Origin of the sequence: Microterricola gilva (assembly GCF_004217495.1) — a bacterium.
In the GTDB taxonomy this organism is placed as follows: Bacteria; Actinomycetota; Actinomycetes; order Actinomycetales; family Microbacteriaceae; genus Microterricola; species Microterricola gilva.
This window is the reverse complement of record NZ_SHLC01000001.1, coordinates 456,611-568,190: the sequence shown is the minus strand read 5'-3', so window position 1 is coordinate 568,190 and position 111,580 is coordinate 456,611. Positions and strand designations below refer to the sequence as shown.

Annotated in this window: 120 protein-coding genes (2 of these 120 cut by a window edge); 21 read left to right on the top strand and 99 right to left on the bottom strand. The window is 67.4% G+C overall.

The annotated features are described in order from the left end of the window. Window positions 1-859, bottom strand: partial view of a glycerophosphodiester phosphodiesterase family protein gene (locus EV379_RS02550; RefSeq protein WP_130504761.1) — the 5' portion only. The gene continues 158 nt to the left of window position 1, outside the view; 859 of the gene's 1,017 nt are visible here — the first part of the coding sequence; the start codon lies at window positions 857-859; its stop codon lies beyond the left edge, outside the window. A 49-nt stretch (window positions 860-908) separates the two neighbouring features. Between EV379_RS02550 and EV379_RS02545 the strand changes: the two genes are divergently transcribed. Further along, window positions 909-1,469 carry a hypothetical protein gene (locus EV379_RS02545; RefSeq protein ID WP_242616199.1) on the top strand — a complete coding sequence of 187 codons (561 nt, stop codon included), beginning with the start codon at window positions 909-911 and terminating at the stop codon, window positions 1,467-1,469. A gap of 56 nt (window positions 1,470-1,525) precedes the next feature. Then, window positions 1,526-2,335, top strand: a complete 810-nt coding sequence (locus tag EV379_RS02540; protein WP_130504760.1) for a Bax inhibitor-1/YccA family protein — start codon at window positions 1,526-1,528, stop codon at window positions 2,333-2,335. Here EV379_RS02540 and EV379_RS02535 read toward each other — a convergent pair. From EV379_RS02535 to EV379_RS02490, 9 genes are all read right to left on the bottom strand, one after another. Then, complete coding sequence (locus tag EV379_RS02535) at window positions 2,332-3,174, bottom strand: hypothetical protein (RefSeq protein WP_130504759.1); 843 nt, start codon at window positions 3,172-3,174, stop codon at window positions 2,332-2,334. The genes EV379_RS02540 and EV379_RS02535 overlap by 4 nt on opposite strands. 294 nt (window positions 3,175-3,468) lie before the next feature. Continuing rightward, window positions 3,469-5,064, bottom strand: a complete 1,596-nt coding sequence (gene guaA / locus EV379_RS02530; protein ID WP_130504758.1) for a glutamine-hydrolyzing GMP synthase — start codon at window positions 5,062-5,064, stop codon at window positions 3,469-3,471. Beyond that, window positions 5,061-5,525, bottom strand: a complete 465-nt coding sequence (locus tag EV379_RS02525; protein WP_130504757.1) for a DUF3817 domain-containing protein — start codon at window positions 5,523-5,525, stop codon at window positions 5,061-5,063. Before EV379_RS02525 ends, guaA begins: the two co-directional genes overlap by 4 nt. 9 nt (window positions 5,526-5,534) lie before the next feature. Next, the gene (locus EV379_RS02520) at window positions 5,535-6,344 is read right to left on the bottom strand and encodes an SURF1 family protein (protein WP_130504756.1); all 810 of its coding nucleotides are present in this window, start codon (window positions 6,342-6,344) and stop codon (window positions 5,535-5,537) included. Window positions 6,345-6,582: 238 nt separating this feature from the next. Beyond that, complete coding sequence (locus tag EV379_RS02515) at window positions 6,583-9,744, bottom strand: beta strand repeat-containing protein (RefSeq protein ID WP_165397268.1); 3,162 nt, start codon at window positions 9,742-9,744, stop codon at window positions 6,583-6,585. A gap of 349 nt (window positions 9,745-10,093) precedes the next feature. Then, window positions 10,094-12,904, bottom strand: coding sequence for a helix-turn-helix transcriptional regulator (locus EV379_RS02505; protein WP_130504754.1), 2,811 nt, complete (start codon window positions 12,902-12,904; stop codon window positions 10,094-10,096). A 107-nt stretch (window positions 12,905-13,011) separates the two neighbouring features. Then, window positions 13,012-13,764, bottom strand: a complete 753-nt coding sequence (locus EV379_RS02500; RefSeq protein ID WP_130504753.1) for a hypothetical protein — start codon at window positions 13,762-13,764, stop codon at window positions 13,012-13,014. 53 nt (window positions 13,765-13,817) lie between these two features. After that, window positions 13,818-15,554, bottom strand: coding sequence for a glycerol-3-phosphate dehydrogenase/oxidase (locus EV379_RS02495; RefSeq protein ID WP_242616198.1), 1,737 nt, complete (start codon window positions 15,552-15,554; stop codon window positions 13,818-13,820). Between the two features lie 99 nt (window positions 15,555-15,653). Continuing rightward, on the bottom strand, window positions 15,654-16,772 hold the full coding sequence (locus EV379_RS02490) for a GuaB3 family IMP dehydrogenase-related protein (protein WP_130504752.1): 1,119 nt from the start codon (window positions 16,770-16,772) through the stop codon (window positions 15,654-15,656). Between EV379_RS02490 and EV379_RS17110 the strand changes: the two genes are divergently transcribed. Continuing rightward, window positions 16,771-16,947, top strand: a complete 177-nt coding sequence (locus EV379_RS17110) for a hypothetical protein (RefSeq protein WP_165397267.1) — start codon at window positions 16,771-16,773, stop codon at window positions 16,945-16,947. The genes EV379_RS02490 and EV379_RS17110 overlap by 2 nt on opposite strands. A gap of 125 nt (window positions 16,948-17,072) precedes the next feature. On the opposite strand, the gene EV379_RS02485 is transcribed toward EV379_RS17110, so the two are convergent. After that, window positions 17,073-18,815, bottom strand: coding sequence for an ABC-F family ATP-binding cassette domain-containing protein (locus EV379_RS02485; RefSeq protein WP_130504751.1), 1,743 nt, complete (start codon window positions 18,813-18,815; stop codon window positions 17,073-17,075). Between the two features lie 117 nt (window positions 18,816-18,932). On the opposite strand from EV379_RS02485, the gene EV379_RS02480 reads away from it, so the two are divergent. Next, a complete protein-coding gene (locus tag EV379_RS02480; protein ID WP_130504750.1) occupies window positions 18,933-20,084 on the top strand; it encodes a MalY/PatB family protein in 1,152 nt (383 codons plus the stop codon). 1 nt (window position 20,085) lies between these two features. Here EV379_RS02480 and EV379_RS02475 read toward each other — a convergent pair whose 3' ends face one another. Then, window positions 20,086-20,832, bottom strand: coding sequence for an SDR family NAD(P)-dependent oxidoreductase (locus tag EV379_RS02475; protein ID WP_130504749.1), 747 nt, complete (start codon window positions 20,830-20,832; stop codon window positions 20,086-20,088). A 188-nt stretch (window positions 20,833-21,020) separates the two neighbouring features. Continuing rightward, complete coding sequence (guaB, locus tag EV379_RS02470; RefSeq protein WP_130504748.1) at window positions 21,021-22,523, bottom strand: IMP dehydrogenase; 1,503 nt, start codon at window positions 22,521-22,523, stop codon at window positions 21,021-21,023. A 259-nt stretch (window positions 22,524-22,782) separates the two neighbouring features. On the opposite strand from guaB, the gene EV379_RS02465 reads away from it, so the two are divergent. From EV379_RS02465 to EV379_RS02450, 4 genes are read left to right on the top strand one after another with little or no spacing between them, the layout of a single operon-like run. After that, a complete protein-coding gene (locus tag EV379_RS02465; RefSeq protein ID WP_423203231.1) occupies window positions 22,783-24,090 on the top strand; it encodes a branched-chain amino acid ABC transporter permease in 1,308 nt (435 codons plus the stop codon). Window positions 24,091-24,105: 15 nt separating this feature from the next. Continuing rightward, window positions 24,106-25,086, top strand: coding sequence for a branched-chain amino acid ABC transporter permease (locus EV379_RS02460; protein ID WP_130507245.1), 981 nt, complete (start codon window positions 24,106-24,108; stop codon window positions 25,084-25,086). Next, window positions 25,076-25,990 carry an ABC transporter ATP-binding protein gene (locus tag EV379_RS02455; protein ID WP_130504747.1) on the top strand — a complete coding sequence of 305 codons (915 nt, stop codon included), beginning with the start codon at window positions 25,076-25,078 and terminating at the stop codon, window positions 25,988-25,990. The genes EV379_RS02460 and EV379_RS02455 overlap by 11 nt, the downstream gene beginning before the upstream one ends. Then, complete coding sequence (locus tag EV379_RS02450) at window positions 25,977-26,756, top strand: ABC transporter ATP-binding protein (RefSeq protein WP_130504746.1); 780 nt, start codon at window positions 25,977-25,979, stop codon at window positions 26,754-26,756. The genes EV379_RS02455 and EV379_RS02450 overlap by 14 nt, the downstream gene beginning before the upstream one ends. 82 nt (window positions 26,757-26,838) lie before the next feature. Here the strand turns inward: EV379_RS02450 and EV379_RS02445 are convergent, their stop codons facing one another. From EV379_RS02445 to groES, 4 genes are all read right to left on the bottom strand, one after another. After that, window positions 26,839-27,687, bottom strand: a complete 849-nt coding sequence (locus EV379_RS02445) for a MerR family transcriptional regulator (protein ID WP_130504745.1) — start codon at window positions 27,685-27,687, stop codon at window positions 26,839-26,841. A gap of 113 nt (window positions 27,688-27,800) precedes the next feature. Then, a complete protein-coding gene (locus EV379_RS02440) occupies window positions 27,801-29,111 on the bottom strand; it encodes an ABC transporter substrate-binding protein (RefSeq protein ID WP_130504744.1) in 1,311 nt (436 codons plus the stop codon). A 226-nt stretch (window positions 29,112-29,337) separates the two neighbouring features. After that, window positions 29,338-30,312: an EamA family transporter RarD gene (gene rarD / locus EV379_RS02435; protein ID WP_423203230.1), complete on the bottom strand. Its 975-nt coding sequence runs from the start codon at window positions 30,310-30,312 to the stop codon at window positions 29,338-29,340. Between the two features lie 110 nt (window positions 30,313-30,422). Continuing rightward, a complete protein-coding gene (gene groES, locus EV379_RS02430) occupies window positions 30,423-30,719 on the bottom strand; it encodes a co-chaperone GroES (RefSeq protein WP_047405484.1) in 297 nt (98 codons plus the stop codon). Window positions 30,720-30,928: 209 nt separating this feature from the next. Here groES and EV379_RS02425 point away from each other — a divergent pair, with 209 nt between their 5' ends. Beyond that, a complete protein-coding gene (locus tag EV379_RS02425; RefSeq protein ID WP_130504743.1) occupies window positions 30,929-32,131 on the top strand; it encodes a THUMP-like domain-containing protein in 1,203 nt (400 codons plus the stop codon). Window positions 32,132-32,207: 76 nt separating this feature from the next. Here the strand turns inward: EV379_RS02425 and EV379_RS02420 are convergent, their stop codons facing one another. The 8 genes from EV379_RS02420 to glmS form a co-directional block, all read right to left on the bottom strand. Then, window positions 32,208-32,759, bottom strand: coding sequence for a DUF4190 domain-containing protein (locus tag EV379_RS02420; protein ID WP_130504742.1), 552 nt, complete (start codon window positions 32,757-32,759; stop codon window positions 32,208-32,210). A 182-nt stretch (window positions 32,760-32,941) separates the two neighbouring features. Next, window positions 32,942-34,012, bottom strand: coding sequence for a tRNA (adenosine(37)-N6)-threonylcarbamoyltransferase complex transferase subunit TsaD (gene tsaD / locus EV379_RS02415; protein ID WP_130507242.1), 1,071 nt, complete (start codon window positions 34,010-34,012; stop codon window positions 32,942-32,944). Between the two features lie 8 nt (window positions 34,013-34,020). Next, entirely contained in the window at window positions 34,021-34,545 is a 525-nt protein-coding gene (rimI, locus tag EV379_RS02410; protein WP_242616197.1) for a ribosomal protein S18-alanine N-acetyltransferase, read from the bottom strand. Beyond that, window positions 34,542-35,207: a tRNA (adenosine(37)-N6)-threonylcarbamoyltransferase complex dimerization subunit type 1 TsaB gene (gene tsaB, locus EV379_RS02405; RefSeq protein ID WP_130504741.1), complete on the bottom strand. Its 666-nt coding sequence runs from the start codon at window positions 35,205-35,207 to the stop codon at window positions 34,542-34,544. Before tsaB ends, rimI begins: the two co-directional genes overlap by 4 nt. Before the next feature lie 87 nt (window positions 35,208-35,294). Further along, entirely contained in the window at window positions 35,295-35,753 is a 459-nt protein-coding gene (tsaE, locus tag EV379_RS02400; RefSeq protein ID WP_130507241.1) for a tRNA (adenosine(37)-N6)-threonylcarbamoyltransferase complex ATPase subunit type 1 TsaE, read from the bottom strand. Window positions 35,754-35,782: 29 nt separating this feature from the next. Then, a complete protein-coding gene (alr, locus tag EV379_RS02395) occupies window positions 35,783-36,922 on the bottom strand; it encodes an alanine racemase (protein WP_130504740.1) in 1,140 nt (379 codons plus the stop codon). Continuing rightward, window positions 36,919-37,314, bottom strand: coding sequence for a holo-ACP synthase (locus tag EV379_RS02390; protein ID WP_130504739.1), 396 nt, complete (start codon window positions 37,312-37,314; stop codon window positions 36,919-36,921). The genes alr and EV379_RS02390 overlap by 4 nt, the downstream gene beginning before the upstream one ends. Window positions 37,315-37,362: 48 nt before the next feature. Beyond that, the gene (gene glmS, locus EV379_RS02385; protein WP_130504738.1) at window positions 37,363-39,213 is read right to left on the bottom strand and encodes a glutamine--fructose-6-phosphate transaminase (isomerizing); all 1,851 of its coding nucleotides are present in this window, start codon (window positions 39,211-39,213) and stop codon (window positions 37,363-37,365) included. 83 nt (window positions 39,214-39,296) lie between these two features. Between glmS and coaA the strand changes: the two genes are divergently transcribed. Beyond that, a complete protein-coding gene (coaA, locus tag EV379_RS02380) occupies window positions 39,297-40,250 on the top strand; it encodes a type I pantothenate kinase (RefSeq protein ID WP_130504737.1) in 954 nt (317 codons plus the stop codon). An 85-nt stretch (window positions 40,251-40,335) separates the two neighbouring features. Here the strand turns inward: coaA and glmM are convergent, their stop codons facing one another. The 34 genes from glmM to rpsJ all read right to left on the bottom strand — a co-directional run bounded on the left by glmM (window position 40,336) and on the right by rpsJ (window position 61,514). Next, on the bottom strand, window positions 40,336-41,697 hold the full coding sequence (glmM, locus tag EV379_RS02375; protein WP_130504736.1) for a phosphoglucosamine mutase: 1,362 nt from the start codon (window positions 41,695-41,697) through the stop codon (window positions 40,336-40,338). 27 nt (window positions 41,698-41,724) lie between these two features. After that, the gene (gene rpsI, locus EV379_RS02370; RefSeq protein WP_130504735.1) at window positions 41,725-42,207 is read right to left on the bottom strand and encodes a 30S ribosomal protein S9; all 483 of its coding nucleotides are present in this window, start codon (window positions 42,205-42,207) and stop codon (window positions 41,725-41,727) included. A 52-nt stretch (window positions 42,208-42,259) separates the two neighbouring features. Beyond that, complete coding sequence (gene rplM / locus EV379_RS02365; RefSeq protein WP_130504734.1) at window positions 42,260-42,706, bottom strand: 50S ribosomal protein L13; 447 nt, start codon at window positions 42,704-42,706, stop codon at window positions 42,260-42,262. A gap of 194 nt (window positions 42,707-42,900) precedes the next feature. Further along, window positions 42,901-43,803 (bottom strand): tRNA pseudouridine(38-40) synthase TruA, encoded by a 903-nt coding sequence (gene truA / locus EV379_RS02360; protein WP_423203254.1) that lies wholly within the window; start codon window positions 43,801-43,803, stop codon window positions 42,901-42,903. 161 nt (window positions 43,804-43,964) lie between these two features. Beyond that, complete coding sequence (gene rplQ, locus EV379_RS02355; RefSeq protein WP_130504733.1) at window positions 43,965-44,483, bottom strand: 50S ribosomal protein L17; 519 nt, start codon at window positions 44,481-44,483, stop codon at window positions 43,965-43,967. Window positions 44,484-44,549: 66 nt separating this feature from the next. Next, window positions 44,550-45,539 (bottom strand): DNA-directed RNA polymerase subunit alpha, encoded by a 990-nt coding sequence (locus EV379_RS02350; protein WP_055834620.1) that lies wholly within the window; start codon window positions 45,537-45,539, stop codon window positions 44,550-44,552. 160 nt (window positions 45,540-45,699) lie between these two features. Then, window positions 45,700-46,098 carry a 30S ribosomal protein S11 gene (gene rpsK / locus EV379_RS02345; protein WP_047405459.1) on the bottom strand — a complete coding sequence of 133 codons (399 nt, stop codon included), beginning with the start codon at window positions 46,096-46,098 and terminating at the stop codon, window positions 45,700-45,702. 42 nt (window positions 46,099-46,140) lie between these two features. Continuing rightward, on the bottom strand, window positions 46,141-46,515 hold the full coding sequence (rpsM, locus tag EV379_RS02340) for a 30S ribosomal protein S13 (RefSeq protein WP_047405457.1): 375 nt from the start codon (window positions 46,513-46,515) through the stop codon (window positions 46,141-46,143). Window positions 46,516-46,665: 150 nt separating this feature from the next. After that, window positions 46,666-46,782: a 50S ribosomal protein L36 gene (gene rpmJ, locus EV379_RS02335; protein ID WP_047405455.1), complete on the bottom strand. Its 117-nt coding sequence runs from the start codon at window positions 46,780-46,782 to the stop codon at window positions 46,666-46,668. A 69-nt stretch (window positions 46,783-46,851) separates the two neighbouring features. Then, on the bottom strand, window positions 46,852-47,073 hold the full coding sequence (infA, locus tag EV379_RS02330; protein ID WP_021759551.1) for a translation initiation factor IF-1: 222 nt from the start codon (window positions 47,071-47,073) through the stop codon (window positions 46,852-46,854). 156 nt (window positions 47,074-47,229) lie between these two features. Further along, window positions 47,230-48,912, bottom strand: coding sequence for a phosphoenolpyruvate--protein phosphotransferase (ptsP, locus tag EV379_RS02325; RefSeq protein ID WP_130504732.1), 1,683 nt, complete (start codon window positions 48,910-48,912; stop codon window positions 47,230-47,232). Window positions 48,913-49,006: 94 nt separating this feature from the next. Beyond that, complete coding sequence (gene map / locus EV379_RS02320) at window positions 49,007-49,858, bottom strand: type I methionyl aminopeptidase (RefSeq protein ID WP_130504731.1); 852 nt, start codon at window positions 49,856-49,858, stop codon at window positions 49,007-49,009. 8 nt (window positions 49,859-49,866) lie between these two features. Then, on the bottom strand, window positions 49,867-50,511 hold the full coding sequence (locus EV379_RS02315) for an adenylate kinase (RefSeq protein ID WP_130504730.1): 645 nt from the start codon (window positions 50,509-50,511) through the stop codon (window positions 49,867-49,869). Continuing rightward, complete coding sequence (gene secY, locus EV379_RS02310; protein ID WP_130504729.1) at window positions 50,508-51,830, bottom strand: preprotein translocase subunit SecY; 1,323 nt, start codon at window positions 51,828-51,830, stop codon at window positions 50,508-50,510. Before secY ends, EV379_RS02315 begins: the two co-directional genes overlap by 4 nt. 124 nt (window positions 51,831-51,954) lie before the next feature. Continuing rightward, the gene (gene rplO / locus EV379_RS02305) at window positions 51,955-52,551 is read right to left on the bottom strand and encodes a 50S ribosomal protein L15 (protein ID WP_130504728.1); all 597 of its coding nucleotides are present in this window, start codon (window positions 52,549-52,551) and stop codon (window positions 51,955-51,957) included. Continuing rightward, complete coding sequence (gene rpmD, locus EV379_RS02300; protein ID WP_047405444.1) at window positions 52,551-52,736, bottom strand: 50S ribosomal protein L30; 186 nt, start codon at window positions 52,734-52,736, stop codon at window positions 52,551-52,553. Before rpmD ends, rplO begins: the two co-directional genes overlap by 1 nt. Beyond that, window positions 52,736-53,404: a 30S ribosomal protein S5 gene (gene rpsE / locus EV379_RS02295; RefSeq protein ID WP_130504727.1), complete on the bottom strand. Its 669-nt coding sequence runs from the start codon at window positions 53,402-53,404 to the stop codon at window positions 52,736-52,738. The genes rpmD and rpsE overlap by 1 nt, the downstream gene beginning before the upstream one ends. A gap of 23 nt (window positions 53,405-53,427) precedes the next feature. Next, window positions 53,428-53,799 (bottom strand): 50S ribosomal protein L18, encoded by a 372-nt coding sequence (gene rplR / locus EV379_RS02290; protein ID WP_130504726.1) that lies wholly within the window; start codon window positions 53,797-53,799, stop codon window positions 53,428-53,430. A gap of 2 nt (window positions 53,800-53,801) precedes the next feature. Beyond that, window positions 53,802-54,338 (bottom strand): 50S ribosomal protein L6, encoded by a 537-nt coding sequence (gene rplF / locus EV379_RS02285; protein WP_130504725.1) that lies wholly within the window; start codon window positions 54,336-54,338, stop codon window positions 53,802-53,804. A gap of 6 nt (window positions 54,339-54,344) precedes the next feature. Beyond that, a complete protein-coding gene (gene rpsH / locus EV379_RS02280; protein ID WP_130504724.1) occupies window positions 54,345-54,743 on the bottom strand; it encodes a 30S ribosomal protein S8 in 399 nt (132 codons plus the stop codon). 139 nt (window positions 54,744-54,882) lie between these two features. After that, window positions 54,883-55,461, bottom strand: coding sequence for a 50S ribosomal protein L5 (rplE, locus tag EV379_RS02275; protein WP_130504723.1), 579 nt, complete (start codon window positions 55,459-55,461; stop codon window positions 54,883-54,885). Then, window positions 55,461-55,820: a 50S ribosomal protein L24 gene (gene rplX / locus EV379_RS02270; RefSeq protein ID WP_130504722.1), complete on the bottom strand. Its 360-nt coding sequence runs from the start codon at window positions 55,818-55,820 to the stop codon at window positions 55,461-55,463. The genes rplE and rplX overlap by 1 nt, the downstream gene beginning before the upstream one ends. A 3-nt stretch (window positions 55,821-55,823) precedes the next feature. Next, window positions 55,824-56,192, bottom strand: a complete 369-nt coding sequence (gene rplN / locus EV379_RS02265; protein ID WP_047405432.1) for a 50S ribosomal protein L14 — start codon at window positions 56,190-56,192, stop codon at window positions 55,824-55,826. 33 nt (window positions 56,193-56,225) lie between these two features. Then, window positions 56,226-56,531: a 30S ribosomal protein S17 gene (gene rpsQ, locus EV379_RS02260; RefSeq protein ID WP_130504721.1), complete on the bottom strand. Its 306-nt coding sequence runs from the start codon at window positions 56,529-56,531 to the stop codon at window positions 56,226-56,228. 2 nt (window positions 56,532-56,533) lie between these two features. Continuing rightward, window positions 56,534-56,854 (bottom strand): 50S ribosomal protein L29, encoded by a 321-nt coding sequence (rpmC, locus tag EV379_RS17475; RefSeq protein ID WP_130504720.1) that lies wholly within the window; start codon window positions 56,852-56,854, stop codon window positions 56,534-56,536. Then, entirely contained in the window at window positions 56,854-57,273 is a 420-nt protein-coding gene (gene rplP, locus EV379_RS02250; protein WP_130504719.1) for a 50S ribosomal protein L16, read from the bottom strand. The genes rpmC and rplP overlap by 1 nt, the downstream gene beginning before the upstream one ends. Window positions 57,274-57,275: 2 nt before the next feature. Continuing rightward, window positions 57,276-58,031 (bottom strand): 30S ribosomal protein S3, encoded by a 756-nt coding sequence (gene rpsC, locus EV379_RS02245; RefSeq protein WP_130504718.1) that lies wholly within the window; start codon window positions 58,029-58,031, stop codon window positions 57,276-57,278. Continuing rightward, window positions 58,031-58,396: a 50S ribosomal protein L22 gene (gene rplV / locus EV379_RS02240; RefSeq protein WP_055834663.1), complete on the bottom strand. Its 366-nt coding sequence runs from the start codon at window positions 58,394-58,396 to the stop codon at window positions 58,031-58,033. Before rplV ends, rpsC begins: the two co-directional genes overlap by 1 nt. 26 nt (window positions 58,397-58,422) lie before the next feature. Next, window positions 58,423-58,704, bottom strand: coding sequence for a 30S ribosomal protein S19 (gene rpsS / locus EV379_RS02235; RefSeq protein ID WP_047405419.1), 282 nt, complete (start codon window positions 58,702-58,704; stop codon window positions 58,423-58,425). 12 nt (window positions 58,705-58,716) lie between these two features. Then, complete coding sequence (gene rplB, locus EV379_RS02230; protein WP_055834666.1) at window positions 58,717-59,556, bottom strand: 50S ribosomal protein L2; 840 nt, start codon at window positions 59,554-59,556, stop codon at window positions 58,717-58,719. Between the two features lie 16 nt (window positions 59,557-59,572). Next, window positions 59,573-59,875 (bottom strand): 50S ribosomal protein L23, encoded by a 303-nt coding sequence (gene rplW / locus EV379_RS02225; protein ID WP_047405407.1) that lies wholly within the window; start codon window positions 59,873-59,875, stop codon window positions 59,573-59,575. Beyond that, window positions 59,872-60,531, bottom strand: coding sequence for a 50S ribosomal protein L4 (gene rplD, locus EV379_RS02220; protein ID WP_130504717.1), 660 nt, complete (start codon window positions 60,529-60,531; stop codon window positions 59,872-59,874). Before rplD ends, rplW begins: the two co-directional genes overlap by 4 nt. Window positions 60,532-60,535: 4 nt before the next feature. After that, window positions 60,536-61,195 (bottom strand): 50S ribosomal protein L3, encoded by a 660-nt coding sequence (gene rplC, locus EV379_RS02215; RefSeq protein ID WP_130504716.1) that lies wholly within the window; start codon window positions 61,193-61,195, stop codon window positions 60,536-60,538. A gap of 10 nt (window positions 61,196-61,205) precedes the next feature. Further along, window positions 61,206-61,514, bottom strand: a complete 309-nt coding sequence (gene rpsJ / locus EV379_RS02210; RefSeq protein ID WP_005050520.1) for a 30S ribosomal protein S10 — start codon at window positions 61,512-61,514, stop codon at window positions 61,206-61,208. Window positions 61,515-62,162: 648 nt separating this feature from the next. On the opposite strand from rpsJ, the gene EV379_RS02205 reads away from it, so the two are divergent. Next, a complete protein-coding gene (locus tag EV379_RS02205; protein ID WP_130504715.1) occupies window positions 62,163-63,158 on the top strand; it encodes a hypothetical protein in 996 nt (331 codons plus the stop codon). An 81-nt stretch (window positions 63,159-63,239) separates the two neighbouring features. Here EV379_RS02205 and EV379_RS02200 read toward each other — a convergent pair whose 3' ends face one another. Together EV379_RS02200 and EV379_RS02195 are read right to left on the bottom strand one after the other, a co-directional pair. Further along, window positions 63,240-63,965 (bottom strand): YoaK family protein, encoded by a 726-nt coding sequence (locus tag EV379_RS02200; protein WP_130504714.1) that lies wholly within the window; start codon window positions 63,963-63,965, stop codon window positions 63,240-63,242. Between the two features lie 105 nt (window positions 63,966-64,070). Further along, entirely contained in the window at window positions 64,071-64,253 is a 183-nt protein-coding gene (locus EV379_RS02195; RefSeq protein WP_130504713.1) for an antitoxin, read from the bottom strand. A 175-nt stretch (window positions 64,254-64,428) separates the two neighbouring features. Here EV379_RS02195 and EV379_RS02190 point away from each other — a divergent pair, with 175 nt between their 5' ends. Further along, window positions 64,429-64,836, top strand: a complete 408-nt coding sequence (locus tag EV379_RS02190; protein WP_242616196.1) for an OsmC family protein — start codon at window positions 64,429-64,431, stop codon at window positions 64,834-64,836. A gap of 110 nt (window positions 64,837-64,946) precedes the next feature. Here EV379_RS02190 and tuf read toward each other — a convergent pair whose 3' ends face one another. From tuf to rpsL, 4 genes are all read right to left on the bottom strand, one after another. Beyond that, window positions 64,947-66,140, bottom strand: coding sequence for an elongation factor Tu (tuf, locus tag EV379_RS02185; protein ID WP_130504711.1), 1,194 nt, complete (start codon window positions 66,138-66,140; stop codon window positions 64,947-64,949). A gap of 112 nt (window positions 66,141-66,252) precedes the next feature. Then, a complete protein-coding gene (gene fusA / locus EV379_RS02180; protein ID WP_130504710.1) occupies window positions 66,253-68,367 on the bottom strand; it encodes an elongation factor G in 2,115 nt (704 codons plus the stop codon). A 90-nt stretch (window positions 68,368-68,457) separates the two neighbouring features. Next, the gene (gene rpsG, locus EV379_RS02175; protein ID WP_047405385.1) at window positions 68,458-68,928 is read right to left on the bottom strand and encodes a 30S ribosomal protein S7; all 471 of its coding nucleotides are present in this window, start codon (window positions 68,926-68,928) and stop codon (window positions 68,458-68,460) included. After that, window positions 68,928-69,302 carry a 30S ribosomal protein S12 gene (gene rpsL / locus EV379_RS02170; RefSeq protein WP_047405383.1) on the bottom strand — a complete coding sequence of 125 codons (375 nt, stop codon included), beginning with the start codon at window positions 69,300-69,302 and terminating at the stop codon, window positions 68,928-68,930. Before rpsL ends, rpsG begins: the two co-directional genes overlap by 1 nt. A gap of 351 nt (window positions 69,303-69,653) precedes the next feature. On the opposite strand from rpsL, the gene EV379_RS02165 reads away from it, so the two are divergent. Continuing rightward, window positions 69,654-70,280 (top strand): TNT domain-containing protein, encoded by a 627-nt coding sequence (locus EV379_RS02165; RefSeq protein WP_165397266.1) that lies wholly within the window; start codon window positions 69,654-69,656, stop codon window positions 70,278-70,280. Here the strand turns inward: EV379_RS02165 and EV379_RS02160 are convergent. The 14 genes from EV379_RS02160 to EV379_RS02095 all read right to left on the bottom strand — a co-directional run bounded on the left by EV379_RS02160 (window position 70,267) and on the right by EV379_RS02095 (window position 79,857). Continuing rightward, entirely contained in the window at window positions 70,267-70,665 is a 399-nt protein-coding gene (locus EV379_RS02160) for an SseB family protein (protein WP_165397265.1), read from the bottom strand. The two genes, EV379_RS02165 and EV379_RS02160, sit on opposite strands and share 14 nt — an antisense overlap. 77 nt (window positions 70,666-70,742) lie before the next feature. After that, window positions 70,743-71,264, bottom strand: a complete 522-nt coding sequence (locus EV379_RS02155) for an Imm61 family immunity protein (RefSeq protein ID WP_130504707.1) — start codon at window positions 71,262-71,264, stop codon at window positions 70,743-70,745. Next, a complete protein-coding gene (locus EV379_RS02150; protein WP_165397264.1) occupies window positions 71,261-71,725 on the bottom strand; it encodes a hypothetical protein in 465 nt (154 codons plus the stop codon). The genes EV379_RS02155 and EV379_RS02150 overlap by 4 nt, the downstream gene beginning before the upstream one ends. Continuing rightward, complete coding sequence (locus EV379_RS02145) at window positions 71,718-72,149, bottom strand: DNA/RNA non-specific endonuclease (protein WP_130504705.1); 432 nt, start codon at window positions 72,147-72,149, stop codon at window positions 71,718-71,720. The genes EV379_RS02150 and EV379_RS02145 overlap by 8 nt, the downstream gene beginning before the upstream one ends. A gap of 628 nt (window positions 72,150-72,777) precedes the next feature. Beyond that, the gene (locus EV379_RS02140; RefSeq protein ID WP_130504704.1) at window positions 72,778-73,290 is read right to left on the bottom strand and encodes a hypothetical protein; all 513 of its coding nucleotides are present in this window, start codon (window positions 73,288-73,290) and stop codon (window positions 72,778-72,780) included. After that, window positions 73,287-73,550 carry a hypothetical protein gene (locus EV379_RS02135; protein ID WP_130504703.1) on the bottom strand — a complete coding sequence of 88 codons (264 nt, stop codon included), beginning with the start codon at window positions 73,548-73,550 and terminating at the stop codon, window positions 73,287-73,289. The genes EV379_RS02140 and EV379_RS02135 overlap by 4 nt, the downstream gene beginning before the upstream one ends. After that, on the bottom strand, window positions 73,547-73,951 hold the full coding sequence (locus tag EV379_RS02130; protein WP_130504702.1) for a hypothetical protein: 405 nt from the start codon (window positions 73,949-73,951) through the stop codon (window positions 73,547-73,549). The genes EV379_RS02135 and EV379_RS02130 overlap by 4 nt, the downstream gene beginning before the upstream one ends. Beyond that, a complete protein-coding gene (locus tag EV379_RS02125; RefSeq protein WP_130504701.1) occupies window positions 73,948-74,427 on the bottom strand; it encodes a hypothetical protein in 480 nt (159 codons plus the stop codon). Before EV379_RS02125 ends, EV379_RS02130 begins: the two co-directional genes overlap by 4 nt. Window positions 74,428-74,512: 85 nt before the next feature. Next, entirely contained in the window at window positions 74,513-74,905 is a 393-nt protein-coding gene (locus tag EV379_RS02120; RefSeq protein ID WP_278044049.1) for an SseB family protein, read from the bottom strand. A 204-nt stretch (window positions 74,906-75,109) separates the two neighbouring features. Beyond that, the gene (locus EV379_RS02115) at window positions 75,110-78,178 is read right to left on the bottom strand and encodes a TNT domain-containing protein (RefSeq protein WP_130504699.1); all 3,069 of its coding nucleotides are present in this window, start codon (window positions 78,176-78,178) and stop codon (window positions 75,110-75,112) included. Between the two features lie 2 nt (window positions 78,179-78,180). Further along, the gene (locus tag EV379_RS02110) at window positions 78,181-78,537 is read right to left on the bottom strand and encodes a DUF6507 family protein (protein WP_130504698.1); all 357 of its coding nucleotides are present in this window, start codon (window positions 78,535-78,537) and stop codon (window positions 78,181-78,183) included. 47 nt (window positions 78,538-78,584) lie between these two features. Next, window positions 78,585-78,902, bottom strand: a complete 318-nt coding sequence (locus EV379_RS02105) for a pore-forming ESAT-6 family protein (protein WP_055834728.1) — start codon at window positions 78,900-78,902, stop codon at window positions 78,585-78,587. A 9-nt stretch (window positions 78,903-78,911) separates the two neighbouring features. Beyond that, a complete protein-coding gene (locus EV379_RS02100) occupies window positions 78,912-79,247 on the bottom strand; it encodes a hypothetical protein (protein ID WP_055834731.1) in 336 nt (111 codons plus the stop codon). A gap of 103 nt (window positions 79,248-79,350) precedes the next feature. Further along, complete coding sequence (locus EV379_RS02095; protein WP_130504697.1) at window positions 79,351-79,857, bottom strand: hypothetical protein; 507 nt, start codon at window positions 79,855-79,857, stop codon at window positions 79,351-79,353. A gap of 149 nt (window positions 79,858-80,006) precedes the next feature. On the opposite strand from EV379_RS02095, the gene EV379_RS02090 reads away from it, so the two are divergent. The 8 genes from EV379_RS02090 to EV379_RS02055 are packed head-to-tail and all read left to right on the top strand — an operon-like array spanning window position 80,007 to window position 89,567. Beyond that, window positions 80,007-80,954, top strand: coding sequence for an FHA domain-containing protein (locus EV379_RS02090; RefSeq protein WP_130504696.1), 948 nt, complete (start codon window positions 80,007-80,009; stop codon window positions 80,952-80,954). Beyond that, window positions 80,951-82,087, top strand: a complete 1,137-nt coding sequence (locus EV379_RS02085; RefSeq protein ID WP_130504695.1) for a DUF6177 family protein — start codon at window positions 80,951-80,953, stop codon at window positions 82,085-82,087. The genes EV379_RS02090 and EV379_RS02085 overlap by 4 nt, the downstream gene beginning before the upstream one ends. Beyond that, window positions 82,077-82,331: a hypothetical protein gene (locus EV379_RS02080; RefSeq protein WP_130504694.1), complete on the top strand. Its 255-nt coding sequence runs from the start codon at window positions 82,077-82,079 to the stop codon at window positions 82,329-82,331. The genes EV379_RS02085 and EV379_RS02080 overlap by 11 nt, the downstream gene beginning before the upstream one ends. Then, complete coding sequence (locus EV379_RS02075; RefSeq protein WP_130504693.1) at window positions 82,328-83,689, top strand: EsaB/YukD family protein; 1,362 nt, start codon at window positions 82,328-82,330, stop codon at window positions 83,687-83,689. The genes EV379_RS02080 and EV379_RS02075 overlap by 4 nt, the downstream gene beginning before the upstream one ends. Beyond that, window positions 83,689-84,570, top strand: a complete 882-nt coding sequence (locus tag EV379_RS02070; RefSeq protein ID WP_130504692.1) for a hypothetical protein — start codon at window positions 83,689-83,691, stop codon at window positions 84,568-84,570. Before EV379_RS02075 ends, EV379_RS02070 begins: the two co-directional genes overlap by 1 nt. Next, the gene (eccCa, locus tag EV379_RS02065; RefSeq protein WP_130504691.1) at window positions 84,567-88,586 is read left to right on the top strand and encodes a type VII secretion protein EccCa; all 4,020 of its coding nucleotides are present in this window, start codon (window positions 84,567-84,569) and stop codon (window positions 88,584-88,586) included. Before EV379_RS02070 ends, eccCa begins: the two co-directional genes overlap by 4 nt. Then, entirely contained in the window at window positions 88,576-88,926 is a 351-nt protein-coding gene (locus EV379_RS02060; RefSeq protein WP_130504690.1) for a hypothetical protein, read from the top strand. The genes eccCa and EV379_RS02060 overlap by 11 nt, the downstream gene beginning before the upstream one ends. After that, complete coding sequence (locus EV379_RS02055) at window positions 88,926-89,567, top strand: hypothetical protein (protein WP_130504689.1); 642 nt, start codon at window positions 88,926-88,928, stop codon at window positions 89,565-89,567. Before EV379_RS02060 ends, EV379_RS02055 begins: the two co-directional genes overlap by 1 nt. A gap of 122 nt (window positions 89,568-89,689) precedes the next feature. On the opposite strand, the gene EV379_RS02050 is transcribed toward EV379_RS02055, so the two are convergent. From EV379_RS02050 to EV379_RS01955, 20 genes are all read right to left on the bottom strand, one after another. Then, entirely contained in the window at window positions 89,690-90,379 is a 690-nt protein-coding gene (locus EV379_RS02050; protein WP_130504688.1) for a spermidine/putrescine ABC transporter substrate-binding protein, read from the bottom strand. A gap of 139 nt (window positions 90,380-90,518) precedes the next feature. Continuing rightward, the gene (locus EV379_RS02045) at window positions 90,519-91,070 is read right to left on the bottom strand and encodes a DUF6121 family protein (RefSeq protein ID WP_130504687.1); all 552 of its coding nucleotides are present in this window, start codon (window positions 91,068-91,070) and stop codon (window positions 90,519-90,521) included. A gap of 119 nt (window positions 91,071-91,189) precedes the next feature. Further along, window positions 91,190-92,308, bottom strand: a complete 1,119-nt coding sequence (locus tag EV379_RS02040; RefSeq protein WP_130504686.1) for a hypothetical protein — start codon at window positions 92,306-92,308, stop codon at window positions 91,190-91,192. 205 nt (window positions 92,309-92,513) lie between these two features. Next, window positions 92,514-93,233, bottom strand: coding sequence for a hypothetical protein (locus tag EV379_RS17105; protein ID WP_165397262.1), 720 nt, complete (start codon window positions 93,231-93,233; stop codon window positions 92,514-92,516). Between the two features lie 2 nt (window positions 93,234-93,235). Further along, complete coding sequence (locus tag EV379_RS02030) at window positions 93,236-93,973, bottom strand: hypothetical protein (protein ID WP_207226180.1); 738 nt, start codon at window positions 93,971-93,973, stop codon at window positions 93,236-93,238. Further along, window positions 93,970-95,019: a type IV pilus assembly protein PilM gene (pilM, locus tag EV379_RS02025; protein WP_130504684.1), complete on the bottom strand. Its 1,050-nt coding sequence runs from the start codon at window positions 95,017-95,019 to the stop codon at window positions 93,970-93,972. The genes EV379_RS02030 and pilM overlap by 4 nt, the downstream gene beginning before the upstream one ends. 82 nt (window positions 95,020-95,101) lie before the next feature. Beyond that, window positions 95,102-95,980 (bottom strand): prepilin peptidase, encoded by an 879-nt coding sequence (locus tag EV379_RS02020; protein ID WP_242616195.1) that lies wholly within the window; start codon window positions 95,978-95,980, stop codon window positions 95,102-95,104. A gap of 4 nt (window positions 95,981-95,984) precedes the next feature. Beyond that, entirely contained in the window at window positions 95,985-97,346 is a 1,362-nt protein-coding gene (locus EV379_RS02015; RefSeq protein WP_130504683.1) for a hypothetical protein, read from the bottom strand. 59 nt (window positions 97,347-97,405) lie between these two features. Next, window positions 97,406-97,969 carry a prepilin-type N-terminal cleavage/methylation domain-containing protein gene (locus tag EV379_RS02010; protein WP_130504682.1) on the bottom strand — a complete coding sequence of 188 codons (564 nt, stop codon included), beginning with the start codon at window positions 97,967-97,969 and terminating at the stop codon, window positions 97,406-97,408. Window position 97,970: 1 nt separating this feature from the next. Next, the gene (locus EV379_RS02005; RefSeq protein ID WP_130504681.1) at window positions 97,971-98,381 is read right to left on the bottom strand and encodes a hypothetical protein; all 411 of its coding nucleotides are present in this window, start codon (window positions 98,379-98,381) and stop codon (window positions 97,971-97,973) included. 114 nt (window positions 98,382-98,495) lie between these two features. Next, window positions 98,496-98,930 carry a type IV pilin protein gene (locus tag EV379_RS17575; protein ID WP_130504680.1) on the bottom strand — a complete coding sequence of 145 codons (435 nt, stop codon included), beginning with the start codon at window positions 98,928-98,930 and terminating at the stop codon, window positions 98,496-98,498. Window positions 98,931-99,119: 189 nt separating this feature from the next. Then, window positions 99,120-100,355, bottom strand: coding sequence for a type II secretion system F family protein (locus EV379_RS01995; RefSeq protein ID WP_165397260.1), 1,236 nt, complete (start codon window positions 100,353-100,355; stop codon window positions 99,120-99,122). Then, window positions 100,355-102,388, bottom strand: a complete 2,034-nt coding sequence (locus tag EV379_RS17470; RefSeq protein WP_207226179.1) for a type IV pilus twitching motility protein PilT — start codon at window positions 102,386-102,388, stop codon at window positions 100,355-100,357. Before EV379_RS17470 ends, EV379_RS01995 begins: the two co-directional genes overlap by 1 nt. A 27-nt stretch (window positions 102,389-102,415) precedes the next feature. Continuing rightward, the gene (locus EV379_RS01985) at window positions 102,416-104,086 is read right to left on the bottom strand and encodes a GspE/PulE family protein (protein ID WP_130504679.1); all 1,671 of its coding nucleotides are present in this window, start codon (window positions 104,084-104,086) and stop codon (window positions 102,416-102,418) included. A gap of 252 nt (window positions 104,087-104,338) precedes the next feature. Next, window positions 104,339-105,010: a hypothetical protein gene (locus EV379_RS01980; protein WP_130504678.1), complete on the bottom strand. Its 672-nt coding sequence runs from the start codon at window positions 105,008-105,010 to the stop codon at window positions 104,339-104,341. 165 nt (window positions 105,011-105,175) lie between these two features. Then, window positions 105,176-106,213: a hypothetical protein gene (locus tag EV379_RS01975; protein ID WP_130504677.1), complete on the bottom strand. Its 1,038-nt coding sequence runs from the start codon at window positions 106,211-106,213 to the stop codon at window positions 105,176-105,178. Beyond that, a complete protein-coding gene (locus tag EV379_RS01970) occupies window positions 106,203-107,078 on the bottom strand; it encodes a PP2C family protein-serine/threonine phosphatase (protein WP_242616193.1) in 876 nt (291 codons plus the stop codon). The genes EV379_RS01975 and EV379_RS01970 overlap by 11 nt, the downstream gene beginning before the upstream one ends. Window positions 107,079-107,081: 3 nt before the next feature. After that, complete coding sequence (locus EV379_RS01965; RefSeq protein WP_165397259.1) at window positions 107,082-108,269, bottom strand: DUF5684 domain-containing protein; 1,188 nt, start codon at window positions 108,267-108,269, stop codon at window positions 107,082-107,084. Further along, window positions 108,269-110,878, bottom strand: a complete 2,610-nt coding sequence (locus EV379_RS01960; RefSeq protein ID WP_130504675.1) for a transglutaminase-like domain-containing protein — start codon at window positions 110,876-110,878, stop codon at window positions 108,269-108,271. The genes EV379_RS01965 and EV379_RS01960 overlap by 1 nt, the downstream gene beginning before the upstream one ends. Further along, window positions 110,875-111,580 carry the 3' portion of a DUF58 domain-containing protein gene (locus tag EV379_RS01955; RefSeq protein WP_130504674.1) on the bottom strand. It continues 647 nt past the right edge of the window, so the window shows 706 of its 1,353 coding nt (coding positions 648-1,353); its start codon lies beyond the right edge, outside the window — the gene reads right to left on this strand; the stop codon is at window positions 110,875-110,877. Before EV379_RS01955 ends, EV379_RS01960 begins: the two co-directional genes overlap by 4 nt.

Sequence of the window (111,580 nt, the reverse complement as noted above, 5' to 3'; positions counted from 1 at the left end):
TCTCCGGACGTAGGGTCCAGGTGTAGACCTCGAGCCGAGCCGCGTGCGCCAGGTCGACGAGGTCGCTCGTCTGTGGCTGCCCCGCGGCATCCTGCTGCACGATCATCGAGCGGTCGACGCTGATGCCGTCCACGACGCCTCCGAGCGCGTAGAGCCCGGCCTCCGTGGCGTAGTCGGCGTAGCTCCGCGCGGCCGCACCGTGCGCGCGGCGCTGATCCTCCGGGGTGCCGGAGGATTCGAGCAGGAACACCCGCTTGCCGCCGGCGCCCAGCGCGGCGAGCTTCTCGAGCACGGTCAGCTCGAAGGCCTCCATCGTGAGCCGTCCGTCGCGCGAGCTCCAACCGGAGTCATCGAGTTCGGCCACGAAGAGCTCGTCGAGCGGCAGCCCGATCGACTCGAAATAGCTGGCGTGCTTGATCTCGGCGACCATTCCGATGCTGCGCCGCAGCGCCTCCGAGCTCTCGTCGATCAGCCGGAACAGATCGCGGAGCCGCATGATCGGGTACCGACCGTCGAATGCCGTGTTCGCGGCGCGCAGCTTGGGCAGGCGCTCGCGTGCGCGCAGCGTGCGGAGTTCACCCCAGGTGAAGTCCTCCGTGAACCAGCCCGTCAGCTCCTTGCCGTCGATCACCTTCGTGGTGCGCAAGCCTGCGAATTCCGGATGCCGCGCCACATCCGTCGTGCCCGAGATCTCGTTCTCGTGCCGGAGCACCAACACGCCGTCGCGCGTCGCGACGATGTCGGGCTCGACGGCGTCAGCGCCGAGGGCGAACGCCAGACGGTATGCCGCCTCAGTGTGCTCTGGGCGGTATCCGCTGGCGCCACGGTGACCGATGATGAGCGGGGACACGTGCGACATGGCACAAGGGTAATGGCCGCGGAGGCGCTGCGCTGCAACAATCGAGACGATGTCCACGCATTCCGGATCCCCCGTGCCCCTCGACTCGAGCGAGACTCAGCCATTCGCCGAACCCACACGGGCGTTGCCGCTGCGCTGGGGCGGTTACCGCTGGCGCCTGATTGTCGGCGGGTGCGCGATCGTGGTCGGCGTGGCATCCGTGCTCTTCACGAGCACGTACAGCCTGCCGTTCCTGGCCGTCGGCTCGCTGCTGCAGGCGGCGGGCTGGATCGTGCTCCCCGCCCGCGGCTGGCGCAGGCTGCTCGCGCTCGGCCCCTGCCTCTTCGTATCGTGGCTGATGCTCGCCGGAGCCGACTTCGCCGTGTTCTCGACGGTGTTCCTGGCCGGCTGGCTGCTTGTGCGCCAGCGACCGCCGCTTGCGTGGCTCACCCTCGCCCTTCCCATCGGCGTCGGGGCGGCGTGCAGCGTGGGGTTCGCCAGCTATGAACAAAATTGGGCGGTGTTCACAATCAGCGGTGCCGCGGTGCTGGCCGGTGCCTGGTTGGCACGCCTGCTCACCCGCGCGACGTCCCGCCAACGCACAGCAAGATCCGCTAGTTTAGAGGGATAGCACCCGCACGCGGCATGATCGTCTCGTGCGCTTCGCCCCGAGCCCCAGAGGATCCCATGGCACTCGAGAACCCCGCATTCCGCAGCCAAGCTTTCACCGGCAACACGTCCGTCGCCAACGCCGTGTCGGTCGAGGAGCTGCAGGACATCTACAACCGGCCGACGGCCGGCGCCGTCGAGACCGACCGGATGACGGTCGAAGACACCGTCGTCAAGACGGGCTTCGCCTTCGGTGTGCTCGTCCTGGGTGCCATGCTCGGTTGGGTCACCGCCCCGACCATGCCGGCCATCTGGATGATCGCCGGCATCATCGGCTTCGTGCTCGCGATGGTCAACATCTTCAAGAAGGAGCCGTCGCCGGCCCTCATCCTCGCCTACGCGGCGGCGCAGGGCGTCTTCGTCGGCGCGATCTCCTTCGTCTACGAGGTGCAGTTCGAGGGCATCGTGCTCCAGGCCGTTCTCGCCACCCTCGCTGTCGTCGGCGTGACGCTCGCCCTTTTCGCCAGCGGCAAGATCCGGGCGTCGAAAAAGGCCACCAAGATCTTCCTGATCGCGATGGTCGGCTACCTCGTCTACTCGGTGCTGAACGTCATCCTCAGCCTGACCGGCGTCGTGAGCAACCCGTTCGGTTTGAGCGGCATGGACATCCCCGGAACCAACATCCCGGTCGGTGTCGTGCTCGGCATTCTCGTCGTGATCATGGGTGCCTACTCGCTGGTGCTCGACTTCGACTTCATCCAGCAGGGCGTCAAGAACCGCGCACCGCGCAAGTACGCGTGGACCGGCGCATTCGGCATCATGGTCACCGTCATCTGGCTGTACATGGAGATCCTGCGCATGCTCGCAATCCTCCGCGGCAACGACTAGTCAGAGCGATTCACAACAGCGGGGCTGCCTTCGGGCGGCCCCGCTGTTTTTGTTCCGCGGGGCGTGCTCGCGCTGCGCGCTTCTTCGGTGAAAGTCTGCGCCGTGAACGTCTGTGCGCTCAGCGCGACGGCCGTTCCCCACGACACGCACCACGCCGCCCAGAGCACCGTCTCCGTCGCCGCTGGGGTCGTCGCATCACCGGCGGCGGAGACGCCGATCATCGCAGCGCAGAAGGCCACGGCGACAACCGCGAGACGGCGCAGCCGCGGGACGAGCGCGGCAGTGAGCGAAGCGAGCATCACCGCGACACCGGCCGCGGCCTGCACGGGCCAGTGGTCGATGCCCATCGTCACGTCGTCGACGAGCACGCCGAAGGACTGCGCGGCGTGGATCGTGTACGGCACCCAGAGCAACGGCCCGGCGAGGGCGAGCACCAGCAACAGCCAGTGCACACCGAACAACGGGGGCGCCGCGGGGATCCGTCCGCGACGCGTGCCGCCCACTCCGAGCAGCAGCACGGCGGCGACCGTCACGATGACGGCCGCGATCATCCAGAGCACCGGCGGGTAGGCCATGAGCGCGGCGCCGACGGCGAGGGCCACGATGGCGATCACGCCGAGGCCGGCCGCGCCCCAGAAGGCCGCGGGGCGCACGGCGGTCGTCGCCAGCGGGACCACCAGGAAGAAGGTGACGAAGGAGCCCCAGCTGACCTCGAGGGGCATCACGAGTGCGAAGACCGGGTTCGGGAAGAACAGCAGACTGAGGTCGATGACGCCGAACCCGAGCATCGCCCAGAAGGCAGCGAGCAGCAGCGCAACAACCCGGAGAGCGGCCACCATGCGCACACGTTAGCATCCCGCCCGACGCAGATGCACCCGTCGGGCCGGATCAGGGCTTCGGTCGCTGGCGCTCCCTCAGCCGACGGGAAAGGGAGCGCGTCCCTGCATCCCCCAAGCCTCCCCACTGCGGCCCGGCCGGGAGCGGATGGTTCGCGGGGTGTCGAGTTATGAACGACAGAGGCCGGGCCCCTCACTGTCAATCGCAAGCACTCTGCGATCCGGTGGGGCCCGGCCTCTGTCGTTCATTGTCTGAGCTGAGGAGCGAACCATCCGCTCCCGGCTATCGCTGCAGACCTACTCCCATTCGATGGTTCCCGGCGGCTTCGACGTGACGTCGAGCACGACGCGGTTGACGCCGTCGACCTCGTTCGTGATGCGGTTGGAGATCTTCGCCAGCACGTCGTACGGCAGGCGGGTCCAGTCCGCGGTCATGGCGTCTTCGGAGGAGACGGGGCGCAGCACGATCGGGTGACCGTAGGTGCGGCCATCGCCCTGGACTCCAACGGAGCGCACATCGGCAAGCAGCACGACCGGGCACTGCCAGATCTCGTTGTCGAGGCCGGCGGCGGTCAGCTCGGCGCGCGCGATGGCGTCGGCCTTGCGCAGCAGTTCGAGGCGATCGAAGGTGACCTCACCGACGATGCGGATGCCGAGGCCTGGGCCGGGGAACGGCTGGCGACCGACGATGACCTCAGGCAGGCCGAGTTCGCGGCCGATGGCGCGAACCTCGTCCTTGAAGAGGGTGCGGAGCGGCTCGACGAGCTCGAACTGCAGGTCCTCAGGCAGGCCGCCGACGTTGTGGTGGCTCTTGATGTTCGCGGTGCCGGAGCCGCCACCGGATTCGACGACATCCGGGTACAGGGTGCCCTGCACGAGGAAGCGGATCGGTTCGCCGTCGGCCGAGGCCTCTGCGACGAGCTCGCGCTCGGCCTGCTCGAAGCTGCGGATGAACTCGCGGCCGATGATCTTGCGCTTCGTTTCCGGGTCGCTCACGCCGGCGAGGGCGGTGAGGAACTGCTCACGGGCGTCGATGGTGACGAGGCGCACACCGGTGGAGGCGACGTAGTCCTCTTCGACCTGGCGACGCTCGTCCTGACGCAACAGGCCGTGGTCGACGAAGATGCAGACCAGCTGGTCGCCGACGGCCTTGTGCACGATGGCGGCGGCCACGGCGGAGTCGACTCCGCCGGAGAGGCCGCAGATGACGCGGCCGGTGCCGACCTGTGCCTGGATCTTGGCGACCTGCTCGGCGATGACGTTGCCGCTGTTCCAGTCGGCCGAGATGCCGGCAGCGCGGTGCAGGAAGCTCTCCAAGACGTGCTGGCCGTGCTCGGAGTGCTTGACCTCCGGGTGCCACTGCACGCCGTAGAGACGCTTCTCGTCGTTCGCGAAGGCGGCGACGGGGGTCGACGCCGTCGAGGCGAGGACGGTGAAGCCCTCCGGAGCCTTCGACACGGAGTCGCCGTGGCTCATCCACACGGTCTGCTCGCTCGGCTGGCCGGCGAGAAGCACGTTGCCGCTGGCATCCGTGACCGTCACCGGGGTCGCGCCGTACTCACGGTTGCCGGTCTGTGCGACCTCGCCGCCGAGGGCGGTCGCCATGACCTGGAAGCCGTAGCAGATGCCGAGCACGGGAACGCCGAGATCGAAGATGGCGGGGTCGAACTGCGGCGCGCCCTCTTCGTAGACCGACGACGGCCCACCGGAGAGCACGATGCCGATCGGGTTCTTCTCTGCGACCTCCGCCGCGGTGATCGCGTGCGAGACGATCTCCGAGTAGACGGATGCCTCGCGCACTCGTCGAGCGATCAGCTGCGCATACTGCGCGCCGAAGTCGACGACCAGTACGGGTCGCTGCGCCGTTGGCGCCTCAGCTTGGGGGTCGGTCACGCGTGTGCCTCCACGGGGTCGGTGGCCGCCGCTTCACGGGTGGCCAGATAGGTTTCGACCTCGCGTGCGACGCGCACCTCGAGGAAGAAGGAAAGCAGGGGGATCACGCCACCGAGGGCGAGCAGCAGGAACTTCGGGAAGAGCCAGCGCATCAGGCTCCACAGCTGGAAGCAGGCGAAGAGGTAGACGACGTAGAACCAGCCGTGCGCGATGAGGATGCCGGTCGAGAGGTTCGCACCGACGCCGGTGGACTCCCAGCCGGTGGCAGTTTCGACCATCGGGGCGAAGTACAGGAAGCCGGCGTCGCCGAATCCGTAGAGTTCGAAGTGGAAGGCGTACTTGACAATCATCTCGGCGCAGAGCAGCAACAGCATGACACCGGTGATCACCGAGGTGACCTTGTACAGCTTCACTGCCTTCCGAATGCGCGGGAATACGGCGGGTTTCGGCTCGAGGGGCATGACCCTAGTCTACGCGCGCTCGCTGAGCGATTCGTCCGCCGCCGGCGTCACCGCCGCATCCTGTGCCGCGGCCTCCTCGGCGGCTTCGCGTTCACGCTCCCAGGCGTCCCGCACGAGGCGGTACCAGAGGAAGACTGCGAAGCCGGCGAACACGGCCCACTCGACGGCGTAGAAGATGTTCAGCCAGTTGAGCTCGATCTCGGGGTTCGGCTCCGGCGAATCGATCTCGGCCAGACCGGCCGGGGCGTCAGCCCCGACGATGTAGGCCGTGTACACCGACTGATTGTCGAAGTCCGACCAGAGATTGATCAGCGCGGACACGGCGACGGTGCGCATCTCGTGCGGGTCGGTTCCGTCTGCGGGGACCTCTGGGCCCTCGGACGGCAGCAGGCGCCCGGTGATGCTGATGGTCTCGGCGGCGGAGTCGTGCTCGGCCAGCGTCGCGGCGACCTGCTCAGCGGTCTCTGCGTCGGCGGCCCAGCCGCGGGCGACGGGGATGCCGGGCGAATCCGGCAGCTCGACCGCGAAGTGGCTGACCACCCAGTAGCCGGCGACGCCACCGTTCAGTCGGCCGGCGATGATCTGCTCGTCACCGCCGATGAAGTGGCCGTCGACGCTCACCATCTGGCCGGTTGCGGTCTGCCGGATCGGGTCGGCCGGGTTGGCGACCTCAGTGAGTGGCTGCACGACCTCGGTCGTTCGCTCCTCGACCTCTCCGCTCTCCATGGCGCTCTTGAGCTGCCACTGGCCGAGCAGCGCGAAGACCGCGGCGACCGCGAGCGCTCCGAGGAGGGCGAGTATCCAGCGCGGACGCACCATGATCGAGAGCATTGTTGATTCGTGTCCTGCGGGGTGTCGGCGAACGGGATGTCGTGCTGACGAGCGCTCGCCAGTCGAGGAAAGTGGCGCTGTCGAGGCAATCGATACCTCCGAGGCTATCGCGCTTTGCTGGGCGGATGCCGCAGCGGCCGCCCAGACAAACAACGGGGCCCGTCCCCCCGGACGGGCCCCGCTGCCTCGTGTGCGCTCCGACTCAGTCAGCGCGCACCGTTCCGCGTCAGACTGTGCGCCGGCGACCGCGCGCTGCGCGGGCCGCGAACAGTCCGAAACCGCTGAGCATCAGGACGATGGCGGCCAGCGCCGCACCGGTTCCGTCGAAGCCCGTCGATGCCAGGGCCTTCGCGCTGTTCGAACCCGCGGTGCTCGGAAGCGGAGAATCGAGCGGGTCGATCGGGTCAACCGGGTTGATCGGTGCCTGCGGCTTGACCAGGTGGTCTGCTGCATTCCCCGCGACCGCCGCGAATCCGGCATCGCCGAGGTACTGCGCCGTGATCACGTGATCGCCGAGGCTCAGCGCGTCCGTCGTGATCGAGGCGCTCTGCTCGACCGGGGCTGCGGCCCGCGCGTTCCCCGCGTCGGCCAGCCGCACCGGGGCACCCAGCGGCGCACCGTCGACCGAGAACTGCACGAATCCGCCTGGCACGTGCGCCGTCTCGTCGACGGGAACCACGGTCGCCACGAACTCGGTGGAGTTGCCGAGCAGGCTGCTCGCGTCGACGTCCAGCGTGACGAGCACATCGGCCAACACGACCGTGTGCTGCAGCACCGCCGAGGTCGAACCCGCGAATGAGCCGTCGCCGCCGAAGACGGCGGTCAGCGATCGCGCTCCGACGGTCAGGGTGCCGTCGACGACGAGGGTGGCCGCGGTGCCGTCGGCGGTCAGCGTGGCGGAGCCGATCTGCACGGCATCCGCGTAGAAGGTCACCGTGCCCGTTGGAACACCGGCACCGGGGGCGACGACGGCGAGCGCCGCGGTCAGCGTGAGCTCTTGGCCGAAGGCGCTCTCCGCCGTGTCCGCCGCGAGCGCGAGGGTGGTCGACGCCTGCTGCACGGTCTGGGTGAGAGTGCCGGCACTCGCGCTGAACTCCGTGTCGCCGTTGTACTCGGCCGTGACCCCGTACTCGCCGACGGCACGATCCTCGAGCGCAACCGAGGCACTTCCACCGGACAGCGGCACGCTCGCCAGGAGATCACCGTCGACGAAGAAGTCGACCGCTCCGGTCGGCGTTCCCGCCCCAGGTGCGATCGCAGCGACCTGGGCCGTGATCGTGGCATCCTGTCCGAAGACGGCCGGGTTGACGTCGCTACTCAGGGCGATGCCGGTGGCCGCCTGCGTCACGGTGACGTTGAGGGCGGCGGATGACGCATCGAAACGCGTACCGTCGCTGAACGCCGCGGTCAGCGTGTGGGCACCGGTCAGTGACGGCGTCAGCGTGTACGACGCGGTACCATCCGTCGTCGGGACGACCGCGACGGCGACGCCGTCGAGGGTGAAGGTGATGAGGCCGCTCGGGATGCCTGCGCCTGGGGCGAGCGTCGCGACATCCGCAGTGAAGACCATGGCCTGCCCGGAGACAGGCGCCGCCACGTCAACGGACAGCTCCGTCTCGGTGGAGGCGAGGCCAACGGGGTGGGTCATCACCACGGTCGAGCCGCTGAACGTCGTGCTGCCGGCGAAGCTCGCCGTGATCACGCGGTTGCCGACCTCGAGGGTTGAGAGCGTCGTGCTCGCGCCGGCGGAGGTGTCACTCTCGCCGATCAACACCCCATCGGCGAAGAAGCTGACGGTGCCATCCGGCTGCGCAGCCGATGCGCCGGCAGCACTGACGGCTGCGGTGAAGGTCACAGATTGTCCGAAGACCGAGGAGGCAGGGGAAGCTGAGAGCGCGATCGCACTCGCCGCCTTCACGACGGAAAGGTCGGCACTGTCGGCTGACGTGATGAAGTTCGTGTTGCCGCTGAACGTGGCCACGAGCTCCAGGTCGCCTGGAGCCGCTGGCGTGAAGGTGATCGACGCCTGAGCGCTGCCGTCAGCCGCCTGCGCACCGAGGGCCGCAGAGCCGAGCGTCTGACCGCCCACCGTGGCGAGCGTGACGGCACCGTCCAGCAGGGCGACCGCCGGGGCAATGGGGGCCACCGTCACGGTTGCCGTGACCGGCTCGCCGAACTCCGCGGGCGCAGGGGTCGCGCTCAAACTCGTGCTGGTCGCGCCCTGCTCCACCGCGACGGTCGTCGACCCTGACGAGGCCAGGTGGTCAGCGGTGTCAGGGGTGAACGCCGCGGTGAGCGCGTGGGTGCCGAGCGGCAGCGTCAGGGCGGAGAAGGCGGCCTGGCCACCGACAAGAGTCTGAGTGCCGAGAACGTTGCTGTCCGCGTCGAGGAGGTTGACGGTGCCCGTCGGCGTTCCGCCGAGCGCATCTGCCGACGCGACCGTCACCGAGAACAGGACGCTCGTGCCGACGACGGTGGTGCTGACGTCCGCATCCAGAGTCGTCGTCGTGGCGTAGCTCGGCGAGTAGCTCAGCGTCACAGAGCCGTTGCCGCCTGCCTGCGCGAAGCCAGTGGTCGGTGAGGACGCGCCTCCGGTGTACGAGGAACCGCCACCGCCACCACCACCACCGGCTCCGCCAGTGCCACCAGCTGTGCCACCGGCGCCTCCGGTCGGGTAACCGCCACCACCCCCACCGGCACCGCCTGCCGCAGTCGCCGGCCTGCTGGAGCCACCGGCTGTGCCCGCCGCGGTGGTGCTGCCCGCCGCGGCGCCGCCGCTGCCCTTGCCTGCGCAATTCTCTCGCGCGTTTCCGCCCGCGTTTCCGGCCGCTCCACCGTGGCCACCCTTGCAGTTGGCGAAGCCGGCACCGCGACCGGCACCGCCGCCACCGCCAGCGGCGATGATCACCGCTGTGCCGTCGGCCCGGGTGATCGCACTGGCGCCACCGCCACCGCCACCGGCCTTGGCCAACCCCTTGCCTGTTCCACCGCTGCCGCCGGCGCTGTACCCAGCTCCGCCCGCGCCCTCGCTGCCCGCGTTGCCGACCTGTCCCCCTTGTGTCGAAGCCCAGATCGAGAGCTTTTCGCCCGGCGTCACAGCAATGGTGCCTGTGATCAGCGCGCCAGCTCCCCCGCCGCCGTCTCCCGTGAGTGACCAGTCAGTGCCCGGCCAGGTGACGTAGTTGTCGCCACCGCCGCCGGCCGCACCGATGACGGTGGCCGTGATGCTGGTCACACCGGCGGGAACCGTCCAGACGGTTTTCGTCGGCACCGCGAACGTGGCCGTGGTGGGTGCGGCGGTTGCCGGCTCGGCCGCGCCGAGGACTCCCACCGCGGTGACGCCTGTCGCCACGAGGCTCAGTGCCGCGGCGGCGGCGAATGCGCGCATCCGCCGCCGTCCGATTGCTAGGTGTCGGATCTGTGGGTGCGACGGCGTCTGCCGAGGCTCGAGCGCAGCTCGAATTGCCATGGAATTCGGTTCCCTCCGGGTGTGGGCACAATCAGCCGCTTCACCTCGGGGTAAGCAAGGACTCGCACGGTCTGGGTAAGAGACCGCACGTGGCCCGCCCACCCCCGGGTAAGGAGGGGTGGGTGGGCTCACGGCTGCACGCGTCGAATGCGGGTATGGCGGATCGACGCGCAGGGTCACCACGCTAGGGAGCGTGGGAGGCGACCGTTAGGCCGTCATCCGGAAACCGTCAGCTCTTGACGGGCGCTGCACTCAAGACGAGCGTTCCTCAGCGAGAGCGTGCGAGGCTGCGCAGTTGGCGCCGTGAGTCCAGCCCGAGCTTCGGCAACACATTGCGCATGTGGAAGTTGACGGTCGTCACCGAGAGGAAGAGCGATTCGGCGATCTCGCGATTGGTGTGGCCGTGCGATGCCTGATGCGCGATCTGCCGCTCCCTGGCTGTGAGGGGCGCGAATGGGTCTCCCGGCACTCCGGCACCATTCCCACCTGCGCGCTCAAGCAGGGCGAGGGTGCGCTCGAGATCCGGGGCGGCGCCGAGTCGCGCGAAGACCTCCGCCGCGCGCTCAAGCTGCTCTCTGGCGCCAGCTGGGTCACCGACGCGCAGCAGGAAACGACCGAAATCGGCGCGCGCCCGCGCGAGCGGGAACGGGAACAGGGCAGCCGACGGCTCTGCGATCGCTTGCCGGTAGAGCGCATTCGCCGTCTTCTGCCGGTCGGCGGCATCCTCAACGCGCGCCTCGAGCCAGAGCATCGAGCCATAGTATGGCTGCCACCGCACCGCGGATGCCTCCCGCACCTCGTCCAGCGCGGTGCGAGCCTCGGCCACGCGACCGAGCGCGGCAAGCGCCTCGACGCGGTAGCTCATCCAGCCGTGCGTCGTCGAGCTCAGAGTGCGCAACGCCGGATCGGAACACGCCCGCAGTTGCGCGCCCGGGTCACCCATCGCGCGCGCCAGCTCTGCGGAGACGACTGCCGCCATCGCTGACTCGTAGGTCTCGTGTTGGCTGATGCGTGAGCGTTCCCCCGCCTCGAGTAGGGCCGCCACCTCTGCCGCCTCCCCCCGCGAGGCCCGAACGAGCGCCGCCGCGAAATGCGTGACGGGGCGCACCGTGTACGCCGTCTCGTCCATCGCGAGACTCACCGCCGTGTCCGCGCCGGCCAGCGAACCCTCCCAGTCGCCGAGCAGGTAGTTCACGTGCGTCAGGATGACGCGCACATGGCCGGCCGTCCAGGCATGCGGAAACTGTTCAAGGACCGCGCGGGCGGTGAGCATGTCGGAGTGCACGGCCTCGACATCGCCCATCTGCATCAGTATCCCGGCACGCGTGACGAGCACATCGACGAGTTCCGGCGACGGCTGGGCCTCGGCGATGAGCTGACCAAGCTCGCCCAGGGCGGCCAGGAAGACCTCTCTCTGCCCTGACCGCGCAGCGGACGTCACGGTCCACCCCAGGAGGCGCATGTGCTGGCGATCGGCGCTGTACATCCAGCGCACGCGCTCCCTGGCCGCCTCCACATCCCCGGGGAGCACCTCGTCGACCCGTCGACGTGCAACGGCGACCTGCGCCGGAATCGACGCCATGTCATCCATCATGAGCAGGAACTGTGCGCTGACGGCGGCGATGTACGCGCGCAGGATCCGGTCCTCAGCGGTGTCGCACTGCGGATCCGGCGCGTGAACAGTGGCCGCGGCGGCCAGCGCCTCCGGCAGACGGCCGGCCACGGCGAACATCTCGACCGCGATCGCCGCGGCCATGGCGCTGGGCGGCAGCGCCTCGAACTCGGGCAGAAGATCAAGCACCAGCTGCTGCCGCCGGAATCGCATCGCCACCATCGCGAGCCCGATGAGCACGTCATCATGCTCCGGCCCGGCTTGGCTCAGCGCCAGGACCCTGCGCAGGTAGCCGATCGCCTCGTCGGCCTGCGCTGGCGTTGACACCCCGCGCACGATCGTCCGCACCCGGTCCTGCAGCGCGTCATCGACCCTGGACGCGGCGGCCAGGCTGTGCCGCAGACCGCGGCGCCCCTCCACGGCGTCGCCGGCCGCGCGGTGGATCGCGAGAACCAGATCAGCGCTCATGCTCTGTTGGACAGCGTGCGCCAGCAGATCGTGACTGGGCGCAACCCAGATCTCGCCCCGCCAACGGCGTTGGGCGATCAGCCCGGCCGCCGCCGCCTCATCCGCGTCGACGGCGAGCCCGAGCGAGGCGGCGATGTCTTCCATCACCCGCAGCTCGACCGGGTCGCGCAGCACCGAACAGATCTGCGCGACGTTGGTGCCGGCCTCCGGCGCGGCCGCGGTGAGGCGCGCGAAGGGGTTGCGTGCGGCGTCGATGAGCGGGATCGGCACCTCCCAGATGCCGGCATCCGCAGCGAAGGAGTCGATGTCCCCTGTCAGGGCCATCGCGGCGCTCAGGAGGGCGGGCGAACCACCGGTCGCCTCCCGCAGCTCGCGCGCACTGTGCTGCGAGATTCCGCGGTTCAACAGTCGCGCCGCGACGACTTGCACCTGCTCCGTCGTGAGCGGGTCGACGATGAGCTCAGCGTTCTGTTCTGAGCGCCCATCCAGTTCGTTCAGCAGTTCGAGCAGCGCGTTGGGCTCCGTCATCGGCCGGCTGGCGACCGCGGCGAAGAAGCGTCCGTCGATCAGCCTGTTGATCGCGAAGCGCAGCGCCATCGCCGACTGCGGGTCCAACCACTGCGCATCGTCGATCACCAAGAACACCGGATGCCGCTTGCGATCGAATTCCCCGAGCAGGAGTGCGGCGAACCGACGCGGATGAGCCGCGGCATCCGCAACGGGCTCGTGCTCCTGCGTCGTGCGCAGCTGGTGCAGCAAGCGTTCGATCGCCGCGAACGGCAGTTTGGCCTCGTAGGCGTCGGCCTTGAATCGCACGACCTTCCACGGTTTGCCGGCCGGGGTGATCGCGTGCAGCAGGCTCGTCTTGCCCATGCCGGAGAGCCCGCTGACCAGCAGCGTTCCGCTTGTGCCCGTGCTGAGGCTCGCCTCGACGATCTGTTGCGCCCGGCGCAGCTGCTCCGCACGCGCCGAAACGTCCCCGAACGTGTGTCGCTTCACACCGCCTCCAAGCGCCCCCGCGAACTCGATTCATCCAGCATGCCAAACTTCACGCGGAACCGTGGACGGGGTGCAGGAATCACCCCCGAAGGGGAGCAGGTTCTGGGTCAGGCGCAGCCGTCGGCGACCATTTCAGGGGCACCCACCCAGCGAACGGTGCCCTCGTCGGATTCGACCACGATGACCGTGGCTTGTGCCGGGGTGCCGTCCGGTGCGGTGATGTCCAGCACCTCGACCGGCGTACCGATGCAGGTGAACAACTCGCTGTCGAAGCCCGGCTGCTCCGAGGCAAACGCCCAGCTGTCCCCGGCCTGAATGCCCTGAACACTCGACAGCGGCATCTCGTTGCTTGCGGACGCGTCGAAGTACACCGCGAATCGCGGCCAGACGAGATAGTCGAGCTGCTTGTCGATGCGCATCTGCTCGTCGTAGAGGCGCTCGTCGAGCACGAAGTCTCCCCAGGAGTGGTAGATCCCCGGCGGATTGTGCATGTTGCCGCTGTACTCCTCCGAGGCCGGCTGGCTGCCGAGGACCGTGCTCAGCACGTCAATGGCTTCGGCCGGCGACGACATGTAGCCGAGCGTGGCGACGACGGCACCGTCTGAGTCGCGCAGTTCGAGCGCGTCGGGTCTGGCCACGAGGCCGGCCACCCGCTCAAGCTGCTGCTCGGCGGTGGGAATCGGGACAGGACTCGCTGCGATCGACGAGCTGGGGAGCGGTCTGCTCGATGGTGAGCTGTCGGCGCCGGCCGCCTCTGGTTGCGTCGGAGCGCTGCATCCGCTCAGCATGACGGCGAGCAGGAGCGAGAGCGCAACGGCGCCCCCCGGCGTGCGCCACGTGTGCGTCGTGCGATTCCCCATGTGCACATCCTCTCAGAGAATGCTCGCCCGCTCGGGAAGCGCGCGGCCGTGAGCTACTTGCCCTCGACCGCCATGATGTCCGGGGCCTCGAGTCGCACCCGGTCGGCCGACTCGTCGTCCGGCTGCTCCTGCGATGCGCGCTCCGCCGCGACCCGCTTGAGGTAGTTGGCGACCTCGAGCTCCTCGGTCTTCTCGTCCCAACCCAGAATGCCCGCCATGAGCTTGGCCGCGACGGGCGCCGCGGAGACGCCGCGGTCCCACGCCTCGATCGAGATGCGGGTGCGCCTGGCGAGCACGTCCTCGAGGTGCAGCGCGCCCTCGTGCGATGTGGCGTAGACGATCTCGGCTGCCAGATAGTCGTCGGCGCCGGGGAGCGGCTCGCCGAGTGTGGCATCCGCCTTGATCAGATCGAGCAGCTCATCGGTGAGCGTGCCGTAGCGGTTGAGAAGGTGTTCGATGCGCACCTTGTGCACCCCGAAGGCCTGGGCGATGCGGCCGCGCTTGTTCCACGCCGCCTGGTAGCCCTCAGCACCGAGCAGCGGGATGTCCTGCGTCGTCGATGGCGGGATGCGGCCGTCCAACGCGTCGACCGCGGCATCGATGGCGTCCTTGGCCATCACCCGGTAGGTCGTCCACTTGCCGCCGGCGATCACGACGAGACCGGGAACGGTGTGCGCGACGAGGTGCTCGCGGGAGAGCTTCGACGTCTGCTCGCTCTCGCCGGCCAGCAGCGGGCGGAGCCCGGCGTAGACACCCTCGACGTCCTCCCTGGTGAGGTCGATGGAGAGCACCTTGTTGACGTGTTCGAGCAGGTAGTCGATGTCGGATGCCGTGGCGGCCGGGTGCGCCTTGTCGAGGTTCCAGTCGGTGTCGGTCGTGCCGATCAGCCAGTGCCTGCCCCAGGGAATCACGAAGAGGACGCTCTTCTCCGTGCGAAGCAGCAGCCCCATCGCCGATTGGAACCGGTCACGCGGCACGACGAGGTGGATGCCCTTCGACGCGCGCACCTTGAAGGTGCCGCGCTCCCCCACCATGCGCTGGGTGTCGTCGGTCCACACCCCGGTCGCGTTGACGACCTGCTTGGCCCGCACCTCGAAGCGCTCACCGGTCTGCAGGTCGTGCGCCTGCACGCCGACGACCCGCTGCCCGACCTTGATGAAGCCCTCGACGCGCACCCGCGATGCGGCGTGTGCACCGTAGAAGGAGGCCGTGCGCACGAGCGACGACACGTACCGCGCGTCATCGACCTGGGCGTCGTAGTAGGTGATGCCACCGATCAGCGCGTCATTCGCCAGCGACGGGATCAGGTGCTGCACCTGGCGCTTGCTGAGGTGCCTGTGGTGCGGAACACCGGGCGGGCGCCCACCCGTGTAGCTGAAGATGTCGTAGAGCAGCATGCCGGCTCCGACGTAGGCGCGCTCGATGACCCGCTGCTTCAACGGGTAGAGGAAGCGCACCGGCTTCACGAGGTGCGGTGCGATGCGCTGCAGCAAGAGCCCGCGCTCGATCAGGGCTTCCCGCACGAGCCGGAAGTCCAACTGCTCCAGGTAGCGGATGCCGCCGTGCACCAGCTTCGACGAACGGCTCGACGTGCCGGAGGCCCAGTCGCGCTCCTCCAGGATGCCGACGCTCAGCCCTCGGGTGACCGCGTCCAGGGCCGAGCCGGCGCCGACGATGCCACCCCCGACCACCAGGATGTCCAGCTCTTTCTCCTTGAGCCGGGTGAGAGCCGCAGCCCTCTCCTCCGGTCCGAGCTTGTTCGAACGCGTCACGCTGTTGCGCTGGGCCATCATTGCCTCCCGAGGTACGTGGTACTGACGGACTGCTGTGCTGCTGAACTCCTGCTGCTGAACTACTTGATCCGGCTGGCGGCCGGCCTACTTTCGAGGCTAGTTGGCTTGGTACGGGGCCACAACAACTTCGACCCGCTGGAACTCCTTGAGGTCGGAGTAGCCGGTCGTGGCCATCGAGCGGCGCAGCGCGCCGACGAGGTTGGCCGTGCCCTCTGCAACGGGCGCCGGGCCGTAGAGGATCTCCTCGAGAGGGGCGACGGTGCCGACGTGAACGCGGTTGCCGCGGGGAAGCTTGGCGTGGTGCGCCTCCGCGCCCCAGTGGTAGCCGCCGCCGGGTGCGTCGGTGGCGCGGGCCAGCGCCGCACCGAGCATGACGGCATCCGCACCGCAGGCGATGGCCTTGACGATGTCGCCAGACGTGCCGAGGCCGCCGTCGGCGATCACGTGCACGTAGCGTCCGCCGGACTCGTCCATGTAGTCGCGGCGAGCGCCGGCGACGTCGGCGACGGCCGTGGCCATCGGAGCGTGGATGCCGAGCGATGCCCGCGTGGTCGATGCCGCGCCGCCGCCGAAGCCGACGAGCACGCCGGCCGCGCCGGTGCGCATGAGGTGCAGGGCGGCCGTGTAGGTGGCCGCGCCGCCGACGATGACGGGAACGTCGAGCTCGTAGATGAACTTCTTGAGGTTGAGCGGCTCCTGGTTCTTGGAGACGTGCTCGGCCGAGACGGTGGTGCCGCGGATGACGAAGAGGTCGACGCCTGCGGCGACGACGGTGCTGTAGAACTCCTGCGTGCGCTGCGGCGAGAGGGCCGCGGCCACGGTGACGCCGGCAGCACGCACCTCGGCGATGCGGGCGGTGATGAGCTCCGGCTTGATCGGCGCGGAGTAGATCTCCTGCATCCGCGCGGTCGCCTTGGCGTCGCTCAGGCCACGGATCTCGGCCAGCAGCGGCTCCGGGTTCTCGTAGCGGGTCCAGAGACCCTCGAGGTCGATCACACCGAGACCGCCGAGCTGGCCCATCATGATCGCCGTCTGCGGCGAGACGACGGAGTCCATCGGCGCAGCGAGGAACGGGATGTCGAACTGGTACGCGTCGATCGACCAGCTCACCGAGACATCTTCGGGGTCGCGGGTGCGCCGCGAGGGCACAATCGCGATGTCGTCGAATGCGTAGACACGACGTGCCCGCTTGGACCGGCCGATTTCAATCTCCATGCTCACCCGTCCAGCCTATCGAACCCGGCGGCTCGGCGTTCCGGATGCCGCCGCGCCCGCGGCATCCGGCGGCTCACCGTCCCGCTGGCCGAACCTCACCTGCCCGTTGCGTGAGCGCCCCCTCCCGCTGGTTGAGCTCCCCCTCCCGCTGGTTGAGCTTGTCGAAACCCTCTGAAGTGGTTTCGACAAGCTCAACCAGCGGGTTCACCCAACCGACGGGTTCGCCCAACCAACGGGTTCGCCCAACCAACGGGTTCACCCCAACCGACGGGTTCGCTCCACCAATGGAGCGCGGAGGGGTCACCGCTCGCGGAGGACGCGGGTCTCCGTCCACACCGGCTCCTCCGACTCGTACACCTCGCCGTCGGAGCCGAACACCAGGCAGCGGTCGAAGCCGCGCGCGAACCAGCGGTCGTGGGTGACCGCGAGCACGGTGCCGTCGAAGCGCGTGAGCGCGTCCTCCAGCGCCTCGGCCGACACGAGGTCGAGGTTGTCTGTCGGCTCGTCCAGCAGCAACAGCGTCGCCCCGGAGAGTTCGAGCAGCAGGATCTGCAGCCTGGCCTGTTGCCCGCCAGAGAGCGACTCGAAGGCCTGCTCGGCGGCGGCGACGAGTCCGTAGCGGTCCAGCGCCCCGCTGGCCGCCTCGCGCGGCATCCCGGAGCGGTGGCTGTCTCCCATGTGCAGGATGTCGAGGAGCGTGCGCCCGCGCAGCTCTGGATGCTCGTGCACCTGTGCGAACCAACCGGGGACGACCCGCGCTCCGAGCACCGCTCGCCCCGTGTGTTGAACGGGGGCGAGCATCTGGCCGATCGCCGTGACGTGCCCGAGCGTGCCGTCCGGCTCCGTTCCGCCGCGGGCCAGCAGGCGCAGGAAGTGAGACTTGCCCGAGCCGTTGGACCCGAGCACGGCGACCCGGTCGCCGTACCAGACCTCCAGATCGAATGGGCTCATCAGACCGCTCAGCTCGAGCCGCTCGCACACCACCGACCGCTTGCCGGTGCGCGCGCCACGCAGCCGCATCTTCACGGCCTGGGCCGGCGGGCGTTCCTCAGGCGGGCCGGCAGCCTCGAAGCGCCGCAGCCGGGTCTGCGCCGCCTGGTAGCGCGAAGCCATACCGTCGTTGTACGTCGCCTTGACCTTCATGGTCTGCACGAGCGTCTTCAGCGCCTGGTGCTGCTCGTCCCAGCGCCGCCGCAGCTCGTCGAGGCGTTCGAAGCGGGCGTCCCGCGCCTCGTGGTAGCCCTCGAAACTGCCGCCGTGCACCCACGCCGTGTTGCCGGCCGCGCCGAGCTCGATCGTCACGATCCGGTCGGCAGCACGCGCCAGGAGCTCGCGGTCGTGGGAGACCAGAAGCACCGTCTTCGGCGTCTGGCGCAGCTGTTCCTCGAGCCAGCGCTTGCCTGGAACGTCGAGGTAGTTGTCCGGCTCGTCGAGCAGCAGCACCTGCTCTGGTCCACGAAGCAGCGCCTCCAGCGCGAGCCGTTTCTGCTCGCCGCCGGAGAGCGTGCCGAGATCGCGCCAACGGGCCCGCTCGAACGGCACGCCGAGCGCGGCCATCGTGCAGTGATCCCAGATGGTCTCCTGCTCGTAACCGCCGGCGTCGGCGTACTCGGCGAGCGCGGTGGCGTACCGCATCTGGCTCTCCGTGTCGTCGTTCTCCATGATGGCGAGTTCGGATGCCTCGAGCTCGAGCGCGGCCACGCGCACCCGCTCAGGGGCCACCGCGACAAGCAGGCTCGCGATGCTCGGCGGCTGCGCAGGCTCCGTGTCGATCGGCACGCTGTCGTCGAGGCCGGCCCGGCCGCCGACCGCCCCGTGCCCGATGAACTGATCCATCACGCCGAGACCACCCTCGATCGACACGCTGCCGTCGTCGGCGCGCAGCTGTCCGCGAATGATGCGAAGCAGAGTCGACTTACCTGCGCCGTTCGCCCCGATCAGCGCGGTCGTCGTGCCCTCCCCGACGCGGAAGGCGATGTCGGCCAGCAGCGGACGGCCGTCCGGCAACGAGAAGGAGACGCCGTTGACGTCGATGTAGCCCATGTGAATCTCCAGGTCGGTGGCCGCGGATCGCGGCGCCGCCGAGTGGGCAGCCGACCAGACTACATCCCCGCCGAGCCGAGGCGTGCAATCTGCCCTCAGGCGGGCCATGCTGGAGCCATGCCCAACATCGCCGCCGAATCCCTCGACCGCCTGCGCACCCGCACCAGCGCCAAGTGGGCGCTGTTCCCCGCCGACGTCCTGCCTCTGCCCGTCGCCGAGATGGACTTCCCGCTCGCCGAGCCGGTGGCGGCCGCACTGCACGACGCGGTTCGGCGCTCAGACACCGGCTATGCGGCGAGCAGCCTGCCGCAGGCGGAGGCGTTCGCGTCCTTCGCCGAGACCCGCTTCGGCTGGATCGTCGACCCCGCCCGCGTGACGAGCACGGCCGATGTGTCGATGGGCATCGTCGAGGCGCTCCGGCAGGCGACGAAGCCAGGCGACGGCGTCATCATCACCCCGCCGATCTATCCGCCGTTCTTCGACCTGGCGCCGGAGGCATCCGCCCGGATCGTCGAGGTCCCGCTCAGCGGAGGCATCGGCGACGGCTGGTCGCTCGACCTCGACGGCATCGATGCGGCCTTCGCCGCCGGCGCCCGCGCCATGGTGCTGTGCAATCCGCACAACCCGGTCGGGCTCGTGCACTCGGTCGAGACCCTGCGGCAGCTCGCCGAGATCGCCGCCCGCCACAACGCGACGATCGTCAGTGACGAGATCCACGGGGCTCTCAGCTACGGTGAGCTGCCGTACGTGCCGTTCCTGACGGTGTCGGATGCCGCCCGCGAACACGGCGTCGCGGTCACCAGCGCGAGCAAGGCGTTCAACCTGGCCGGGCTCAAGTGCGCACTCATCGTGACCGCGAGCGAGCGCGGTGACGCGCTTCGCGCCGCGATGCCGTACGAGGTCGAGTGGCGCACGAGCATCTTCGGCCAGATCGCCTCGATCGCGGCCTTCCGCGACGGCGGCGAATGGCTCGACGGCGTGCGCGGCACACTCGACGAGAACCGGCGTCTGCTCGCGACGCTCCTGGCGGAGCAGTTGCCAGGCACCGGCTACCGCATCCCGGATGCCACCTACCTGGCGTGGCTCGACCTCGGCGCGCTGGGCTGGGGCGACCGCCCGGCGGAGCGGGCCCTCGACGTCGCGAAGGTGGCACTCACGCCCGGTGTCGACTTCGGCGCGGAGGTGGGGCGCGGGCATGCCCGGCTCAACTTCGCCTGCTCGCCCGATCTGCTGCGTGAGGCGGTCGCCCGCATCGCCGCCGCCCGCTGAGCTACGCTCCCCCGGCCACGCGGATGGTCGTCCCGCTGATGAAGGCGGCGCCCGGGCCGAACAGCCACGCCACGATCGGGGCGATATCGCCGACCTCGCCCGCGCGGCCGAGCGGAACCCGCGCCGCGACGCGATCGGGCCGGCCGGCATCGCCGGCGTCGGCGTGGATCTCGGTGCGGATCGTGCCGGGGGCGACGCCGACGACGCGGATGCCCTCCGGCCCCAGCTCCTTGGCCAGACCCGTGGTGAGGGCGTCGATACCGGCCTTGGCCGCCGCGTAGTGCACGTACTCGCCCGGCGAGCCGAGGGTCGCCGCGCCGGATGAGATGTTGACGATCACGCCGCCCGTCCCGCCCAGCCGCGTCGACATCAGCTGCACGGCCCGCCTGGCGCAGAGCACCGCAGCGGTGAGGTTGAGCTCGATGACAGCGCGGACGACGTCGGCTGGGGTCTCGGCCAGGGGGCCGATGTGCATCGTCGCACCGGCGTTGTTCACCAGGCCGTCGATACGGCCGAAGCGAGCGATCGCGCTGTCGAAGAGCCTCTCGATGTCGCCGTCGACGGTGACATCGGCCTGCACGAGTTCGCAGGAGGCGCCGAGGCTCTCCAGCTCCGCGCGGAGCGCCGTCGCGGCATCCGCATTGCTGCGGTAGCTCAACACGAGATCACAGGTTGCCGCGAGTTCCCTCGCGATCGCGGCACCGATGCCGCGGGTTCCTCCGGTCACGACCACGACTGCACGATTCATGGCTCCATTGTGCCCCGTGAACGCAGATGGCCCGCCTCCGGTGAGGGAGACGGGCCATGCGCGCGAGGTGGAAACGCGAATTGTTGCGATTCTGGGGCTGCCGCGGCACGCCCTCGACGCTGGCGCGTCTACGGGCTACGGCTGCCGCCTTGCTGACGGAAGCGTGTCGCTGCGCGCCACGCTGACCGTCAGCGCTTGTAGTTCGGCGCCTCGACGACGATCTGCACGTCGTGCGGGTGCGATTCTTTGAGGCCTGCCGCCGTGATGCGCACGAACTTGCCCTTCGCCTTGAGCTCCTCGATCGTGCGGCCGCCGACGTAGAACATCGACTGACGCAGGCCGCCGATGAGCTGGTGCGTGACGGCCGCGACCGAACCGCGGTACGCAACCTGGCCCTCGATGCCCTCGGGGATCAGCTTGTCGTCGCTCGGAACATCTGCCTGGAAATAGCGGTCCTTCGAGTACGAGGTGTTCTTGCCCCGCGTCTGCATGGCGCCGAGGGAGCCCATGCCCCGGTACAGCTTGAACTGCTTGCCGCCCTGGAACACGACGTCGCCTGGCGACTCGTCGGTGCCCGCGAGCAGCGAACCGATCATGACGGTGTCGGCACCGGCGACCAGCGCCTTCGCGATGTCGCCAGAGTACTGCAGGCCGCCGTCGGCGATGATCGGCACGCCCGCCTCTCGCGCCGCGAGGTACGACTCGTAGATCGCTGTGATCTGCGGCACGCCGACACCGGCGACGATGCGGGTAGTGCAGATCGAACCGGGTCCAACCCCGACCTTGACCGCATCGACGCCCGCGTCGATGAGCGCCTGCGCGCCTTCGCGGGTGGCTGCCTGGCCGCCGATCACGTCGATGTGCTCGAACGTGGGGTCTGACTTGATGCGTCGCACCATCTCGATGACGCCAGCGGAGTGGCCGTTGGCCGTGTCGACGACGATCACGTCGACCCCCGCATCGCGCAGGGCCTCCGCGCGCTCCCAGGCATCGCCGAAGAAGCCGATCGCGGCACCGACGCGCAGGCGGCCCTCGGCGTCCTTCGTGGCGTTCGGGTACTGCTCGGACTTGTCGAAGTCCTTCACGGTGATGAGTCCGGTGAGGTGTCCCTCTGCGTCGACGAGGGGCAGCTTCTCGACCTTGTGCTTGGCGAAGATCGCGAGCGCCTCGTCGGGGTCCATTCCGACGCGCCCGGTGATCAGCGGCATCTTGGTCATGACCTCGGCCACCGTGGTGCTGGACTTGGCGGCATCCGGGACGAAGCGCATGTCACGGTTCGAGATGATGCCGACGAGCTTGCCATCGGCGTCCACGACCGGCAGACCGCTCACCCGGTAGGTCGCGCACACGGCGTCGACGTCGGCCACGGTCGCGTCCGGCGTCGTCGTGACGGGGTTCGAGACCATGCCGGACTCGCTGCGCTTGACCCGGTCGACCATGTCGGCCTGGTCGGCGATCGAGAGGTTGCGGTGCAGGATGCCGATGCCGCCCTGCCTGGCCATCGCGACGGCCATGCGCGTCTCCGTCACGGTGTCCATCGCGGCCGAGAGCAGCGGCGTGGACACGTTGATGCGCCGAGTCAGCCGCGACGTGGTGTCGGCCTCACTGGGGATCACATCCGTATGACCGGGGAGCAGCAGAACGTCGTCGTAGGTAAGTCCAATGAATCCGAACGGATCTGCCTGATCCATCTCTCCCCTTTGCGTCTAGGAAATATGTGGACTGTGTCGGCGTCCGCCTGCACAGTGTGAGCCAAAACTCGTGGTCGTGGCTTACGTCAATGTTAAGCGAGTTTGCGCGCGGAGCATTCCTCAGATCACAATCAAGTGCTGAATGTGCGACGCGACGAAACACTTGCGACATAATCAGCACGTACCGTCGACGCTGTTGTCAGCGGTAAGGCCCCGGAGCCGGGCGAGTTTTCTCGTCGGCGCCACCCATGGAGGTGCAGTGATATCCACTGAATCGGCTCAGAAGAGGTCACCACGCGCAGTCGTCGCGATGGTGCTCTTACTATTCGTTGCGCTCGCGCTCTCGCTCCTCGGCGCGTCTCCGGCACACGCCGACGACGTCGATGTGGACAAGTACGACTACATCATCGCCGGCAATGTGACGTTCGACGGCAAGCCGCTCGAGGGCGTGGTGATCACCGTGGAGGGCCCAGCCACCGACACCGAGGTGAAGACGGGCGCTGACGGCAAGTGGCGGGTCGGCGTCCCTGAGAAGGCCACGTACACGGTGACGCTCGACGAGGACACGCTCCCCAAGGGCGTCGTCGTGAAGGAGGGCGGCAACCCGCTGACCGCGGAGTTCGGGCTCACCAAGACCAAATCGGTCAACTTCTTCCTCGGCGAGGGAACCCGCGTCACGGTCTCGTTCTTCGACCAGCTCATCAACCGGGTCGCCAACGGCCTCAACTTCGGACTGCTGCTGGCACTCGCCGCGATCGGCCTCTCGCTGATCTACGGAACGACGGGGCTCAGCAACTTCGCCCACTCCGAGCTGATCACCTTCGGTGCCCTGATGACGCTCACATTCTCGGTGACATTCGCGCTGCCGGTGTGGCTCGCGATCCTCATCGCCCTGGTGTTGAGCGCGGCGCTCGGCTGGGGTCTGGATGCCGCACTGTGGAAGCCGCTGCGCAAGCGCGGCGTCGGCGTCATCCAGCTCATGATCGTGAGCATCGGTCTCGCGCTGGCGATGCGCTACACCTACCAGTTCTTCTACGGCGGAACGACGAGGCAGCTGCCAGGCGCCTCGCCGGCCGAACTGCAGCTCGGACCGCTCTCGCTGTCGTGGATCGACCTGGCGAGCATGGGCATCAGCATCGTCGTGCTGCTCGCCGTCGCGTACTTCCTGCTGCGCACCCGCATCGGCAAGGCCACCCGCGCGGTGTCTGACAACCCCAGCCTCGCGGCCGCCAGCGGCATCGACGTGGACTACGTGATCCGCATCGTCTGGGTCATCGGCGCGACGCTGGCCGGCCTGAGCGGCATTCTCTGGGCGTACTTCCGTCCAGGCGTCAGCTGGGACATGGGCTTCCAGATCCTGCTGCTTGTATTCGCGGCCGTCGTGCTCGGCGGCCTCGGAACGGCCTTCGGAGCCCTCGTCGGCTCGATCATCGTCGGCCTGTTCGTCGAGCTGTCAACGCTTGTCATTCCGCCCGACATGAAATACGTCGGGGCGCTCGTCGTCCTGATCGTCGTGCTGCTGGTTCGGCCTCAGGGAATCCTGGGCCGCAAAGAGAGAATCGGCTAGGAGGGCTGAACAATGATCGACTGGGGACTCATCTTCTCTAACGCAGCGGTCGAGCTGATCAGCCCGACCACGGCGGCATACGCGCTCGCCGCGCTCGGTCTGGCGATCCACTTCGGATACACCGGACTGCTGAACTTCGGTCAGGCCGGCTTCATGGCGCTCGGTGCATACGGCTATGCCATCTCGATCCTGACCTTCGGGCTCCCGGTGTGGGGCGCCGTGCTCGTCGGTGTCGGGGCCTCCGTGGTCTTCGCCCTGATCCTCGGCGTTCCGACGCTGCGACTGCGGGCCGACTACCTGGCCATCGTCACGATCGCGGCGGCCGAGATCCTTCGCCTGCTCTTCACCACGAACTCATTCGTGGCCGTCACGGGCTCCGCAAACGGCCTCAGCGAGTACAAGGACAGCTTCCGCGCCCTGAACCCGCTGAACTTCGAGGGCCAGGTCGGAATCGGCCCATGGACGCACAGCGCCGACGACTGGTGGGTCATCATCGTGGCGTGGACCGTCGTGGCGATCGCCTGCGTGTTCACCTGGCTGCTCATGCGCAGCCCCTGGGGGCGCGTGCTCAAGGGCATCCGTGAAGACGAGGATGCCGTGCGCGCGCTCGGCAAGAACGTCTACTCGTACAAGATGCAGAGCCTGATCCTCGGTGGTGTGTTCGGAACCTTCGCCGGCATGATCTTCATCATGCCGCGCGCGGTGATCCCCGCCCACTACGCGACATCGCTCACCTTCTTCATCTACGCGATCCTGCTGCTCGGCGGCGCAGCGACGATCCTCGGACCCGTTGTCGGCTCGATGCTGTTCTGGGTGCTGCTGTCGTTCTTCTCCGGCTTCATCGCCCGCGCGGTCGAGGCCGGCTGGCTGCCGATCTCCCAGGTGCAGGGCGGGCAGCTGCGCTTCATCCTGGTCGGCGTCGCCATCATGCTGATCGTCATATTCAGGCCGCAAGGCATACTCGGAAACAAGAAGGAGCTGGCTTTTGTCAAATAACGTGACCCCCAGCGCCAAGCCGATCAAGTCGGTCGATCTGCACGTCGGCGATGCCGTCCCCGGATGCCGAAAGAACGACCCGATCCTCATCGCCGACGGCGTGCGGCGCACCTTCGGCGGCCTCACCGCCGTCGACGTCGAGCACGTCGAGATCCCGCGCGGCGCCATCACGGCGTTGATCGGGCCGAACGGCGCGGGCAAGACGACCTTCTTCAACCTGCTCACCGGCTTCGACAAGCCGGACACCGGAACGTGGACGTTCGACGGCACGAACCTCGCACACATCCCCGCGTACCGGGTCGCGCGCATGGGCCTGATCCGCACCTTCCAGCTCACGAAGTCGCTCGCGCTGCTCAGCGTGATGGACAACATGAAGCTCGGGGCGACCGGTCAGGTCGGCGAGAACATGTTCCGCGCGCTGCTGCCGTTCCTCTGGCGCAAGCAGGACAAGGAGATCGAGGCGAAGGCGCTCGAACTCCTCGGCCGCTTCAAGCTCCATGCCAAGAAGGACGACTACGCAGCCAGCCTCTCCGGCGGCCAGCGGAAGCTGCTCGAAATGGCGCGCGCGCTGATGAGCGATCCGACCCTGGTGATGCTCGACGAGCCGATGGCCGGTGTCAACCCGGCTCTCACGCAGTCTCTGCTCGATCACATTCTCGGCCTCAAGGCACAGGGGATGACGGTGCTCTTCGTCGAGCACGACATGCACATGGTTCGCCACATCGCCGACTGGGTGATCGTGATGGCGGAGGGCCGCGTCGTCGCGGAGGGCGACCCGCACACGGTCATGCAGAACCCGGCCGTGATCGACGCCTACCTCGGCCAGCACCACGACAGCGACCTCGGCAGCAGCGATAGCGACAATGTCGAAGCCATTAAGGAGCTCCTCGATGACGAACAGTAGCCCGGGAATCGTGCCGGCCGCCGAGCCGGAGACCGACAGCCGCGAGGTCGTCGTCGATGTGCGCACGGTGACGGCCGGCTATCTGCCCGGCATCAACATCCTCACCGACTGCTCCCTCACCGCCAGGCAGGGCGAGCTGATCGGTATCATCGGCCCGAACGGCGCAGGCAAGTCAACGCTCCTGAAGTCGATCTTCGGCCTCGTCAAAGTGCGCGGCGGCGGGATCTTCCTGCACGGCGAGGAGATCACGAACCTCAAGGCGAACAAGCTCGTCGGCAAGGGCGTCGGCTTCGTGCCGCAGACCAACAACGTGTTCCCCACCCTCACCATCCAGGAGAACCTGGAGATGGGCATCTACCAGAAGCCCAAGGGGCTCGCGGAGCGGCTCGAGTTCGTCACGGCCATCTTCCCCGAGCTCGGCAAGCGCCTCTCCCAGCGAGCGGGCTCGCTCTCCGGCGGCGAGCGCCAGATGGTAGCCATGTCGCGCGCGCTCATGATGGGCCCGCACGTGCTCCTGCTCGACGAGCCGAGCGCCGGCCTCTCCCCCGTGCGACAGGACGAGGCGTTCCTGCGCGTCAAGGAGATCAACAAGGCCGGCGTCACGACGATCATGGTCGAGCAGAACGCCCGCCGCTGCCTGCAGATCTGTGACCGCGGCTACGTGCTGGATCAGGGCCACGACGCGTACACGGGCACCGGGCGCGAGCTGCTCAACGACCCGAAGGTGATCGGGCTCTACCTCGGCACGCTCGGGCAGGACGACTAGCGCGGTTCAACCGCGCAGCACTCGCTCGCGCGGTAGGAACCACTCGACCGCGGTAGTCGCGACTACCGCGGTCGCGTACGTTCTACCGCGTGGTGGCCACCGGCTGCTGGAGTTCGGTCACCCAGTCCTCCTGCGGTTCCGGCTGCGAGAGGATGTAGCGCTCCCGGCAGACCCCGGCCAGCTCGAAGCCGTTCTCGGCGATCCAGTCGTGCAGCGCCTGCCAGCTCTCACCGATGGTCGCCATGCTGCCGTGGTGCACGATCGTGGCGGCCTGGATCACGCCGGGAAGCGTCTGCACCGTGAAACCGTCGCCGGCCGCCACGTCATCCGGCACGATCAACCAGGCGCTCGCGCGCACGCTCTCGCCGTCTGGGGCGTCCTCGATGGCGTCGTAGCTCGCGATCGCCTCTCCCTGGGGCGACACACCGGCCGCGGTCATGGCCGCGCGCAGGCGGTCGAACAGCGGCCCGATGACCGGAGTGATATTCGACGGGCCGAAACCGGGCGCGATGGCGGTGGCACCGGCCACCCTCTCCTCGGGAAGTGCGCGGAGCGCGACTGCTGCGGTGCCCGTGGGATCAGACATGATGGTTTCTCCTTCTGCAATGCGGATGTGCGCGTCGAGGCGTTTGAGCCTGGTCGTATCGAGCTCGAGCTGAGTTGCAAGCTCCGCCCGACGACGCAGCAGCATCGTGTGCACGGCATCGGGGCCGAGGCCCCCGTGCACGATCGTGGCGACATCCTCGAGGCCGAAACCGAGCTCCTTCAGCGTGACGATCCGGCTCAGCTCCCGGAACTGCGTCCCTGCGTAGTAGCGGTAGCCCGAGAATGGGTCGACGCGGGCGGGTGGCAGCAGACCGATCTCGTCATAGTGCCTGAGCATGCGCACAGACACCCGACCGATCGACGCGAACTCTCCAATGGTGAACATGATGTCTCCGACGATCCACCCTCACACCGTGTGAGAGTCAAGCCTTCTCCGAAAGTGCCACCGCCATGCAGAAGGGCCCCGGCCGAAGCCGGGGCCCTTCTGTGGTTGCGCTATTAGTTCAGTCGCTTGGAGGGCAGGTTGCCCGCGTCGTACTGGTAGATGCCGATGGTCGCCTCGGTCGGGTCACCGTTCTCATCGAAGGTGATCGGGCCGGAGTAGCCGTCGTAGTCGATCTGCTCACCCTTCTTGAGCAGCGCGACGCCATCCTCGAAGCTGGTGACCTTCTCACCTTCGCCGCTGCCGCCGGAGACCTGGCGGAGGTAGTCGGCGATCGACTGCCCCGTCGTGTCGTTGGCCGCGTAGGCCGCCAGAGCGAAGAGCACGATGTTGTCGTACGACTCTGGCGCGTAGGTGAAGTCGGTCAGCGTCGGGTCGACCTCGAGCAGACGGTCGGTGAAGTCACCGAGCTTGGTCAGATCGAGACCGGGCTTGGTGCCCTTCGCGCCGGTGATGAGACCGGTTGCGAAGTCGGCGCTGTAGTCGACGAGGTTGCCGTCAACCAGGTAGAGCTTGTCGCCGGGGAACCCGGAACCGACCAGCTCGGGGATGATGATCTTGCTCTGGTCGAAGGTGATCAGGGCGATCGCGTCGGGGTTCTGCGCCGTCACGTCGCTGATCTGCGTCGTGAAGTTCGTGTCACCCGTGTTGAAGCTCGACTCCGCGACAACCGTTCCGCCGCCGGCCTCGAAGTTGGTCTTCGTGGTCTCGGCCAGGCCGGTGCCGTATGCGTCGTTCTGGTAGATGATGCCGAGTGTGCTGTTACCGTCCTCTGCGATGAGGTTTCCGAGCACCTCACCCTGCAGCACGTCGGACGGCGCCGTACGCCAGTACAGGCCGTTGTCTGCGATGTCGGTGAGGTCGAGGCCCGTGTTCGACGGCGACATCAGCACGACGCCTGCACTCGTGACCTGCTCGTAGACGTTGCGGGTCTGCGCCGATGCAGCCGCGCCGGAGATGGCGGACACGCCCAGCGACAGCAGGTCGGTCACGGATCCCGTTGCGACGTCAACCGTCGTGTCACCCTCGTCACGCACGTTCAGCTCGAGCTGGATGCCCAGATCTGCGGCGTTGATGTCGTCGACCGCGAGCTGCGCTGCTGCGATCTGGGGCGGGCCGAGGAAAGCGAGCGATCCGCTCTGCGGGGCCAGCTGGCCCAGCTTGACCGCGAGATCGCGGTCACCTGCCGCGATCGGCAGTGCGTCACCGGCATCGGCTGGGGTTGTGGACTCGGGCGATGTGGTGCTGCCGCCCCCTCCCGTGCTGCTGCATCCGGTCAGTACGAGTGCGCTGACGCCGATGAGGGCGACTCCGCTCAGCATTGCCCGGACGGAGCGGGAGGCCGAGGCCTTCGCGAATACGCTCATGTTGCTCCTATATGGCTTGAATGAACACCGATGAGACAGTCAACAGACTGCCGTGGTGTCACAGTATTGGCCGCTGCGCATCGAAACAAGGCTTCGATGCCACAACGTTGCCGAGTAAGTCAAATCGTTACATCGCCCCGCGCGCCGCGCAGCGACGCGCGAGGCGGCAGCCTCAGCTCAGGAACTCTCAGGGCCTCGCGCCGATGCTGGAACTGTCCGAAACGGCTCAGACCAGTTCGGCGACCGTTTGCCGGTTTCCGCGCCGATTGGCGAGCGCGTCGACGGTGAGGATGAGCAGCGCCAGCCAGACCAGCGAGAAGCCGATCCACCGTTCGGGGGACATCGGCTCCTGCAGGATGAGCACGCCGACGAGGAACTGGATGATCGGTGCGAAGTACTGGATGAAGCCCATGTAGATCAGCGGCAGCCTGCGCGATGCGGCAGCAAAGAGGATCAGCGGGACGGCGGTGATGACGCCGGTGCCGATGAGCAGGGCCGTGTGGACCGGGCTGACCGTTCCGAAGGTGATGCCGACCGTCATCGCCACGACGATGAGCTGCACGATCGCGACGGGGAACAACCAGACCGTCTCCATGGTGAGCCCGGCTACGGCGTCGACGGTATTGCCGACCCGCTTCTTGATGTAACCGTAGAAGCCGAAGGAGAAGGCGAGCGTGAGGGCGATCCACGGCACGCTGCCGGCGCTGATCGCGATCACGAGCACCGCGAGGACGCTGACACCGACGGCCGCCCACTGCGCAGGCCGCAGTCGCTCACGCAGGAAGAACACCCCGAGGAACACGGTCACGATGGGGTTGATGAAGTAGCCGAGAGAGGCTTCGACGACCTGGCCGCTCATCGCGCTGTAGATGTACGTCTGCCAGTTCACGTAGATGAGCGCGCCCGCCAACGCCATGGTGAGCGAGATGCGCGGCTGCATGAGCAGCGCGAAGAAGGGCTTGAACTTCCGGGTGACCGCGAGCAGCAGTATGCAGAACACGAGCGAGAACACGATGCGCCACGCGACGATCTCGAAGGCACCGCTCGGCGCCAGCGAGATGAAGTAGATCGGCAGGAATCCCCAGAGCACGTAGGCGATGCCGGCGTAGATCAGACCGGAACGACCTGCGCCCGGCGCGTTCGAGACCGGGGCGGCCGACGGCGGGGCGGAGGTGATCTGCGGTTCGTTGGGGTTTTCCACTTCGGCATTCTACGCCTGTATACAGTGTGCACCGCACCGTCGGGCGTGTTGCTCCGACAAAAAAGACCCGGATGGCCGAAGCCATCCGGGTCTTCCGAAAACGGTGATGCTTAGCGCACGACCACAGCGAGCACGTCGCGAGCCGACAGCACGAGGAAGTCCTCGCCGCCGAACTTCACTTCGGTTCCGCCGTACTTGGAGTAGAGAACCTTGTCGCCGACTGCGACGTCGAGCGGTACGCGGTTGCCATTGTCGTCGATGCGACCGGGGCCCACAGCCACGACCTCGCCCTCCTGGGGCTTCTCCTTGGCGGTGTCAGGAATGACGAGTCCCGACGCAGTGACCTGCTCGGCCTCAACCTGCTTGATGACAATGCGATCCTCGAGCGGCTTGATGCTGACCGACACGGTTGACCTCTTTCTAGAAAAGACGTGGAGTTAGCACACTCACACCGAGAGTGCTAAGTCGAGTTTAGGCCTTGGTTGGCACTCGTGCAACGTGAGTGCCAGTGAATTCGCCCTGAGAGCAAGCCAGCGGTGAATGCCGGGCGGATGCCGAATCGACGGCCGAGCAACCGGCACGGACGGCACCCCGCTGCGGTGTTAGCGTGGCAGCTATGGAACGCTCCGAGCTCATCGAACTGCTCTCCCCCGACGGGCTGCGGCTCCTCGACTCGCTGCCGGAGTGGGACTCCTCTGCCGACGTCGTGCGCACGGTCGCCGAGCTGCGCAAGGACGGGCACGCTCCTGGCCTCGTCGCAGCTGTGCTCAGCCAGGCCAAGCTGCGCGCCAAGGCCGCAGGCAAGTTCGGCGAGTTCGCCCGCACCATGCTCTTCACCGAGGCCGGCCTCGAGCAGGCGACGCGACTGCGTGTCGCCGCGCTGCACGCCGGTCGTTTCGCCGGTGCAGGGGTGAAGCACGTCGCCGACCTCGGCTGCGGCATCGGCGGAGACGCGATCGCCATCGCCGCCCTCGATCTGCGGGTCACGGCAGCGGATGCCGACGAGGTCACCGCGACGCTGGCCTCCTTCAACCTCGCGCCGTTCCCGCACGCGAACGTGCTGCACGCCCGCGCAGAGGAGGTCGACCTCGAGGCACTGGACGGCGGACCGGCCGATGGCATCTACCTCGACCCCGCCCGCCGGAGCGCCGGCCACGGCAACACCTCCAGGCTCACGCGGCCAGAGGACTACACGCCGTCACTGGACTTCGCCTTCGGCCTGGCCGAGCGCTTCCCGACCGGGGTCAAGCTCGGGCCTGGCTTCGACCGCTCACTCATCCCGGCCGAGGCGGAGGCGCAGTGGGTCTCCGTCGATGGCCAGCTCGTCGAGATGGGGTTGTGGTTCGGCGCGCTCGCGCGGCCGGGAATCCGGCGCAGTGCGCTGGTGCTCAATCGGGACGGAAGCCACGAGCTCGCGGCTTCAGGCGACAGCGACGACGTCGAGGTCGGCGAGCTTGGCGAGTACATCTACGAACCGGACGGGGCCGTCATCCGCTCCCGCCTGATCGGCGACCTCGCCCGCTCGCTCGATGCATCGATGTTGAGCGATGGCATCGCGTACCTCACCGCTGACACCGCGCAGGAGACGCCGTTCGCCACGTGCTTCCGTGTGATCGAGCGGCTGCCTGCCGACGAGAAGAAGCTCAAGGCCGCCCTCTCCGCCCGCGGCATCGGCACGCTCGAGATCAAGAAGCGTGGCATCGACATCGACCCGGCGACGCTGCGCTCCCGCCTGAAGCTCAAGGGCTCCGCGGCCGCCACGATTGTGCTCACCCGCGCGGCCGGCAAGCACGTGACGCTGCTCGTGGAGCGTGTGTAGCAGCCCGCCCATCCGCCGAACTCGCAGAAACGGCCCCCATCCACATCGGATGAGGGCCGTTCTTACGAGTTCGCGACTAGTAGTTGTAGGTGCCGTCGAAGTTCGGGTTCGCCGCGAGCGCTGCGAAGAAGGCGATCAGCGCGATCGTCACGATGATGCCGACGACGAGTCCGATGTAGCCGATGATGAGGCCGGCGATCGCCATGCCGCGTCCACCCTCTGCCGTCTTCTTGATCTGGCTGAGCGAGATGTGGCCGAAGATGATGCCGACCAGGAAGGTGATGCCGGTGAACAGACCGGCGATCGAGGCGACCAGCGACACGATGGCGAAGGTGTTCGTCTTGGGCGCTGCGCCGAAGGCGGGCTGGCCGTAACCGGCAGCCGGGGCGCCGTAGGCCGGTGCACCGTACGCGGGAGCCGGAGGAACCTCCGGGGCGCCGTAAGCAGGGGCGGGCGGAACCTGTGGGGCGCCATAGGCGGGAGCCGGGGGCGCAGGGGGCGCAACATAGGCCGGAGCTGCGGGGACCTCTGGAGCCGCTGGAACCTCAGGAGCTGCTGCCGGGACGTCGGGCGTGGTCGGCGGAGTCGGTTCGCTGGGCGGTACGGGGGGCAGATTCTGATCGGTCATGGTTTGAGCCCTTCTCGTCTGCGGTGCGGGCCAATCCGGCCTCACGGTCACCGCGGAGCTATGGTCGCATCGAGCAGTCTGGCTGTCAACGACAGCGGCAACTGTGCGACACACCTCAAGCCTAGACCTCAGCTTCAGGGTTGTGCGGCCCCAGCAGGGTAAATCCTCTGGCTGCCGGCTCGTCAGTGCACCTGAATGTCGGTGACCGGGAGGGTCGAGTCGGCGCCGAAGTCCAGCGAGCTTGGCTCATTGCCCGCCATGATCAGCTGCGCGCCGAGCGCCGCGATCATGGCGCCGTTGTCGGTGCAGAGGCTCAGCGGCGGGATGCGCAGCTCGATGCCGGCCGCCGCGGCCCGCTCCCCGGCGAGTTCCCGCACCCGTGCATTGGCCACAACGCCGCCGCCGAGCAGCAAGCGCGGAACGCCGTGATCGATGCACGCAGCGATCGCCTTGCCGATGAGCACATCGACGACGGCCTCGCGGAAGCTGGCGGCGACGTCGGCGACTGGCACCTCCTCGCCGGCATCCTGGGCCTTCTCCACCCAGCGCGCGACGGCCGTCTTGAGCCCGGAGAAACTGAAGTCGTAGCGGTGCTTGGCCATGTCCTTGGGCAGCGTGAGCCCGCGGGGGAAACGGATCGCCTTCGGGTTGCCCTCCGCCGCGAGGCGGTCGATGTGCGGGCCGCCCGGGTAGGGAAGGCCGAGCACGCGGGCGACCTTGTCGAAGGCCTCACCCGCCGCGTCATCGATCGTCTCGCCGAGCAGCTCGACGTCGCCGGTGAGGTCGCGCACCAGCAGCAACGAGGTGTGCCCGCCCGAGACGAGAAGTGCGATGGTCGGGTACTCAAGCGGCTCGGAGACGCCGTCCTGCCCGGTGGCGAGCAGGTCGGCCCCGACGTGTCCGACGAGGTGGTTGACGGCGTAGATCGGCTTGTCGAGCGCGATCGCGAGCGCCTTGGCCGCGCCGACGCCGACCATCAGCGCCCCGGCGAGGCCCGGCCCGCTGGTGACGGCCACCGCGTCGATGTCGTCGAGCCGGATGCCGGCCTCCGCCAGCGCCGCGGTGATCGCCGGCGTCATCTCCTCGAGGTGCGCGCGGGCCGCAACCTCCGGCACGACCCCGCCGTAGCGCGCGTGCTCGTCCATCGAGGATGCGATCGTGTTGGCGAGCAGGGTCGTGCCGCGCACGATCCCGATGCCGGTCTCGTCACAGCTCGTCTCGATGCCGAGCACGAGCGGATCGGTGCGGTTCATGGTGCTGCTCACGAGGGTGTCTCCTGCTGCTCGAGGCCGGTTTTGTCCGGCTGGGCCAGTCCGGGCTGCGGCGCGGCTATGGCCAGCCGCATCACGACCGCATCGACGTTGTCGGGTTTGTAGTAACCGCGGCGCACACCGATCTCGGCGAAGCCGAGCTTCTCGTAGAGGTGTCTGGCGCCCGGATTGTCCGCACGCACCTCGAGGAAGATCTCACGCGCACCGCGGCTGCGCGCCTCGTCGATCAGCCGCAGCATGAGCACGCGGCCGAGGCCCTTGCCCTGAGCGCCTGGCGCGACGGCGATCGTCTGGATGTCGGCCTCGAAGGCGCCACGCGGCGCAAGCAGCCCGGCATAGGCCTCGATGTTCTGCGGCGCATCGGGCGGGAACGCCACCAGGTAGTAGCACTTGGGGTCTGAGACGTCGCGGGACATGGCCTCCGGCGACCACGCGTCGGTGGGGAACATCGCCGTCTCGATGGCCATGATCGCCGGAACGTCCGCGGCACCGGCCCGGCGCAGCTGCCAGGTCACCTGGTGACCCGCTTGGGGCCGGTGGAGAGCATGACATCGGGCGAGCGCAGGTAGAGCGGCTCGTCGGCGGCGAACGGGCGGCCGGCGGCGAAGCTGAGTTCGGCGACCATGCCGAGGGCGCCGGCAGAGATCTCCGCGGCATCCAGACGTTCCACCTCCCCGGCGAAGGCGAGGCCGTCCAGGACGGTCGTCGACACCTCGCCCGGCTTCGCGAGGCCGGGGCCACCGCGGCGAACGGGCAGGCCGAGCGCGTCGACCCCGGAGTACGCACTCCAGTACAGCTCCCGGCGGCGGGCGTCGGTCACGACGAGCAGGGGCGCATCGATCGCTGTTCCCACGGTCGCGGCCGAGCCGTAGTGGGCGAAGGCGATGGCGTCGTGGCTCACGACCGGCACGAGCGGCCTGCCGAGAGCCAGGGCGAAGGTGCGGGCGGCGGCGATGCCGACGCGCAGGCCGGTGAACGGGCCTGGCCCCATACCGGCGACGACGCCGGAGAGGGCGTCGCGGGTCGTTCCGGACGCCGAGAGGCACTCCTGGATCATGCCGCCGATCACCTCGGCGTGGCGCATCGTGTCGGCCACGGAGCGTTCCGCGAGGATCCCGGCGTCACGGTCGACGATGGCGACACTCGTTCCGGCTGAGGTATCGATCGCGAGGAGCATCCCTCCAGCCTACGCGCGCGACGCGAAGCATCGCGAAAGGCGGCGGCCTCCGCCAAGGAAAACTCAGGCAGTGCCAGACCCAGATGGCTACGCGGAGAACTCGGAACCGGCCCAGCGCGGCCCGAAGCCGCGCACGGTGACCACGCGGGGCTCGTCGCCGTCCAGCTCGGCCGAGTCTCCCCCATCGGGCGCTGCGCCCGTCGGCCGCTGCAATGTCATCTCGAGCCACGACTCGCTCACACCGTCGAGCATGCCTGCGCCCCACTCCACGACGACGACCGAGTTCGCGTAGTCGATGTCGAGGTCGTCGAGCTCCCTGGCGTCGCCGAGCCGGTAGGCGTCGACGTGCACAAGCGCAGGCCCGCCGACAACGCTCGGGTGGGTGCGGGCAAGCACGAACGTCGGGCTGGTGACGGTGCCGCGGATGCCGAGGCCCTCACCGAGTCCCCTCGTGAACGTCGTCTTGCCCGCACCGAGCGGTCCGTCGAGCACGAGCAGGTCCCCGGCGCGCAGCCGCGCCGCCATGGCCGCCCCGAACTCGTGCATGTCGTCGGCCGTGTCGACGGTGCGGGTGATCACCTGGCGCTCCTGGGCACGCGGTGGCCGATGCGGGTGACGATCTCGTAGTTGATCGTTCCTGCGGCATCCGCCCAACTCTCGGCGCTCGGAACCCCGCGCGCCGGATCGCCGAACAGCACAACCTCGTCGCCAGGGTGCACCTCGGCGTCGCCGACATCGACGATGAACTGGTCCATCGCGATGCGCCCGATCACCGGGTGCGTTGCGCCGCCGATCGAGACGCTCGCCCGACCCGATGCCTGCCGCGGGATACCGTCGGCATAGCCGAGCGGGACGAGCACGAGCGTCGTGTCACGCGTTGCCCGCCAGGTGTAGTCGTAGCTGGCCGCGGTGCCTGCCAGCACCCGGCGCACGGCGGCGACGCGGGCGGTGAGCGTCATCACGGGTACGAGCTCGAGGCCGGCCGGGAGGGCGTCGCCCCACGGCGAGAGCCCATAGATGCCGATTCCGATGCGCACCATGGAGTAGCGCGCGGCCGGCAGGCTGAGCGCGGCGGCCGTGGCCGCGATGTGCAGCAGCGCCGGACTGAGCCCTGCGCCCTCCGCGGCCGCGATGCCCTGGTCGAAGAGTGCGCACTGGGCGGCGTCGTCGGCCGGAGAAGCGTTGGAGAGGTGGCTGAATAGACCGTCGACGCGCACCTCACCGGCGAGTTCTGCTTCTCTGGCTACCGCGAAGACCTCGGCCCACTCGCTCGCGGCGACGCCGTTGCGGCTAAGACCGGTGTCGAGCTTGAGCTGCACGGATGCCACACGCTGCAGCGCCCTGGCGGCGCCCGCCGCCGCCCGCAACTGCGCGAGGGAGGAGATGCCGAGGCTCACCTCGGCCGCGACGGCCGCTGCGAAGTCTGCATCCTGGCCGTGCAGCCAGGCGAGGATCGGCGCGGTGACCCCGGCCGAACGCAGCTCGAGGGCTTCGTCGATGTCGGCGACGCCGAGCCAGTCGACTCCGCCGTCCTGGGCGGCGAGGGCGACCGCGATCGCGCCGTGCCCGTATGCGTTTGCCTTGACCACCGCCATCACGAGCGGTGCTGGTGCGACATCGCGGCCGACGAACGAGCGGATGGCGTGCAGATTGCCGCGCACCGCGTCCAGGTCGATCACCGCAGCGCGCAGTGTCGCATCGCTGTTCCCGCTCATGTCTCGTCCGTTCCCGTTTCTGGTGGTGCTGGTGTTGCTGGTCCGGATTCCGCGATGACGAAGGCCGTCGCGATTCCGGCGTCATGGCTCATCGAGAGGTGGATCCTTGTGATGCCGCGGGCCGCAGCCTCTGCGGCCGTGGCACCGTGCAGCGCGAAGCCCGGATTGCCGTCCTCGTCGTTGACGACCTCCATGTCGTGCCAGCGGAGCGTCGCCGGTCCACCGAGCGCCTTGATCAGCGCCTCCTTGGCGGCGAATCGGGCGGCCAGCGAGTGCACCGGCTTGCTCCGTTCGCTCTCGGCGAACAGGCGCTCCGGCAACCGTGGCGTGCGGGCGATGGCTCGCTCGAATCGCGCGAGGTCGACGACGTCGACCCCGATCCCGACGATCATCCGAGTCCGCCGTTCATTCGGCTCCGCGTGGCACGGCCGGCATCCGGATTACTCGACCGTGACGGACTTGGCGAGGTTGCGCGGCTGGTCGACGTCGAGGCCCTTGGCGATGGAGAGTTCCATCGCGAAGATCTGCAGCGGAACGACGGCCAGCAGCGGCTCGAACAGCGCCCCGGCGAGCGGGATCCGCACGACCTCGTCGGCGAACGGCAGCACCGCGACGTCGCCCTGCTCGGCGATCGCGATCACGCGGGCACCGCGGGCGCGGATCTCCTGGATGTTGGAGACGACCTTGGGGTGGAGCGTCGCCGAGCCGCGCGGGCTCGGAACAACGACGAATACGGGCTGGCCCGGCTCGATCAGGGCGATCGGGCCGTGCTTGAGCTCGCCGGCGGCGAATCCCTCCGCGTGGATGTACGCCAGCTCCTTGAGCTTGAGCGCGCCCTCCATCGCGATCGGGAAGCCGACATGGCGGCCGAGGAAGAGCACGGCACGGGTGTCGGCCATCCAGTGCGCGAGCTGGGCGATCGTTGCGCTGGATTCCAGCACCGTCGCGATCTTCGCGGGGATCGCGGTGAGCTCGCCCACCTGCTCGGCCTGCTCTGCCTCGCTCAGCGTGCCGCGCACGCGGGCCAGGTGCAGACCGAAGAGGTACAGGGCCGTGATCTGGGCGACGAAGGCCTTGGTGGATGCCACGGCGACCTCGGGCCCTGCGTGCGTGTACACGACGGCGTCCGATTCGCGCGGAATCGTCGCGCCCTGAGTGTTGCACACCGAGATCACGCGCGCACCGGCTTCGCGGGCGTACTTCACGGCCATCAGCGTGTCCATGGTCTCGCCGGACTGGCTGATCGAGATCACCAGGGTGTCGTCGGAGATCACCGGGTCGCGGTAGCGGAACTCGTGGCTGAGCTCGACGGTGACCGGAACCCGTGCCCACTTCTCGATCGCGTACTGCGCGGTCATGCCGGCGTATGCGGCGGTTCCGCAGGCGATGATCACGATGCGGCGGATGCCGGCGAGCACGTCGTCGCCGAAGGCGGCCAGCTCCGGCACGACGACCGCATCGCCGACGATGCGCCCGCGCAGCGTGTTCGCGACGGCGTCTGGCTGCTCGGCGACCTCCTTGGCCATGAAGCTGGACCAGCCGCCCTTGTCTGCGGCTTCCGCGTCCCACTCGACCTCGAAGGTCTCGACCTCGACCGGGGCGCCGGCGAAGTCGGTGACGACGACGGAGTCGGGGGTGATGGCAACGATCTGGTCCTGGCCGACGGCCATCGCGGTTCGGGTGTACTGCACGAACGCTGCGACGTCGGAGCCGAGGAAGTTCTCGCCGTCGCCGAGGCCGATCACGAGCGGCGAGTTGCGGCGCGCGCCGACGACGAGGTTCGGCTCATCGCGGTGCAGGGCCAGCAGTGTGAAGGCGCCGTCGAGGCGGCTGACGACGTTGCGGAAGGCCGCACGCAGATCTCCGGTTGCCCGGTATTCGCGGCCGAGCAGCACGGCGGCGACCTCGGTGTCCGTCTCGCTGTCGAAGCTGTAGCCCTCGGCGAGGAGCTCGTTCTTGAGCTCGGAGAAGTTCTCGATGATGCCGTTGTGGATCAGTGCGAGTTTGCCGTCGTCACCGAGGTGGGGGTGGGCGTTCACATCGGTCGGACCACCGTGGGTTGCCCAGCGGGTGTGGCCGATGCCGGCGCGGCCGTCAGCAATCGGGGAGGCGGCGAGCTCGTCGGTGAGCTTGACGAGCTTGCCGGACTTCTTGGCCGTGCCGAGGTGCCCGTCGTCGTCGATCACCGCAACGCCGGCCGAGTCGTAGCCGCGGTACTCCAGACGGCGGAGCCCGCCGACGAGTACTTCGAGGCTCTTCTTGTCACCGACATATCCAACAATTCCGCACATAGGGGATGATTTTAGTCGACTAATTCCTGAGAGCTCCGGACGCGGCGGCTCTGGCACGCCGCGTGCCAGTAAACTCGGGGTTTATGGCCGAGCAGCGCAACCAGAATGGCAATGGCCACAACTCTCCGTTCGTCGAGTTGGAGCGCGCCGATTGGGCCGCGCTGGCGTCATCCACCCGCCTGCCGCTGCAGGAGACAGAGCTCGTTCAGCTCCGGGGCCTCGGCGAGCCGCTGAACCTCTCAGAGGTGACCGATGTCTACCTGCCGCTCAGTCGACTGCTCAACCTTTATGTGGCCGGCACCAAGCAGCTGCACCGCGCCACGAGCGACTTCCTCGGCGAGCGTTCGGCGACGACGCCGTTCGTGATCGGTGTCGCCGGCTCCGTGGCCGTCGGAAAGTCGACGATCGCCCGTCTGTTGCGGGAGTTGCTCGCCCGTTGGGAGGACACTCCCCGCGTCGAGCTGGTGACGACCGACGGCTTCCTGCTGCCCAACGCCGAACTCGAGCGCCGCGGCCTGATGGAGCGCAAGGGTTTTCCGGAGTCCTACGACCGCCGTGCGCTGCTCCGCTTCGTCAGCGCCGTGAAGTCGGGGGCGCCTGAGGTGCGCGCGCCGTTCTACTCGCACCTCAGCTACGACATCGTGCCGGACGCCCAGATCACGGTGCGTCAGCCCGACGTGCTGATCGTCGAGGGCCTGAACGTGCTGCAGCCGCCCGCTCCCGGCCACCGCCTCGCCGTGAGCGACCTGTTCGACTTCACCGTCTACGTCGATGCGCGCACCTCCGACATCGCCCGCTGGTACGAGGAACGCTTCCTCAAGCTGCAGCGCGGGGCGTTCAGCAACCCGAAGTCCTACTTCCACCGCTTCGCCTCGCTCTCCGAGGAGCAGGCGCGGGCTCGGGCGCGCGGCATCTGGCAGAGCATCAACGAGCCGAATCTGCTGCAGAATATCCGCCCCACCCGCTCGCGCGCCACCCTCGTGCTCCGCAAGGACTCGGACCACGCCGTCTCCAGCGTGCTTCTCCGCAAGCTCTAATCCGTCGGCAGCGGACCTCGACGCGGCGAACTCGTAGAAATGGCCCGAAACTCAGCGAGTATCGGGCCTTTTCTACGAGTTCGGGCTACAGCGCGAGGCGCTCCCGCACGACGTCGGCGAGCGAGTGCGCGAGCCGGTCTGCGGTCGCCTGGTCGGCGGCCTCCACCATGACGCGCACCATCGGCTCGGTGCCGGACGGCCGCAACAGCACGCGCCCGGTGTCGCCGAGTTCCGCCTCGGCGGCGCGAACGGCATCCGCGATGCCCTCGTCGCCGGCCATGGCCGTGTGGTTGACGCCGCGCACGTTGACGAGAATCTGCGGGTACACCGTCATCACGCTGGCGAGCTCGGCAATCGACTTGCCGGTGCGCGCCATCTCGGCCACCAGGTGCAGGCCGGTCAGCACACCGTCGCCGGTCGTCGCGTACTCCGTCATGATGACGTGGCCGGACTGCTCGCCGCCCAGCGCGAGGCCGTCGGCGTTCAGCTCTTCGAGCACGTAGCGGTCGCCGACCTTCGTCTGGATCATGGTGATGTCGTTGGCCGCCATCGCCTTGCGCAGGCCGAGGTTGCTCATCACCGTCGCGACGAGGGTGTCGTTGGTGAGGTGGCCGCGCTCCTTCATCGCGACGGCCAGGATCGCCATGATCTGGTCGCCGTCGACGACGTTGCCCTCGTGGTCGACCGCGAGGCAGCGGTCGGCGTCGCCGTCGTGCGCGATGCCGACGTCGGCCCCGTGCTCGAGCACGGCCTTGGCCAGCTTGTCGAGGTGGGTCGATCCGACGCCGTCGTTGATGTTCATGCCGTCTGGATCGGCACCGATGAGGGTGATGCGCGCACCGGCGTTGGTGAACACCTCAGGCGAGACGCCGGATGCCGCACCGTGGGCGCAGTCGAGCACGACGTGGATGCCGTCGAGGCGGTTGGGCAGCGTGCCGAGCAGGTGCAGGACGTAGCGGTCCTCTGCGTCCGCGAAACGACGGATGCGGCCGACGTCGCCACCGGTCGGCAGCAGGACCTCTTTGTCGAGGTAGGCCTCGATGCGGTCTTCGACCTCATCGGGAAGCTTGGTGCCGCCGAAGGCAAAGAACTTGATGCCGTTGTCGGGGGCCGGATTGTGCGAAGCCGAGAGCATCACGCCGAAGTCGGCGCCGATGTCGGCGATCAGGAAGGCCGCGGCGGGGGTTGGCAGCACCCCGGCGTCGAGGACATCGACGCCAGAGGAGGCGAGGCCGGCCGAGACGGCGGCGGTGAGGAACTCACCGGAAATGCGCGGGTCGCGCGCAACGACGGCAACCGGTCTGCGACCGGCCGCGCGGCGTTCTTCGGCGCGGCGCCCTTTTGTGAGCACAGCGGCGGCGGCCTGGGCGAGGCCCAGGGCCAGGTCAGCCGTGAGTTCACGGTTGGCCAGGCCCCGGACGCCGTCCGTGCCAAAGAGTCGAGGCAATGCCTGATACTCCGATGAAAGCGCTGGTTAGCGCTTCGAGAACTGCGAGGCCTTGCGGGCCTTCTTGAGACCAGCCTTCTTGCGCTCGATGACGCGAGCGTCACGAGTGAGGAAGCCGGCCTTCTTCAGGATCGCGCGGTTGTTCTCGCGGTCGATCTCGTTGAGCGCACGAGCGATGGCGAGACGCAGTGCGCCTGCCTGACCCGAGGGGCCGCCACCGGTGATCTTGGCGACCACGTCGTAGCTGCCGACGAGGTCGAGCACCTTGAAGGGGTCGGTGATCAGCTGCTGGTGCAGCTTGTTGGGGAAGTACTCGGCGAACTCACGCTTGTTCACGCTGAGCGTGCCCGAGCCGGGAACGAGGCGCACGCGGGCGATGGCCTGCTTGCGACGTCCGACGGCTGCGCCGCCAACGTTCAGCACTGCGCGGGGAGCCTTGGGGGCTGCCTCGGCCGGCGTCTCGGTGGAGTAGCTCTCCGGAGAGTCAATCTGGTCTGCGATCTTAGCCACGATGGTGGTAATCCTTTGTCTTAGAAGTCGAGAAGTCTGGGACCGGGAGGCTCTACTGAGCGACCTGGGTCAGGGTGTACGGCACCGGCTGCTGCGCGGCGTGCGGGTGCTCGGAGCCTGCGTAGACCTTGAGCTTCTTGAGCTGAGCGCGACCGATGGAGTTCTTCGGAAGCATTCCGCGGATGGCCTTCTCGACTGCGCGCTCAGGGTTCTTCTCGAGCAGCTCGGAGTAGCTGACGGCCGTGAGGCCGCCCGGGTAGCCCGAGTGGCGGTAGGCCTTCTTCTGGTCGAGCTTGGAGCCGGTCAGGGCGACCTTGTCGGCGTTGATGATGATGACGAAGTCACCCATGTCCATGTGGGGGGTGAATGTCGCCTTGTTCTTGCCGCGGAGGATTACGGCTGCGTGGCTGGCGAGGCGGCCGAGAACGACGTCAGTTGCGTCAATGATGACCCAACTGCGCGAAACTTCGGAAGCCTTCGGGGTGTAAGTGCGCGTCACTGTAGTGGCTGCTTTCTGTGTCGAACGGAGGTGTTCGTGAATCCCGCTCCGGGCGTGTTCGTATGTGGAACACAAACGATGGAGGGCTCACGTTCGCGGGCTCGGCCAGCAAGCCGAGACACCAAGGATCAATAATAGACGCTCGGCGGCGCGCTGGCAATTCGAGCGGATGCCGGGCGGGCGGCGTCGCCGGCCTAGAGCGCGCGGTGCGCGCGCGTCTCCGCAGCCCGCAACGCGAGGGCGGCGTCATCCGGGTATCCGATCTCGGTGAGCACCAGGCCGCGGGCCGGCATCACCTTGAACGCCGCGGTGCGCTCGCGTGCGTCGCGCAGCTCGATCAGCCGCGCGGGCGTGAGCCGGCCGACGCCGACCGCGACGCAGCCGCCGACGAGGGCACGGACCATGCTGTGGCAGAAGGCATCGGCCTGCAGCGAGGCGATGAGCACCCCCTGCTCGTCCCGCCGCCAGTAGAAGCTCTGCAGCGTGCGGATCGTCGTTGCGCGTGGCTTCGGCTTGCAGTAGGCGGCGAAGTCGTGCAGCCCGCACAGCTCCTGGGCGACCTCGTCCATCGGCTCAAGCCAGTGCCGGCTGGGGAGCCAGGTGGTGCGAAACCGCTGCAGCGGGTCGCGCTCGGACTCCGCGTCGGCGATGCGGTACTCGTAGCGGCGCCAGAGCGCGCCGAATCGCGCATCGAAGCCGGGCGGGGCGAGCCGCGCCGCCCGGATGACGATGTCGCCCTTCTGGCTCAGGATGCCGTTCAGGCGCCGTGCCAGCGCGATCGCGGCGTCGCTGTCCGCCGCACGGGCGTTGCGCCCCCTGGCCGGGCTCAGCACGCTGGCCGCCTGCGCCTCCGTGAGGTCGACGTGCGCGACCTGTCCGGTCGCGTGCACACCGGCGTCGGTGCGGCCGGCGACGACGAGTCGGGGTGTCGGCGGGTTGCGGCGCAGGATCGACCCGAGCGCCGCCTCGATCTCGCCCTGGACGGTGCGCAGCACCGGCTGGACCGCCCAGCCGCTGAAGTTCGTGCCGTCGTAGGCGATGTCCAGCCGGAGTCGGACGCTGCCTGGGGCCAGTCGCGTCACCGCATCGTCGTCGATCGGGTCTGGCTCGGGGGCTGCGTACTGCTCAGTCACGGCATCCAGTCTAGGAGAGCCGGCAGGCCGGATTTCGTGACGCGGCCCACCGTCTGAGGGGAACGACGAAGGGCCCCGAACTCGCGTTCGGGGCCCTTCGGGTGAAGCGGGGTATGGCAGGCGCCTTATTCGGCGGCCTTCTCCTCGGCCGGAGCCTCGGTTGCCTCGGCCTCGACGACCTCGACGGTCTCCTCAGCCTCGACGACCTCGGCCGGAGCCTCAGCAGCAGGAGCCGCGGCAGCCGCTGCAGCAGCGGCCTTCTTGGCGGACTTCGGCTTGGCGACGACGGGCTCGAGGACGAGCTCGATCTGGACCATGGGGGCGTTGTCACCCTTGCGGAAGCCGAGCTTGGTGATGCGCGTGTAGCCACCTTCGCGCTCTGCAACCTGCGGAGCGATCACGGTGAAGAGCTCGTGCACGACGGTCTTGTCACCGATCGACGCGAGGACGCGGCGGCGGGCGTGCAGGTCGCCACGCTTCGCGAAGGTGACGAAGCGCTCGGCCACGGGCTGCAGGCGCTTGGCCTTGGTCTCCGTGGTCTTGATCGACTTGTGCGTGAACAGGGCGGCAGCCAGGTTGGCGAGCATGAGGCGCTCGTGTGCCGGACCGCCTCCGAGGCGGGGGCCCTTAGTAGGCTTAGGCATTTTTTATGTCTCCAGTATCAAATGTGGTGGGAAGCTCTGCGACGAGCCACGGGTAGCGCGGAAGCGCTAGTTGGTCTCGTCTTCGAAGCCGCTGTAGAAGTGAGCGCCGTCGAATCCAGGAACGGAGTCCTTGAGCGACAGGCCGAGCTCTACGAGCTTGTCCTTGACCTCATCCACCGACTTCTGTCCGAAGTTGCGGATGTTCATGAGCTGGGTCTCCGAGAGGGCGACCAGTTCGCTCACGTTGTTGATGCCTTCGCGCTTGAGGCAGTTGTACGAGCGCACCGAGAGGTCGAGGTCTTCGATCGGGATCGACAGCTCGCTCGAGAGCACGGCGTCGACGGGAGCCGGGCCGATCTCGATGCCCTCTGCGGCGGTGTTCAGCTCGCGAGCGAGGCCGAACAGCTCGGTCAGCGTACGACCAGCGGATGCGATTGCATCGCGCGGGCTGATGGCCGACTTGGTCTCGACGTCGACCACGAGGCGGTCGAAGTCGGTGCGCTCACCGGCACGAGTTGCCTCGACGCGGTAGGTCACCTTGAGAACGGGCGAGTAGATCGAGTCGACCGGAATCTGGCCGGCCTCGGAGTACTCGTTGCGGTTCTGCGTGGCGGACACGTAGCCGCGGCCGCGCTCGATGGTGAGCTCGAGCTCGAACTTGGCGGTGTCGTTGAGCGTCGCGATGACGAGCTCGGGGTTGTGCACCTCGACACCGGCCGGAGCCGAGATGTCGGCGGCGGTGACCTCACCGGCGCCCTGCTTGCGCAGGTAGGCGGTGATGGGCTCGTCGTGCTCGCTGGAGACAACGAGGCCCTTGATGTTCAAGATGATCTCGGTGACGTCTTCCTTCACACCGGGAACGGTGCTGAATTCGTGGAGAACGCCATCAATGCGGATGCTGGTGACAGCAGCGCCGGGGATCGAGGAAAGCAGGGTGCGGCGAAGCGAGTTGCCGAGGGTGTAACCGAAGCCGGGCTCGAGGGGCTCGATGACGAACCGCGAGCGGAATTCGGAAATGTTCTCTTCGGTGAGCGTTGGACGCTGTGCAATAAGCACTATTGATTCCTTTCGGCTAAGTGTCCGCTATATGACACTTGCGTTGTCGACCGGGTAGCTGGCCCGGCGTTGTTGAATTGTGTAAGGAACTTTCCACGGCCCGAGCCTGCCGGGCTCCCCGGAGGGGGCCAGGCAGGCTCAGACTGCAGCGAAGAGTGCTTTAAACGCGGCGACGCTTGGGCGGGCGGCATCCGTTGTGCGCCTGCGGCGTCACATCGTTGATGGAGCCAACCTCGAGGCCTGCGGCCTGAAGCGAACGAATCGCCGTCTCGCGACCCGAACCCGGGCCCTTGACGAAGACGTCAACCTTCTTCATGCCGTGCTCCTGCGCCTGACGCGCAGCCGACTCGGCGGCGAGCTGAGCGGCGAAGGGGGTCGACTTACGCGAACCCTTGAAGCCGACGGCTCCCGACGAAGCCCAGCTGATAACAGCTCCGCTGGGGTCGGTGATCGAAACGATCGTGTTGTTGAACGTGCTCTTGATGTGGGCCTGGCCCACAGCAATGTTCTTCTTTTCTTTCTTACGCGGCTTCCGTGCGGCCGACTTTGGTGCTGCCATGATTTCTCCTGAATCCTAGAGGCGAGGTTCGCTGGCCGAGGCCTAGCGAGCCTTCTTCTTGCCGGCGACGGTGCGCTTCGGGCCCTTGCGGGTACGAGCGTTGGTCTTGGTGCGCTGTCCGCGCACGGGCAGGCCGCGACGGTGGCGGATGCCCTCGTAGGATCCGATCTCAACCTTGCGGCGGATGTCGGCGGCGACCTCGCGGCGAAGGTCACCTTCTACCTTGAAGTTGCCTTCGATGTAGTCACGAAGTGCGACGAGCTGGTCGTCGCTGAGGTCCTTGACGCGGATGTTTCCGTCGATCTCGGTGTCAGCGAGGGTCTTGAGCGCGCTTGTGCGCCCAACACCGTAAATGTAGGTCAGTGCGATCTCCACGCGCTTTTCGCGCGGGATGTCTACGCCTGCGAGACGTGCCATGGTGGCTGCTCCTTGAGGTGAGTGGAGGTGTGGTGCATTCTCGGTGCCACGGCCTCCAACCGTGGGTGTCCGCCTCGCGTCAGACGCTCAGCTTCTTGAGAATGCGATTTCGGTGTTGAATTGTGTATCTGCCCCGTGAAGGAGAAGAGACTAGCCCTGACGCTGCTTGTGGCGCGGGTTGCTCTTGCAGATGACCATGACGCGGCCGTTGCGGCGAATCACCTTGCAGTGCTCGCAGATCGGCTTGACGCTGGGGTTGACCTTCATTGTGGTTCCTTGTTTTTCGCTGTCTTCGTACTCGCGGGATGCCGCGAGCCGTTACTTAACAGCAGCCCGTTACTTGTAGCGGTAAACGATCCGACCACGGGTCAGGTCGTAGGGGCTCAGCTCCACAATCACGCGGTCCTCTGGGAGGATGCGGATGTAGTGCTGACGCATCTTGCCCGAGATGTGAGCAAGAACCTTGTGTCCGTTGGTGAGCTCTACGCGAAACATCGCGTTGGGCAGAGCTTCTACCACCGAGCCCTCGATTTCGATGACGCCGTCTTTTTTGGCCATAGCCTCTTCGTCGCTAATAAGTAATTGGATGCTGATCGTGCGTTATTCGGTGTTTTCATCCGAACGGGAACCGCCGAATGAGGCACGCTGAACGTGCATAAAACACCAAGGGTCAATCTTATGGGATGAACCCGGGATTTGCCAAGTCAGGCTGTATTATCCGTCGCCGTCTCGTGCTGCGATGCCGGCGGCGAAGGCCCTGACCGCGGAGTGCGCCTCCGCGGCTCCCACCGCAGCAAGCGCGAGATCCGCCATCGCGGCCGCCTGGGCGGCGTCGAAGCGGAGCAGTGACGCGCGCACATCGGCGATGGCCGCCGATGACATCGACAGGCTCGTCGCTCCGAGCCCGACGAGCACGACGGCCAACAGCGGGTCGGCTGCGGCCTCGCCGCAGATGCCGACGGGCTTGCCGAGGCCCCTGCCCGCGGCGCCGACCTCGGCGATCAGCCGGAGCACGGCCGGGTTCCACGGGCTCTGCAGGGCGGCGACGCTGCCGAGCAGGCGGTCGGCAGCGAGGGTGTACTGGGTGAGGTCGTTGGTGCCGATCGACGCGAAGTCGGTCGCCTGCAGCATCCGGTCGGCGAGCAGGGCCGCCGACGGCACCTCGATCATGACACCCGGTGTGCGGATGCCGAGCTCGCGGGCGAGCGCGGTGAAGTACTCGGCCTCCTCGACCGTGGCGACCATCGGCGCCATCACCCACAGCTCGGCGTTCGTCTCAGCGTCGGCGGCTGCGAGGGCCGTGAGCTGATCGCGCAGGATCTGTTCGTGCGCGCGGAGCGCACGGATGCCGCGCAGACCGAGTGCGGGATTGTCTTCGTGACCTGTGTCATCGTGCAGGAAGGCGAGCGGCTTGTCTGCGCCGGCATCGAGCACCCGCACGACCACCTTCTTGCCGTCGAAGGCCTGCAGCAGTCTGCCGTACTCGAGCTGCTGCTCCGCGACGGTCGGAGCGCTCGTGGCCTCGAGGAACAGGAACTCGGTGCGGAACAGGCCGACGCCCTCGGCGCCGGCGGCCACCGCACCGGCAGCCGCGTCAGCGGACCCGAGGTTCGCGAGCAACGGGACGGCCGTGCCGTCGGCCAGCCTCCCTGGCGTGAGCGGCGCAGCACGGCGGGCGTCGCGCTCGGCGCGCCTGGCCTCGGCTTCCGCGCGTTCCGCAGCCGTCGGCGCGAGCACGAGCACATCGTTCTCCGCGTCGACGATGACCTCGTCATCGTCGCTCAGCGCGCTCGCCCCCTCGGCCGCGACGACGGCGACGATGGCCTTGTCCCGTGCGAGGATCGCCGTGTGCGAGGTCGGGCCGCCTCCGATGGTCACGAGCGCGAGCACCTGATCGAGATCGAGCGTCGCGGTGTCGGCAGGAGCCAGGTCGCGCGCGACGAGCACGAAGGGGTGGCCGGGGTGCGGAACACCGGGGGCCTGCACGCCGAGGACCTCGGCGACGACCCGCTGCGACACGTCGTCGACGTCAACGGCGCGCTCGGCCATGTAGCCGCCGAGGGCAACGAGCTGCGCACGGTAGGCGGCATAGGCCTCGTGAACGGCCCGATCGGCTGTCTTGCCCGAGGCGATCCGCGCGTCAACGTCGCCCTCAAGCATGGGGTCTTCCGCGAACATCGCCTGTGCCTCGAGCACCTCGGATGCCGCGCCGCCCGCGAGCCCGCCGCGGCGGCGAAGCTCCGCGGCCACGGCACGCAGCGCGCGCTGTGCACGCTGCCGCTCGGCGTCCGCACCGATGGTGCTCGGGACATCTGCGGGATCAGGCAGTGGATCCGGCATCCGCACCACGGGGCCGATGGCGATTCCGGTGCCGATCCCGGTTCCGCTCACACGCATGAGCGCACTCCCCCGACTCGGACTCCGCTGTGTGCACACATCACGAGTGACCTCCAGTGCTGGGCTGCCGTCGACAACACCCTAGCCGCTGAACTCAGGGAATGGGAACGGGGGTGACGCCGAGCGGAGCCAGCTGCGCCGCTCCGCCGTCGACCGCGGTGAGCACCCAGATGCCACCACTGTGCACGGCAACGCTGTGCTCCCAGTGCGCCGCGTCGCCGCCGTCCTCCGTCGTGACAGTCCACTCGTCATCCTGCGTGAAGGTGTCGATGTCCCCCGCGACGACCATCGGCTCGATGGCGACGACCAGGCCGGCCTTGACCTCGGGGCCCTTCTGCCGGACGCGGTAGTTGAACACGGGCGGCTCCTCGTGCATGCTGCGCCCGATGCCGTGGCCGATGTAGTCGGTGAGGATCCCGTACGGCTCGTCGGAGCCCGGTGCCGGGTTGGCCTCGACATAACCCTGAACGGAGTCGCCGACCTCGTTGAGGTGGCGGGCACGTGCGAGCCGCGCGATGCCGTGCCAGAGCGACTGCTCCGTGACGTCGCTGAGGTGCTGCCGGGCCGCGACGAGCTCGGGGCGCGCTGGATCGGGGACGACCACCGTGAACGCGGAGTCACCGCTCCACCCGGCGACGTCGGCTCCGCCGTCGACGGAGACGATGTCACCGGGTTCGAGCGGGCGGGTGCTCGGGATTCCGTGCACGACATCGGCGTTCACCGAGATGCACAGGGTGTGGCGGTAGCCGGGGACGAGCTTGAAGTTCGAGACACCGCCGGCCGCGATGATCGCGGCCTCGGCGATGCCGTCGAGCTCCAGCGGCGTGATGCCGGGCCGGATGTTGCTGCGGACGGCCGCCAGGCCGGCCGCGGTCACGAGACCGGGCGCGACCATCTGCCGGAGTTCGGCAGCCGACTTGTAGATCGACGTGCGGCGAAAGCCCATCGAGCGGCCTAGGACGCGGCGGCGACGTCGGAGTCGGCGACGCCGATTCCCGCGGCCTGCAGCGCTGCGCTGATGCGGTCGCCGACTTCATCGACGTTGCCGAGGCCGTCGACGTCGATCAGCAGGCCACGCTCACGGAAGACCTCAACCAGCGGAGCGGTCTCGCGGGCGTACACCTCCTGGCGGTGCCGGATGGCTTCCTCGGTGTCGTCTGCACGACCCTGCTCGAGCGCGCGCTTGGAGAGACGCGCGATGATCTCCTCCTGGTCGGCGACGAGGCGGATCACGGCCTCGAGAGGCTGACCCTTCTTCTCGAGGAGCCCGTCCAGGTAGTGCACCTGGTCGATCGTGCGCGGGTAGCCGTCGAGCAGGAAGCCGTTGGCGGCATCCTCCTCCTCGAGCCGGGCGGTCACGATCTCGTTCGTGAGCGAGTCGGGGACGTAGTCACCGGCATCGACGATCGCCTTGACGCGGAGACCGAGCTCCGTGCCGTTCTTGATGTGGAAGCGGAAGATGTCCCCGGTCGACACGTCGGGGATACCGAACGTCTCGCCGATGCGCTTCGCCTGAGTTCCTTTGCCCGCGCCGGGAGGACCGACGATCAGGAGGCGTGCGCCTCGGGCGATGTTGCGTTCTGCGGCGGTTTTGCTCATCGCAGCAACCCTTCGTAGTGACGCTGCTGCAGCTGCGAGTCGATCTGCTTGACCGTCTCGAGACCAACACCAACGATGATCAAGATGGAGGCGCCGCCGAACGGGAAGTTCTGGTCGGCACCGACCGCAGAGAACGCGACCAGCGGCAACAGGGCGATGATACCCAGGTAGAGCGAGCCGGGAAGCGTGATGCGGGTGAGCACATAGTCGAGGTACTCGGCGGTGGGTCGACCGGCACGGATGCCGGGGATGAAGCCACCGTACTTCTTCATGTTGTCGGCGACCTCTTCGGGGTTGAAGGTGATCGCGACATAGAAGTAAGTGAATCCGACGATGAGCAGGAAGTACAGGAGCATGTACAGCGGCTGCCCGCCGCCGGTGAGGTTCGCGGTCACCCACAGCACCCAGGCCTGCGGCTCTTCGCCGGGGGCCGGCTGGTTGAACTGGGCGATCAGCGCGGGCAGGTAGAGCAGCGACGACGCGAAGATCACGGGGATGACGCCGGCCATGTTGACCTTGATCGGGATGTACGTGTTGTTTCCGCCGTAGGTGCGGCGGCCGACCATGCGCTTCGCGTACTGCACCGGGATTCTGCGCTGCGATTGCTCGACGAACACGACGGCTGCGACGACGACGAGGCCGACGGCGATCACGATGGCGAGCGTGTCCCAGCCCTTGGCCGACGCGATACGTCCGAGGGATGCCGGGAACTGTGCGGCGATCGAGGTGAAGATCAGCAGCGACATACCGTTGCCGACGCCGCGCTCGGTGATGAGCTCGCCCATCCACATGATGACACCGGTACCGGCGGTCATCGTGAGCACCATCAGCATGATTGCGTACCAGGCGTCGTTCGTCAGCAGCTGCGTGCAGGCGGCGTTGCCTGAGCTGCCGAAGAGAGCACCGCTGCGGGCAACGGTGATCAGCGTGGTGGACTGCAGGACCGCGAGGGCGATCGTGAGGTAGCGGGTGTACTGCGTCAGCGTTGACTGACCCGCCTGACCCTCCTTGTAGAGGGTCTCAAAGTGAGGGATGACCACGCGCAGCAGCTGCACGATGATCGAGGCCGTGATGTACGGCATGATGCCCAGTGCGAAGATGGAGAGCTGGAGGAGGGCTCCACCGCTGAACAGGTTGACGAGCTCGTAGAGGCCCGAGGTGTCGGAGTTGGCTGCCAGACACTGCTGCACGCTGTTGAAATCGACAAACGGGGCGGGGATGAACGAGCCCAGTCTGAAGAGGGCAACCATGCCCAAAGTGAAGCCGATCTTCTTCCGAAGGTCGGGCGTGCGGAAAATCCGCGCGATCGCGCTAAACACAAGGCCTCCTGTAATTCCGTGAAGAATCAGTCACTGCTCTCACACCCACTGTGTGAATCGAGCCTGCCGGGCCCCCACGAATACTACGCGAGGTCCCGACAGGCTCGTTACAACTACTGGTGTACTAGTTGATTGATCCGCCAGCGGCGACAATCTTAGCCTCGGCGGAGCCGGAGACCTTGTCGACCGTTACGTTCAGTTTAACTGCAATGTCGCCATCGCCGAGAACCTTGACCTTTTCGTTGTTGCGCACCGCACCCTTGGCGACGAGGTCGCTGATGGTGACGTCTCCACCGGTGGGGTAGAGCTCGGCGAGCTTGTCCAGGTTCACGACCTGGTACTCAACGCGGAACGGGTTCTTGAAGCCGCGGAGCTTCGGGGTGCGCATGTGCAGCGGCATCTGCCCACCCTCGAAGCCGATGCGGACCTGGTAGCGCGCCTTGGTTCCCTTGGTACCACGGCCAGCCGTCTTACCCTTGGAGCCTTCACCGCGGCCAACACGGGTGCGGTCCTTCTTCGCGCCGGGAGCCGGGCGGAGGTGGTGCACCTTGAGGACCTGCTCGCGTGCCTCGCCAGCCTCGGCCTTGACGGCCTTGGCCTTTGCGGGCGCCTTCTCGGCTGCAGCCTTGGCCGGAGCCTTGGTTGCTGCCTTAGCCGCGGTTGCCTTCTTAGGGGCAGCCTTGACGGCTTCCTTCTCTGCTGTTTCCTTGGCTTCAGCCATTAGTCAATCTCCTCGACCTTGACAAGGTGAGCGACAGTGTTGACGTAGCCGCGGTTCTGCGGGGTGTCTTCACGAACGACAACGTCACCGATGCGCTTGAGTCCCAGGCTGCGAAGCGTGTCGCGCTGGTTCTGCTTCTCACTAACTTTGGACTTGATCTGCGTAACCTTGAGCTGCGCGGCCATTAGGCACCTGCCTTCGCTGCTGCGGCAGCCTCGGCTGCCTGAGCCTCGGCACGCAGCAGACGGGCCGGAGCGACCTCGTCGTAGGCGAGCCCACGGCGAGCGGCAACGGCGCGAGGTTCCTCGAGCTGCTGCAGGGCTGCGACGGTTGCGTGCACGATGTTGATCGTGTTCGACGAACCGAGCGACTTGCTCAGCACGTCGTGGATGCCTGCACACTCGAGCACGGCGCGAACCGGGCCACCGGCGATAACACCGGTACCGGCAGCGGCCGGACGAAGCAGAACGACACCGGCTGCGGCCTCACCCTGCACGGGGTGCGGGATGGTGCTGCCGACGCGGGGGACGCGGAAGAAGTTCTTCTTGGCCTCTTCGACGCCCTTGGAGATAGCGGTCGGCACCTCGCGGGCCTTGCCATATCCAACACCGACGAGTCCGTTGCCGTCGCCGACGACGACGAGAGCGGTGAAGCTGAAGCGACGACCACCCTTGACGACCTTCGACACGCGGTTGATGGTGACAACGCGCTCCAGGAACTGGCTCTTCTCGGCGTCGCGGGCTCCACGCTCGCGGTTGGGGTTGCGCTCACGGCCGCCACGACGAGCTTCACGCTCGTTCTGTGCGGGTGCCGTCGATGCAGCGGTCTCCACCGGTGCCTCTACAACAGCCACCTCTTGCTCCTTAGTAATCTCGCTCACAGCTTGAGCCCTGCCTCTCGCGCTCCATCAGCGACAGCGGCTACGCGACCCGCGTACTTGCTGCCACCACGGTCAAAAACGACGGCGTCGATGCCAGCAGCCTGTGCACGCTCGGCGACGAGTGCGCCGATCTTGCGTGCCTTGGCCGTCTTGTCACCGTCGAAGGTACGCAGGTCTGCTTCCATGGTGGAAGCGGAAGCCAGCGTGTGGCCCTTGCTGTCGTCCACAACCTGTACGAATACGTGGCGTGCTGAACGGTTGACGATGAGGCGCGGACGAACCGCGGTGCCCTCGATCTTCTTGCGAAGTCGGGTGTGGCGACGGGTGCGCGCAGCCGACTTGCTCTTTCCTCTGGTTCCGAGACCCATGGTTACTTACCAGCCTTTCCGGCCTTACGACGGACAACCTCGCCGGCGTAGCGGATGCCCTTGCCCTTGTAGGGCTCCGGCTTCTTGATCTTGCGGATGTTGGCGGCAACCTCACCGACGGCCTGCTTGTCGATGCCTGCAACGGTGAGCTTGGTGTTGCCCTCGACCGTGAAGGTGATGCCCTCAGGAGCATCGACGGTGACGGGGTGCGAGAAGCCGAGGGCGAACTCGAGCGAGTTGCCCTTCTGCGCGACGCGGTAACCGGTACCGACGATCTCGAGGCCCTTGGAGTAACCCTCGGTGACGCCGATGATCTGGTTGGCGATCAGCGTACGGGTGAGGCCGTGCAGCGAACGCGATGCGCGCTCGTCGTCCGGACGGGTGACGAGAACCTGGTTCTCTTCGACCGTGGCCGTGATCGGGCTGGCGATGACGAGCGCGAGCTCGCCCTTCGGGCCCTTGACGGCAACATTCTGACCCGAGATCGTCACAGTGACGCCTGCGGGGATGTCAATGGGGAGTCGACCAATACGTGACATAGGTGATTACCACACGTAGGCGAGGACTTCCCCACCTACGCCCTTCTTCTCGGCCTGGCGGTCGGTGAGCAGACCGCTGGAGGTGGACAGAATGGCAACACCGAGGCCACCGAGGACGGTGGGGATTTCGGTCGACTTTGCGTAAACGCGAAGGCCGGGCTTCGAAACGCGCTTGATGCCAACGATCGAACGCTCGCGGTTGGGGCCGAACTTGAGGCTGAGCGTGAGGGTCTGGCCGACCTTCGCGTCGGTGACCTCGAAGCCGGCGATGTAACCCTCACGCTTGAGGATCTCGGCAATGTGCGACTTGAGCTTGCTGTGCGGCATGGCCACGGTGTCGTGGTACGCAGAGTTAGCGTTGCGCAGTCTGGTCAGCATATCTGCGACCGGATCTGTCATCGTCATAGGATGCATTTCCTTCGTTCACCAGGTTTCGACGCCCTTTACAAGAGTGCCGACCTGTGGTGCGAGAGCACGCGCGGATGCGTGTGCCCGGTAATCGGTTGGCCCGCTGCAAGCGCAACGAGCCAACCGATTGATACTACTAGGAGTTTTCGGCCGTCTTGAACGGGAAGCCGAGCGCCTTGAGCAGCGCGCGACCCTGTTCGTCGTTCTTGGCAGTCGTCACAACAGTGATGTCCATGCCGCGAACGCGGTCGATCTTGTCCTGGTCGATCTCGTGGAACATAACCTGCTCGGTCAGACCGAAGGTGTAGTTGCCATTGCCATCGAACTGCTTGTCCGACAGGCCGCGGAAGTCGCGGATGCGGGGCAGAGCCAGCGAAAGCGTGCGGTCGAGGAACTCCCACATACGGTCGCCACGGAGCGTGACGTGGGCGCCGATGGGCTGACCCTCGCGCAGCTTGAACTGAGCAATCGACTTGCGAGCCTTGGTGACCTGCGGCTTCTGACCGGTGATCTTGGTCAGGTCTGCAACAGCGCCGTCGATGATCTTGCCATCGCGGGCCGCCTCACCGACACCCATGTTCACAACGATCTTGACGAGACCCGGAATCTGGTGCACGTTCGTCAGGCCGAGGTCGGCCTTCAGCTGTGCAGAGAGTTCACCCTGGTACTTCGCCTTGAGACGCGGCTGGATTTTGCCAGTAGCGATGTCAGTCATTAGAGGTCCTTACCTGACTTCTTTGCGTAACGAACGCGGACCGTCTTGGTGACGCCGTCCTTCGTTACCTCTTCGTTGCGGAAGCCAACACGCGTGGGCTTCTTGGTCTCCGGGTCAACCAAAGCGACGTTCGACACGTGAATCGGTGCCTCGTGCTGCTCGATGCCGCCGGTCTTGGTGCCGCCCTGAGTCTGGCCGACGCGAACGTGCTTGGTGGCAAAGTTGACACCCTCCACGATCACGCGGTTCTTCTCAACGAGAACCTGAAGGACCTTGCCCTGCTTGCCGCGGTCGCCGCCCTTTTCCTGACGACGGCCGGTGATGACCTGAACCAGGTCACCCTTCTTGATGTTCGCCATGATTTAGATAACCTCCGGTGCCAGCGAGATGATCTTCATGAACTTCTTGTCACGAAGTTCACGGCCGACCGGTCCGAAGATACGGGTACCGCGGGGGTCACCGTCGTTCTTCAGGATCACAGCGGCGTTCTCATCGAACTTGATGTACGAACCGTCGGGACGACGGGTCTGCTTCTTGACGCGAACGACGACAGCCTTGACGACGTCGCCCTTCTTGACGTTGCCGCCAGGAATTGCGTCCTTGACGGTGGCGACGATGACGTCACCGATGCCGGCGTAACGACGGCCGGAGCCGCCGAGAACGCGAATGGTGAGCAGCTCTTTGGCGCCGGTGTTGTCGGCGACCTTGAGCCGTGATTCTTGCTGAAGCACTTCTAACTCCTTCTACGAAGCAAGCCCGGGGGCTTACTTGGCCTTCTCGAGGATCTCGACCAGGCGCCAGCGCTTGGAAGCGCTGAGGGGGCGGGTCTCGCTGATGACAACGAGGTCGCCGATGCCTGCGGCGTTGAGCTCGTCGTGAGCCTTCACCTTGGAGGTACGACGGATGACCTTGCCGTACAGAGGGTGCTTCACGCGGTCCTCGACCTCAACGACGATGGTCTTTTCCATCTTGTCGCTGGTGACGTAGCCACGACGGGTCTTGCGGTAGCCGCGGACGAGTTCAGCCGTCTCGGCGACCTCGGCTGCAGCAGCCTTCTTGGTCTCAGCCATGACTAGGCCTCCTTCGTCTCTTCAGCCGAAGGAGCCTCAGCGGCGTCCTTCTTGGCCTTCGTCTTCTTCTCAGCCTTGGCGGGAACCTCGACCGGTGCGGGCGTGGCACGAATGCCCAGCTCGCGCTCACGGAGAACCGTGTAGATACGAGCGATGTCGCGCTTGACCGCACGCAGGCGGCCGTGGCTCTCGAGCTGACCGGTGGCCGACTGGAAGCGCAGGTTGAACAGCTCCTCCTTGGCCTTCTTCAGCTCGTCGACGAGACGCTCGTCTTCAAATGTGTCGAGCTCGACGGCTGCGAGCTCCTTGGTACCGATCGCCATTATGCGTCACCCTCTTCGCGCTTGATGATTCGTGCCTTGAGGGGCAGCTTGTGGATTGCACGGGTAAGTGCCTCGCGGGCCAGCGTCTCGGGGACACCGGCAACCTCGAAGAGCACGCGACCCGGCTTGACGTTTGCTACCCACCACTCGACGGAACCCTTACCGGAACCCATGCGGGTTTCGGCAGGCTTCTTGGTCAGCGGACGGTCAGGGTAGATGTTGATCCACACCTTTCCGCCACGCTTGATGTGACGCGTCATGGCGATACGAGCGGACTCGATCTGACGGTTGGTCACATAAGCGGGGGTCAGGGCCTGGATACCGAACTCACCGAAGGTGACCTTGGTACCACCAGTTGCCTGGCCGCTACGACCGGGGTGGTGCTGCTTACGGTGCTTGACTTTACGTGGAATCAACATGGTTATGCCTCAACTCCTGCTGCAACCGGTGCCTCGGCGCGCGGGGCACGACGGGGACGGTCGCTACGCTCGGGGCGCGACGACTTCTGGTTCGCCTGCTCGCGAGCGAGTTCCTTGTTGGTGATGTCGCCCTTGTAGATCCAGACCTTCACGCCAATGCGGCCGAAGGTGGTCTTGGCCTCGTAGAAGCCGTAGTCGATGTTCGCGCGGAGGGTGTGCAGCGGCACACGGCCTTCGCGGTAGAACTCCGAACGGCTCATCTCGGCGCCGCCGAGGCGGCCGGAGACCTGGATACGAACACCCTTGACTGCGGGGGTGCGCTGGGCGCCCTGCAGGCCCTTACGCATTGCGCGGCGGAAGGCCACACGTGCGGAGAGCTGCTCGGCAATGCCCTGAGCGACGAGCTGAGCGTCGGCCTCGGGGTTCTTGACCTCGAGGATGTTCAGCTGGATCTGCTTCTTCGTGAGCTTCTCGAGGTCGGCACGGATGCGCTCGGCCTCTGCACCACGACGACCGATCACGATGCCCGGACGGGCGGTGTGAATGTCAACGCGGACACGGTCACGGGTGCGCTCGATCTCGATGCGCGATACGCCGGCACGGTCGAGCGTGGTGCTCAACAGGCGACGGATCTTGACGTCTTCCGCAACGAAGTCGCGGTAGCGCTGACCCGGCTTCGTGCTGTCGGAGAACCAACGCGACACGTGGTCGGTGGTGATTCCCAGACGGAAGCCATACGGGTTTACTTTCTGACCCATTACTTCGTGCCCTCCTCAGGAGTGGTGAGCACAACAGTGATGTGGCTGGTGCGCTTCAGAATCTGGAATGCGCGGCCCTGTGCACGCGGCTGGAAACGCTTGAGGGTTGCACCCTCATCAACGAATGCCTGCGAGATGTACAGGTCCTGCTCGTCCAGGAAAGTGTTCGATGCGTCTGCCTTGACTCGCGCGTTAGCGATTGCCGAGGCAACCAGCTTGTACACGGGCTCGCTCGCACCCTGAGGTGCGAACTTCAGGATTGCCAGAGCTTCCTGTGCCTGCTTGCCGCGGATCAGGTTGACAACGCGACGAGCCTTCTGGGGGGTGACGCGGATGTGTCGCACGCGTGCGATCGACTCCACCATTTCTTCTCCTCCTTCACGTCACCGCGTTAGCGGCGACGGCCCTTCTTGTCGTCCTTCACGTGACCACGGAAGGTGCGGGTGGGCGCGAACTCGCCGAGCTTGTGCCCGACCATGGTTTCGGTGACGAACACCGGAATGTGCTTGCGACCGTCGTGCACTGCGATGGTGTGTCCCAGCATTGCGGGGATGATCATCGAGCGGCGCGACCAGGTCTTGATCACGTTCTTGTTGTTGGCTTCGTTCGCCGTGATCACCTTGCGGAGCAGGTGGTCATCAACGAAGGGGCCCTTCTTAAGACTGCGTGGCATCTTCTACAACTCCTACTTACGCTTCTTGCCGACGTTGCGTCGACGAACAATGAGCTGGTCGCTGGGAAGGTTGCGCTTACGCGTACGGCCTTCCTTCTGACCCCAGGGGCTGACCGGGTGACGTCCACCGGAGGTCTTACCCTCACCACCACCGTGCGGGTGGTCAACCGGGTTCATGGCGACACCACGCACGGTCGGGCGAACGCCCTTCCAGCGCATGCGGCCGGCCTTACCCCAGTTGATGTTCGACTGCTCGGCGTTGCCGACCTCGCCGATCGTGGCGCGGCAGCGTGCGTCGACGTTGCGGATTTCGCCCGACGGCAGACGAAGCTGCGCGTAGGGGCCGTCCTTGGCGACGAGACGAACCGATGCACCGGCCGAGCGGGCCATCTTGGCGCCGCCACCGGGGCGGAGCTCGATAGCGTGAATCACGGTACCGGTGGGGATGTTCTTCAGCGGCAGGTTGTTGCCGGGCTTGATGTCAGCGCCGGGACCCGACTCGACAATGTCACCCTGCGACAGCTTGTTCGGCGCAATGATGTAGCGCTTGGTGCCGTCGACGTAGTGCAGGAGAGCAATACGTGCAGTGCGGTTGGGGTCGTACTCGATGTGAGCGACCTTCGCGTTGATGCCGTCCTTGTCATTGCGACGGAAGTCGATGACACGGTACTGGCGCTTGTGGCCACCACCGATGTGACGGGTCGTGATGCGTCCCTGGTTGTTACGGCCACCGGTCTTGGGCAGCGGGCGCAGCAGCGACTTCTCGGGGGTCGAGCGGGTGATCTCTGCGAAGTCCGCAACAGAAGATCCGCGACGACCCGGGGTCGTGGGCTTGTACTTACGAATAGCCATGTTTTTCCTCTGCTCCCTAGCCGACAGCCGTGAAGATGTCGATGGAACCGGACTTGAGCGTGACAATGGCACGCTTGGTGTCCTTGCGCTTGCCCATGCCGAACTTGGTGCGGCGGGTCTTGCCCTGACGGTTCAGGGTGTTGATGGACGCGACCTCGACGTTGAAGATCTTCTCGATGGCGAGCTTGATCTCGGTCTTGTTCGAGCGCGGGTCGACGACAAAGGTGTACTTGCCCTGGTCGATCAGGCCGTAGCTCTTCTCGGAAACGACCGGAGCGATGATGATGTCGCGAGGGTCCTTGTTCTGAGTGGCGCTCATGCGGAGACCTCTTCCTTCTTGCTCTTCGAAGCGATGAACGCCTCGAGTGCAGCCTTGGTGAAGACGATGTCGTCAGAGACGAGCACGTCGTAGGCGTTCAGCTGGTCGGCCGGCAGCACGTGCACGGACGGGATGTTGCGCACAGCCTTGGCGCTCTGCTCGTCACCGCGCTCGAGCACGATGAGAACGTGCTTCGAGGTCGAGATGGTCGAGAGGTACGCCAGAGCGGCCTGCGTGTTCGGGGTCTCGCCGAGGACGAGAGTCTCGACAGCGTGCACGCGGCTTCCACGAGCGCGGTCCGAGAGCGAGCCGAGCAGAGCAGCGGCAATCATCTTCTTGGGGGTGCGCTGCTCGTAGTTGCGAGGCGTCGGGCCGTGGACGATGCCACCACCGGTCATGTGAGGTGCACGGATCGAGCCCTGACGAGCGCGACCGGTTCCCTTCTGCTTGAACGGCTTGCGGCCTGCACCAGAAACCTCGCCGCGACCCTTGGTCTTGTGCGTGCCCTGGCGTGCGGCAGCGAGCTGCGCGACAACGACCTGGTGGATGAGCGGAACGTTCGTCGGAACGTCGAAGAGCTCGGCGGGAAGCTCAATCGAGCCTGCCTTCTTGCCCTTCACGTCGAGAACGTCGATGGTGTTGGTAGCTGTAGCCATCTGGTTACGCCCCCTTCACTGCGTTGCGAACGAAAACGAGACGGCCGCGAGCACCGGGAACGGCACCCTTGACCAGCAGGAGGCCCTTCTCGGCGTCAACCGAGTGCACCTTGAGGTTGAGCACGGTCACGCGCTCTCCACCCATACGACCGGCCATGCGCATGCCCTTGAAGACACGGCTCGGGGTCGACGAAGCACCGATGGAACCGGGCTTGCGGTGGTTGCGGTGGGCACCGTGCGAAGCGGAGACACCCTTGAAGTTGTGACGCTTCATGACACCGGCGAAGCCCTTACCCTTCGAGGTACCGACGACGTCGACCAGCTGGCCGGCCTCGAAGACGCCCTCGACGGTGAGCTCCTGGCCCGCGCTGTAGTCAGCGGCATCCGCGGTGCGGACCTCGGTGACGTGACGGCGGGGGGTGACGCCAGCCTTCTCGAAGTGACCCGCGGCAGGCTTGTTCACCTTGCGGGGATCGATCTGACCGGACGCGATCTGGACGGCGAGGTAGCCGTCGGTCTCGACGTTGCGAACCTGGGTGACCACGTTCGGTGCGATTTCGATGACGGTAACGGGAACGAGCTTGTTGTTCTCGTCCCAGACCTGGGTCATGCCGAGCTTCGTGCCGAGCAGTCCCTTGGAGGTCTTCGTATCTGCGTAAGACATCCCGGCCCCCTTAGAGCTTGATCTCGATGTTGACGTCTGCCGGCAGGTCGAGACGCATAAGCGAGTCGACAGCCTTGGGCGTCGGGTCGATGATGTCGATCAGACGCTTGTGGGTGCGCATTTCAAAGTGCTCCCGGCTGTCCTTGTACTTGTGAGGAGAACGGATGACACACACCACGTTCTTCTCGGTCGGAAGCGGTACCGGGCCAACAACGGTGGCACCAGCACGGGTGACCGTGTCAACGATCTTGCGAGCCGAGGTATCGATGACCTCGTGGTCGTAAGACTTAAGTCGAATGCGGATCTTCTGTCCCGCCATGTCTGACTCTCTCTCTGTCAAGGCGTCTTACATCCGGTTGGCTGCATTGGACGCCGTCGTAGTACTTCGTAAGTCGCACCACTATTTATCTGTCAATCGGGCGGTTGCGGCCGAAGCCATTCCCACCCACATCGCTTCCCGCTCAGGCCGAGGCCGTCACAGCACAGAGCGAGGCTCCGTGCACAAGGTGGTGATGAAGTGTGTTCTGCTACCCGCGGCCTAGCCCGATCCTTCGCATCACAGGTGATGACGCGGATGGAACTATGCACTGCCTGGCAGTGATCCCGTCACCGTGCGCAGCACGAACGACAGAAATGTTGAACTGGACAAGTTTGCCACAGAATCGGGGTAAGTGCAACCCGGGCGTGTCGCGCCGGCGTGGCGCCCGCCTCGCCCGTGATTCCGGGCATCCGCGGCGCACGCTCATGCCACCCTCACCCGGCGTTCACAGCCACTCGCGCGCCAGAAACGACACCTCCGCGCCAGGACGCCGTGGCGCGCAGCTGCACTTTCTGCAGCGCACCGGATCCGCTGCGTCCTGGACCAGTGTGCGCGCTGCTGTTGTGCACAGGCTGGGCAGTCCCGATCGCTCTGCACAGATTCGAGGTAACCGAGCTCGGCGGTGGCACGACGACTCACACTGGCGACATGAAGACCGCATTGAGCGCGCAGTCGCTCGACCTCGTCCGCATCGCGCCGGCGCTCCTCCTCGCGGGCGAGCACAATGCACTCGGAGCCGTGCGCGGTCAGCTGGCTCGCGAGGTCGCAGCCGGGAGGCTCATCAGGCTGCGGCGCGGACTCTACGCGTGGCGCACAGCGTGGGATGCGCTCGACGCCACCGAGCGATATCAGGCCATGGTGCTCGGCGTTGCGCGCACGAGTGGGCAGCTCCCTGTGCTCTCGCACGCCTCAGCCGCTGCACTGCACGGACTGCCGGTCGTCGGACGCTGGCCGCAGACCGTGCACCAGCTGATCCGGCCAGAGAGGGGCGGGCGGTCGACGCCAGATCGGATTCGACATGCCGCCGATTTCGATGCTGCAGACATCGTCGAGCGCGACGGATTGGTGCTCACCGGGCTCGCGCGCACGCTGGTCGATCTGGCGCGCAGCGCGTCCGTTTTCACGGCAGTGGCGAGCATCGATGCCGCCATGCATGTTCCCCGTTTCGGTGGACGAGCGGCGATCACGAAGGCGGAACTCGATGAGACCTTCGAACGCATGCTGCCATTTCGGCGGTCAGCTCGTGCGCGTGAACTGCTGGATTTCGGTGACGGCCGCGCTGAGTCGGTCAGTGAATCGAACAGCCGCGTCACCATGGCCCGACTTGGAGTGCCACAACCTGAGCTCCAGCATCGCTGGGTGATCGCCGGCGAGCACTACGACAGCGACTTCTACTGGCCGCATGTCGACGCAATCGGTGAGTCAGACGGTCGGGGCAAGTACGCCGATCCCCGCCTGCTTGGCGAGCGGACACCGAGTGACGTCATCTACGCCGAGAAGCTCCGCGAAGACGCGCTCCGCCGCGAGGCCCGTGCATTCACGCGCTGGGATTACACGATCGGCATGAGCACGTCCGGCCTGGCCGCTCGCCTCTCCCGCATCGGGGTCGTGCCGGTGAACGCACCACGACTGGTCCGGAGCTGACGCCGGAACGGTGGGGGCCGACTCCCGCGCGGCAGAAACGTCACACCCGCGCCAGACGTATCGGCCGCGCTGCGGCCGCTTCTACCGCGCGGGGCGCGGCGCGGTTTCGCGCCGACGGGCGAGGTGCAGCAGCGCGACGCAGCAGAGCATGACCGCTCCCGCAACGAACAGCGGCACTGCGCCGTGGTCGGTGGCGCGGATGATCAGTGCGCCGATCGCCCCGCCTCCGCCCATCGCGACGACCGCGAGCACGCGACGGCGCCATTTGTCGCCCGTGCCGCCGGCGAGGTGGCTGTCGATCGCGAGATTGGCGAGGGTGCTCGTGACGACGATGGTGCTGACATCGGCGATCCCCGTCGCCCGCACGCTGGCGGCCTGCGCACCCATCACGACCGCGAGCACCGCGGTCACCGGCACCATCGTGGCCTCGTCGAGGGTACCGACGGCAATCCAGAAGACGGCCAGTGCGAGGGTCAGCACGGCGCCACCGAGCAGCACGACGAGGTTGGCGGTCGGCAACCGCGAGTCGTGGCTGCGCCGCCGCAGGATGCGGGCGGCTAGGAAGGCGCCGATCAGGAAGCCGAGCAGTGCGATGAGATTGTTCAGCAGCGGGATGCCGCCCTCCCCCGTGAGCGCGAAGCCGATGAAGAGCACGTTGCCGGTCATGTTGCCGGTGAAGACACGGTCGAGCGCGAGGTAGCTGACCGCGTCGACGATGCCCGTCGCCAGGGTGAGAAGCAGCAGGGCGGGCAGGTAGAGCCGGTCCACGCTCCTCTTGTCGAGTGGTGAGCGCACTGCATCCGTCATTCCGACCTCCGCTCACACTGTAGCGAAGCGGCAGGCCCCGACATGGACAACGGGGTCGGGCTGCCGCCCGACCCCGCCTCGCTCGGGCATCCGCCCGAGAAACCTCTACTCGTTGCCGACGGCGCCGTCGGCCGCGTCACGCGCGGTGTCGACGTGCTCGGCGAACTTGTCGCCAGTGACCTTGTTGGCGAGGTCGGCCGCCCCGTCGAGCAGCTGGTCGCTGATGCCTTCAGCGTGCTCGCTCTTCAGGAAATCCTTGGCCTGGTTGGTCAGATCTTCGATACCCATACTTCGCCCCTCTCGTCACTGCGCACGAGCCGAACGGCGCGCACACCCTCATTGTGGGGTCGCGGCGCGGACACGTGCAAGAGCTGTGGCAGATTCCGGCGACAGCGGGCCACAATGAATGATGAGTGAAATCGCACCACAACCAACTCCATCGACACACGCGGGCCCCGGCAGCGTGAGCGCAACCCGCACGGGCGCGCGCAGCTACATCGGCAGGAACGCGCGCGGGAGCGAGGTGCTCATCGGCCCGGCTGAGCTCGCCGGCCACTTCACGCCCGGAGAGCTGTTGAAGCTGGCGCTGGCCGGATGCGCAGGCATGAGCTCCGACCGGGTGACCGCTCGTCGCCTGGGCGATGACTATCAGGCCACGGTGTGGGCCCACGGGGTCTCCGACCCAAATGAGGAGCGGTACCGTGCGATCGACGAGGAGATCCTGCTCGACCTCGACGGCCTCGACGAGGCGGATGTCGCGACGCTGCGCACCATCATCGGCAAGTCGATCGATCGCGCATGCACCGTCGGCCGCAGCGTTGTCGGCAGCATCGACGTCACCACGACCGTGAACGGCGAGTCGGCGCACTGAGGGGTTTCGACAGGCTCAACCAGCGGGCGACAGGCTCAACCAGCGGGTCAGTTAAAGCCTGAAGGGGCCGAGCCATAAGGCTCGACCCCTTCAGAGATCAGTAGTCGAAACTACTTGATGATCTTGGTCACCGTGCCGGCGCCAACGGTGCGGCCACCCTCACGGATAGCGAAGCCGAGGCCCTCTTCCATGGCGATCGGCTGGATCAGCGTGACCGTCATGTCGGTGGTGTCGCCGGGCATGACCATCTCGGTGCCCTCGGGCAGCGTGATGACGCCGGTGACGTCCGTGGTGCGGAAGTAGAACTGCGGACGGTAGTTCGCGTAGAACGGGTTGTGACGGCCACCCTCATCCTTGGACAGGATGTAGGCGGTGCCCTCGAAGTCGGTGTGCGGCGTAACCGAACCCGGCTTGACGATGACCTGGCCGCGCTCGACGTCCTCGCGCTTGGTGCCACGAAGAAGAAGACCACAGTTCTCGCCGGCCCATGCCTCGTCGAGCTGCTTGTGGAACATCTCGATACCAGTGACCGTGGTCTTGACGGTCGGGCGGATGCCGACGATCTCAACCTCGGAGTTGATAGCGAGCGTGCCACGCTCGGCGCGGCCGGTGACGACCGTTCCACGACCGGTGATCGTGAAGACGTCCTCAACGGGCATGAGGAACGGCTTGTCGCGGTCACGGACGGGGTCCGGGATGTGCTCGTCGGCAGCGGTCATGAGCTCAACGATGGAGTCAACCCACTTCTCGTCGCCCTCGAGAGCCTTGAGGCCCGAGACGCGAACGACGGGAGCCTCGTCGCCATCGAAGCCCTGGCTGGAGAGGAGCTCGCGAACCTCGAGCTCAACGAGCTCAAGGATCTCTTCGTCGTCAACCATGTCGGACTTGTTCAGCGCGACCATCAGGTACGGCACGCCGACCTGCTTGGCGAGAAGAACGTGCTCACGGGTCTGAGCCATCGGGCCGTCGGTAGCGGCAACCACGAGGATCGCGCCGTCCATCTGGGCAGCACCGGTGATCATGTTCTTGATGTAGTCAGCGTGACCCGGGGCGTCAACGTGCGCGTAGTGGCGCTTCGGGGTCTCGTACTCAACGTGCGAGATGTTGATCGTGATGCCGCGCTGGCGCTCCTCGGGAGCGGAGTCGATCGACGCGAAGTCGCGCTGAACGTTGGTTGCGGACGGGAACTTGTCCGCCAGAACCTTCGAGATCGCTGCGGTGAGCGTGGTCTTGCCGTGGTCGACGTGACCGATCGTTCCGATGTTGACGTGCGGCTTGGTCCGCTCGAACTTGGCCTTAGCCACTGGGGTCCTCCTCAGGACTTGAGTAGAAGCCCCGGTCGCTGGATTGCGACCGGTTCTCTACGGTGATTGTTTTGTTATGTTACGCGAACCGGGCGGCTCGCACTAACAGGGGCTATTCGCCCTTGTTCTTTGCCACGATCTCGTCGGCAACAGCCTTCGGGACCTCGGCGTAGCTCTCGAAGGTCATCGAGTACACGGCGCGACCAGAGGTCTTCGACCGCAGGTCACCGATGTAACCGAACATCTCCGAAAGCGGAACATTGGCGCGAATAACCTTCACACCGCTTGCGTCCTCCATGGACTGGATCTGACCGCGACGCGAGTTCAGGTCGCCGATGACATCACCCATGTATTCCTCAGGGGTGCGCACCTCGACGGCCATGAGCGGCTCGAGCAGAACCGGGCTTGCCTTCCGAGCGGCTTCCTTGAAGCCCATCGAGCCGGCAATCTTGAACGCCATCTCCGAGGAGTCGACGTCGTGGGCAGCGCCATCAAGCAGAATCGCCTTGACGCCGACCAACGGGTACCCAGCGAGGATGCCGTACTGCATGGCGTCCTTGAAGCCCGCATCAACCGAGGGGATGTACTCGCGAGGGATGCGGCCACCGGTGACCTTGTTGTCGAACTCGTAGATCTTGTCGGCCGTGACCTCCATCGGCTCGAGGCCGAACTGGATCTTGGCGAACTGACCCGAGCCACCGGTCTGCTTCTTGTGGGTGTAGTCGTGCTTCTCGACAGCCCGCTTGATGGTCTCGCGGTAAGCAACCTGCGGCTTGCCGACGTTGGCCTCAACGTTGAACTCGCGCTTCATGCGGTCAACGAGGATGTCGAGGTGGAGCTCGCCCATGCCCTTGATGACCGTCTGACCGGTCTCCTGGTTCTGCTCAGTGCGGAACGTCGGGTCTTCTTCGGCGAGCTTCTGGATTGCGGTGCCGAGCTTCTCCTGGTCAGCCTTGGTCTTGGGCTCGATAGCGACCTCAATGACGGGCTCGGGGAAGGTCATCGACTCGAGGACAACCTGGTTGTTCGGGTCACACAGCGTGTCACCCGTGGTGGTGTCCTTGAGGCCGATCACGGCGTAGATGTTGCCGGCGGTCACCGAGTCAACGGGGATCTCCTTGTTGGCGTGCATCTGGAAGATCTTGCCGATGCGCTCCTTCTTGCCCTTGGTCGAGTTGACGACCTGGGCACCGGAGTCGAGGCGACCGGAGTACACGCGCACGTAGGTCAGACGACCGAAGAACGGGTGAACGGCAACCTTGAACGCGAGAGCCGTGAAGGGCTCGGTCGCGTCGGCGTGGCGCATGACGACCTTCTCGAGGTCGCGAGCGTCGTGGGCCTCGATGGCCGGCACGTCGAGCGGCGACGGGAGGAAGTCGATGACAGCGTCGAGCATCGGCTGAACGCCGCGGTTCTTGAAGGCAGAGCCACAGAGAACCGGGTAGATCTCGCTGTTGACCGTGAGCTTGCGGATCGCGCCCTTGATCTCGGCGACGGTGAGCTCTTCGCCACCGAAGTACTTCTCCATCAGAGCGTCGTCGGTCTCGGCGACGACCTCGAGCAGCGCGGTGCGGTACTCGGCGGCCTTGTCGACGAGGTCGGCGGGGATCTCTTCGATCTCGTACTTGGCGCCCATCTGGACGTCACCCTTGGCGTCTCCACGCCAGGTCAGTGCGCGCATCTCGATGAGGTCGACGACACCCTCGAAGTTCGACTCGGAGCCGATCGGCAGCTGGAGAACCAGCGGGCGAGCGCCGAGGCGGTTGATGATCGTGTCGACGGTGAAGTAGAAGTCAGCGCCCAGCTTGTCCATCTTGTTGACGAAGCAGATGCGGGGAACGTTGTACTTGTCAGCCTGACGCCACACGGTCTCGGACTGGGGCTCAACGCCCTCCTTGCCGTCGAAGACGGCAACGGCGCCATCGAGCACGCGGAGCGAACGCTCGACCTCGACCGTGAAGTCGACGTGGCCGGGGGTGTCGATGATGTTGACCTGGTTCTTGTTCCAGTAGCAGGTCACGGCGGCAGAAGTGATCGTGATGCCACGTTCCTTCTCCTGCTCCATCCAGTCGGTCGTCGAGGCACCGTCGTGGGTCTCACCGATCTTGTGGTTCACACCCGTGTAGAACAGGATGCGCTCAGTAGTGGTGGTCTTACCGGCATCAATGTGGGCCATGATGCCGATGTTGCGGACCTTGCTCAGGTCGGTGAGCACGTCTTGTGCCACGGATTTCCTCCGAAAGTTTTGTTTTTGGTCAGGTCGAACGAGGCTCTCGGATGCCGCAGGGGTGAGCCTGCGGCATCCGACAAGCGACTACTACCAGCGGTAGTGTGCGAAGGCCTTGTTCGACTCGGCCATCTTGTGCGTGTCTTCACGACGCTTGACAGCGGCACCGAGGCCGTTGCTCGCGTCGAGAATCTCGTTGGTGAGGCGCTCGGTCATGGTCTTCTCGCGACGAGCCTTGGCGTAGCTGGTGAGCCAGCGGAGAGCCAGGGTGTTGGCGCGGTGAGGCTTGACCTCGACCGGGACCTGGTAGGTGGAACCACCGACGCGGCGCGAACGGACCTCGAGGGTCGGGCGCACGTTGTCGAGGGCCTTCTTCAGCGTGACAACGGCGTCCTGGCCGTTCTTGGCTGCAACGCCTTCGAGTGCGTCGTAAACGATGCGCTCGGCGAGGCCCTTCTTGCCATCAAGAAGAATCTTGTTGACGAGCTGGCTGACGATGGGAGCGCCGTATACCGGGTCTGCTACGACGGGGCGCTTGGGTGCTGGTCCTTTACGAGGCATTACTTCTTGTCCATCTTCGCTCCGTAGCGGCTGCGAGCCTGCTTACGATTCTTAACTGCCTGAGTGTCGAGCGCGCCGCGAACAATCTTGTAGCGCACACCGGGGAGGTCCTTGACACGACCACCGCGAACGAGCACCATCGAGTGCTCCTGGAGGTTGTGGCCCTCACCGGGGATGTAGGCGGTTACTTCGGTGCCGTTGGAGAGCTTGACACGAGCGACCTTGCGGAGCGCGGAGTTCGGCTTCTTCGGGGTGGTGGTGTACACACGGGTGCAAACACCACGCTGCTGGGGGTTGGCCTTCAGGGCGGGGGCCTTGGTCTTGGTGACCTTCGGCGTACGTCCCTTGCGGACCAACTGCTGAATCGTTGGCACTACTGAGCTCCTTATTTGTGCTGCACGGTGACAGCCTGGTGACTAGCATTCGACACGCACCTGACTTGCGTCTGGGAATGTGTCGAGTTCATCTGGACCCACCGGCTCCGCTGAGTAGCGATGCTTTTGGATGGTGGATATGCCGTGGGGGTAACCCGAATTCAGGGTTCCCATGTGTGTGCCTCTGGCGCCTGGGCTCTGCCTTTCGGGCAGCGTCCATGCGCACGACGAAGCGCACACCCACGAAATATTACCTTCCCGTGTCGCTCCGGTCAAATGGCGAGAGCTGTGCAATGGCTGGCAATACGGGGCAGGATGCCGCCCTCTGACGCGTCGGCTAGCGTGATCACCATGGTTGAAAATCTCCGGGCCCGGCTGAACGCACGCGGCATCAATCCGCGCGCTGTGAAATTGCCCGGAGATCCCGGCACGCCGCTTGAGGGTGCGCTGACAATCGCGGCGGGGCCCAGTGGGCCGGTCGTCGCCACGATCGACTACGGTCGGCCGTACCCGCTCGTCACCGCCGACTCCCCCGAGCACTCAGAGGAGCGCCTCCTCGCCTACCTCGACCAGCCGCTGCCCGCCGCCGTCGACTACACGCCGGAGCAGGTCTTCGAGCTGATCCAGAAGGTCGGCGAACACTACATCGACCTCATGCAGCGGCTCGCGGAGCCCGGCTCCTCGCTTCTCATCCAGCTGCCCGCCGGGCTTCCGCTCGACCGCGTCGGCTGCCTCGATGGCGTCATCCTCTACCCGCTGAACACCTCGGCCGGGCAGCGCTCGCTGCCGCCGACCGCGCTCGAGGGCGCCGAGATCCACCGCTTCCTGTCGACCGGCGACATCCTGGTGCGCGCCGAGCTCGCCCAACCGTGGTTCGGCCAGCCGGGAGGCGGGCTGCGCTTCACCCTCGCCGACGATTTCACCGGCATCCGCGACCTCGTCGCCGCCGGACGCCTGCAGCGCGTCAGCTACCGCTGACGTCGCCCATCAGATCGGCGACGAAGGCCTGCACTCCGTCGCCCGGCACCTCGAAGCCCAGCCGCGAGCCGGGGTTCATCACGATGCCGACGCCGTCGGGCAAGCGCCTGAGCAGCTGAAGTCCGGCGATGGCGACCGCCGCGTGCCCGTCTGTCAGGTATGCGGCCGCCAGCTCGCGGTGACTGAACAGGGCGAGGAAGGTCCCCTTGTCGTCGTGCAGCAGCACGGGATCCGACGGCATGGCCCCGTCATCCACCGCATCCCGGTTGATGATGATCAGCTCGCTGGCTGCCAGCGTCCAGAGAACGGTTGGCGCGGAGAGCGTGCCCGCCTGCGCGCGGGCGATCGCTCGTTCCAGCACAGTTGCCGGTCGTGCCGAGTTCATGGTGCCTCTTTCTGTCGTCGCGCCCTCGCAATCGTACGCATTGACGGCGCCGTGCACCGGCGCCGTCATCTCCGGAATCATGCGAACAACGGCGCGCCGTCGCTGGACGTGAGCGACCGTTCCAGCTCGTCGAGAGAGCGTCCGGCGATCTGCGCGAACTGCGCCGCAGACCTGCGCCCCTGGATGCTGTCCGGGAACCACGCGGAACAAGGCTCGCCGTTCTCACTCCAGCGCAGCCGTAGCCCGTCGACGTCCGGCTCCAGAGAGACGCCCGGCAGCATCCCCGCCGAGTCCAGCGCTTTCGCGATCGGTGGGTACCCCAGGTTCCGTCGCACGCGCGAGGCCAGCATGAGCAGCAGGCCACGGGCCGCGACGGGCAGGCCCTCGCCGGCCATCTCCAGCCAGGGCGCCGTGCCCCTGTCGCTACTCTGCACGACGAAGAGGCCATCGTTGGCGGTTATGGTGTACCTCATCTCCATGTCCCAGAGGCTGACGAGGAGGCCCTCCTCGTCAGAGCTCTGCACCGTCGCCAGTGCTGCCACCCTCTGCACGACACCCAGAGCCGCGGTGTCCTCGTCGCGCGTCCCGGCCGTGCTCACTTGTCGCGAGCCGCCAGACGCGCACGCCCCTCGACGAGCTTCTGCTTCAACCACTCCGGCTGACGCGCCTCATCGCGAGGGAACGCGTCCTGATCCGTCACGTACGCGATCGGGTCCACACCGCCGAGACCGAAGTCGGGTTCGTCGTCGTAATTGAATCTGGATGTCATGCTCTGTTGTGCGGTCACGGTCAGCTCCAGGCTGAACCACGTGCCACTGCCCGGCCGATACATGAGGCTTCGCAGCGCGTCGACGTCATCGCTGTCGAGCTTCCCGCCAAGACGAAGAGCGCTCGTCGATCCGTCTTCGGCCTCTGCGACAGCGGAAGCCGACATGACCGCGGAGAGCACTGCGGCACGAAACACGACGGCGCGCGCCCCCTCCGGGATGATTCGGTACAGCTGCCGACCGACCACGGCGAGCGCTTCCTGCTCAGCCATCAGGCCGCGTTCGTCATCCATTCTTGAAGACCTTCCATTCGGGATCGCCACCGTTGATGGTGAATTCCACTTCAACCTTGCTGGGGACCCTGCCGCCATCCGCCGGGTAGTGCGGGCGAATGTCGACTTCGATCTGTACATCGGGATCGGCCTTCAGCAGCGCCCGCCACTGATTCTCCAGGTTGAAGAAACTGTCGCCGGCACCGCGATTCAGATCGCGCAACATGGCAACGGTGTTCGTGTACTCTCCGCCACCACCGTAGCCGTTGCCGAATAGGTGCCCGCCTTCGTAGCCATCGCCACCCTCATGCCCGACCCGGCTCTGCACCGAAGCCGAACGGTCGGCGTCGCCTAGTGAGAGCTGATCCGTGTGCGCGAGTACGGTGCGGCCCTCCGCGTCTGTCTGGAAGACGTGCGCGTGATTGGCTCCATCGACCGGGTTCACGCCCCCTCTGTCAAGTAGGCGATGGCGAAATCACCGTGGCAGAACACGGTACCTGCCTCGTTGTGCAGCCGCACGGGGTCCGTGGGGAGCGCACCCGCGTCAATTGCGCCAACGTTGACTGCGGTGAGCTCCGGTCTCGACAAGTCTTCGACGGCGCCTACGCGTACACCGACCGCCTCGGCGAAGCTCGTTGTCATTCGGGGCGCTCCAACTCGCGATCGACGACGTCCTTCGCCACGACGGCCGGATACGCGCCGACGGGTACCGCCCAATACGAGCCGCACTGGCGACACTGGTAATACGGTTTGATTCCCACCGGGCCCGACAAACCAGACCTCATCATTCATGTGCGCCGTCCAATAGGCCCGACAGTACTCGCAGCCGGAATCCGCGAACATGGCCATCACGCGACCTTTGAGCCGATCACGGCCGACTCCTAGTCGACCAGCCGGGTTGAAGGCACGAACGCGCTCGTAGGTCACCGGCACCGTCATGCTCGCTAGAAAAACAACCGTCGAGTCACCATCCAGCGTGAGTCGGTACAGGCCGACTCCAACCCCATTGAATGCGTCGCGCTCTGCACTGCTTCCGGAGTTGTCACCCATTCCGGAACACTCGTCTCACCCTGTCACGGGGCAGAGGAGTAGAGCGGGCCGCCGCCCGGTGTGGACAGAGCTTCCGCAACCGCTTCAAGCGAGTCTTCGGATATGACGGAGAGTTTGAGTGCCATCACGCGCCCGGCGTCATTGTCCGGCACCCACGCCGACCAGGCTCTACCGCCCGAAGTCCCACTCAGCCGGAACCCCTCGATATCCGGTGCCTGGAGCACGCCAGGTGCCAGGCTCCGCGTGCGAAACGCTGAGCTGTATCCCAGCCGTTGCCGGAGCGGAACCGCAATCAGAATGAGGATGCCGCGCGCCGCGACATCGAGGCTCTCGCTCGCCAGCCTTACGATCGGCCCACCACCGCGCTCGCTGCTCTGCACGATCACAAGGCCATCCTGCTCGCCGACCATGTAGACCATCTCGGGGTCGCGGAGGCTCACGATCATGCCGGGCCGCTGTACCGGCTTCAGCCCCGCCTTGGCACCGATTGCGACGAGCAGCGCTACGATCGCCTCCCGCGCAGACGGGGCGCTCAAACCGGGATTCCCCGGTTCCAGCCTGGCTTCTGCATCAGGAGGTCATCGTGCTCGCGGCGACCGCATTCCTCGATGAAGATCACCGCGTCCGTCGGCACCGCTAGGAAGTGCGCGAACTGCTCGTCCGTCAATTCGTAGTACTCCTCATAGTCGACGACGCCAGCGCTTACCGGCAGCGAAGCGAAGTGCCGTCCAGATTCGTCGTCGATACCGAGCGAGTACCGATCTGCGCGCGAGAAGAACGCATCACGAGGTTTCATTCTCTGTCGACCGCCCCAGCGACACGGAGACCGTCGCGATTCAGAAAGGCGTGTACGAGCTCAAGCGGCCGGCCGGCCGAGAGCTCCGCCTTCGACAATTCAGCGACGGCCCGTGCGCGCGCATCGGCCACGGGCCGCATCATGCGAACAGCGGCGCGCCGTCGCTGGGCCGCGACGGGCAGGCCCTCGCCGGCCATCTCCAGCCAGGGCGCCGTGCCCCTGTCGCTACTCTGCACGACGAAGAGGCCATCGTTGGCGGTTATGGTGTATCTCATCTCCATGTCCCAGAGGCTGACGAGGAGGCCCTCCTCGTCAGAGCTCTGCACCGTCGCCAGTGCTGCCACCCTCTGCACGACACCCAGGGCCGCGGTGTCCTCGTCGCGCGTCCCGGCCGTGCTCACTTGTCGCGAGCCGCCAGACGCGCACGCCCCTCGACGAGCTTCTGCTTCAACCATTCAGGCTGATGTGCCTCATCGCGAGGGAACGCCTCGAGATCGGTCACGTACGCGATCGGGTCGATCGGAACCTCCCACTCGGGTTCCGCGTCATAGTTGCACTCCGCGGTCGCACTACCATCAGCACCCACCGTGATATGCGCGCTGAACCACGTGCCCAACTGGGGCTTGTAATGCGCAGCCCGCAGAGTGTCGATGGCCTGCCACAGCTCGACGGAACCCCGCACGCTATTGGCACGACCCGACGGTGTTGGATAGCGACCAGCCGGGTTGAACGCCAGGAGATCGGGGCTGCTCGTTGCCACGGTTGCACTGACGGAAAGTTCGATTCGTTCGTCGCCTTCTGACAGCAACCGGTAAAGCAACACCCCGAGGGCGTTGAACGCCTCGCGCTCAGCCCACGGTCCAGACACATCAGACATTCCAGAAAGTCCTCACTTTCGTCATGGCTTGCGCGGTAACTCGGGGTTCGACGGCCTTGCACGGCGTACCGAGCATCGCCGATCGTCAATGACGATCGGTGATCTCGTCAACGATTGCGGCCAGGCCATCGGCGGGGAGTTCGAAACCACGAGCAGTGCCCGCGTTGACGATGAGTCCAGCACCCGGCGGCATCCGCATGAGCACCGATTCACCTGCCATGGTCACGTACGCGGGGGCAGTCGCGGCGTAACTTCCGATCTGATCGGCATGAGTGAAGACTGCAAGATAGAGCGCATCGTCTGCCGCCAAGAGCAACGGCTTGAATTCATCCACGTTTCCGTGGAAGTCCTCGGTGGTGGGAACGATCAATTCGCTGGCCGCCAGAATCCAGAGCAATGACTGCATGCTGAGCTGCTGGCGGCTCGATCTCAGTATCGCGCGTTCCAGGAGCGTCGTGGGTCTCCCGAGATCAACCATTGTCGAGAATCTGCTCGCCATAGAGTGCTGCTTCGCTCTTCGTCACCTCAACAGCGTATCGCTCGCGATCCTCCCAATAACTACCACACACGACACAACGAAAAAGCGTCGTGTGTCGCTCAATATTTGTAGCAAGATACTGTGGCCGGTCACCGCTCATCCACTGCTGCCGACACACCTCGCAGCCCTGTTCCTCCCACGTCTTCATCGGAACCTCCGCAGCACAATCGGGTCACCGTTCGGCCCCAGCCTGAAGAGGACGCTGCCAGGAGGCATGGCTGTTCCACCGGGAACAACAAGCTCTCGCACGGGGTTGACCAAATATCCACTTCTCAACGGCCCACCGCTTGCACCGCTCTCAGGTAGTCGAACCGCGGTGTGGCCGCCTTCTAAGAAGTGCGCCCAGCCTTGGGCGTCGGCTGCCACCGGTACGCGATGCGCAATGCCGGTTGCCGGGAACGCGACCCCATACACCTCGCCGCCATTGGTATAGGCCCGCAGCGTGGACGGAGACATCCCGGTGTACCGTGCGGCATCGTGCGCATTCTGCACCAGAACGGCATCAGAGCCCGGCATGACAAAGAATGGACGACCATTTGCTCCCAGCGTTGTTTGCGGCTGCTGGTAATACTTCAGGTTGTCATCACCGAAGAAGGCCACCGAATAGCCATCGGTCCGAATCTGTTGTAGCTCTGCTGCGCTCAACACCGTGGGCGGAACACCCACATTTCCGGGCGATTCGACTGTGCCGTCCTGCTCCGCTCGATGGAATGCGTTCTCGATAAGAGAATCCGACGTAGAGCTCGATTCAAATCTCAAGTCATTGTCATCGCCCAGTCTGAGCGTTGAGGAATCGTCGGTCGAACGGGACAGCAGCGGGTTTTCGCCATCCAGGAGGGACGCGACCGAGACCGGCTGGCCGTCAGGGTCCAAGAAGCGCACCTGGAGGCCGCCGCCGTCGCGGCCGAAGGCGGGAGCGATCTCCGACACCTCGATGCGGTAGCCATCCGGCAGGCTGTCGCCGATCTCGAACACCGAGTAAGTCGCGCTCAAGTTGCTCGGCGGCAGCGCCCGTGACTCGAAGGACATCTCCGGGAACGAGAGGAACTTACCGCCATCGTGACCGAAGCGGTCCAGGCTCTCTCCGTAGTGAGCCTTGAAGTCCGCGATGTTGTCGAACTCGACGAAGCTCCCGAGCTTGCCACCGTCGTTGCCCGGGTAGATCGGGTAGCCGTCCTCGTCGGTGTAACGCGACTCCCACTCCTCACGGGAGTAGGGCGTGCCGTCGTCACCGCGGCCGTACGGCGCGGTCGGGTCCTCGATCATGTGCGCGACGTCATCAGAGACGGTTCCGGGGTGTGCGTATTTGTCGTCGAGGCGGCCGCTCTCGCCATCCGGGCGCACGTCGCCGTAGTTGTCGTCGATCGGGTTGCTGTCGGTGCGGTCGGGCACCCGCTCGAAGCCGGGGCCGTAGTCGGCATCGCTGAGCACGGGGTCGCCCATCTCGGGGTCCCACGGCTTCTTCGGCGGATCGCTCGGGTCGGCGACGTCGGCGGGGTCCTTGGGCGGCACACCGTCAGCGCCGTCCGCGCCGGTGTTCGATCCATGGCCGGATCCGCCGCCAGTACCCGTCCCTGCGCCAGAACCGCCGCCGGCTCCCGTGCCGGAGCCGCTGCCCGTGCCGTTGCCAGAACCGCTACCGGAACCGGTCCCGCCACCGTGACTGGGGGGCGTGTCGAGCACGGTCGTGCCGGTACCACCGATGTGGGTGTCGGGGCTGAGGAACTGGGAGGAGCCAGGTGCGCCGGCGACGACGGACTCCGGCATCCGTACGGGAATGTCGGCTGCGTCCGTTCCACGCGCCGGTGGCACGTCGAAGCTGTCGGGCACATCGGCCTTGGGCGGGGTGAAGTCGAAGGTGGAGCCGTCGAAGTTCGCGATCTTGAGCGTCGAGCCATCGAAGAGGTTGCCCATGTTGTCGCCGAGGTTGAAGTCCAGCGACTTGAGCAGATCGGCGACCGACGGCGCGATGAACTTCGAGCCGCCGAGGACACCCTTGCTGAGCCAAGCCCCCGGGTCGACCATGTCGACGATCTTCGCGGCCTTGCCGAGGGCGTTGGCCGCACCGGTCGCGGTCTTGACGCCGCCGACCACCGCCCCGGCCGGGATGACAATCGTCGCAATGTTGAAGATGGATGAGCCGAGCGCCTCACCGGGGTTCTCCGCCCAGGTGTCCCAGGCGACGACGCCCTTGAGCGTGTTGACAACGGCTTCCTGCCCGCCGCGGAAGAAGTCGCCGACCGGACCGGGCACGAAGCCCCCGACGATGCCGAGCGGCCCGGCTGTGGCGAGGCCGAAACCGAGCATGCCGAGCCCGCTCCACGCCGCGCCGTAGGCGTCGCCGCTGAAGAAGTCCCCGGTGGCGGGGTTGTAGCCGAGCAGGAGGGTGCCGAGGCCGGTGACGGTGCCCCAGACACCGCCGACGGCGATGCCCTTCCAGATCACGTCTTCGAAGACGAAGGTCAGCGACGCTTCCGCGCAGCCTTCCGTGCGCTTGGTCGCGGCACCCCACGGCATCTCGGTGCCCTCTGGGATCTCGCTCAGGCCGTAGCCGAGGGCGTCATCCTCACTCTGCATCGAGCGCAGCGGGTCGGCCCCGAAGAGCGCGCGGATCGTGTTGGCGCAGGTGCGCTCCGCGGCCCACAGCTTCACCTGCTGGGCGCTCACCGCCGCGATCAGCGCGTTGTTCTCGTCGACGGCGCCCTGGTTCTCGTCCCAGTTCTGGTGGTGCGTGCGCGTGACGGGGTTGTCTTCTGCCGCCTGGGTGTAGGAGCCGAAGGCGTTGTAGCCGTAGCCGGCGTACGCGCCCGATGCGCCGTAGCCGCCGTATCCGTAGCCGTAGTCGGTGTACTTGACGTCGACGCCGTTCTTCACGGTGGTGTCGACGAAGGTCTGGGCCTCGCCCTTGAGCCTGGCGAGCTCCGCCTTGATTGGGATCACCTCGTCGGCGAAGGCCTTGAGCGCCGCGACGACGACGTCGAGATTGTCACCGAACGCCGAGGTGGCCGGGCCGACCGGTGTCATGACCGCGAAGAGCTGCGGGCCCTCCGGCGCCGTGTAGTACGCAGAGAGCTTCTGCCACTCGGCGACGACCTCTGCTCCGTGGTCACGGGTGCCGGATGCCGCCTTCGCCAGCGAATCCGCGTGCTGCACGAGCAGCTCGGGCTGCAGGGCATCGCCGGGGATCGCCGCGGGATTGATGTGTTCGGCCATGCCTAGTAGGCCCCGTTACCTGGCAGCACCGGGTTGTTGATCAGCTCGACCTGCAGACTCTGCGAGGTGCTGGCCATCTCGTAGTCGCCCTTGACGTAGGCGGATGTGGCATCCGACGCACCGGTGAGAGATGCGGCGATGCGCTTGCTGACACCCTCGAGGCGCGGGCCTTCCTGCGCGAAGAAGTCCATCAGTGCCTGCGAGATGGCCGCGGAGTTGCCCGTCGCCGCCGCCGCGGACGAGACGTCGGCCTGCAACGTCGCCAGTGCTGCCCCCATCAGCTCCGCCTTGCCGTTCACCGCCGTGAGCACGGTTGCGACCTGCTCCGGCTGGATGCTCCAGCCCTCCGATGATGCCATCGCGCCATCCCCCTCGTTCGTTACGCGACCAGTGCCGACAGCGTCAGCTAGCCGATGCCGTCAACGGCGGATTTGGCCTTGCCGAGCGCGGTCTGTGCCGTGTCGTCGTTCTGTTCCATCGAGGCGCGGAGCGTGGCGATGATCGTCTTGACCTCACCGGCCGCGTTCCGCCAGGCAAGCTCCTTGCCGGCGTACTCGTCGGAGACACCGTCCGCCTGGTAGTCGCTCATCGCGGCGTTGACGTCTTTCTGTCGCTGATCGATCAGCGATTCCAGCTGCGCGGCAACGCGGTTGAAGTTCTCCTGCGCGTTCTGCGAGGCGTGGATGTCGTAGTCGCGGCGATCCGCCTGACCCTGTGCGCTCATCGGTTCCCCCTATGCCTTTCCGCCGAAGCGGGCTGCGTCAAAGTTCGAGTTGGCCATCAACGACTGCGTTGAGCTGCCCATCTCCTGGTCACCCTCGCCGAGGGCCTTGTCCATGCCTGCGATACCACCGAGCACCGCGGCGAGCGCGCCGTTCAGCTCGGCTGCGATGCGGTCGGTCTGGCCCTTGAACGCGTCGAACGCGGCGCGACCTGCACCATTGAACTTGCCCTGGAGCGGCTCGGCCGACTCCGCGAGCTGCTTGACCAGTGCGCCGAGATCGTCATTCGACGTCGACGTGTTTTTGGTCAAGGTGCTCAGCGTGCTGGCCCCCATTGCGAACTTCATGACTGTTCCCCTCGTCGTGCGCCACGATGTGCGCGAATGCTGCGGCAGGGATTTCCCCCGAGAGTCATGATGACACGCCTTCGGGGGGTGACGCGACATCTCGTCATCGCGCGAAGAGTGGCGCCCCTCGTGGGTCGCGCACGGAGACCGCCACCATTTCTGGGGGATGGCCGGCGGCGTGCGAGAACTCCACAGCCGAGCGCCGTCCCGCGTGACTATCGGGAAACCAGGCCGAGCGCTGTTGGCCGGCTTCGCTCCAGCTCAGGCGGAGCCCGTCGACATCCGGCACCAGTGTGACCCCGTCGGCCAGTTCACGCGGCGCCTCCAAGTGCGGAAGTCCCAGCTGTTGGCGCAGCGGGACGGCGATCAGGAGGAGCAGCCCCGCGGCGGCCACCTCGAGCTGTTCGCTCGCCATCGCAAGCCAGGGAGCCGTGCCGCGGTCGCTGCTCTGCACGATGAAGAGGCCGTCGCGCTCGCTCAGCGTGTAGGTCATCTCGGGATCGCGGAGTACAAGGAGGGCATCCGGGCGCTCGCGCCGCTTCAGCCCCGCTGCCTCGGCGGACTCGACCAGCAGGGCGATCGTCGCGTCGTCGCGGTCGGCGTGTGTCATGTGCTGACCTTCCTCTCACTCTGGCCCGAGCGATTCGGGGCACAGCCATTCTGTCGGATCCTCACGAGGTGATTACACGCCTTCGGGGGGTACGCGGTAGCTTTGACCACACTGGGGCGGGGTGCCCCTCGATCGAGCGGTGGGGGTACATGGGTTCGGCAGTCGTCTTCACCGCAACATGCGGCCGCTGTGGCGCATGGTCCGATGCCGGTGACGTGCACTGTCGGCACTGCGGGACCAGGCACGCCCCCGCCGCGGATGCCGCGAGCGCCGCTCCCCTGCTGAACGGCACCGCCGTCGCACCGCCGTGGCGGCATCTGCTCGCCGTGCTGATCGATCTGCTCGTGCCAGCAGCCCTGCTCGCCTCTGCGTTCCTGCCCCGAACACAGGGGGTTGGGCTGCTCCTGTTGCTTCTCGGCGTCGTGGCCGCCGGCTTCTGCCTCCTCTCCAACGGCCGCAGCGGCCGCTGGCTCGGCGGCTGGATCACGCGCACCCGCACGGTCGACACGCTCACCGCGACACCGCTCGGAACGCCTGCCCTCCTCGCACGGATCGTGACGCGCGCCGGGCGCGGCTTGTCATGCATCGACCTGCTAGACGGGCGTGACCCACTCCGTGCCGTCTTCGTCCCGCTCGCGCCGCTGGCGATCGCCACCGCGGAGCGCGCCGCCCGAACCGAGCTCCCGCAGTCCGCTCTCCCACCGGCCGCTGTTCCCGCTGCCGCCGCCGCTACCCCGCAGGAGGGCCCACTCACCCTGGTGCTCGACAGCGGCCAGCGCGTCAGCCTGAGCGGAGGGCTGCTCATCGGGCGCAACCCCTCCAATGCGGTGGGGAGCATCCAGCACGAGCTGCTGGCCCTGCCCGACCTTTCCCGCACACTGTCGAAGACGCACGCGCTGATCGAATGGTCCGGCGGCGAGATCTGGGTGACCGACCTCGGTTCGACGAACGGCACCACGCTCCTCGGGACCGCGGAGACCGAGGCCATGGGCGAGGCGCTTCCGGCCGGCATCCGCACCCCCGTTCCCGAGCGCTGGATGCTCGCCCTCGGCGACCGCTCGCTGAGCTTCGTGAAGCCGATGAGAGGCGCCGCGTGACCGACCACGAGACCATCCGGCATCCGCTCGTCGACGCCGTGCACGCCGGTTGGGTCCAGAGCGAGAGCCGCAGCGCGGTGATCTACCTCAGCGAGGGGCGCGCCGACCTGTTCGTGCAGGCGGCGAGCGGCGACGTGCGCGTCGTGCTTGTCACCGACGAGCTCAGCGCACTCACCGAGGCGTACTACCAGGCGATGCGGGACTACCGCGGTGCGTGGGTGGTGCGCGGCCAGGGCGGCACGCTGCGTGACGGCATCACGGGCGCGAAACTCGCGACGATCGACGAGGTGCTCGCCTCGCCCGCGATTCGCGACATCGACGACGTCGCCGTCGACTACCTGCGGCCGAAGCCGACTGACCAGCTCGAGATTCTGCTCAGCGCCTCCGTGCGCCACCGTGCAGACGCCGACGCCGTACTCGGCGGCTTCGCCGAACAGGCCACCACGACACTGCAGGGTGTCGCCCCGACGGGCTGGGGCGTCACGGAGCCGGCCACCGTCGGTTGGGATCGCGCCGAACTCACGGCAGTCGCCCGCCGCCGGATGCCGGCCGACACCCAGTTCGCGCTGGCGGGAACGCGCACGCACCCGCTGACGGGCACGCTCGGCGTTCGGCGGACCGACCGCGGCCTCGAGGAGATCTCGCAACTGTTCCTCGGCGTCGGCGCCGCCGGTTCGGACTCGGCCACCTCGGCCCCCGAGCGCGTGCTCGGCTTGCTCGCCGCGGGCGAGGAGAAGACGATGCCGCTCATCGCCCTCGCGCTGGCGCGGCCGGGCGTCAGCAGCCAGCTGCGCTCCCCCGTGCTGCAGGCGCCGGCCAACCCGCTCGCCCTGCTGATCGGGGCGCCCGGCGTGCGTGCCCTGGGGCTGGACCCCGCACGGATGGTCGCCGAGTTCGGGGCCATCGCCGTCGGGCGGCCGCGAATACCCGCGCTGCTCTTCCCGCTCGGCACCCTCGACGAACTCGGCTGGCCCCGCGTCGAGGCCGTGCTCGGCGCGGTCGACGTCGATCGCCTCGGCGCGCTCCTCGGCAACGGCAGTGCGGTGCTGGACGGCCTGCGCGCCCGGCACCGCTTGGACACGGGTCTCAACGACACGGGCACGAGTGAGAGCGGGGGCAAGCATGGCGCGTAATCACGACGCGATCCTGCTCGAGGCGGTCAAGACGCATCGCAACCGGCTGCTCGGCGCCTTCCTCACGGGTCAGCTCGACGGCCGCCGCGTGATCAACGACAACCGGAAGCGCTTCACGACAAGCATCGTGCTGGCCGCCGTCGCCTGCGCCGTGTGCGTCGGGGTCTCCTTCGTCAGCAACACCCTTGCCACGCAGCAGCAGCAGCAGAAGCCCGCAGCCACATCGTCCTCGGAGACACCATGACTGACTTCACCCGCCTCACCGTGATCGGCACCCTGAACAAGGCAGAACTCGTGGTTCCGAGCGAGGAGCCGTTCGCCGGCCTCATGCCGCGGCTGATGGGCCTGCTCGCCGAGCCGAGCGGATCGATCGCCCGCCCGCTCGCGCTGGTGCGCAGCACAGGAGAGCAGCTCGACCTCGGCCTCTCCGCCGCGCAACAGCTCGTGCTCGACGGTGAGCTGCTGCACCTCAGCCGCATCGACGATGCCCCGGCCCCGCCCGAGGTCTCCGATGTGACGGATGCCGTCGCCGACGCCCTGCGCACGCGAGGCGGCCTCTGGGGCGAGCGCCCCAGGCATACCCTCGCGGCGGTGGCGATCGGTATCATCGCCGCCATCGCTGGAGGCGTCGCGCTCCCGCTGATCACGGCGTCAACGCTGCTCCCGCTGGCCATCGCCTGGCCGGCGCTGCTCGTCGCCGCCGTGCTGCTCGGCCGCGCCGGTCTGGGCTGGGCCGGCACCGCGACCACCGCCGCCGCGCTCGGCCTCTCCCTACCGCTCGCCGCCGCGCTGCTGCCCGTCGCGATGCCGACGCTCGAGGAATCCGGCAGCGCCGATCCAACCCGCCTCGGCGCAGTCGTCGCGCTCGCGACCGCCATGAACTGCCTTGGTCTGGCGTGGTTTTGCATCGCCGCCGGCTTCGGCATCGGTCAGCGCCGCCGGGCCGCCCTCGCCGGCAGCCTGCTCGGGGTCGCCCTGCTGCTCGTTCCGCTCCTCCTGCTCGTGCTCGGTGTCGACCCGCTCGGCGCACTCGGCATCGGCGGCGTCGTCGCCGCCATCGCAAGCGGCGTCGTTCCGTGGTTCGCCCTCGCCGCGGCCGGGCTCACCGGCCTCGACGACGAGGTCGTCGCCGGCCGACTCCGCTCGCGGCGCACCGTGCTCAGCACCGCCGACGAGGCCTACCGCACCCTGTCGTGGTCGACCGTGGCCGCCGCCATCGTGCTCGCCTTGTGCGGCGTCGGTCTCGTGGCCAGTGCGAACGGCTGGGCGATCGGCCTCGGCGCCGCGCTTGCCGTGACGGCCGCGCTCCGCACCCGCGCGTTCCCGCTGGCGGTCGACGCGATCGCGCTGTGGACGGCGAGCGCGCTCATCGCGCTCAGCGCGTTTGCGGCACATGCCGCTTCGGGAATATGGCTCGCGCTCGCGGCTCTCGTCGTCGCCGCCGTGCTCGTGGCCATCGCCGCCGGCGTGCGGCCGGCCGCGCACACGCGGGCAACGCTGCGCCGCCTCGGCAACACGACCGAGTCGCTCGCCGTCGTCAGCACCGTGCCGCTGCTGCTCGGCGTGTTCGGGCTGTACGCGCAGCTGCTGGAGACCTTCTGATGGCCGCCCGCCCGCTCTCACCCCTCGCGACGCTCGGAGCGATGCCGTTGTCAATGCTCACCGCGACCGCGCGCACCGCGCGGGCGGTCGCCGAGAGCGACAGCGCGATTCGCCAGCCCATCGCCACGAGCAGGCGCGTCGGCTTCGTGCAGTTGCACGGCGGCAGCGGCCTCTCGACGACCGCGGCGGCCGTGGCATCCGTGCTCGCCCCCCGGCGGAGCGGTCGGGTGCTTGGCGTCGATGCGGCCGGTGGTCCGCTCGGATTCGGCTGGCATGCGGGAACGGCCGAGCCCACCGCCCCGAGCGCGCCGACGGTCCAGAGCGAACGCCGTCAGCGCGCCCGCGACGGTGCGGATGCCGTCGCCGGGCTGCCCCAGGCGGCGAGCGGCCTGTTCACGCTGCGCGTCGGGGACGCCGGCGCACCGGCATCCACGGTCACGTGGGCGGCAGAGGTCAGCTCGATCGCGCGCTTCTTCGACCTCGTCTGCACCGACTGGGGCGTTCGCCCCTGGCAGAGCGACCTCGCCGAGATCGCCGGCTCGAGCCACGTCGTCTGCCTGCTCGCCCGCGCTGAGCGCCGCGCGGCCGAAGAGGCGGTCGCCATGATCGCCGCACTGCAGGGGCAGGAGTCCGGGCCGCGCGTCGTGCTCGCGCTCGTGGATGTCGCCAACGGTCGGCGTCGCGATGCCGGCCGGGTGCTGGAGACGGTCGCCGGCCACGCCGGCGTCCCCGTGCTCGGCATGCCGTTCGATGCCGCGCGAGCAGCCGGCCGCCCCGCCCGCTCCCCCTCCCGCCTGGCCGCAGCCCGGCTCGCCGGTACCATCGTCAGCAGCGCGATCGCCCCTCCCGTCACCGTCACTCGCGAGGGGGTACTCGCATGACCCTCCGCATCGTGCACCGCCCGGCACGCGTCACGCGCGCCGTCGAGGCGGCCGAGCGCGAGATGATCGCGCCGCCCCCGATCATGCCGGACGGCCCCGTCGGCGGGCTGCCGATGCAGACGATGCTGCCCGTGCTCGGCGCCCTGTCGTCGATGACGATGATCATGGTGCTGCGCACGAACCCGGTGATGGTCGTCGTCGGCGCGATGATCCTCGTCGTCGCGCTCGTCGGCGGCGTCGGCATGGCACTGTCACAGCGCGGCAACCAGGCGAGGACCAGGCGCACCCAGCGCGAGCACTACCTCGACTACCTCGAGACGCTCCGCGGAACGCTGCGCGAGCGCGGTGCGGAACTGCGGGAGAACGCGCTGTTGCTCGACCCGGACCCCGGAACGCTCGGCGAGCTCGTGCATGACCCGGCCAGGCGGTGGGAGCGCCGGCGCTCCGACGTCGACTTCCTCCGTGTGCGCATCGGCCTCGGCGACGTGCGCTGCTTCGATCTGGCGATCCCGGATGACGCCAACCCGGTTCAGCCCTACGACCCGATCATGACGGGCGAGGCGCAGGCCGTCGTGCGGCACTACTCCCGCGTGCAGGCCATGCCCGTGACGATCGACCTGGCCGGAGCCAGCCACGTCTCCATCATCGGCGAGCGGGGCAATGTGCTCGGCGCCGCCCGCGCGCTGCTGCTGCAGATCGCCGCCATGCACTCGCCGGACGACGTGCAGCTGGCCGCCGTCTTCCCCGAGCACGCCGCCGCCGATTGGGCCGGCGTCGACCTGCTCCCCCACCTCAGCATGGGCGACACCTTCGACGGCCCGGTGCCTGCGCGCCGACTGGCGTCCAGCACCGCTGCGCTGGCCCAGGTGATCTCCGGCGAGCTCGGCGAGCGCGCCCAGCGGGCGGCCACCGCCAAGCGCAAGCCGCCGGCCGGCCGCGCCCGAGCGCTGCCGGATTCGGCGCTCGTCGTGTTCATCGACGACTTCGGCCAGGTCGCATCCGTGCTGCCAAGCGTCGACGCCGACCTCGGCGACGCCGAGCTGCGCATCATCGCCGTGCACCTGCTGAGCGACCGCCTGCACGAGCCGAGCGAGGTGACCGTGCGGCTGAGCATCGACGCCGGCACCGCCACCATCGACGACGCGCGCACGGATGCCGCGGCCGAAGCGGTGAGCGCGCGCATCGACCGCGTCGGGCTCCCACTGCTCGCCGGCATCGCCCGCACGCTGAGCCCGCTGCGCGTCAGCCTCAGCGCGCAGGAGCAGCTCGACGAGGGCCGGGCCATCGGCGTGACCGAGCTGCTCGGCATCCGCGATCTGGCCGACTTCAACACCGCCGCCTCGTGGGCGCCGCGGTCGCCGCGCGACTTCCTGCGGGTGCCGATCGGTGTCGACGACGTCGGCGCCCCCGTGCTGCTCGACCTCAAGGAGTCGGCCCAGCTCGGCATGGGGCCGCACGGCATCTGCATCGGAGCGACGGGCTCCGGCAAGAGTGAGATGCTCCGCACCCTGATCCTCGGCCTCGCGCTCTCGCACTCCCCGGACGACCTCAGCATGGTGCTCGTCGACTACAAGGGTGGAGCCGCGTTCGCGCCGTTCAAGGGGCTCCCCCATGTCGCCGGCATCATCGACAACCTCGCCGACGACCCGCAGCTCACCGAGCGCGCGCGTTCCAGCATCGCCGGCGAGGTCGTGCGCAGGCAGCAGCTGCTGAAGGATGCCGGCAGCTCGGCGTCGATCAGCCACTACCGCGAGCTCCGCGCCGAACGCCCTGAGCTGCCGCCGATGCCGCACCTGCTCGTCGTGATCGACGAGTTCGGCGAGCTGCTCACCGCCGAACCCGACTTCGTCGACCTGCTGCTGACGATCGGTCGCATCGGCCGCTCCATCGGCGTGCACCTGCTGCTCTCCAGCCAGCGGATCGAGGGCGGCAAGCTGCGCGGCCTCGACACCTACCTCTCGTACCGGCTCGGGCTGCGCACCTTCTCCGAGGCCGAGAGCGCCGTCATCCTCGACACCCCCGACGCCTTCCACCTGCCCGCCGTTCCCGGCTTCGGCTACCTGAAGGTCGACACCTCGATCTACCGCCGCTTCCGTGCCGGCTACGTCTCCGGGCCGGTGCCCGGCGACCTCGCCCGCGAACTCGCGGAGCCGGAGAGCTCCGCGGTGCCGCTGCTGCTGCCCGTCTACAACGGCGTCGCCACCGACGGCGACGAGGCAGCGGCCGAGGAGGAGCTCTCGCGGCCGACGACGGGGCGCGCCCTCATCGACGAGTGCGTCGACCGCCTGCGCACGGCCGCCCGCTCCACCGCCCCGGTCTGGCTGCCGCCGCTGCCGAACCGGGTCACCCTCGCCCGCGCACTGCAGGGCACGACCACCGACGACGGCGCGAGCACGCTGCAGATCCCCATCGGCCTGCTGGACGACCCGACCAAGCAGCGGCAGGCGCCGTGGCGGCTCGACCTCACCCGCTCCGGCGGCCACGTCGCCGTGATCGGGGCGCCGCAATCGGGGCGCTCCACCTTCCTGCGCACCGTCGCGGCATCCATCGCCCTCACCCAGACGCCGCGCCAGGTGACCGTCTACGGCATGGACCTGACCGGTGGCGGGCTCGGCCGCATCGAGCAGTTCCCGCATGTCGGTGGCGTCGCCACCCGCGGCAACCGCGACCGGCTGCGCCGTCTGCTCGAGGAGCTGCACGGCATGCTGGCCACCCGCGAGGCGGTGTTCCGCGACCACGGCATCGACTCCCCGGCGATGCTGCGCACGGCGCACGCGGCCGGGCGCATTCCGGAACTGGTCAGCGCCGACGTCGTGCTGCTCGTGGACGGGCTGGCCCAGCTGCGCGCCGACTTCGAGGATCTCGAGGAGCCGCTGGCCGACCTGCTGCGCCGCGGCGGGAGCTTCGGCATCCACGTCGTCATCACGATGAACCGGTGGAACGACATGCGGATGAACCTGCAGTCGCTCGTCGGCACCCGGCTGGAGCTGCGCATCAACGACCCGGCCGACTCGGTGATCAGCCGCAAGCTGAGCACGACGCTCAAGGCGAATCAGCCCGGCCGCATCCTCACCGACGCGAGCCTGCTGGCGCAGACCGCGCTGCCGACCATGGAAGACGTGGATGACGCGCTGCTCGGCGACGCGCTCGAGGCACTCGCGGCGCAGACCGCCGCCGGTTGGCAGGGCCCGGCCGCCGCGCCGATCCGCCTGCTGCCTGAGGACCTCTCGCCCGCGCTGCTGCCTGACGTCTTCGACGAGCCGGACCGGCTGCCGTTCGGCCTGCGCCAGGACACCATGGAACCGGTGTTCCTCGAGCTCGGCACGCGCGACCAGCACCTGCTCGTCTTCGGCGACACCCAGGCAGGCAAGTCGACGGTGCTGCGCTCGCTGCTCTCCGCGCTCGTCGATCGCTACACGGCCGACGAGCTCGTCGTGGCACTGATGGACCTCCGGGGCGACCTGGTCGGCGGCGTGCCGGATGACTACATGGGCGGCCACGCCTCGAACAGCCGGGAGGCGCGCGGCCTGGCCGTCGCGATCGCCGAGGAGCTGGAGAAGCGTCAGGATGCCGGCAAGGCCGCCGGCACGACGAGCGCCAGCCCGCGCATCGTCGTGGTCGTCGACGACTACGACATCCTGGCCTCCGGTGGCATGGAGCCGCTGAAGCCGCTGCTGCCCTACCTGGCATCCGCCCGCGATCTGCGCCTGCACGTGCTGCTCGCACGGCCCGTCTCCGGCAGCAGCCGCGCCATGTTCGATGTCGCACTGCAGACGATCCGGGACACCGGCGGCTCGGCGATCGTCATGTCCGGTGAGCGCAGCGAGGGCCAGGTCCTGCCGCAGCTCTACGCCGAGCAGATGGTGCCCGGCCGTGGACGATTCGTGCGGCGCGGCGAACGCCCCCGCCTGATCCAGGTCGCCAACGTCCCGCTCGGCGCTGCGGCGCAGGGCATCGCGAACGAGAACGCGGACGAGAACGACGACGAGCGAAAGGAAGCCGTTCATGCCTCGTGACGCCGTGCTGCTCAGCCCAACCGGAGTGAACCTCGAAGCCGTGCTGCGCGCCGCAGCCCTGGTGGACGAACAGCTCCAGGTGCGCTCGCTCTACGACGGTGCCGCGCTGCAGCTCTTCGGCGCCGACGGCCAGGCCGTGATCACGGTGCAGCACTCCACCCTGATCGCGAACGCGCACGAGATCGAGCGCCTGCTGCCATCGGCCCCCGCCGTGCCGACGCCGCTCTGGTGGAGCGAGGTCTACATTCCGTGGCGGAGCGACGGCCAGCCCGGCCTCGACATCCTCTACCGGCTCGCCGTGCACCTCGGCGCGACCCTCGTGCTCGAGGACGCCAGCTGATGACTATCGATTTCGGCACCGAGACCACGTCCGCTGCGCCGGAGCAGATGCGCGTCGTCGTGGCCGGCGTCGCCGGAGGAGTCGGAACGACCACGGTCGCCGCCCTCCTCGCCGCCGCGCTCGGCACCCCTGTCAGCGCCCCGCAGCTGCTCGACCACAGCGGGGGCGCCCTGGCCGCGCGCCTCGACCCGGCCGTGCTCGACCGCACGGTCGACGAGCGCCTGGCCGTGCACGACCTCGGCGCGACCCTGTATTCGGCCGGCGTCAACGCGGTGCTCACCCGCGACACGGTCGTCGTGCTGGTGACCGCCGCGACTCTCGATGGACTGCGCGCGGCCGCGCTCGCCCTCGACCACGTGCGTGCCGTCGGCGGCCCTCTGGCGCCGGCGCGTCCGCTGCTCGTCGCTGTGCGGCAGGGTGGGGCGGGCACCACGGAGTCGGCGCTGAAGGGCCCGGCAGCGGAGAGCGGGCTCGAGCTGGCCGGTGTGCTGCCATACGATCGAGCGCTGCTCTCGGCTCAGGCCGCTTCGGCGCGCACCCTCTCGGCGAGCACCAGGAACGCGCTCGCCGCGATCAGCGCTGCGGTGCGCACGCAGCTGCCGGCGGCGTCGCCGAGCGGGCTGCGCGGTCGCGCGCGCTGAGCCGCCTGCGCGAACCTCCGCTGGTCGAGTAGCGCCGCCCGAGGCGCGTATCGAGACCCTCGTACCCGCGAAACACTCAGGGCTTCGCTCGTTCCTCGCTCAGCCGACGTGGCGGGCGTGGGTCAGGAGCTCGGCCACATCGGCGAGTCGAGCTCGCGGCCGAGGTCCGCGAGCAGCGCGACGACCTGTGGCTCGACGAAGGTGGCGATACCCGCGGTGATCCGTTCACGGTGCTTGACCAGCTCGGCGCAGACGCGGCGTCCCACCTGCTGCGCGAACTCGTCGGCGAGCCGCACCTCGGCGCGGATCGCCTGCTTCTCCTCGTCCGACAGCGGCCGCGGTTCATCCGAGAGCTCGGGCGCGGATGCCTCGGCCTCCCGGCCGGCGCCCGCGGCATCCGGGGCAGAACTCGCGGCGAGCCCGCCGAGGGTGAAGAGGAACGGTTGGCCGTCTTCCGGCTCCGGGTCGAGTTCGAGCCCGGCCGCCTCGGGGTCGAGGCCTTCGCTCGGCTGATAGTGCCGAGCCCGATCGCGGCGCTCGGCCTCTTCGAGCTCGCGCTGCAGCAGCGGCAGATTGCGATCGGTGTAGTCGTCGACGGCGGCATCGATGATGAGCTTCATCCGCATCGACATGCTGTGCTGAACGGCATGCGGGACGTCGGTGGTCAGGCCGGCCGCCGCGATCACAGGCGAGCCGAAGCAGGTGCGGCACAGTCGCATCCGGGCGCGGTGGGTCCCCGGCTGCCATTTGGGCAGCCAGCGCAGCCAGAGGTCGACCTCGTGGCTGACGCGCGCCTCGATCGAGCCCTCCATAAGCTCAAACGGTACTCCCAAGCCGTGACCGACGCGAGCGCGACGCGAAGCGTCGCGAAAGGCGGCAGCCAAAAATCAGGAAATCCCTAGAACCGAACCGGATACTGGGCCGGTTTCAACCGCTTCAGGCTTTGCACCCCTACTGCGAGCGCTTCTCCCACGGCCAGCGCGGGCGCTGGCCACCGTGGGCCCGCCAGATCAGCAGCACGAAGTACAGCAGCGCGACGATGCCGGCCCAGAGCGCGACCGCGGCGGCGAATGGGCTCGTCAGCTGCTCCGCGAGGAAGAGCAGGGCGCTGATCGGCTCGGTCGGTACTCCGCCGACTCCGGTGCCCTCGTCGGGAACCACCGCGTTGCCGGCGTTCAGCCCGTAGACGACGCCACCGGCGAAGCCGTAGAAGAGGTAGCTGAGCCCGGCCGCGAGCAGCACCATGCTCACCGGCACGGTGTGCATCGCGTGCCCCGCTCGGCCGACGCCGGCCCACATCACGAGCAAGAGGGCGAGCGTCGCGGCACCGACCATGATCGGGCCGACGAGCGGGCCGGCATCCGTCTGGGCCACCACCTCCCGATCGAGGAACAGGCTCAGCATGCCGAAGCTCGCCACGACGAGCGCGACGTAGAGGCCGAGCGCGAAGAAGGCGAGGGTCGACGCGTATCGGCGGTACTCGGTTTCATCGAGCGGGATCATGGCCTGCTCCCATCGGGCTTGTCTCCACTATGCCACCGACGGTGGGCTGCAGAAACGACACTGTCGCTGCAGAAAGTTCTGCAGCGACAGTGTCGTTTCTAGCGCGTGTCGCGCGAACGCTACGGGCGCGTGAGCGTCGGGCCCTCAGCCAGCACGCGGTCGTACTCGCGCCGGGCCTCGATGTTGCGGGCGGTCACCTTGCGGCCGCGGGCGGCGATCCAGGCGCCGAACCAGATCGGCACCTCGCGGGCGGCGATCGCGGCGATGATCGCGACCGGGTTCAGCCACTGGCCGGCAATGAACTGGGCGGCCTGGCTCGGGGTCATCTCCCAGGCGTTCACGGTGAGCAGCGAACCGCCGATGAAGGAGAAGTACACGATCACGGCGACGGCGAAACCGCCGAGCACGTATGCCCACCAGCCGCCCCGGTTGACGATCGCGACGAGTAGCGCGAACGCGCCGAAGAAGAAGATCACCGGGATGTAGAACACCGGCTTGCTGATGAACAGCGCGAAGCTCTCGCTCGCGGTTTCGACGCTCGCGTTCTGGCTCAGGCTGATCAGGTAGGTGCCTGCAGCGTAGAGCAGGGCGAAGGCGAGCGTTGCGAGCAGGCCGATCAGGATGCCGATGCCACGGTTGCCCTTGTTGGCCGGCGGCGTCGGAGCCTGCACGAAGATCGGCTGCGGGCTGGCGACGTACTGGCCGGTCGGGCTCGTCGTCGCGGGGTCGTAGAGGGCGCCGGGCGTGGCGGATGCCGCTGCTGCGGCACCGGCGACACCCGCAGCTCCGACGCCGGCCGCGGCGTAGTCAATCTCGGGAGCCGGCTGCTGCGGAGCGACCGGTGCCACGGGGTACGCAACGGGAACCTCGGCGGCCTCCACCGGTACGGCAGGGGCTGGCTCGGCGCGTGCTGCCGGCGCCGATTCCACGATGACGGTGTCGTGCACGTCGTCCTGGACCGTGGGCTCGGCCGCAACGGGCTTGGCGGCAACGGGCTCGGACCAGTCGGCAGCGGCTGCGACATCCGTATCGGCGGCGACGGGCTCTCCGGCCGCTGTCTCTGCGAAGACCGAGTCGTCGAAGACCGCGGTGTTCGCGGCAGGAGCGGACTCCGGCTCGTTGGCGAGATCGATCGCCTCATCGTTCGTGGGTACGGTTCCAGCCCCGCCCGACTCGCTGTCGTGCGCTTCGCTGACCTCGCCCTCGTTGTTCTCGTGCTCCGGCGTGGTGTCGCTCATGCTGACTCTCCTCCCGCGCACAATGGCGCCCAGTTCAGCCGTAACTGTAGCAATGCCCCGCAACAATCGTCATGAGCCTCGCGGCAGCTCCCGCGACAAAGTCGGGTGTGTCGCGCCGAACTCGGAGAAATGGCCCCCTTCCCGTGCGAAAGGGGGCCGTTTCTTCGAGGTGGGCGGATGCCGCGGCTGCGGCATCCGCCCACTTCTACTGTGCGTCTGCGATCAGGTCGGCGCCGATCAGATCGGGAGTCAGCGCCGCGTAGACGAGCCCACCGATGTTCGCCTCAACGACGCCGTCGTTCTCAGAGTTCTTCGTCGTCGCGAGCGTCGTGACGAGGAAGAGTCGCTTGCCGGTCTGCAGGCCGTTCACGTAGTCGAGCACCTGGGGGTAGCTGCCCTTCACGACCACCTGCACCTGGAGCACCGCGAAGTTGCCCGAGGTGACGAGCGGGTTCACGACGGGCGGCGCACCGGCGGCGGGGGCTGCCGGCTCGGGCACGACGGCTGCGGTGTCGGCCGATGCCGCTTCCGACGCGGCGTCCGCCTCGGGGGCCGGTGCCGGCGCGGGCGCGGCGACAGGCGTGTACTGCTCTGCATCGTTGACGGTGATCGAGGTGAGCGTCACTCCGACGCCCTTGGCGAGCGCGTCGAGCTGGTCGACCAGTTCAGGTGCGTTCGCCCCCGTCGGCACCGACTCGACGAGCGGGGCCAACTCGGCCTTGAGCTCGTCGATCCCCTCGAACTGCTTCTTCAGGGCAGCGAGCTTCACCTCGGCTGCGGCGTTCGTGGCGTCCACCGCGGCCCGCTCGGTGTTTGCTGTGGCGATCGCGGAAAGCTGCGGCTGGACGCCGAGCAGGAAGCCGAGCCCGAGCACGGCGACGATGAGCAGCACAGAGCCGATCGTCCAGAGGCGGTTCGTGTCCATGTCTACTCTCCCTCCTCCGACGCGGTGGCGTCGGCGGTTGTGCTGTCGGTGCCGGCATCCGCCGCGGCCTCATCGGCCGGAACCTCGGGGGCGAAACGCCCCGAGAACGCCGCGTCGTTGACGTGCATGGTGATGGACGCCGTGTAGATCCCGGTCTCCTCGTCGAGCGTGACCGAGCCGGGCAGCGCATCCGCGAATCCCGGGAGGGTCGCGAGCGAGCGGAGCCAGGCCGGCACGTCCGGCAGCACCGCGCTCGTTGCGCTGAAGCTGATGGTCGCCATGCGGGCCCCCTGCAGCGGCGTCGTCGCCTGTTCGTACACGGCGATCGGAGTTGCCGAGTCGATGGTGACCTGGTCGATGCTCACGCTGGCCGGCAGGGTCGCCTGCACCTGGTCGAGGTAGGGCTTCCACGCGATCTCGGTCGAGGCGCCGACCTGCTGGGCGGCACGGGCGAGGTCGAGGTGGTCCTGCACCTGGGTGACCTCGGCGTACTCCCCCTGCGCGATGATCAAGTCGGTTGTGCGGGCCCGCGCGGTGAGCAAGTCCACCTGCACCTGCACGGAGAGCGCGAAGGTTGCACCGACGCCGAGCACGACCACTGCGATGGCGCCCAGGACGCCGAGGCCGAGTCGACGCCGCGTCGCCTTCGCTGCGCGTGCCGTGAGCACCTCCGGTGGCAGCAGGTCGACGCGCGGTTCCGCGCCGATGATCAGTTGGTCTTCTTTCGACTGGCGGCTCATGCTGCACTCCCCAGGGCCAGTCCGAGCGCGACGGTGAAGGTGGAACCGCGCTGGCGAAGCTGCTCCTCATCGGCGGATCGGGCGATGCTGACGTTCGAGAACGGGTCTCCGAGTACGACGGGCAGTCGGGTCATCTCGCCGAGGGCGTTGACGAGGCCAGGGAGTTGCGCCCCGCCGCCGCTCAGCACGATCTGCTGCACCGGATCTTCCGGTCGCGTGTTGACGAAGTAGCTGATGGTGTTGCGGAGGCTGCTCAGCTGCTCGAGCGCGACCCGGTAGATCACCTCGACGGCCGCCTGCTCCTCGCGCGAGGCCACCGAGCTGGCCAGGCCGAGCGAGCGCTTGACGCCCTCGGCGCCGGCGGTATCAGTCTCGAGCCCGCTCCGCAGCGCGACCGTGATGTCGTCGCCGCCCGTCGGGATGATGCGCACGAACTGCGGAACGCCGTCGCGCGCGATCACGACCGTTGTCGTGTCGGCGCCGATGTCGACGAGCGCAGCAGTGCCCGCGATCCCCGGGCGCGAGATGAGAGCGCGGGTGAGGGCGAAGGGGATGAGGTCGACGTCGACGGTGTTGAGGCCGGCCTTCTGGGTGGCGGCGACGTTGCCGAGCACCGCGGCCTTGACCGCAGCGATCAGAAGGCCGTGCACAACCGGCCCGTGTTCGCTCTCCCCCTCCGAGACGGGGTAGAAGTCGAGCAGGGCGTCGGCGACGGGAACGGGAAGCATGTCGTGCACCTCGAAGGGCAGCGACTCGCGGATGCGACGCAACGACGCCTTCGGAACCGTCAGGTCACGGGCGAGTACCCGCTGGTTGCCCATGCCGAGCACGATGTCCTTCGATTTGAAGCCCCCGCGGGCCCAGAGTTGCTTGAGCGCCTGGGCAACCGTGTTGGTCTCGATGACCTCACCACGGCTCACAGCACCCTCGGGCAGAGCGATCTCGAAGTGGCGCAGCACCGTCGCCTTGCTGCGCCCCGGATCGCCCACCTCCACCGCACGCACGGCGGTGCTCGTGATGTCGACACCTACGACACTGTTGGCCATCAGATCCACTCCTTCGGATGTTGCGCACAGCTCCGTTGCCCGAGCTGGTCTTTCGTGTAATTCGTCATCGTCGGCATTTGTGTCACAGTCCGATCAGTCCCAGATAGCCCTGCCAGATCGCGTCGCCCCAGAAGATGCCGAGCCACGCCCCGAGCAGCATCCACGGCCCGAACGGAATCCCGCTCTTGCGCCCGGCGCGCTTCGTGATCAGCAGAACGACCGCGAAGATTCCGCCGAGCACGAAGGCGGCGAACGCCCCAACGAGCAGCGGCCCGAGACCGAGGAAGCCGAGGTAGAGGCCGAGGACGCCGGCGAGCTTCACATCGCCGAAGCCCATGCCGGCCGGGTAGATGAACGCCATCACGAAGTAGGCCATCCACATGGCGATTCCGCCGATCGCTGTCCAGAGCAGCGCGTCGAAGTCTTGGGCCATCAGCCCGGATGCCGCAAGCAACACCGCCGCGACGACATAGCTCGGCAGCACGATCGCATTCGGCAGGCGGTGCGTGTCGATGTCGATCAGGGCCAGCGCGATGCTGATCGCCGCGAGGTACAGGTAGGCGAGCAGCATCAGTACGTTGGCGACGACCGCGCTGGTTGAGCCGTCTCCGCTGGCTGAGCTTGTCGAAACCCCACCTGTCGAAACCAAGACCACCAGCCACACGGTGACGATGGCGAAGGCGAGCCCGGTTCCGAGCTCAACGAGAGGGTAGCGAGCCGAGATCGGCTCCCTGCATGCGCGGCACTTGCCCCGCAGCAGCAGCCACGACAGCACCGGCACGTTGTCGCCCGGCCGGATCTGCGCGCCGCACCCGGGGCAGGCACTCGGGGGCGAGACGATCGAGAGGCCCGCTGGCACGCGGTAGACCACCACGTTGAGGAAGGAGCCGATGAGCAGCCCGAACAGCCCCACGGCGAGCGTGAGAGCGGTCAAGAGCTGCGGAGCGGCGAGTGGGGTCACAGAATCACGGCCCCACCGGTGCGAGATCGCGGTTCGAGACGAGGGCTCCGGGCTTCGGCTGCAGAACTGGTGTCGTGGCTGAGCCGGTGTCGAGATCCACGCCCGCGATCCCCATCTGGGCGAAGGTGAATCCCGAATTGTTCTTCACGTCGCTGTACTCGCCGCTATATAGCTGGCCGTTCCAGGTGAAGGTGTTCTTCGCATCGAACTTGCACGGCGTGTAGAGAAAGGCCTCCACGGGCGCTTTGATCTCGAGTTTGTTTTTGACCACGAAGTCATCGGCGGGTGAGACACAGCTCGGCTTGCCATCGGTTGGTACTGGGTCCGGCGTGATGAACCAGAGCCGGCGAACCGCCGTCGAACTCGAGGTGTAGCTGCCCGCATTGTTGCCCGTGAACTTGTTGGCGAAGATCACAACGTCGCTGGTGAGCACGACATCGTCGTTGTTGCCCGCTTCGACGCCATTCGAGCAAGCGAGCGCGTTCAGAATCACGGGCTTTCCAGGGATCGTGCCGCCGATCCGCTGGCCGTTGGTGAACTTGCACGCGGAGCCCGACAAGACCTTCACTTCGTACGGCGTCCCACTTTCATCCCGCCAGTCGCCCGGCTTGTACGTCACCTCAGACCACCCCGGCACCACCGGGGCGACCGCGCCGGGTGGGTTCAACCGGCCACCAACCTGCCCCGTTGCTTTGGGATTCGTCGGACTCACGCTGCCAGCGGTGAGGTCTCCGTCGATCCGGCCGGAACCAAGCGTTGCTGTACCGGTCACCCACGCGTCACCGAGCACAGTGCAGCTCCCTGTGAACGTGAGGTTTCCGTTGACAAACACGTTGCCGTTGATCTTGGAATTGTTCTTCTCGCAGTCCAGATTGCCGTCCTTGACCATAAGCCCCGCACCATCGATCTCGGAGAGGTCGAGGTTGGAGTTCGCCTCGAAAAGGCCGCCCTTGTAGAGGTACATTCCGATTCCGCTAGGTGCGACGCCCGGCGTGAGCCAGCCAACCACTGCTTCTACGGTGCTGCTATCGCCGGAGGATCGACCAACAAGGCCCTTCGCCGAGGCAGTGCCCTTCGACACGATGCGAACCTGCGTGGTTGCGCCCGTCGGGCACCCGTTCTGCCAGCCCGCTCCGGCGTTGTACTGCAGCGTTGCGGTGTACTTCGGCTCGACCGTCGACACGTACCTGCCCGGCGTCGGCTGCGCCGCGCAATTGCCAACAGTATTGAGCCCGGCGCGGGCAGCGGCGATGCCGGCGTCGGCAGCCGCTTGCGACTGCACCCCTGCCCTGGTCGCGCTCGTGAACCCCATTCCGCTGACCAGCGAACCGCCGACAACCGCGGTGAGGATGAGCGCGATCGCCATGACGCCTATCACGGCGACCAGAGCCGATCCTCGCTCTGGCACAGCTGGACGAATCTGCCTCAGTAACATGACACGCTCCCTGTTGCTCCCGCTCGACCGAATGCGGACGTTGTGATGGCCACAGGCGGATGATCGCCCGCAAGGCCGTTGAAGGCGATGGTGAGTCGGCGCCCCGTTGTGGTTGCGAAGACGCTGTTGCCACTGATTGGGCTCACGCCATCGACCAAGAGCGTCCACGATGAGAGCTGGGCAGCCGTCGGGGCCGCGATCGCCGTGGCGGATCGTGTCATGCGCAAGCTGCGTCCGGAAGCCGAGTAGTACCACGCCACGCAACTCCAGGTGAGTGTCGCGTCGTTTGACGCCACGCGGGCGACGAGCAGCTGATCGTTGCCGATCGGTGTCGAAAGACTGAAGTCCGAGGAATTGCGGATCCCGGTTTCGATCGAATCCGCTGCGAGCTGCGCTGCAGTCGACGAGTTGTCGACTGCACGAACAGTCGTCGACTGAATGAGGGTTGTACTGAGAAGCCCGCCGGCCACCGCCAACACCAGCACCATGAGCAGCATGTAGACGAGGAGCTCGACGAGTGTGAATCCGCGTTCCGCTGTGGCCACCCTGTGCATCTCACGGCCCCTCGACGTAGACGGAGGTACGTGCGGAGATGATGACCCCCGTGTCGGCGCGCGTCACGGTGACGATCACCGGAATAGAAGCGGGATAGCTGACGAGCGCCGCCGGGCACGTGCCGACGGTTCGCACGACCTTCAGTGTGACTCCCCGCGCATCGGTGGCCGTCGTGTTGGTCGGCGTAACCGCGGCACAGCTCTTGTACGACCGGGCGTCTTCAAGCTGCCCGTTAACAATCGCGGTGGCCGAGGCAAAGGTCGCATTCGCGGAGGACAGTTTGAGACCCTGAATGAGCGTGGGGAGAATCGCTATGGCGATAATCGCCAGAAGCATCATCGCAATGATGATCTCAATGAGGCCAACTCCGGAATCGTCCTCAGCAGGCATCCGTTTGCGGACGAGCTTCATTCTTCACCTCCCACGAAGTAGGGGTCGGGGTGGTTGGGGTCGGGACTGTCGTTCTGTGTTACCGAGCCAGAAAGGTGGGGCGCCGCGTGCGACACCCCACCTTTCACTTGTCAGCTAGGAACAGGCCACGTTCGCGACACTGCCATTGGCAGTGATGCTGAACTTGACAGTGCTGTTGCTGCGGGTGCCGTCAATGCAGAAGTCCGAACCCGAGGTGGTCGGGGCCGTCTTGTAGGCAAGCGTGACGCCATCCGTCGTGCTGAAGCCGTACTTGCCGAGCGCTGCGGCGGTGAGGGCGGGTCCGGTGGTCGCGGACGGGTTGTCCGTGTAGAAGCCGACGACTGCCGTCTTAGCGTTGGTGAGGTCGGACTTGACCGCGCTGTCCTTCGCGCTGTCCTGAATGCCGAGGTACACGGGGATTGCGATGGCTGCGAGGATGCCGATGATGATGACGACGACGAGGAGTTCGATGAGCGTGAAGCCCTTCTGCTCGTCCTGGTTCTGGAGGGCCGTGCGGCGATCTCCGAGGGTGTTGAGCATGGTGCGCATGGTGGGTTCCGATCAGTCAGTAGGGTGACGGGGCCAGCCGAAGTTCGACCGGAACTTGAGCCTAGTGCTGGGAGTTCGCTTTGAATATCCCAGTTTGGGGGTGATTCCACTTATTATGCCCCCCAGTAATGGGGTGTATTCCTTACAGTCGGCAAAGGTGAGTCAGTGAGTGAGGTACTCTCACTGACTTCACGAACCGTTGACGGCTCCCGCGATGCCGAAGATCGGCATGTACAGCGCGACCACCATGCCGCCGATCACGACGCCGAGGAAGGCAATCATGAGCGGCTCGATGGCCGCCGTGAGCTGCTCCGTGGCCGCCTCAACCTCCTGGTCGTAGAAGTCGGCGATCTTGTCGAGCATCGTCTCAAGCGATCCGGCGTCCTCGCCGACGGCGATCATCTGGGTGACCATGGGCGGAAACACCGGCTGTGCGAGTAGCGGGGCCGAGATCGACTGCCCCTGACGCACGGACTCCGCTACCTCATTCAGGGCGTTCTCGATCACCCAGTTGCCCGACGTCTCTCCGACGATCTTGAGGGCGTGCAGGATCGGCACGCCGGCCCCGATCATGTTGGAGAAGTTGCGGGCGAAACGAGCGACGGCGATCTTCTGCAGCAGCTTGCCGAAGACGGGGAGCTTCAGCAGGATCGGGTCCTTGAACTTGCGCACCTCTTCACTGTTCTTGTTCTTGCTCCACCACACCGCGAAGATGATGCTGACCACGAGGAGCAGCGGAACGAACCAGATCATCGATTCGGAGAGCGTGACAAGCAGCTGCGTGGGCAGCGGCAGTTCCGATCCCATGCCCTCGAACATCTCCTTGAAGATCGGAACGATGAAGATCAGCATGATCAGCACGGCGCCGAGGGACATGACCAACACGATCACTGGGTACGTCATCGCCGACTTGATGGTCGAGCGCAGCTTCACTTCCTTCTCGAAGTTCTCTGCGATGGACTCGAGGGCGTCGTCAAGGAAGCCACCGGTCTCGCCGGCCCGAACCATGTTGACCATGATGGGCGGGAAGGTGTCGGGGTGTGCGGCGAAAGCCTCGGAGATCGAGACGCCGGTCTCGACGCCGTCCCGCACCTGGCCGAGGATGCCGGCCAGCGTCTTGTTCTCGGTCTGCTCGGCGAGGATGTTGAGGGTGCGGAGCAGCGACAGACCCGAGCCGATCATGGTGGCCATCTGCCGACTCATGATGGCGAGGTCCTTGAGCCCAACTCCACCGCCGAACCCGGCGATGTTGATCTCGCGGTTGAGCCCGGTGCCGGCCGGCGCCACAGACACCTCGATGGGCGAGATGCCCATGGTGTGCAGGCGGGATGCAGCAGCCCCCTCGCTCGTCGCCTCGAGCTTGCCCTTGACGAGCTTTCCCCCGGAATCGCGCCCGGAATAGGCGTAGGCGACCAGGCCGGCCATCAGCGCTTCGCCGTCGAGTAGGCGTCACCGAAGTCGATGCCGCCAGCCTGCAGGGCGCGTGCAGCCGACTCGGTCGGAGATTCTACGCCGGAGAGCAGGCGGGTGAAGCCGTCGAGGTCGTGCGCCTTCTCGCGCGCAGCCTGCTGCGTGATGGTTCCGGCGTTCACCAGCTGGGCGAGGTGCTGGTCCATGGTGTGCATGCCGAGGTCACGGCCCGCCTGCATCATCGAGGCGATCTGGTACGTCTTGCCCTCGCGGATGAGGTTGGAGATGGCGGGGGTGATCCTGAGCACCTCGGTGGCGACGGCACGCCCCGAACCACTGGCGCGCTTCACCAACGTCTGGCAGACGACGCCCTGCAGCGTGGATGCCAGCTGAGCGCGCACGTGGTCCTGCTGGTGCGGTGGGAAGACGTCGATGACACGGTCGATGGTCTGCCCGGCATCCTGCGTGTGGAGGGTGGCGAAGACGAGGTGGCCGGTCTCGGCTGCGGTGAGCGCGACGGAGATCGTCTCGAGGTCGCGCAACTCACCGATGAGGATGACATCGGGGTCCTGGCGCAGCACGTGCTTGAGCGCATTGGCGAAGCTGTGCGTGTCGTTTCCGACCTCACGCTGGTTCACCAGCGACTTCTTGTGCCGGTGCAGGAACTCGATCGGGTCTTCGACCGTGACGATGTGGTCGGCCCTGGTGCTGTTGGCCAGGTCGATCAGCGACGCCAGCGTGGTCGACTTACCGGAACCGGTTGGACCGGTTACGAGCACGAGACCACGGGGAAGCTGCGAGAAATCACCGATGTTCTCGGGCACGCCCAGCTGGCCGAGGGTCTTGATCTCGGTGGGGATCAGACGGAAGGCCGCGCCTGCTGCCCCCCGCTGCTGGTAGAAGTTCACGCGGAAGCGCGCGTTGGCCGAGATCGTGAACGCGAAATCGAGTTCGAGCTCGCGCTCGAAGCGCTCTCGCTGCTCGTCGCTGAGCAGGGTGAGCAGTGCGGTGAGTACCTTCTCCTGCGACCATGGCTGGGCGCCCTCGGTGACGGGGCGCAGCCCGCCGTCGATGCGCACCATGGGCGGCGCGTCGCTGGTGACGTGCAGATCGGATGCCCGCTGCAGCACGACCTGCTGCAGGGCGGCGACCAGGCCGGCATCCGCGTGCTCGAGGGCAGCGCGCTCGAGGGGGCTGAGCGTTGCGAACTCGAGGTCGGCGTCGGTGTCGGCCTGGATCTCGGCATCCGCGGGGCCGGCCGGCTCGACGCTGATGTCGATCGGCGTGGTGGGCGCGGCGGCCTCGGGGGCGGCCGCCTCGGCGGGCGGCGGCACGACATATGGCCGCGCCTTGAAGATCGGCTCCGTCGGAACGGCGTCGGGGGCCGGCAGCTCCAAGACCGGCACCATCTGTGCCGGGGGCGGGTACTGCGCCGCGTCGAAGTCGCGGTCGTCGAAGGCCGGCGCTTCGGCAGCAGCAGCGGTCGGTGTGGGCTCCCCCAGAGGCTCCTCCGCGAGCTCTGCCGGCTCGGTGAAGCCGAGCTCGCGGAGCAGTTCCTCCTCCGAGACGTCGGCGACGGGCGGCGTGAAGATCTGGGAATCAAAGGCCGGCGGGTTTGGGTCTGCGCCCAGTCCGCTGGCGTAGGCGATGGGGTCGAAGCGATGCACCTCGAACTCGGCGGCTTCCGCGGCCGCGACCGGCGCCGGGCGCGTGGTCAGCGCCGAGTACGCGGGTGCGTGCGCGTCCGAGTGGGGGGCTACGGGCTCGGCGATCGGCGCGGCTTCCGCCGGGGCGGATGTGGCACCGAACGGAGCACCGACCGGCGGAACGACGAGGCGCGGGCGCGGCTCGGGCGCGGTCGTTTCAGCTGCTGCCGCGACCGGCGAGGGAACGCCGGTGACGTCGGGAACGGTGGAGCCTGCGCCGGGCACGGAGAGCCCGGCCGCCTGTGCGCGCTGGGTGAACTCGGCGAACAAGTCATCGAATCCGGCCGACGACGCGTCCGCGTCAACGGGGGCGCCCTGCGTCTCGTTCGTTGCGTCTTCCATCGTGTCTCTCCGTTTTCTCCACATGGGTCAGGACACCACCCTCAGGATCTCCTCGATCGAAGTCAGTCCCATCTTGACCTTCTCCCATCCGTCTTCGCGCAGCGTGATCATGCCCTGCTCGCGTGCAAGCCGGCCGATCTCGGCGCTCGATGCACGGGCCACGGCCAAGCGCTCGATCTCCTCGCTGACGGTCATCACCTCGTGCACCGCGATGCGACCGCGGTACCCCGTGTTCGAGCAGCTCTGGCATCCGATCGGCTCATACACGACGGGCCGCGGCTGACTCGGGTCGAAGCTGAACCGCAGTCCGGAGACGTACTCCGGGTCGAGTTCGCTCGGCGCCTTGCAGCGATCGCAGAGTCGCCGGGCGAGGCGCTGGGCGACGACGGAGTCGAGGGCAGAACCGACGAGGAACGGTTCGATGTCCATTTCGGTGAGGCGGGTGATCGCACTCGGGGCATCGTTGGTGTGCAGGGTCGAGAGCACGAGGTGGCCGGTGAGGGATGCCTCGATGGCGATCTGCGCTGTCTCGTGGTCACGGATCTCGCCGAGGAGCACCACGTCGGGGTCGGATCGGAGGATGCTGCGCAGTGCGCTGGCGAAGGTCAGCCCGGCCTTGGGGTTCACCTGCACCTGGTTGATGCCCGGCATGCGGTACTCGACGGGGTCTTCGACGGTGATCACGTTGATCTCGGGGCGGGAGACGGCGCCGAGCGTCGTGTACAGCGTCGTCGACTTGCCGGAACCGGTAGGCCCGGTGACGAGGATCATGCCGTACGGCTTGGAGTAGCTCGTCTTGTACGCCTCGAAGTTGTAGTCGAGTAGCGCCAGATCGCGCACATCGAGGCTGGTGTTGGTGTTGTCGAGAATTCGCATGACGACTTTCTCGCCCCACACCGTCGGCAGGGTGGCCACGCGCAGGTCGATCTTGCGTCCGCCGTGGCTCACCGACATCCGGCCGTCCTGCGGCTTGCGCCGCTCGGCGATGTCGATGTCGCTCATGATCTTGAGGCGCGAGATCACGCCGTTCTGAATGCTCTTGGGGGCTGCCTGCATCTCGTGCAGGACGCCGTCGATGCGGTACCGCACCCGCATCTCACGCTCGGCCGGTTCGATGTGAATGTCGGAGGCCTTGTCTTGGATGGCCTGGCTGACGAGCAGATTCACGAAGCGTACGATCGGCGCGTCGTCGTCGCTGGGGTCGCCGACACCGAAGTCTGTGGACTCCTGCGGGGCGTTCTCTTCTTCGAGGGTGTTGGTGAGGTCGCTGAGTTCGTCGTCTGCGCGGTGGTAGCGGGCGATGGCGGCAAGCAGATCACTGCGCTCGGCGACGATCGGGTCGACGTGCAGGCCGGAGGCCTCGCGCACATCATCGATGGCGAAGACGTTGCCCGGATTCACCATGGCGACGGCGATGCGATCGCCGGAGACGGCAACGGGCAGGAGTTCGTGGCGTCGGCAGACCGCGGCGCTGACGAGCGCGACGGCGACGCGGTCGACGGGGAAGTCGAGCAGCTCGACATAGGGGAGCCCGGCCTGGGCCGCACGGGCCTTGGTGAGCTGAATCTCAGAGATCACACCGCGCTCGACGAGCGCGCGCACGACGGTTTCCTCGTTGCTGCCAGGTGCAGACACTGAGTCAAGATGCTCGATCGGCAGATGTCCGTGAAGGATCAGGATTTCTGACAATGTAGCCACAATGACCTCCTCGGGAAAAAGGCGTGCTGCGGCACTCCCGAGCAGCCGCAGTTGTGTAGGGCAAGAACGCGCTCGAGTTTTTATCTAGCGTGACAACGTAGCGCGCGCTTTGGGCGCGCCGGTAGCCCCTAGTTCGGGGTGTTGACTATCACCCGAAGTGAGGCGGGCTCAGCTCGCGGGCTGTCGCACCTTCACCGCGCAGATCGGTGCGCCGATCGCTGCCACGACGGTGTGTTCGTGTGGCGCGCGGGCCTATGGCCAGAGGGTGTTGACGATGTCGTGCGTGTAACCGTCTGGGGCCATGTTCATCCAGCGCGTGGCGATCCAGACGCCGTCACGGACGAAGTGCGATTCGCCCCAGGTTCCGTTGTCATCGTCTTCCTCGAGGACGCAGCGGGTGCCGCCGAGCTCCTCGTAGCAGCTGAAATCGAGCACCTGCAGGCGCGCGAGAACGGCAGCGCTCTGCTCTGCTGTGACTGCAACCACTGCGGTCTTGAGGCTTCGGTCGCTGCCCCCACTCTCGTGGCCCCACTGGCAACGAAGTGGGTCGCCCGCCTTGACGATCGCGTTGAGCTCGTCATCACTGGTGGCGGAGTTCCGGTCTTCCGCTGCCCACGCGGGATTCAGGACGTAGCCGTCCAACTGGGTGGACCAATCCGTGGTGTAGATGCCGGAGCACTCAGCGGGGATCACCGAGACGGGCTCCTCGCTCGGCTCCGGCAGCGGCACGGTTGGCGCGCTCGCCTCGGGCTCGGGGCGGGTTGACGGTTTCGCCGAGGCCTCTGTGGCTTCGCTCTTGGACGAGCCGGCCCCCACCGCGTATCCGGCGGCGACAGCGCCGAACGCGATCACGAGTCCGGCCGCGATCGAGATCCAGAGCACAGGGCGCCGTAGTCGAGGCTTCGGCGGTTGCGGCGCAGTCATGGATTCAGTGTATCGAGCGCCCCGTTTGGCGCCGTTCTCTCGCGGCGCCTGTCGGAACTTAGCCCACGCCGAGGGCGGCGGCCCGCGTTGTGTGCGATGGCCCGGTGAATTCACCGGGCCTGTGCAGTTTTCGCGGGCCGCGAGCGCGGTGCCCCTGTGCCGCGGCTAGAGGGCGGCGATCAGCACGATTGCGGCAGCGATGACCGCGCCGAGCACCGCGATTCCGGCGACCGCGCTCACCGCGATGACAAGACGCCGACGCGCCCGGGCGCCGGCGGACTCCGCAACGGCCGGCGGCCTCGAGCTCGCCTCGATGTGCGTGCGTTGCAGCGGCTGTTGCTCGGGCACCGGCCGCGGCGTGTAGACCTCCGGCTGCCGCGGGGCCTGCACCGCGGATGCCGTCGGCACCGCTGCGGGAGGCTGCGCCGTCTCGGCGAGCTGCTGCGCCGATGCTCCGGTGCGCACGATAGCGCGGGTGTCCTCACCCGCCGACTGGTCCGATCCGGAGACGGCAGCGACCCCGGCAGCGACGGCGGTGGCGTCAGCGGAAGCAACGGAAGCGGCGCGGCGCACGATTCGAGTCGAGTCGTCGGCTGACTCCGCGTCGGGAACGAGGCGGCGCACGATCCTGGTGGCGTCATCGTCGTCCGCGTCGCCCGAGGGCTCCGGCACCGCGGCAGCCGCGGCGGAAGGCGCGAGAGCCTCAGCCGCGGGAGCCGCGGGCGCGGGGTGAGGAGTTGTAGCAGTGGCCACGGGGACGGCGGGCGCGCGACGCACGATCCTGGTGGCGTCTTCGTCATCCGACTCGGCCGCTGGGTCCGCAGGCGTGACGGGCGCAGTCGACGGGCGGCGAACGATGCGGGTCGCCTCGTCGAGCTCCGGCTCGACGGCCGGCGCGGGGAAGTACCGCTCAGCGACAGGCGGCGCCGGGGCGGGTGGCGCAGCGACGGGAAGCTGGGCGACAGGAGCTGCAGCGGCGGGTGGCACCGCGGCGGGAGCCGCCGGGGCAGGAGGCACAGGAGTGGTCGGCACCGTGGAAGCGGCCCTGCGGCTCACAACGCGCGTCGCGTCATCCAGTTCGCTCCCCTTGGCGACGACGCGCGTGGCGTCGTCGAACACCGACGGCGTGGCGCCGCGGGTGACGATGCGCGTCGACTCGTCGAGATCGGAATCGAGATCGGAATCGAGATCGTCAGTGTCCACCGCCGCGCCCCTTTCGCCACGGCAGCTCCGCCGTGTCCTCGAGGGAGAGGTCGACGGTGTCGTGCTCGCTCTCGCTCACGTCGACACCGCTCGGATCCACCGGCGCCGTGACTCCGCTGCTCAGCACGTCGACGACGATGAGCGAGATGTTGTCGCGCCCGCCGCTCAGCAGCGCCTGGGTCAGCAGTTCGGTGGCCGTCGCCTCGACCGTGCCGCCCATCGTGAGCACCGCGCGCAGCCCCTCGTCGCTCACCTCACCGCTCAGGCCGTCGGAGCAGACCAGCAGCCGCTCCCCCGTGATGACCGGGTGCAGCCAGTAGTCGGCCCGCGCATCGGCGGCACCGATGGCGCGCGTGATGACGTTGCGCCCGACGTAGTCGGCGGCGTCCGCCGGCGCCAGCGTGCCGGCATCCAGCATCTCCTGCACCAGGGAGTGGTCGTGGGTGATGCGGCCGAGGTCACCGGCGCTCAGCCGGTAGACCCGCGAGTCGCCGACGTTCAGGACGAGCCAGGCCGGGTTCGTGCTCTCGTTGACGAGCACGATTCCGGTCAGTGTGCTTCCAGCACCGCGCGCCCGCCCCGCCGAAATGCGCTCGACAGCGGCCTGCGCCTGGGCCACGGCGGCGACGACCTGCTCAGGCAGCACCTCGCGTTCGCCGATGAGCGGTCGGAACGCCGCGACAACGGCGGCGCTGGCCAGATCGCCGGCCTCGTGCCCGCCCATGCCATCGGCGACGATGTAGACCGGGTGCTCGGCGAGCACCGAGTCCTCATTCACCGCCCGCTTGTGGCCGACGTCGCTGCGCGCCTGATGGCGGAGCACGACGGACTCTGCTGGCGGTATTTCGGATGACGGCTGGGGCACCGGTCACTCCTCCTGGAAGATACGGGCAGAGAGTTCGCCCAAGACAAAACGGCCGGTGACCTCCGTCGCGACGCCGGGCTCGAGTTCGATCTCGGCCCCTTCGGCATCGAGAACGTAGACACCGTTGGTCGACTGCAGATCCGTGATCACCCATGCGGTGCCATGCAACTGCACGCTCGCGTGGGTCTTCGACACGGTGCGGCCCGCATCGCGCACCGTGATGAGCTGGGCATCGGGGTGCTCGGCCAGCGGCACCGGGTTGCGACCCAGGAGCACCAACTCCGCGCTCAGCGGCACGCGCTGGCCAGACTCGGTCTCAAACACCCACGCCTTGTTCCGGCGACCGGCGATGACCGTCGCATCCATGTCATCGTCGTCGTCGATCGGCTGCGCCGCGGCGGCTTCCCGCGGCTCGTCGAGAACGACGGATGCCGCAGCGGCAGCCACGGGGGCGGCAGGCGCGCTGAAGTCGGGGACGGAGTCGATCAGCGGCGTGACGCGGGCGGGGGCAGCTGTCTGCTGCTCGACGCGCACGGAGAGCTCCTCCGGCATCTCGATCGGCGCCGGTGGGGCGACCGGAGCCGGCGTAGCGATCACGGCGGGCGTGTAGCTGAACACAGGGGGCGCGGTGTGCGCCTCCTGCACGACGTCGTCGGCAGGCGCGACCGTCGCGACGGCCGCGGCCGGAGCCGGAATCCGCGGAGCGGCGGGCTGCACGGGCTCACCGAACGGGATGCGAGCCGGCACCGCGTCGCCGGGAGTGATGCCGAACGGCGAGGCGGCTGCTGGGGCCGCGTCATCCGGGTGAGCGACCCGCTGGGCACCCGCCGGTTCAGCCGTTGCCCTGCCCCAGCCGAGAATGCTGGACCAGATCGGCATCAGCAGCACGCCGAGCACGGTGAAGCCGGCCCCCTTGTCGAACTGCTTCGAGATCGAGTTGATGGCGAAGATCGAGAAGACGAAGCCGACGACGTTGATCAGCGGCAGGAAGAGCGTGATCGCCCAGAACGGCGCGACCCCGCCGAGCCGGAACAGCACGAAGCTGTTGTACACCGGCACCCACGCCTTCCAGCCTGGCTCGCCCAGCTTGCCGAAGACGGCCGCCAGCGCCGCGGAGGCCCACACGTATAACGCGAGCGAGAGCAGCAGTGCGATGAGCACGCCGAAGCCCGGAACCGAATTGTCACTCATCATCGTCCCCCATCGTCGTCTGGCACGGCAGCTGCCCGCGCCTTTCCCCCTGCGATCCTCGTCGTGGTCGGCGTCCCAGAGAATGTATCCACTCTCCGCGATTTCGTCGACATCATCCGTGAGAAGGAGCGCAGTGAGAGCCGGGCCCGCAGCCGCTGCCACCAGCTGAACTCCCGAGCGAGCAGGGCGCGCTCGGCGTCGACGGCCGCCCAGAATGCCTCGCTCTCGGCCACGCTGGGTTCGAGCGGTCCGAACACGGCCTCGTCGGCGAGCACGGCGAGCATATGGCCGTTCGGGCTCCCATAGCGGGCGGCGAGTTCGATTCTGGTGCGCGTTCCCGGCCTCGGCAGGCCGTAGTCGACGGCGGTGTCAACATAGTCCTCCCAGCCGCCGGCAATGCGTTCCGTGCTGTCCGCGACGCCCTTGCGGCCGCGCCGACGCATCACCTTCGCGATCGTCATCACGATCAGCGGCGAGCAGAGCAGGAGCAGTCCGAGCAGGCTGAGGCCGACGATTCGCAGGAGTGCGACGAGCCAGGCGAGGTCGACGCCCTCCTCGCTCGGCTCCTCCGGGCTCTCGCCGCCACCGGCCGGCTCCGCGTCCGGCGGGGTCACCTCTGTTGCGCCGTCGGCGATGACCTCCGTGGTGTTCTGCGGGTCGCGCTTCTGCTCGTCGCTCGGGGCGAGCGGGTTGGCCGACTGCGGCGTGGCATCGACGGTGATCCAGCCGCCCCCGGCATCCTGCACCTCGGCCCAGGCACTGAGGTTCCGGCCGCTGCAGATTCCCTCCTGGCAGGCTGGCATGCCGGATGCCGGGGCTCCACCGTCGAGCCGGAAGCCGAGCACGACACGGGCGGGGAACCCGAGCGATTCGGCGATGAGCGCCGTCGCGACGGCGAACTGCTCGTCGTCGCCGACCGCGGCAACGAGTTTGGCGTTGTCGGTGGACGCCGTGGACGTCTGCTTGTCGAGCAGGGCGCTGAAGAGCATGTCGATGCGGCCGGTGGAGTGGCCGGCCAGGCTGGGAGCGAAGGCGACATCGCCGCGCTCCTGCTGCCACTTGTGCTCGCCGTCGCCAGCCGCCGTCAGCGAGTGGCTGAGGTAGCCGCGCTCGCGCAGCCGGGTGACGAGCTCCTGCAGCGCCGCCCCGTCGGCGCCGAGCCCCTGGGCGGCGACCCACTTCTCCAGGTTGTCCGGAATGACCGCGTCGTCGAAGAGTTCCTCCTGGTTCTTCGGCGGCTTGGCCTCGCTGAGTGCCATGGGCTCCCCGTCGACCATGGCCCTGAGCCGGTAACGGTCGCCCTCCTGGAGCCCGTTCAGCTGCACGCCGGCCTGGGTCTGCTCGTTGTAGAAGAAGCCGTCGGTGAGAGCCTGCTTGCGGCTGCCGACGAAGTCGACGCGAGAGAGGCTGCCGGCCAACGGCATCCACACATCGGAGTACCCGGCGATCGTGACGTCGAGGCGGGTGTCCACGTCGGAGCCGAAGGCGGCACCCGGTGTGCGGGCGAACGCCGTCTCGCGTTCGGTGACGCCGCGGGCCGGATCCACGACCCGGAACACCTCGCCGTCGTAGTAGCTCATCACCGCGAGCCGCAGGCGCTCCGGCGCCTCGCCGCTCGCCTCGACCGCGAGCAGCTCCTCGTCGAAGCTCTCGTCACCGAGGAAGCTGCGATAGGAGCTCAGCGGGCTGACGAATTCGCGCATCTGCAGCTCTGGTTCGATCGTGGTGCGCAGCACATCACGCTCGTCCACGCGCAGCGGCACGGCGGCAACGGAGACGGCGACCGCGGCGGCCATGACCAGAACGCCGACGCTCAGAGCGGCCCGGCTGGCCCGACGGGCCGAGCCGGCCAGGCTGCGCACGCCGACACCGGTTGCGACGCCGCGGCGTTGCGCGGCGCGGCGGGCCCTGCGGGTGCGCGCAACCAGGAAGCCCAGGGAGGCGAGGAACCCGAGCAGGCCGATCGCGGTCTCGCGCGGCGCCGGGATGGTGAGCGGTCCGATGCTCAACGCCGGGCTCATCAGGCTGGATCCGAACAGGATGCCGAAGCCGATGGCGAGCATCATCACGGGCACGGCGAGCACGTCGACGCGTTTGGCCCGCCAGGCGAGCGAGAGCGAGAGCACGACGCTGGAGAAGAGCACGGCGAAGAACGGCACGAGCAGCGCCTGATAGCTGCCGACCGGCAACGAGATCGTCACCAGCTCCTTCCAGCCGAACACGGAGCGCACCAGCAGCTCGAGCAGCCCGCCGAACACGTCGGCGACGCTGCCGAACGCGGAGGGGACGGCCAGCGGCACGCCGAACAACAGGTAGGCACCGAGCGCCGCCAGCAGGGTGCTGAACCACGACCAGCCACCGATCAGCCCGAGGACCGCGACACCGGCCCCGACCACGATCGCGCCGGCCGCGGTGATGAAGAAGTAGGGGTTCTGGTAGATCGGCCAGGCCGCCCACGCCGCGAGCACCGCCATGACGAGCACATAGGCGGCTCCGGCGAGGACCGGGGCCTCGCGCAGTCTGGTGCGCAGCGGTGCCTTGACCGCGGCGCCCCGAGTGTCACGGCGCACGCTCTGACGCCCGTCGGCGCCCGGCGCCCGGCCGTTCACGACGCCCTCTTCGCGAGCAGGGAGCGCAGGTCGTCGAGCACCGCGATGGTCAGGACGCCGGTGCCGGCGAGCTCACGATAGCTCGGCACCGCGAGCGGATCGACCCGCACGGCGACGACGGCGACATCCGGCGGGAATCGCAGGGTGAGCGCGCGCAGGCGGGCGGCCGGCACGGTCGAGCCGCACACGACGAAGGCGATCGAGACGTCCGGGATCGCCTGCGAGGTGAGCGCGCAGACGTCGTCGATCGGCATCGTCGTCGGCGTGCGGTCGACGGCGCTCAGCTCGTCGAGCAGGGCGCGCGCCGAGACGACGGGCAGGCTGCGGATGCTGTGCACCGAGCTCCGCGCGAGTTCTTCGATCTGCTCGCTCGCCACGATGGCGACGTCGCGGCCGTCGCGGATCGCCCTGGTGCCGAGCGAGCCGGCCGCGCTGACGGCGATCTCGAACTCGTCCGCGTCGGCGAAGTCGTTCTGGAACAGGCTGAGTGCGACGAGCAGGCGTGAGCGCCGGCTCTCCTCGTACTGGCGCACCATGAGCTGGCCGGTCTTCGCCGTCGACTTCCAGTGGATGCTGCGCTGGGCGTCGCCCGGCGCGTACTCGCGGATCGCGTGGAACGACATGTCGGAGGCGACGATGCGGTTCGTCGGATTGCCCTCGAGATCGCGGACGAAGCCGGCGCTGGTGCTCGGGATCGACACG

Excerpts from the sequence above, each read along its gene's own strand:
- EV379_RS02165 (WP_165397266.1), top strand. The coding sequence starts at position 69,654 with ATGGTTGAAAATCTCCGGGCCCGGCTGAACGCACGCGGCATCAATCCG.
- rplX (WP_130504722.1), bottom strand. The coding sequence starts at position 55,820 with ATGGCGAACATCAAGAAGGGTGACCTGGTTCAGGTCATCACCGGCCGT.
- EV379_RS02110 (WP_130504698.1), bottom strand. The coding sequence starts at position 78,537 with ATGGCATCATCGGAGGGCTGGAGCATCCAGCCGGAGCAGGTCGCAACC.
- EV379_RS02535 (WP_130504759.1), bottom strand. The coding sequence starts at position 3,174 with ATGGTGGCCGCTCTCCGGGTTGTTGCGCTGCTGCTCGCTGCCTTCTGG.
- eccCa (WP_130504691.1), top strand. The coding sequence starts at position 84,567 with ATGACCCTCCGCATCGTGCACCGCCCGGCACGCGTCACGCGCGCCGTC.
- EV379_RS02315 (WP_130504730.1), bottom strand. The coding sequence starts at position 50,511 with ATGAGCAAAACCGCCGCAGAACGCAACATCGCCCGAGGCGCACGCCTC.
- EV379_RS17575 (WP_130504680.1), bottom strand. The coding sequence starts at position 98,930 with ATGCGCACCATGCTCAACACCCTCGGAGATCGCCGCACGGCCCTCCAG.
- rpsM (WP_047405457.1), bottom strand. The coding sequence starts at position 46,515 with ATGGCACGTCTCGCAGGCGTAGACATCCCGCGCGAAAAGCGCGTGGAG.
- rpsQ (WP_130504721.1), bottom strand. The coding sequence starts at position 56,531 with ATGGCTGAGACCAAGAAGGCTGCTGCAGCCGAGGTCGCCGAGACGGCT.
- EV379_RS02420 (WP_130504742.1), bottom strand. The coding sequence starts at position 32,759 with ATGACCGATCAGAATCTGCCCCCCGTACCGCCCAGCGAACCGACTCCG.
- map (WP_130504731.1), bottom strand. The coding sequence starts at position 49,858 with ATGGGCTTTCGCCGCACGTCGATCTACAAGTCGGCTGCCGAACTCCGG.
- rpmJ (WP_047405455.1), bottom strand. The coding sequence starts at position 46,782 with ATGAAGGTCAACCCCAGCGTCAAGCCGATCTGCGAGCACTGCAAGGTG.
- EV379_RS02515 (WP_165397268.1), bottom strand. The coding sequence starts at position 9,744 with ATGCGCGCATTCGCCGCCGCCGCGGCACTGAGCCTCGTGGCGACAGGC.
- EV379_RS02030 (WP_207226180.1), bottom strand. The coding sequence starts at position 93,973 with ATGAGCCGCCAGTCGAAAGAAGACCAACTGATCATCGGCGCGGAACCG.
- EV379_RS02485 (WP_130504751.1), bottom strand. The coding sequence starts at position 18,815 with ATGGGCTACATCGACGTCAACGGCGTCTCCTTCTCGTTGCCGGACGGC.
- EV379_RS02195 (WP_130504713.1), bottom strand. The coding sequence starts at position 64,253 with ATGGGTATCGAAGATCTGACCAACCAGGCCAAGGATTTCCTGAAGAGC.
- EV379_RS02525 (WP_130504757.1), bottom strand. The coding sequence starts at position 5,525 with ATGCCCCTCGAGCCGAAACCCGCCGTATTCCCGCGCATTCGGAAGGCA.
- EV379_RS02160 (WP_165397265.1), bottom strand. The coding sequence starts at position 70,665 with ATGAACTCGGCACGACCGGCAACTGTGCTGGAACGAGCGATCGCCCGC.
- rplR (WP_130504726.1), bottom strand. The coding sequence starts at position 53,799 with ATGGGTCTCGGAACCAGAGGAAAGAGCAAGTCGGCTGCGCGCACCCGT.
- EV379_RS01995 (WP_165397260.1), bottom strand. The coding sequence starts at position 100,355 with ATGGCCGGCCTGGTCGCCTACGCCTATTCCGGGCGCGATTCCGGGGGA.
- ptsP (WP_130504732.1), bottom strand. The coding sequence starts at position 48,912 with ATGCGTGTGAGCGGAACCGGGATCGGCACCGGAATCGCCATCGGCCCC.
- EV379_RS02005 (WP_130504681.1), bottom strand. The coding sequence starts at position 98,381 with ATGAAGCTCGTCCGCAAACGGATGCCTGCTGAGGACGATTCCGGAGTT.
- EV379_RS02075 (WP_130504693.1), top strand. The coding sequence starts at position 82,328 with ATGACTGACTTCACCCGCCTCACCGTGATCGGCACCCTGAACAAGGCA.
- rpsJ (WP_005050520.1), bottom strand. The coding sequence starts at position 61,514 with ATGGCGGGACAGAAGATCCGCATTCGACTTAAGTCTTACGACCACGAG.
- EV379_RS02095 (WP_130504697.1), bottom strand. The coding sequence starts at position 79,857 with ATGACACACGCCGACCGCGACGACGCGACGATCGCCCTGCTGGTCGAG.
- rpmD (WP_047405444.1), bottom strand. The coding sequence starts at position 52,736 with ATGGCCGCGCAGCTCAAGGTTACGCAGATCAAGTCCAAAGTTAGTGAG.
- EV379_RS17470 (WP_207226179.1), bottom strand. The coding sequence starts at position 102,388 with ATGGAAGACGCAACGAACGAGACGCAGGGCGCCCCCGTTGACGCGGAC.
- rpsG (WP_047405385.1), bottom strand. The coding sequence starts at position 68,928 with ATGCCTCGTAAAGGACCAGCACCCAAGCGCCCCGTCGTAGCAGACCCG.
- rplP (WP_130504719.1), bottom strand. The coding sequence starts at position 57,273 with ATGTTGATTCCACGTAAAGTCAAGCACCGTAAGCAGCACCACCCCGGT.
- pilM (WP_130504684.1), bottom strand. The coding sequence starts at position 95,019 with ATGGCCAACAGTGTCGTAGGTGTCGACATCACGAGCACCGCCGTGCGT.
- tsaE (WP_130507241.1), bottom strand. The coding sequence starts at position 35,753 with ATGCACGAGTTCGGGGCGGCCATGGCGGCGCGGCTGCGCGCCGGGGAC.
- glmS (WP_130504738.1), bottom strand. The coding sequence starts at position 39,213 with ATGTGCGGAATTGTTGGATATGTCGGTGACAAGAAGAGCCTCGAAGTA.
- EV379_RS02205 (WP_130504715.1), top strand. The coding sequence starts at position 62,163 with ATGAAGACCGCATTGAGCGCGCAGTCGCTCGACCTCGTCCGCATCGCG.
- EV379_RS02070 (WP_130504692.1), top strand. The coding sequence starts at position 83,689 with ATGGCCGCCCGCCCGCTCTCACCCCTCGCGACGCTCGGAGCGATGCCG.
- EV379_RS02490 (WP_130504752.1), bottom strand. The coding sequence starts at position 16,772 with ATGGAGATTGAAATCGGCCGGTCCAAGCGGGCACGTCGTGTCTACGCA.
- EV379_RS02055 (WP_130504689.1), top strand. The coding sequence starts at position 88,926 with ATGACTATCGATTTCGGCACCGAGACCACGTCCGCTGCGCCGGAGCAG.
- EV379_RS02440 (WP_130504744.1), bottom strand. The coding sequence starts at position 29,111 with ATGAGCGTATTCGCGAAGGCCTCGGCCTCCCGCTCCGTCCGGGCAATG.
- EV379_RS02540 (WP_130504760.1), top strand. The coding sequence starts at position 1,526 with ATGGCACTCGAGAACCCCGCATTCCGCAGCCAAGCTTTCACCGGCAAC.
- rplE (WP_130504723.1), bottom strand. The coding sequence starts at position 55,461 with ATGACTGACATCGCTACTGGCAAAATCCAGCCGCGTCTCAAGGCGAAG.
- EV379_RS02495 (WP_242616198.1), bottom strand. The coding sequence starts at position 15,554 with ATGGCCCAGCGCAACAGCGTGACGCGTTCGAACAAGCTCGGACCGGAG.
- EV379_RS02150 (WP_165397264.1), bottom strand. The coding sequence starts at position 71,725 with ATGGATGACGAACGCGGCCTGATGGCTGAGCAGGAAGCGCTCGCCGTG.
- rpsC (WP_130504718.1), bottom strand. The coding sequence starts at position 58,031 with ATGGGTCAGAAAGTAAACCCGTATGGCTTCCGTCTGGGAATCACCACC.
- EV379_RS01980 (WP_130504678.1), bottom strand. The coding sequence starts at position 105,010 with ATGACTGCGCCGCAACCGCCGAAGCCTCGACTACGGCGCCCTGTGCTC.
- EV379_RS02390 (WP_130504739.1), bottom strand. The coding sequence starts at position 37,314 with ATGATCGTCGGGATCGGGGTCGACGTCGTCGACCTCGCGCGATTCGAG.
- EV379_RS02480 (WP_130504750.1), top strand. The coding sequence starts at position 18,933 with ATGCCCAACATCGCCGCCGAATCCCTCGACCGCCTGCGCACCCGCACC.
- rplD (WP_130504717.1), bottom strand. The coding sequence starts at position 60,531 with ATGGCTACAGCTACCAACACCATCGACGTTCTCGACGTGAAGGGCAAG.
- rpmC (WP_130504720.1), bottom strand. The coding sequence starts at position 56,854 with ATGGCGATCGGTACCAAGGAGCTCGCAGCCGTCGAGCTCGACACATTT.
- EV379_RS02015 (WP_130504683.1), bottom strand. The coding sequence starts at position 97,346 with ATGGCGATCGCGCTCATCCTCACCGCGGTTGTCGGCGGTTCGCTGGTC.
- tsaD (WP_130507242.1), bottom strand. The coding sequence starts at position 34,012 with ATGAACCGCACCGATCCGCTCGTGCTCGGCATCGAGACGAGCTGTGAC.
- EV379_RS02100 (WP_055834731.1), bottom strand. The coding sequence starts at position 79,247 with ATGAAGTTCGCAATGGGGGCCAGCACGCTGAGCACCTTGACCAAAAAC.
- EV379_RS02090 (WP_130504696.1), top strand. The coding sequence starts at position 80,007 with ATGGGTTCGGCAGTCGTCTTCACCGCAACATGCGGCCGCTGTGGCGCA.
- EV379_RS02445 (WP_130504745.1), bottom strand. The coding sequence starts at position 27,687 with ATGTTCACCATTGGAGAGTTCGCGTCGATCGGTCGGGTGTCTGTGCGC.
- EV379_RS02200 (WP_130504714.1), bottom strand. The coding sequence starts at position 63,965 with ATGACGGATGCAGTGCGCTCACCACTCGACAAGAGGAGCGTGGACCGG.
- EV379_RS02105 (WP_055834728.1), bottom strand. The coding sequence starts at position 78,902 with ATGAGCGCACAGGGTCAGGCGGATCGCCGCGACTACGACATCCACGCC.
- rplO (WP_130504728.1), bottom strand. The coding sequence starts at position 52,551 with ATGGCTGAAGCCAAGGAAACAGCAGAGAAGGAAGCCGTCAAGGCTGCC.
- rpsS (WP_047405419.1), bottom strand. The coding sequence starts at position 58,704 with ATGCCACGCAGTCTTAAGAAGGGCCCCTTCGTTGATGACCACCTGCTC.
- EV379_RS02060 (WP_130504690.1), top strand. The coding sequence starts at position 88,576 with ATGCCTCGTGACGCCGTGCTGCTCAGCCCAACCGGAGTGAACCTCGAA.
- rplQ (WP_130504733.1), bottom strand. The coding sequence starts at position 44,483 with ATGCCTAAGCCTACTAAGGGCCCCCGCCTCGGAGGCGGTCCGGCACAC.
- EV379_RS02520 (WP_130504756.1), bottom strand. The coding sequence starts at position 6,344 with ATGGTGCGTCCGCGCTGGATACTCGCCCTCCTCGGAGCGCTCGCGGTC.
- EV379_RS17110 (WP_165397267.1), top strand. The coding sequence starts at position 16,771 with ATGCTCACCCGTCCAGCCTATCGAACCCGGCGGCTCGGCGTTCCGGAT.
- rplW (WP_047405407.1), bottom strand. The coding sequence starts at position 59,875 with ATGAGCGCCACTCAGAACAAGGACCCTCGCGACATCATCATCGCTCCG.
- EV379_RS02500 (WP_130504753.1), bottom strand. The coding sequence starts at position 13,764 with ATGGGGAATCGCACGACGCACACGTGGCGCACGCCGGGGGGCGCCGTT.
- rplV (WP_055834663.1), bottom strand. The coding sequence starts at position 58,396 with ATGGTGGAGTCGATCGCACGCGTGCGACACATCCGCGTCACCCCCCAG.
- coaA (WP_130504737.1), top strand. The coding sequence starts at position 39,297 with ATGGCCGAGCAGCGCAACCAGAATGGCAATGGCCACAACTCTCCGTTC.
- tsaB (WP_130504741.1), bottom strand. The coding sequence starts at position 35,207 with ATGCTCCTCGCGATCGATACCTCAGCCGGAACGAGTGTCGCCATCGTC.
- EV379_RS17105 (WP_165397262.1), bottom strand. The coding sequence starts at position 93,233 with ATGGACACGAACCGCCTCTGGACGATCGGCTCTGTGCTGCTCATCGTC.
- rpsH (WP_130504724.1), bottom strand. The coding sequence starts at position 54,743 with ATGACGATGACAGATCCGGTCGCAGATATGCTGACCAGACTGCGCAAC.
- guaB (WP_130504748.1), bottom strand. The coding sequence starts at position 22,523 with ATGGATCAGGCAGATCCGTTCGGATTCATTGGACTTACCTACGACGAC.
- infA (WP_021759551.1), bottom strand. The coding sequence starts at position 47,073 with ATGGCCAAAAAAGACGGCGTCATCGAAATCGAGGGCTCGGTGGTAGAA.
- EV379_RS02115 (WP_130504699.1), bottom strand. The coding sequence starts at position 78,178 with ATGGCCGAACACATCAATCCCGCGGCGATCCCCGGCGATGCCCTGCAG.
- EV379_RS02475 (WP_130504749.1), bottom strand. The coding sequence starts at position 20,832 with ATGAATCGTGCAGTCGTGGTCGTGACCGGAGGAACCCGCGGCATCGGT.
- EV379_RS02545 (WP_242616199.1), top strand. The coding sequence starts at position 909 with ATGTCCACGCATTCCGGATCCCCCGTGCCCCTCGACTCGAGCGAGACT.
- EV379_RS02050 (WP_130504688.1), bottom strand. The coding sequence starts at position 90,379 with ATGGAGGGCTCGATCGAGGCGCGCGTCAGCCACGAGGTCGACCTCTGG.
- EV379_RS02080 (WP_130504694.1), top strand. The coding sequence starts at position 82,077 with ATGGCGCGTAATCACGACGCGATCCTGCTCGAGGCGGTCAAGACGCAT.
- alr (WP_130504740.1), bottom strand. The coding sequence starts at position 36,922 with ATGAGCGGGAACAGCGATGCGACACTGCGCGCTGCGGTGATCGACCTG.
- rpsK (WP_047405459.1), bottom strand. The coding sequence starts at position 46,098 with ATGGCAGCACCAAAGTCGGCCGCACGGAAGCCGCGTAAGAAAGAAAAG.
- EV379_RS02425 (WP_130504743.1), top strand. The coding sequence starts at position 30,929 with ATGGAACGCTCCGAGCTCATCGAACTGCTCTCCCCCGACGGGCTGCGG.
- EV379_RS02040 (WP_130504686.1), bottom strand. The coding sequence starts at position 92,308 with ATGAGCGACACCACGCCGGAGCACGAGAACAACGAGGGCGAGGTCAGC.
- EV379_RS01965 (WP_165397259.1), bottom strand. The coding sequence starts at position 108,269 with ATGAGTGACAATTCGGTTCCGGGCTTCGGCGTGCTCATCGCACTGCTG.
- rplB (WP_055834666.1), bottom strand. The coding sequence starts at position 59,556 with ATGGCTATTCGTAAGTACAAGCCCACGACCCCGGGTCGTCGCGGATCT.
- EV379_RS02450 (WP_130504746.1), top strand. The coding sequence starts at position 25,977 with ATGACGAACAGTAGCCCGGGAATCGTGCCGGCCGCCGAGCCGGAGACC.
- EV379_RS02120 (WP_278044049.1), bottom strand. The coding sequence starts at position 74,905 with ATGGTTGATCTCGGGAGACCCACGACGCTCCTGGAACGCGCGATACTG.
- EV379_RS02135 (WP_130504703.1), bottom strand. The coding sequence starts at position 73,550 with ATGAAACCTCGTGATGCGTTCTTCTCGCGCGCAGATCGGTACTCGCTC.
- EV379_RS02125 (WP_130504701.1), bottom strand. The coding sequence starts at position 74,427 with ATGTCTGATGTGTCTGGACCGTGGGCTGAGCGCGAGGCGTTCAACGCC.
- rplC (WP_130504716.1), bottom strand. The coding sequence starts at position 61,195 with ATGTCTTACGCAGATACGAAGACCTCCAAGGGACTGCTCGGCACGAAG.
- EV379_RS02010 (WP_130504682.1), bottom strand. The coding sequence starts at position 97,969 with ATGCACAGGGTGGCCACAGCGGAACGCGGATTCACACTCGTCGAGCTC.
- EV379_RS02045 (WP_130504687.1), bottom strand. The coding sequence starts at position 91,070 with ATGATCCCGCTCGATGAAACCGAGTACCGCCGATACGCGTCGACCCTC.
- rplF (WP_130504725.1), bottom strand. The coding sequence starts at position 54,338 with ATGTCACGTATTGGTCGACTCCCCATTGACATCCCCGCAGGCGTCACT.